Annotated in this window: 72 protein-coding genes and 2 pseudogenes; 36 read left to right on the top strand and 38 right to left on the bottom strand. The window is 60.6% G+C overall.

The window, feature by feature from the left end; all coding sequences use genetic code 11:
- Both FJ423_RS27360 and FJ423_RS27345 read right to left on the bottom strand, forming a co-directional pair.
- A partial coding sequence (locus tag FJ423_RS27360) for a DUF4142 domain-containing protein (RefSeq protein WP_140846062.1) occupies nucleotides 1-329 on the bottom strand: 329 nt, incomplete at its 3' end.
- A 1117-nt stretch (nucleotides 330-1446) separates the two neighbouring features.
- On the bottom strand, nucleotides 1447-2166 hold the full coding sequence (locus FJ423_RS27345) for a hypothetical protein (protein ID WP_140846054.1): 720 nt from the start codon (nucleotides 2164-2166) through the stop codon (nucleotides 1447-1449).
- On the opposite strand from FJ423_RS27345, the gene FJ423_RS27340 reads away from it, so the two are divergent.
- From FJ423_RS27340 to FJ423_RS27315, 6 genes are all read left to right on the top strand, one after another.
- Nucleotides 2165-4606, top strand: coding sequence for an ATP-binding protein (locus FJ423_RS27340; RefSeq protein WP_140846053.1), 2442 nt, complete (start codon nucleotides 2165-2167; stop codon nucleotides 4604-4606). The two genes, FJ423_RS27345 and FJ423_RS27340, sit on opposite strands and share 2 nt — an antisense overlap.
- Nucleotides 4607-4611: 5 nt before the next feature.
- Nucleotides 4612-5004 carry a response regulator gene (locus FJ423_RS27335; RefSeq protein WP_140846052.1) on the top strand — a complete coding sequence of 131 codons (393 nt, stop codon included), beginning with the start codon at nucleotides 4612-4614 and terminating at the stop codon, nucleotides 5002-5004.
- 224 nt (nucleotides 5005-5228) lie between these two features.
- Nucleotides 5229-5621 carry a response regulator gene (locus tag FJ423_RS27330; protein WP_140846051.1) on the top strand — a complete coding sequence of 131 codons (393 nt, stop codon included), beginning with the start codon at nucleotides 5229-5231 and terminating at the stop codon, nucleotides 5619-5621.
- On the top strand, nucleotides 5621-7375 hold the full coding sequence (locus tag FJ423_RS27325; RefSeq protein WP_140846050.1) for a YaiO family outer membrane beta-barrel protein: 1755 nt from the start codon (nucleotides 5621-5623) through the stop codon (nucleotides 7373-7375). The genes FJ423_RS27330 and FJ423_RS27325 overlap by 1 nt, the downstream gene beginning before the upstream one ends.
- Before the next feature lie 2 nt (nucleotides 7376-7377).
- Entirely contained in the window at nucleotides 7378-8415 is a 1038-nt protein-coding gene (locus FJ423_RS27320; protein ID WP_140846049.1) for a HEAT repeat domain-containing protein, read from the top strand.
- A complete protein-coding gene (locus FJ423_RS27315) occupies nucleotides 8412-9839 on the top strand; it encodes a glycosyltransferase (RefSeq protein WP_181174919.1) in 1428 nt (475 codons plus the stop codon). The genes FJ423_RS27320 and FJ423_RS27315 overlap by 4 nt, the downstream gene beginning before the upstream one ends.
- Nucleotides 9840-9902: 63 nt before the next feature.
- On the opposite strand, the gene FJ423_RS34375 is transcribed toward FJ423_RS27315, so the two are convergent.
- Nucleotides 9903-10163, bottom strand: coding sequence for an Hpt domain-containing protein (locus tag FJ423_RS34375; protein ID WP_246680325.1), 261 nt, complete (start codon nucleotides 10161-10163; stop codon nucleotides 9903-9905).
- Nucleotides 10164-10610: 447 nt separating this feature from the next.
- Here FJ423_RS34375 and FJ423_RS27305 point away from each other — a divergent pair, with 447 nt between their 5' ends.
- The 3 genes from FJ423_RS27305 (at nucleotide 10611) to FJ423_RS27295 (ending at nucleotide 11852) form a co-directional block, all read left to right on the top strand.
- The gene (locus FJ423_RS27305; protein WP_140846047.1) at nucleotides 10611-10853 is read left to right on the top strand and encodes a hypothetical protein; all 243 of its coding nucleotides are present in this window, start codon (nucleotides 10611-10613) and stop codon (nucleotides 10851-10853) included.
- 89 nt (nucleotides 10854-10942) lie between these two features.
- Entirely contained in the window at nucleotides 10943-11683 is a 741-nt protein-coding gene (locus FJ423_RS27300; RefSeq protein ID WP_140846046.1) for a hypothetical protein, read from the top strand.
- Nucleotides 11670-11852 carry a hypothetical protein gene (locus tag FJ423_RS27295; RefSeq protein ID WP_140846045.1) on the top strand — a complete coding sequence of 61 codons (183 nt, stop codon included), beginning with the start codon at nucleotides 11670-11672 and terminating at the stop codon, nucleotides 11850-11852. Before FJ423_RS27300 ends, FJ423_RS27295 begins: the two co-directional genes overlap by 14 nt.
- 3 nt (nucleotides 11853-11855) lie before the next feature.
- On the opposite strand, the gene FJ423_RS27290 is transcribed toward FJ423_RS27295, so the two are convergent.
- Nucleotides 11856-11951 (bottom strand): putative RiPP precursor, encoded by a 96-nt coding sequence (locus FJ423_RS27290; RefSeq protein WP_140846044.1) that lies wholly within the window; start codon nucleotides 11949-11951, stop codon nucleotides 11856-11858.
- Between the two features lie 136 nt (nucleotides 11952-12087).
- Between FJ423_RS27290 and FJ423_RS27285 the strand changes: the two genes are divergently transcribed.
- Together FJ423_RS27285 and FJ423_RS33730 are read left to right on the top strand one after the other, a co-directional pair.
- Entirely contained in the window at nucleotides 12088-12426 is a 339-nt protein-coding gene (locus FJ423_RS27285; protein WP_140846043.1) for a hypothetical protein, read from the top strand.
- A gap of 14 nt (nucleotides 12427-12440) precedes the next feature.
- The gene (locus tag FJ423_RS33730; RefSeq protein ID WP_181174918.1) at nucleotides 12441-12623 is read left to right on the top strand and encodes a hypothetical protein; all 183 of its coding nucleotides are present in this window, start codon (nucleotides 12441-12443) and stop codon (nucleotides 12621-12623) included.
- Nucleotides 12624-12765: 142 nt separating this feature from the next.
- On the opposite strand, the gene FJ423_RS27275 is transcribed toward FJ423_RS33730, so the two are convergent.
- The gene (locus FJ423_RS27275) at nucleotides 12766-12960 is read right to left on the bottom strand and encodes a hypothetical protein (protein ID WP_140846042.1); all 195 of its coding nucleotides are present in this window, start codon (nucleotides 12958-12960) and stop codon (nucleotides 12766-12768) included.
- Between the two features lie 234 nt (nucleotides 12961-13194).
- Here FJ423_RS27275 and FJ423_RS34370 point away from each other — a divergent pair, with 234 nt between their 5' ends.
- The 9 genes from FJ423_RS34370 (at nucleotide 13195) to FJ423_RS27230 (ending at nucleotide 20257) form a co-directional block, all read left to right on the top strand.
- Nucleotides 13195-14097, top strand: a complete 903-nt coding sequence (locus FJ423_RS34370) for a LytS/YhcK type 5TM receptor domain-containing protein (RefSeq protein ID WP_246680324.1) — start codon at nucleotides 13195-13197, stop codon at nucleotides 14095-14097.
- Nucleotides 14078-15055: a diguanylate cyclase gene (locus tag FJ423_RS34365; protein WP_246680323.1), complete on the top strand. Its 978-nt coding sequence runs from the start codon at nucleotides 14078-14080 to the stop codon at nucleotides 15053-15055. The genes FJ423_RS34370 and FJ423_RS34365 overlap by 20 nt, the downstream gene beginning before the upstream one ends.
- A gap of 63 nt (nucleotides 15056-15118) precedes the next feature.
- Nucleotides 15119-15406 (top strand): PilZ domain-containing protein, encoded by a 288-nt coding sequence (locus tag FJ423_RS27265; protein WP_140846041.1) that lies wholly within the window; start codon nucleotides 15119-15121, stop codon nucleotides 15404-15406.
- A gap of 354 nt (nucleotides 15407-15760) precedes the next feature.
- Nucleotides 15761-16510 (top strand): hypothetical protein, encoded by a 750-nt coding sequence (locus FJ423_RS27260; RefSeq protein WP_140846040.1) that lies wholly within the window; start codon nucleotides 15761-15763, stop codon nucleotides 16508-16510.
- Between the two features lie 166 nt (nucleotides 16511-16676).
- Entirely contained in the window at nucleotides 16677-16916 is a 240-nt protein-coding gene (locus FJ423_RS27255) for a DUF982 domain-containing protein (protein ID WP_140846039.1), read from the top strand.
- A 488-nt stretch (nucleotides 16917-17404) separates the two neighbouring features.
- Entirely contained in the window at nucleotides 17405-17920 is a 516-nt protein-coding gene (locus tag FJ423_RS27245; protein ID WP_140846038.1) for a hypothetical protein, read from the top strand.
- A gap of 47 nt (nucleotides 17921-17967) precedes the next feature.
- Nucleotides 17968-18393 carry a phage holin family protein gene (locus FJ423_RS27240; protein WP_246680322.1) on the top strand — a complete coding sequence of 142 codons (426 nt, stop codon included), beginning with the start codon at nucleotides 17968-17970 and terminating at the stop codon, nucleotides 18391-18393.
- The gene (locus FJ423_RS27235; protein ID WP_140846037.1) at nucleotides 18390-19325 is read left to right on the top strand and encodes a DUF3618 domain-containing protein; all 936 of its coding nucleotides are present in this window, start codon (nucleotides 18390-18392) and stop codon (nucleotides 19323-19325) included. Before FJ423_RS27240 ends, FJ423_RS27235 begins: the two co-directional genes overlap by 4 nt.
- An 80-nt stretch (nucleotides 19326-19405) precedes the next feature.
- Nucleotides 19406-20257: a YihY/virulence factor BrkB family protein gene (locus tag FJ423_RS27230; RefSeq protein WP_210239578.1), complete on the top strand. Its 852-nt coding sequence runs from the start codon at nucleotides 19406-19408 to the stop codon at nucleotides 20255-20257.
- 237 nt (nucleotides 20258-20494) lie between these two features.
- Here the strand turns inward: FJ423_RS27230 and FJ423_RS33725 are convergent, their stop codons facing one another.
- The 10 genes from FJ423_RS33725 to rnz all read right to left on the bottom strand — a co-directional run bounded on the left by FJ423_RS33725 (nucleotide 20495) and on the right by rnz (nucleotide 31099).
- Nucleotides 20495-20665 (bottom strand): hypothetical protein, encoded by a 171-nt coding sequence (locus FJ423_RS33725; RefSeq protein WP_181174917.1) that lies wholly within the window; start codon nucleotides 20663-20665, stop codon nucleotides 20495-20497.
- 106 nt (nucleotides 20666-20771) lie between these two features.
- Complete coding sequence (locus tag FJ423_RS27225; RefSeq protein WP_095769911.1) at nucleotides 20772-21776, bottom strand: PleD family two-component system response regulator; 1005 nt, start codon at nucleotides 21774-21776, stop codon at nucleotides 20772-20774.
- A gap of 13 nt (nucleotides 21777-21789) precedes the next feature.
- Entirely contained in the window at nucleotides 21790-22809 is a 1020-nt protein-coding gene (locus FJ423_RS27220; protein ID WP_140846036.1) for a chemotaxis response regulator protein-glutamate methylesterase, read from the bottom strand.
- A gap of 22 nt (nucleotides 22810-22831) precedes the next feature.
- The gene (locus FJ423_RS27215; RefSeq protein WP_140846035.1) at nucleotides 22832-25096 is read right to left on the bottom strand and encodes a hybrid sensor histidine kinase/response regulator; all 2265 of its coding nucleotides are present in this window, start codon (nucleotides 25094-25096) and stop codon (nucleotides 22832-22834) included.
- Entirely contained in the window at nucleotides 25093-25797 is a 705-nt protein-coding gene (locus tag FJ423_RS27210) for a chemotaxis protein CheW (RefSeq protein ID WP_140846034.1), read from the bottom strand. The genes FJ423_RS27215 and FJ423_RS27210 overlap by 4 nt, the downstream gene beginning before the upstream one ends.
- Nucleotides 25797-27032, bottom strand: a complete 1236-nt coding sequence (locus FJ423_RS27205) for a protein-glutamate O-methyltransferase CheR (RefSeq protein WP_140846033.1) — start codon at nucleotides 27030-27032, stop codon at nucleotides 25797-25799. Before FJ423_RS27205 ends, FJ423_RS27210 begins: the two co-directional genes overlap by 1 nt.
- Complete coding sequence (locus FJ423_RS27200) at nucleotides 27032-27496, bottom strand: chemotaxis protein CheW (RefSeq protein ID WP_140846032.1); 465 nt, start codon at nucleotides 27494-27496, stop codon at nucleotides 27032-27034. Before FJ423_RS27200 ends, FJ423_RS27205 begins: the two co-directional genes overlap by 1 nt.
- Nucleotides 27497-27519: 23 nt before the next feature.
- Nucleotides 27520-29157 (bottom strand): methyl-accepting chemotaxis protein, encoded by a 1638-nt coding sequence (locus FJ423_RS27195; protein ID WP_140846031.1) that lies wholly within the window; start codon nucleotides 29155-29157, stop codon nucleotides 27520-27522.
- A gap of 559 nt (nucleotides 29158-29716) precedes the next feature.
- Nucleotides 29717-30184 carry a metallophosphoesterase family protein gene (locus FJ423_RS27190; protein ID WP_140846030.1) on the bottom strand — a complete coding sequence of 156 codons (468 nt, stop codon included), beginning with the start codon at nucleotides 30182-30184 and terminating at the stop codon, nucleotides 29717-29719.
- Nucleotides 30185-30193: 9 nt separating this feature from the next.
- Nucleotides 30194-31099 carry a ribonuclease Z gene (gene rnz, locus FJ423_RS27185; protein WP_140846058.1) on the bottom strand — a complete coding sequence of 302 codons (906 nt, stop codon included), beginning with the start codon at nucleotides 31097-31099 and terminating at the stop codon, nucleotides 30194-30196.
- A 1095-nt stretch (nucleotides 31100-32194) separates the two neighbouring features.
- Here rnz and FJ423_RS27180 point away from each other — a divergent pair.
- Nucleotides 32195-33352 carry a histidine kinase dimerization/phosphoacceptor domain -containing protein gene (locus FJ423_RS27180; RefSeq protein WP_246680321.1) on the top strand — a complete coding sequence of 386 codons (1158 nt, stop codon included), beginning with the start codon at nucleotides 32195-32197 and terminating at the stop codon, nucleotides 33350-33352.
- A 266-nt stretch (nucleotides 33353-33618) separates the two neighbouring features.
- Here the strand turns inward: FJ423_RS27180 and FJ423_RS27175 are convergent.
- The 10 genes and pseudogenes from FJ423_RS27175 to FJ423_RS27130 all read right to left on the bottom strand — a co-directional run.
- Nucleotides 33619-34010, bottom strand: a pseudogene (locus FJ423_RS27175) (endonuclease/exonuclease/phosphatase family protein); the annotation flags it as partial.
- Nucleotides 34007-34387 carry a hypothetical protein gene (locus tag FJ423_RS33910; protein WP_348642931.1) on the bottom strand — a complete coding sequence of 127 codons (381 nt, stop codon included), beginning with the start codon at nucleotides 34385-34387 and terminating at the stop codon, nucleotides 34007-34009. The pseudogene FJ423_RS27175 and the gene FJ423_RS33910, both read right to left, overlap by 4 nt.
- Before the next feature lie 442 nt (nucleotides 34388-34829).
- Nucleotides 34830-35522, bottom strand: a complete 693-nt coding sequence (locus FJ423_RS27165) for a response regulator transcription factor (protein ID WP_140846028.1) — start codon at nucleotides 35520-35522, stop codon at nucleotides 34830-34832.
- Nucleotides 35519-38242, bottom strand: a complete 2724-nt coding sequence (locus FJ423_RS27160) for a sensor histidine kinase KdpD (protein ID WP_140846027.1) — start codon at nucleotides 38240-38242, stop codon at nucleotides 35519-35521. The genes FJ423_RS27165 and FJ423_RS27160 overlap by 4 nt, the downstream gene beginning before the upstream one ends.
- A gap of 55 nt (nucleotides 38243-38297) precedes the next feature.
- Nucleotides 38298-38861, bottom strand: coding sequence for a potassium-transporting ATPase subunit KdpC (kdpC, locus tag FJ423_RS27155; protein WP_140846026.1), 564 nt, complete (start codon nucleotides 38859-38861; stop codon nucleotides 38298-38300).
- 12 nt (nucleotides 38862-38873) lie between these two features.
- A complete protein-coding gene (kdpB, locus tag FJ423_RS27150; RefSeq protein ID WP_140846025.1) occupies nucleotides 38874-40970 on the bottom strand; it encodes a potassium-transporting ATPase subunit KdpB in 2097 nt (698 codons plus the stop codon).
- Nucleotides 40967-41197, bottom strand: coding sequence for a hypothetical protein (locus tag FJ423_RS27145; RefSeq protein ID WP_140846024.1), 231 nt, complete (start codon nucleotides 41195-41197; stop codon nucleotides 40967-40969). The genes kdpB and FJ423_RS27145 overlap by 4 nt, the downstream gene beginning before the upstream one ends.
- Before the next feature lie 7 nt (nucleotides 41198-41204).
- On the bottom strand, nucleotides 41205-42908 hold the full coding sequence (gene kdpA / locus FJ423_RS27140) for a potassium-transporting ATPase subunit KdpA (RefSeq protein ID WP_140846023.1): 1704 nt from the start codon (nucleotides 42906-42908) through the stop codon (nucleotides 41205-41207).
- 20 nt (nucleotides 42909-42928) lie between these two features.
- Nucleotides 42929-43018: a K(+)-transporting ATPase subunit F gene (locus tag FJ423_RS27135; RefSeq protein ID WP_036257910.1), complete on the bottom strand. Its 90-nt coding sequence runs from the start codon at nucleotides 43016-43018 to the stop codon at nucleotides 42929-42931.
- A gap of 1250 nt (nucleotides 43019-44268) precedes the next feature.
- A complete protein-coding gene (locus FJ423_RS27130) occupies nucleotides 44269-47358 on the bottom strand; it encodes an adenylate/guanylate cyclase domain-containing protein (protein WP_181174916.1) in 3090 nt (1029 codons plus the stop codon).
- A 620-nt stretch (nucleotides 47359-47978) separates the two neighbouring features.
- Between FJ423_RS27130 and FJ423_RS27125 the strand changes: the two genes are divergently transcribed.
- Both FJ423_RS27125 and FJ423_RS27120 read left to right on the top strand, forming a co-directional pair.
- Nucleotides 47979-49010 carry a radical SAM protein gene (locus FJ423_RS27125; protein WP_246678455.1) on the top strand — a complete coding sequence of 344 codons (1032 nt, stop codon included), beginning with the start codon at nucleotides 47979-47981 and terminating at the stop codon, nucleotides 49008-49010.
- A 276-nt stretch (nucleotides 49011-49286) separates the two neighbouring features.
- Entirely contained in the window at nucleotides 49287-49865 is a 579-nt protein-coding gene (locus FJ423_RS27120; RefSeq protein WP_140500865.1) for a hypothetical protein, read from the top strand.
- 691 nt (nucleotides 49866-50556) lie between these two features.
- Here FJ423_RS27120 and FJ423_RS34845 read toward each other — a convergent pair.
- Nucleotides 50557-51137, bottom strand: a pseudogene (locus tag FJ423_RS34845) (tyrosine-type recombinase/integrase).
- A gap of 486 nt (nucleotides 51138-51623) precedes the next feature.
- Here FJ423_RS34845 and FJ423_RS27105 point away from each other — a divergent pair.
- Nucleotides 51624-52091 (top strand): hypothetical protein, encoded by a 468-nt coding sequence (locus FJ423_RS27105; RefSeq protein WP_140846020.1) that lies wholly within the window; start codon nucleotides 51624-51626, stop codon nucleotides 52089-52091.
- Between the two features lie 1271 nt (nucleotides 52092-53362).
- Here the strand turns inward: FJ423_RS27105 and FJ423_RS33720 are convergent.
- The 3 genes from FJ423_RS33720 to FJ423_RS27090 all read right to left on the bottom strand — a co-directional run bounded on the left by FJ423_RS33720 (nucleotide 53363) and on the right by FJ423_RS27090 (nucleotide 57228).
- Entirely contained in the window at nucleotides 53363-53797 is a 435-nt protein-coding gene (locus FJ423_RS33720) for a DUF1963 domain-containing protein (protein WP_181174915.1), read from the bottom strand.
- 247 nt (nucleotides 53798-54044) lie between these two features.
- Entirely contained in the window at nucleotides 54045-55154 is a 1110-nt protein-coding gene (locus FJ423_RS27095) for a DUF1963 domain-containing protein (RefSeq protein ID WP_140846018.1), read from the bottom strand.
- A gap of 409 nt (nucleotides 55155-55563) precedes the next feature.
- A complete protein-coding gene (locus tag FJ423_RS27090; RefSeq protein WP_140846017.1) occupies nucleotides 55564-57228 on the bottom strand; it encodes a winged helix-turn-helix domain-containing protein in 1665 nt (554 codons plus the stop codon).
- Between the two features lie 89 nt (nucleotides 57229-57317).
- Here FJ423_RS27090 and FJ423_RS27085 point away from each other — a divergent pair, with 89 nt between their 5' ends.
- On the top strand, nucleotides 57318-57593 hold the full coding sequence (locus FJ423_RS27085) for a hypothetical protein (protein WP_140846016.1): 276 nt from the start codon (nucleotides 57318-57320) through the stop codon (nucleotides 57591-57593).
- 404 nt (nucleotides 57594-57997) lie between these two features.
- On the opposite strand, the gene FJ423_RS27080 is transcribed toward FJ423_RS27085, so the two are convergent.
- A complete protein-coding gene (locus FJ423_RS27080) occupies nucleotides 57998-58813 on the bottom strand; it encodes a DUF1194 domain-containing protein (RefSeq protein WP_181174914.1) in 816 nt (271 codons plus the stop codon).
- A 229-nt stretch (nucleotides 58814-59042) separates the two neighbouring features.
- On the opposite strand from FJ423_RS27080, the gene FJ423_RS27075 reads away from it, so the two are divergent.
- Nucleotides 59043-63848 carry a winged helix-turn-helix domain-containing protein gene (locus tag FJ423_RS27075; RefSeq protein WP_181174913.1) on the top strand — a complete coding sequence of 1602 codons (4806 nt, stop codon included), beginning with the start codon at nucleotides 59043-59045 and terminating at the stop codon, nucleotides 63846-63848.
- Between the two features lie 313 nt (nucleotides 63849-64161).
- On the opposite strand, the gene FJ423_RS27070 is transcribed toward FJ423_RS27075, so the two are convergent.
- A complete protein-coding gene (locus tag FJ423_RS27070) occupies nucleotides 64162-65328 on the bottom strand; it encodes a sulfite oxidase (RefSeq protein ID WP_140846013.1) in 1167 nt (388 codons plus the stop codon).
- 889 nt (nucleotides 65329-66217) lie between these two features.
- Here FJ423_RS27070 and FJ423_RS27065 point away from each other — a divergent pair.
- Together FJ423_RS27065 and FJ423_RS27055 are read left to right on the top strand one after the other, a co-directional pair.
- On the top strand, nucleotides 66218-68104 hold the full coding sequence (locus tag FJ423_RS27065; protein ID WP_140846012.1) for an adenylate/guanylate cyclase domain-containing protein: 1887 nt from the start codon (nucleotides 66218-66220) through the stop codon (nucleotides 68102-68104).
- A gap of 653 nt (nucleotides 68105-68757) precedes the next feature.
- Nucleotides 68758-69369, top strand: coding sequence for a hypothetical protein (locus FJ423_RS27055; protein WP_140846010.1), 612 nt, complete (start codon nucleotides 68758-68760; stop codon nucleotides 69367-69369).
- Nucleotides 69370-69797: 428 nt separating this feature from the next.
- Here FJ423_RS27055 and FJ423_RS34335 read toward each other — a convergent pair whose 3' ends face one another.
- Nucleotides 69798-70028, bottom strand: coding sequence for a DUF6074 family protein (locus tag FJ423_RS34335; protein ID WP_140846009.1), 231 nt, complete (start codon nucleotides 70026-70028; stop codon nucleotides 69798-69800).
- 238 nt (nucleotides 70029-70266) lie between these two features.
- Between FJ423_RS34335 and FJ423_RS27045 the strand changes: the two genes are divergently transcribed.
- Entirely contained in the window at nucleotides 70267-70623 is a 357-nt protein-coding gene (locus FJ423_RS27045) for a hypothetical protein (protein ID WP_246680319.1), read from the top strand.
- 766 nt (nucleotides 70624-71389) lie between these two features.
- Here the strand turns inward: FJ423_RS27045 and FJ423_RS27040 are convergent.
- Complete coding sequence (locus tag FJ423_RS27040; RefSeq protein WP_140846007.1) at nucleotides 71390-71686, bottom strand: hypothetical protein; 297 nt, start codon at nucleotides 71684-71686, stop codon at nucleotides 71390-71392.
- Between the two features lie 505 nt (nucleotides 71687-72191).
- Between FJ423_RS27040 and FJ423_RS34840 the strand changes: the two genes are divergently transcribed.
- The 6 genes from FJ423_RS34840 to FJ423_RS27005 all read left to right on the top strand — a co-directional run bounded on the left by FJ423_RS34840 (nucleotide 72192) and on the right by FJ423_RS27005 (nucleotide 75125).
- A complete protein-coding gene (locus FJ423_RS34840; RefSeq protein WP_348642930.1) occupies nucleotides 72192-72440 on the top strand; it encodes a YidB family protein in 249 nt (82 codons plus the stop codon).
- Nucleotides 72441-72498: 58 nt separating this feature from the next.
- Complete coding sequence (locus tag FJ423_RS27030; protein ID WP_140846006.1) at nucleotides 72499-72882, top strand: hypothetical protein; 384 nt, start codon at nucleotides 72499-72501, stop codon at nucleotides 72880-72882.
- A gap of 40 nt (nucleotides 72883-72922) precedes the next feature.
- On the top strand, nucleotides 72923-73405 hold the full coding sequence (locus FJ423_RS34835) for a hypothetical protein (protein ID WP_348642929.1): 483 nt from the start codon (nucleotides 72923-72925) through the stop codon (nucleotides 73403-73405).
- Nucleotides 73406-73685: 280 nt separating this feature from the next.
- The gene (locus tag FJ423_RS27015; RefSeq protein ID WP_140846005.1) at nucleotides 73686-73964 is read left to right on the top strand and encodes a hypothetical protein; all 279 of its coding nucleotides are present in this window, start codon (nucleotides 73686-73688) and stop codon (nucleotides 73962-73964) included.
- A gap of 137 nt (nucleotides 73965-74101) precedes the next feature.
- Nucleotides 74102-74410 (top strand): hypothetical protein, encoded by a 309-nt coding sequence (locus tag FJ423_RS34830; protein WP_181174912.1) that lies wholly within the window; start codon nucleotides 74102-74104, stop codon nucleotides 74408-74410.
- Between the two features lie 454 nt (nucleotides 74411-74864).
- Entirely contained in the window at nucleotides 74865-75125 is a 261-nt protein-coding gene (locus tag FJ423_RS27005) for a low affinity iron permease family protein (RefSeq protein ID WP_246680318.1), read from the top strand.
- Here the strand turns inward: FJ423_RS27005 and FJ423_RS27000 are convergent.
- From FJ423_RS27000 to FJ423_RS26975, 5 genes are all read right to left on the bottom strand, one after another.
- Nucleotides 75122-75541, bottom strand: coding sequence for a low affinity iron permease family protein (locus FJ423_RS27000; RefSeq protein ID WP_246680316.1), 420 nt, complete (start codon nucleotides 75539-75541; stop codon nucleotides 75122-75124). The genes FJ423_RS27005 and FJ423_RS27000 overlap by 4 nt on opposite strands.
- Before the next feature lie 24 nt (nucleotides 75542-75565).
- Entirely contained in the window at nucleotides 75566-75766 is a 201-nt protein-coding gene (locus tag FJ423_RS26995; protein ID WP_140846002.1) for a hypothetical protein, read from the bottom strand.
- A gap of 897 nt (nucleotides 75767-76663) precedes the next feature.
- Nucleotides 76664-77242 (bottom strand): hypothetical protein, encoded by a 579-nt coding sequence (locus tag FJ423_RS26985; RefSeq protein WP_140846001.1) that lies wholly within the window; start codon nucleotides 77240-77242, stop codon nucleotides 76664-76666.
- A 409-nt stretch (nucleotides 77243-77651) separates the two neighbouring features.
- On the bottom strand, nucleotides 77652-79097 hold the full coding sequence (locus FJ423_RS26980; protein ID WP_140846000.1) for an adenylate/guanylate cyclase domain-containing protein: 1446 nt from the start codon (nucleotides 79095-79097) through the stop codon (nucleotides 77652-77654).
- 573 nt (nucleotides 79098-79670) lie between these two features.
- A complete protein-coding gene (locus FJ423_RS26975) occupies nucleotides 79671-80048 on the bottom strand; it encodes a MucR family transcriptional regulator (RefSeq protein WP_140845999.1) in 378 nt (125 codons plus the stop codon).
- A gap of 740 nt (nucleotides 80049-80788) precedes the next feature.
- On the opposite strand from FJ423_RS26975, the gene FJ423_RS26970 reads away from it, so the two are divergent.
- A partial coding sequence (locus tag FJ423_RS26970) for a VCBS domain-containing protein (protein ID WP_210239576.1) occupies nucleotides 80789-81532 on the top strand: 744 nt, incomplete at its 3' end.

Raw genomic sequence — 81532 nt, 5'->3', positions numbered from 1 at the left:
TCGAATGCGTCCTTGCCGGTGTTCAGGGTGTCGAGTTCGCTCTTGTGCGCGGCGTCCGTCTGGGCAGGCACCTTCAGTTTCTGCTCGCCGGCGATCGTCTCCAGCTTGGCGTTGGCCGCGCCGTGATCGTCGATCATCTTTTGGGCGAAGTCTTTGACTGCCTGATCCTGAGCCTTGCCTTGTGCGATCTTGCTCGACTCGACCTCGAACATGCCTCCGGCGGCGGCCTTGTCGACGAAGGCCTGGGCTTTATCGGCGGCGTAGGAAGGTGCGGCGAATGTCAGGATCGCGCAGGTGGACAGCGCTGCCATCATAAGGCGGTGTTTCATCGATAAGTTCCTTGTTGAATGGGTGTCACTCAACAAGCGCCAGACCCCTTTGTTCCGGTCCAACGACGATTTAGGCCACTACAGGAATGCCTCTTGCTCAGGAGGCGGCGCTAGGTCGTCTGTAAGGGCGGGGTGCGTCGAGATGCGCGCCGCCCCAATCGCGACGAGCCAAGCGCGGGCCGGCTCTCTGCATCTTACGCATGGGGCTTCCGACGCCAACGACCCTTTATAAATCTTCAGCATAAACTTTCGCAGGCGAGCTTTCCACCCCACGAGCAGTTTTGCAGGTACCAGTTCGCGTGGTCGCACGAACTGATTTGCGAGCAGGTCCGCCGCGTGAGAATTTTAGCGGATCTTTTTTATGATGCGGCAATTTCACAGGCAGGAGTTTTAATAGGTACGGTCTAGATTCCTTGGAGGTTATAGAGCAAAGACTGACTGTCAGGGGAACGACGGTGCGCCGGACTGCATCTTTTGTATTCGCAGCTTTCACGCTGCCATGTATCGTCGAGTCGAGCGCCGAGGCTAAGGTTTCGCTGATCCGCAGGGACACGCCCCATGCAATAGAGGCCACCACTCCCGAAGAGATAGGCAGCCATTTTTCTTTTCGGGATCGGAATATGTCGACAACGTTCAGCCGCGAGGTTGTCTTCGCAGTCCGGCGCCCGGCAACCTGCTTTGTACCGTCTGCCCACTACACTTTGACTCAGGTGGCAACTCATCCTCGCCTAATCGGTAAAATTTCTCCGGAACTGCGAAGACGCTGGAATGGGTTGGATGCCGCTGTCAAATCGAGCCGAGACAAAGCTTGGTCGTGGGCAGTTCAAGCTGCTTACGAGATGGAAGCAGCGACTGCGAACGTGTCGATGAACGGGGATCCAACGTGCCGTAGGCTGAAGAGCCTCGTCAAAAAGAGCCTGGATGCTATCCAAGAGAATTTCCACCGGCGATCCGAACTATACGGCAACCAGCTAAATGGACCCGGCGGTGCCATCAGCAAGGCCGCGGAGCGCTTCTATAAGCAGCCATGAACAGCTGCAAGGCAGCGGCAGTTCTCGTCAGCGCATAATTTGCTGGAACCGATTGGCTCAAGCCGGTTTGAATCCCGGGTCAGGAGTCACGAGTTCATGCGAGTGATCACGGTGCCAGCCGCACCGCCGCCGACGATCCCCGCCGCGCCGCCCACAGCAGCGCCGCCCGGACCTCCGACGATGGCGCCGGCGATCGCTCCGGTAGCGCCGCCGGCGACGGCTCCCGCATTAGCCTGCTCGCGAGGAGCTTTCACGACCGCGGTACCTGAATTGGCTGGCCGCTCGGTCACGACGACCCGATTGCCGCCGAATTCCGCCGTGACGTAATCGGAATAGACCCAGCCTTGACCACCGGCCTCGGCGATGGTGCACCATTTCGAGTTTTGCAGGCAGCCGTTCAGCGTGGCCGTCTGGCGAAGCAGACGGTCCAGAGCTCCTTCTCGATAGCCGTGCCATGTTCTCCCTTTCATCATCACGGCCTCACGCACAACATACCTGGCAGCCCCCGCCCGCTCGCAGCCGCGCGGCCCGAAGCCGGGCAAGCTATCCACGGCCAAAAACAGTTTGTCGCAGTTCGGCTCGACGCTCTGCGTCAGCTGTCGGATTCGGGAGGTTTGAGGACGCGGCCAGCTGTCGAGGAGGGGCTGCTTGCCCCCGCTATTCCAGCCGAGTTCATTAACGAGAGGCGAGGACGATGTCGTTGAGGACCAGGTGCCGTGAGCAGGCGACTGTCGCTGCACGAGCAGGCGTTTAGATCTCGGATAGGTTTTGTCGGTATTCATTTGAAAAATGGAGCCGGAAGTCATGTCGGAGATATGGCACTCACTCCTCGCCAACCTTGCCCTGGTCTCCATCCTGGTCGTCGCCTGGGATCTTGTGGCTGATTTTACCGGACGCCTTCCACGGCTGATACAGTCGCTGCTTCTCGGCGTGGTCATGTGCGCCGGCTCGGTCATCTCCATGGCGACGGCTTTGTCTGTCTCAGGTTTCGTCGTCGACCTGCGGGCCGCCTTCATCGGCGCTGCCGCCTTCTTCGGCGGATGGCCGGCGTTGCTAATCGCTACCGCCGGCTCCATCGCCTACCGCGTCTATCTTGGCGGGCAGGGCGCCAACGTAGGCATCATGAGCATCCTGATCACGGCCGTCGTCGGGCTTGCATGGCACCATGTCGTCGCAGCCCGGTCGCGCACCATGCTCGATATACTCGGCCTGGGCGTGACGGTGGCGCTTGCCGGGCTGATTACCCTTGCGGTCATCCCTCAGCAGGTCCTCGCGGGCTTCGTTCAGCAGAGCGCGCTTCCGTCCCTGGTGTTCCGGTTTCTCGGCACATTCATTATCGGCGTGCTGCTCGACCGGCAGCAGCGGCGGCGCGATCTCGCCATGTCGAACATGATCTACCGCGCCATGGTCAGCGAGCTGCCGGATTGCCTCAACGTGAAGGATGCCGCCGGCCGCTTCGTCGTTGCAAACCCGGCCACCGCGGAAATGATGCGTGCCGCCTCGGCCGAGGACCTGATCGGCAAGACGGATTTCGATTTCTATCCGAAGGACGTGGCCGAGCGCTTCAGGCAGGATGAAATGGGCACGCTGGAGACGGGGCAGACATCGCGCATCGATCAGCCCGCGCTCTTCCCGGACGGCAGCCAGGGCTGGCTCTATACGTTGAAGGCTCCCTTCCGCGACGAGACCGGCAAGATCGTCGGCGTCATCACCTACAGCCGCGACATCACCGAGCAGAAGAAAAACGCTCAGCTCAAGAACGACTTCATCTCAACGGTCAGCCACGAGCTGCGCACGCCGTTGACGTCGATCCGCGGCTCGCTCGGGCTGATCGCGGCGGGCGTTGCGGGCGAATTGCCTCCCAAGGCGGCCAATCTGGTCAACATCGCTCACAACAACAGCGAGAGGCTCGTTCTTCTCATCAACGACATCCTCGACATGGAGAAGATCGAATCGGGCGTCATCAGCTTCAAGATCAAGCAGATGCCCGTGCGCCCGGTTCTGGAGCAGGCCATCGCCGCAAGCTCCAATTACATGGCCGAGAGCAGGATCCGCATCGTCCTGGTTGACGACGCGCCGCGCGCCGAGGCCAATATCGACCCGGATCGCCTGCACCAGGTCATGGCGAACCTCCTGTCCAATGCGATCAAGTTCTCCGAGCACGGCGGCACCGTGATGGTGAAGCTGCAGCGTCGTGAGGGCGGCATGCTGCGCATCTCCGTGATCGATCAGGGCGCCGGCATTCCGGAAGAATTCCGCAGCCGCATATTCGGTAAGTTCGAGCAGGCCGACGCATCCAGCACCCGCAGGAAGGGAGGCACGGGTCTCGGCTTGAGCATCGTCAAAACCATCGTGGAAAAGTTGGGTGGCGCCGTTTCCTTCGACACGGAGGAAGGCAAGGGAACGTCGTTTCACGTCGACCTGGCCGAAGCGCACAGGCAGGAGGAAAAACCGGTCTTTGTCGAGCGCCGGTCGCGCAAACGCGATGGCCGCCTGCGTGTCCTGATCTGCGAGGACGAGCCCGATGTCGCCGCGGTAATCGCCGCGCTTCTCGACGCGGAGGGCTTCTCCAGCGACGTTGCCCCCGACATCGACGCCGCCAAGGCTCTCCTCGGTTCCCGCGATTACGTGGCGCTGACGCTCGACATCAAGCTGGCGGGGGAATCCGGCATCAAGCTCTTCCACGACATCAGGGCCTCGGAGGTCAATTCCGACATTTCCGTCATCGTCATCTCCGCTGTCGCCGACGAGGCCAGGCGTTCGCTGAACGGCAAAGCGGTCGGCATCATCGACTGGCTGGAGAAGCCGGTCGATTCGAAGCGCCTTCACGCCGCCATGGCCAAGATCGTCGGCCGCAGGATCGAGCCGAGGCCGAATATCCTGCATGTCGAGGACGACGAGGGCGTCCTTGCGGTGATGTCGGAAGGGCTGGGCTCGGATGTCTCGATCACCTCGGCGAAAACGCTGAAGGATGCGCAGCACGCGGTCGCGAACCATCGCTTCGATCTGGTCATCCTCGACATCGCGCTCCCCGACGGATCGGGACTGGATCTGCTTGGTAATCTGCCGCTGGAAACAGCTGTCGTCGTGTTTTCGGCGGCGGAGCTGGACGACAAGTTGGGCGATCGGGTCCAGGCGATCATGACCAAGACCAAGGCGTCGGAGATCGACGTTGCCAGACTGGTCAGGAACATGCTGGTTTCGACCCTCAATGGCTCGGGAGCCACTACGCAAGCCAAGGAGTGACCCTCATGCCGGCAAAGATCCTTTATGTGGATGATGAAGACGACATTCGCGAAATAGCCCAGATGTCGCTTGAGCTGGAGCCGGAGTTCGAGGTGCGGTCCTGCGCTTCGGGCGCTGAGGCGCTGGTCGAGGCGGCGGCATGGCGGCCCGACCTCATCCTTCTCGACGTGATGATGCCGGACATGGACGGGCCGGAGACGCTGAAGCGCCTGGCTGCATCGCAGCCGACGGCGCCGATACCCGTGGTGTTCATCACGGCGCGCACCCAATCGCATGAGGTCGAACGCTATCTCGCCATGGGAGCGGCGAGCGTTATCGCCAAGCCTTTCGACCCGCTGGCGCTTGCCGCTGAAGTGAAGAAGCTGCTTGCGTTGCGCGCCGGAGGCCCGGCGGTCTAGCCGCGCAGGCGCCACCCAGGCGACAAGCCTATCGGCAAGCCCCGGCCCGGTGTTTACGCCTCCTATACCATGTGCCGATATTCATCTACTGATTGCATCTAAATGCGGCCGTCGCGAATCGGTCTTATCTATGATTTGCGACGGTCTCGTCTGCATGGAACGCATTGGCGGATGCAGGTCCATGGGTGATCACTCCGGGGGGCGACGGAACCGGAGCAAGACTGGTGGATGGAGCGAAGGCGAGAGTTCTGATCTGCGACGATGATCCCTTGTTGCTCGAGCTGATGGAATTCAGGTTGAAGGCGAAGGGATACGAGGTCATCAAGGCCGCTGACGGCGCCGAAGCGCTGGCCAAGGCGCAGCAGGACGAATCCGACATCATCGTGCTCGACGCGATGATGCCGAAGGTCGACGGCCTAGAAGTGCTGGCGCGCATCAAGGGCGACCCGGCTCTGTCTGGAACGCCAGTTGTCATGCTGACTGCCCGCAAAGGCGAAAAGGACATCGTGTCGGCCTTGGAAAAGGGCGCCGACGACTATCTGGTGAAGCCGTTCATCCCCGAGGAACTTCTGGCCAGGCTCGCGCGGCTGATCGCTCGCAAGAGCGGGAAGCGCTGATGCGGCGCGGCCGGCGCTTGAGCCTCGCCGCCTGCCTGATCCTGGCTGTCGCCGCTGCTCCGCACGCAGCGCTGGCGCAGACGGCCGACGAGCTCTACGCGTCTGCCGTGAAGGCGAGGCAGGCCCAGCATTTCGACGAGGCTGCCGACCTGCTCAAGCGCGCGCTGGCGCTCAAGCCCGACAATGCCGACGCGCTGGTCCAGCTTGGCTTCGCCGAGCTTGGCCGCAACGATCTTCAGGCGGCGCGCGACGCCTTCTCCAAAGCCCTTTCCATTGCCCCGACTTACCGCGATGCCTCTTTCGGCATGGCCGAGGTCGAGTTCAGGTCCGGCAATCTGGACGCGGCACTACCGCTTGCCGAGCAGGTCGCGCAGGCCGACCCCAGCAATGCCGACGCAGCAAAGCTGGTCGAAAACATCCGCAAGGCGAAACAGGGGGTGATCAGCAAGCCGAAGCCGGTTCGCGCAGCTCCGGCGGCGGTGAAGAAACCACCGCATCACCGGCCCGATCCCGTCCCCGGCTTGATGGAAGAGGGCAGGCGCCTACGCCAGGCAGGCAAGCTGCCCGAGGCGGAGAAGGCCTATCGCCGCGCCCTGAAGCTGGCGCCGAAGAACACCGACATCCTGGTCGCGCTTGGCCTTGTCGTCGGCTCCAGCCAGCGCTTCGACGAAGCCGGTCAGTTTTTCGACCAGGCGCTGGCCATCAAGCCCGGTCTTCTCGATGCGCGTCTCGGCAAGGTGCGCCTGGCGATCTGGCGGGGCGACACGCCGCGCGCCCGTGCGCTGGTCGAGGAGGCGCTGGCCAGCGCGCCGGACAATGCCGAGGCGCTCGATCTCGATGGCAGGATCGCCCTGCTCGAAGGCGACCATCGGCGGGCCGAACAGTCGTTCCAGCGCGTACTGGCGCTTGAACCGCGCAATGCCGAGGCGCTGGTGGGGATCGGCGATGTGCGCCGCGCCGAGGGCGACGACGAGGCCGCGCGCCAGGCGTACACCCAGGCGCTCGCCATCCAGCCGGGCTCCGCCGACATCGAGCAGAGGCTCTCCGTGCCGCCGCCGCGCAAATGGCGGCTCGATATCGGCAGCGAGGCGAGCGATCTCACCAATGGTCTCGGCGACTGGACCGACAGTTCGGCCGGTCTTGCCTATCGGCTTTCGCCGCGCACGACCATTTCTGGCCACACCCGGCTGGCGACCCGTTTCGGCCGCAGCGACGTCCAGCTCGAGGGCCGCATCGACCAGGCCTTCACGCCGGCCTTCTCGGCCTATGCGCTCGCCGCGGTGACGCCTGACCCTGACTTTTTGGCGCGCTATTCGGTCGGCGCCGGCGCGTCCTGGCAGGTCGTGGCGCCGGCAAAGGCGTTCGGTCCACTCTCGCTCAACATCGACGCTCGCTACGACGATTTCGTCGATACCGGCGTCACCAGCATCCAGCCCTGGATCCAAGGCTATGTCTTCGACGGCCGGCTGGGGCTCTCGGCCCGCTGGGTGCACGCGCAGGACGATAGCGGCACGCGCGCCGACGGCTACGTGTTGCGCGCTGATCTTGCGGTGACGGAGCGTTTCAACGTCTTCGCCGGCTATGCCGACGCCCCGGAGATCGACGACGGCGCATTGATCCCGACGCGCACCGTGTTCGGCGGTCTTTCCTTCGACGTCAGCGATCCGCTGACGCTGCGCGCCAGTATCGCGCATGAAGAACGCCCGACATTCGACCGCAACATATTCGGCCTCGGCGTGACGGCGCGGTTCTGACCATGTGGTACATCTGGGACCTGTCGATACTGCTCAGCGCGCTGTCCCTGGTGATCATGCTGCTGCTGATCGCGCGCCGCGTGCTGCAGGAGCGCCGGGGCAGGGCGGCGGCCGAGCAGCGGCGCCAGATTCTGACCGCGCTGATCGCGTTCACTGAAAACCGCGATCGCGAGGCGTTGAAGGCGACGGTGCTTGGCGTGCCGGCCGGCGTGGCGATCGACGCCGGCTTCGAGTTCATTTCGCTGCTGCGCGGCGAGGAGAGGGACGATGTGCTTGTCGCCTTCAACGAATGCGGCCTGCCGGCCCGTGTCGCAAGGCAACTGCGGAAAGGCAACGTCGCCGAACGCATCCACGCCGCCGAGATGCTGGCGGCGCTGGGTTCGGACGATGCGTCGGCAAACCTGCTTTCAGCACTCGCCCAGGATCGCGCGCGCGAAGTCAGGATCGCGGCCGCCATCGCGCTTTGCGATCTCGGCAGCCTGCCTCTGCTCGGCACCGCGCTGGACTTCATCGGCGTGGCGGGGCAGCGCTCGCGGCGGCTGATCGAGCTGTTCCGGCGCTTTCCGCGCTCGCGCTTCAACGAGCTTGCGGTACACGCGTCGCGCGTCGACGCCTCGCCCTTCATCCGGGCGGCCGCGATCGACGCGCTGGCGCGGGCCGGCGGTTTCGGCTTCGCCGATTTCTTCGCCGGGCTGACCGGCGATGCCGCGCCCGAGGTTGCCGCCGCCGCACTGCGGGCGCTGGGCCTGACGGGGCACGCCGAGGCCTCGGCCATCCTCAAGCGCGGCATGGCCAACGACGACTGGGACGTGCGCGCCGCCGCCGCCGAATCCGCGGGCCGTCTCGGCCTGCCCGAGCTTGCCGCGCCGCTGTCCACGCTGTTGGACGACGAGGTCTGGACCGTGCGCTATGCCGCCGCCAACGCGCTGCGCTCCTTCGGGCAGTCGGGAGAGCGGCTGCTGCGCGAGATCGCTTCCGCCGAGGTGTCGCGCAGCCAGCGCACCGCCTCGCTCATTCTTGCCGAGGGGCCGGCCCTATGATCGCCGACTGGAGCCACGAGGTCGTTCTTGCCGCCACCATCCTGTCCTGGTTCATCATCGGGGCGGGGCTGGCGCAGACGACGATCTATCTTTTGCAGCTCGTCGTCGCCGGCTACGCACTGTCCCAGCGCCCGCCGGTGGCGCGCTCGGCGCTGCTGTGGCAGCGCTATGGCGACGTCGCGCGGCCGATCGCGCTCTTGGTGCCCGCCTATAACGAGGCGTTGAACGTGGTCGAGAGCGTCCATTCGATGCTCGCGCTCGAATATCCGAATTTCGAGGTGGTCGTCATCAATGACGGCTCGAAGGACGACACGCTGCAGCGACTGATCGAGGCTTTCAAGCTGGTGAAGTTCCACCGCCCTTATGAGGAGGCGCTGGCGCACCAGCCGATACGCGGCCTCTATTCCTCGCCGATGACCGAGCGGCTGTTCGTGGTCGACAAGGAAAATGGCGGCAAGGCCGATGCCCAGAACGCCGGCATCAATGTCTGCCGCGCGCCGCTCTTCTGCGTCATCGACGGCGATTCCATCCTCGAGCCCGACGCACTGATGCGCGCCGCCCAGCCCTTCATCGACGACCCCGAGCGCACCATCGCCGTGGGCGGCACGATCCGCATCGCCAACGGATCGAGGATCGAGGCGGGCAGGGTGCGCGAGATCCACCTTCCGCGCCGCCTGCTGCCTTTGTTCCAGGTGGTCGAATATCTGCGCGCCTTCCTCATGGCGCGGCTGGCCTGGAGCAGCATCAACACGCTAATGCTGGTGTCCGGCGCCTTCGGCATGTTCCGCCGCGCCGAAGTGGTGGCGGTGGGCGGCTTCACCAAGGGCTCGATGGGCGAGGACCTCGACCTCGTCATCAAGCTGCACCGCTATATGCGCGACAGGAAGCGCAAATACCGCATCCAGTTCATTCCCGAGCCGGTGTGCTGGACCGAGGCGCCGGAAACGCTGAGCGTGCTCGCCCGCCAGCGCTCGCGCTGGCAGCGCGGCGCGCTCGAATGCTTCTTCCGCTACCGCTCGATGCTGTTCAACCCGCGCTATGGCCGAGTCGGCTTTCTCGGCTTCGGCCACATATTGATCGTCGACGTGCTGGGACCGGTTGCCGAGGTGCTGGGCTATGTCCTGATCCCGGCCTTCTGGCTGCTCGGCATCCTATCGGCCGAATATCTTCTGGCCTTCACCGCCCTCATCTTCACCTATGGCGTCTGCGTCAGCGTCTGCTCGCTGATCCTCGAAGAGGCCGAGCTGCAGCGCTTCCCCCGCGCCAGGGACCTCGTCGTGCTGACGGCCGCCGCCGTGATCGAGAATTTCGGCTACCGCCAGCTCAACAATTTCTGGCGTGTGAAAGGCTGCTGGCAATTTTTACGCGGCAACCAGGGCTGGGGCGAGATGACCAGGACCGGCCTCGGCGGCGCCAAGAAATAGGCGTGGCGGGCGGCGACAGCGCTGCAAGGAAGTACCCGGCCGGCGGCTCAGGTCAGCGTCATATCACGCCAGCGTCCGCTCGATCTCCGCGATCAGCGCACCAAGCGCCGCGTGCACGCTCCCACCATCCGCCCGCTCGACGAGCAGCATCTCCAGAATGGACGCTCGCTCGCTGATTTCCGCGAAGCCGAACGTCCCTGCAGCGCCTGCCAGCGAATGGGCCACGCGGATTAGCGGCTCGTTGCCGGGGAGGGGAGGCGCCTGATGCGCGGCCTTCAGTTCCGCAAGCTGATCGGCGCATCGGGCGAGGAAACGTTCGCGCAACGGGGCGAATCGATCGTCAGGGATAGGCGGTGCTCCACGGCTGTTGGAATCTTCAAGCAGAAAGCGACCTGGGTTGGAGCGGGTTGCTATGACCGTCAGCCCTGCAACGGCAACCCGCTGACCACGCTGGGGGTTATGTCCGCCTTTATCGAACGTTTTGCGTCGCCTGTCCATCTCCTGGATACGATAGCAAGTGTCCGGTCTCGAAAGTCGCCTAGATTAGTAAGGAACCACGTTACGACCTAGGCAGCAGCATCGCGCTCCTTAGCGTCTCTCGTGGATGTGTTCCAAGAGTGTTGGAAATTCCGATGGAACCTCCAACGCGATCCACCGCACCTCCATCTGATAAGACCCTTCCTTCTATTCATCCCGCCAGATCACTCGCTTTTCCCATCGGATTTCCTTGAGGCGTCGGAAGCGGATTGTGACCAGCTCCTGCCCTTAGACATGGAACAGCTCGGCTTGCATGTAGTCCTTCTTCCCGCAAGCCTGGCAGCGATCTTTGGCGCGCACCTCCTCAATCGTGACATTTCCAACCACCTCGCGAAGCTCAGCCGGCCTGTAAAAGCGTTTGATGTTGCAATGCCCGCACAAGATGCGGGCGATCTGCCCGGCGTCATGGGCATGCATCAGCGTCCACGCCGCTCCTCGCGGCCACTTCTCGGGTTGCTCCGGCATAAGCTGAAATGAGGAACTTGGTCCTAACCGGTCAAGGGGGCGCTTGACAATTTTGTTCCTATTTTGTTCACTGTAGGCATGGCAGCCACAGGGAGGCCGAAATGAAAATTTTGATGGATGCGAGGGGCGCGACCGCGGAAGAAAAACAGCGCGGTCTCGACGCAGCTCGGGAAGTGATCGCGCGTTCCGGGTTGACGCCGGAGGAAGCGGCTGAAGGCTCATTCGCGGTCGAAGGCTGGGACGAGATGGGTTTCCCGCCGGACCAAGAGCCATCGGAAGAGGAGTATGCTGCCGCTGACGTTTGGTGGGCGGCCAGCGATGCCGCAATTAAGGCCTGCTGTGAAGGGTGGCCCGACGAGAAGCGCATGCAGGTCAGCGGCCTGCAGTTGCTGCATAACCCGGATATGCAGCTCGCCGACCGCACCACTGCACTCTGTCGGATGCGCGCCATCATCCAGGCCGAAGACGGCAAGCACGAGTATCACGACAATAGGGTCTTCTTACTTGCTCTCGCCGCCACTGCTGAGGTTCCGGATAGTTCGAAAGCGCAGCAACTCGTCAGCGCCGTAACGGTTGCCTATACGTCGCTGTCACTCGCAGGGTTCCACCCAGATGAGCCTATCGAGCCGAAGCGCCAGGCGGTGCTTGACGCGATCGACGCTCTTGAAGCGGGATCCCGCCGCTCAACTGAGAAAGGCCGTTCAATGTCCAACCACGTCCTTCCAGAGCAGAACAAGCCGAAGCTGATTGTTGTGGTCGCATTCGACCGCGGCGACGACGGCGAGCTGTTTCCATTTGTCGCCAGCCCTCTTTGCCCGGAGCTCATCCGTGGAACAGGATAGCAGACAGGACGGCCATGCCGACCGACGCCGCTACCACCAACCAGGCTTCCACGACAACGGTTTCTTTGTCACTGAACATAAAAAGGCAATGCTTTTCCAAGCCTTGAGTTCCGCGCGACAAAAAGGCACGCCGACCGAAGCCGACGGGCCTCGTATTTTTAGTTCCTAACCGTCACTCAATGGTGACAGGCGGTCCCGATGGCCCAGCAACGATGGCAGAAAGCTTGACCTTGCGAACAAGAACAGGCTTCTCATGGGTCTTCTTCATGGAAAATCCCCCGGTTGGTCCTCAAACGCTACGTAGCTGGCTCATGCTATCGCTGGTTGTCAAGGCAGAACGGTTTCCATAAGCAACAAAGCGGTTCGCTGGGGAGTTGGGGTTCTGTTCAACGGGCCTGAGCAGCATGACGATCTATTACTTCCATGTCGACAACGGCACATTCATCCCCGACGAAGAGGGTGTCGATCTCCCCGACCTAGACGCGGCGCGACGGGAAGCCGTGCGCGCTGCCGGCGAGATGATAAACGAGAGCAAAGAGTTCTTCTGGGAGCACATGACGCCATGGATCATGAACGTGACGGACGGGCAAATCGTCTCCTGTTCACGCTCCAATTCGGCGCGAAAATCCCGTCGGGGGATGGGCTGTACATTCCTCGGACTCAGCCTAATCCAGGCTAAGCTCGACAGTCAAAATGGCAAGAAACGTGCTCGCGGCCTCAGATCCCAGGCCCCATCATATTAGGAAGTCAGCGCGCCGTGGTTGATGGCCTGCGCGAGCAGCTCACCAATCGGAAAGCCGTGGCACTCTACGTCGAGACCTATACCGCCGAGTGCCGGCGGCTCGCCATTGAAGCCACGAACATCGAAGGCTCGGGGATGGTCCGACTGGTTGGGACGTCGCCCGCCACCTCAGAAGCGTCTCCCCAACCCTCCCGGTGATCTATATGAGCGGCGATGGAGGGGTCGACTGGCCGTCTCACGGCGTCCCAAATAGCATCATGATCGAGAAGCCGTTCGTCATGCACCAGATCATCACCGGCCTGGCGACCCTGCTTGGTCATTCAGAGTCCCTCGAAGCCCATCAAGCGTAATGGGTGCGAATTTCCAGCATTGAGAGCAGAGCCTCTCGATTGTCGACTCCAGAGCGGAGCAGCTCCAAGAGATGCTCTTCGAGTTCCTCCCGGGCCTCCTCAGTACAGCCGTGCTTGCAGTATTCGGAGATGACCTCCGTCAGTAGCTTCCGCTCCTCAGGCCCAATAGAGCCCTCGTTCATCATTTGGACTTCTCCGAGCCAAGTCCCACGCGCATCACCGCCCGAAGGAAATTGCACAGTGCAACGCCCGCCCAGGCGGGGGACCGCTGGCGGGTGCAACGGGAATCTGCCGGCAACGGATGTCGCAGAAGCACCGCCCGTTAACCAAAACGTAAAAATATCATCTGACGTAACCCTTCGGAAGTCCTTCTGCCCAACGATGTCGCTGATCGTTCAGCCGAGAGGTACTTTGGGGCCATGTGGCAGCCTCTGTTTGCAAACCTTGCCCTCGCTGCCGTCATGCTGGTCGCGTGGTCTGCGGTCGGTGATTTTGTCGCGCGGCTGGGCCGCCATCAGCAACAGCTCCTATTTGGCGTGGTCATGACGGCCGGGACGATCGGCTCGATGATGATGGCGTTTGAAGCATCACCGGGCGTTTACAATGACCTTCGTGGGCGTCTGATAGCCGTCACCGGCTTCTTTGGTGGGGTCCCTGCCGCCGTGATGGCGGCCGGTGCAGCGTTGATATACCGCCTCTATCTGGGCGGAGCTGTGGGATCGGGGGTTTTGGGCATCATGCTCGCAACTGCCACCGGACTGGTGGGCTATACTCTCCGCCGGCAGCGCCGCGTCCAATATCGTCACCTCATTCTGCTGGCGGCGGCCGTCGCGCTTACCGGTTCGCTGGTCTTCCTGACCTTGCCGGCAGCAAGACAGGCAATCCTACTGCCGCACTTCTGGGCGCCGACATTGTTGGGGTTCGTCGCAACCCTTTCCCTGAGTGTGTTGCTGCTCCACGAGGAAAGGCAGCCTGAGCTTTCTCATACCAACAAGCTGTTCCGGTCTATGGTCGACGCGCTGCCGGATTGTCTGAACATCAAGGATGTTGAAGGTCGGTTCCTTGCCGCAAATCCAGCAACGGCCCACCTGTTGCGAGCGTCGAGTGTTGAGGAGATCCTCGGCAAAACAGATTTCGATTTCTTTCCGGCCGAGCTGGCAAGGCAATTTCGAGAGGACGAACTGGGGGGTGCTCGACAAAGGGAACCACGTCAACATCGAGCAGCCCGCGCTTCGTCCGGATGGATCACCGGGTTGGCTGTCGACGCTAAAGGTGCCGGTCAGAAACGAGCAGGACGAGGTAGTGGGGCTCATCACGCATAACCGCGACGTGACGCTTCAAAAAATGCTCCAGATCAAGCTGGAGGAAACTCAGAATCACTTGGATCAAGCGCTTGAGAATATGAACGACGGGCTCGTGATGTATGATCCGAACGGGTTCGTTCTGTTCTGCAATCCCCGCTTTCGACAGCTATTCCCACGCACTGCGCACCTGCGGGTTCCCGGGGTCAATTTTGCCGATATCATTCGGGCCTCCGTCAAACTCGGGGAAGAGCCGGTCGACCACGGCAAGACGCTCGACGATCATCTTTCCGAGAAACTCGCCACTCTTCGCGAGGATGGTGAAAAACTGATCGAGCTTGGGGATGGAAGAATATTTTCTTCGCGCACAAAGCGCCTGCCTAATGGCTGCACTCTGGGGATGATGTCAGACATAACAGAGCGGCGCAGTTTTGAGAAAAACTTAGAATATCAGGCATTGCATGACCCGCTGACCGGCCTGCCGAACCGCGCTTTTTTCAATCGGGAACTGGAAAGGCTGGTGGCAAAAGCCCGATCCGAAGATGGGGAGCTTGTCGTCCTGCTTCTCGATCTCGACCGTTTCAAGGAAGTCAACGACAACTTCGGTCATGCCGCAGGGGACATCCTTCTGGTCGAGGTCGCACGACGCCTTGAGAAAGCAATCAGGCGAGGCGACTTGGCGGCACGGCTGGGTGGCGACGAGTTCGGAGTGTTGATGTACGGCAATACCGACGGCACCGGCGATGTCAGCTTGGTGACCAGGATCATGAAGAACCTCGTGCAACCGTTGAAGATGGAGGACGTCACCCTGCTTCCAGGTGGCACAATCGGCTACACAATTTTTCCGAAGGACGAGGCAGACCCCGAAGGCCTGCTCAAGAACGCCGACCGGGCACTCTATCAGGCCAAGGCAAAAGGCCGGGGCAGTTGGAAGGCGTTTGAACCCGACCCGAAATTAGTCGCTGCGAGGCACAGGTAAGCTACGTGGATCGAATGTATTGGACTGACGTTGTCGGGGGCGGGGTGACCTAAGGAGGTCACAATGGTTGGAGAAGCCGAGCATCGCCGGGAACGACGTCAGCGGGTGCTGAAAGGCGCGGCGATCATCAATGGGATCACCAACTCCGAGATCAGTTGCACAATTCGGAACCAGAACAGCGGCGGCGCTGAGCTCAAGGTGTCCGTCGAAGCGCGCGTGCCGGAACGGTTCGTCCTCTACATGCCGACCGACGGCGTCGCCTATCAAGCTGTCCTGCGGTGGCGCAGGAACGATCGGAGCGGCGTCCAATTCACAGGGACGGTGCCGAAACCGCGTCTCCACTATGGCTGAACCAAGCGCCCAGGGGTAGGATATGTCACCCTTACATCGGGCTGGTAAATCCTTGCATTTCCGTCAAGTGATCTGGTTCGTCAACCATCGGCTCGCGGGAAATCAAGCTGAGAGGTTCCCGAAATTGTGCAATGAAGCGATAGCGACCGAACGCCAACGGAGCTGTGTGAGTTGCTCCGGCAATTGCCGACAATAGAATTTATTTAAAATACAAACCGTATTTCATACCGGCCAGCAACTATGTCACGCGGAGCATCGTGCGATCGGGAAACTCTCGGCACCTTAGAGCGTACTAATGTGAGTAACGGGCAAAAGAGCTTGTTGCGATTAGTAAGGCAACCACAGGAGAGTGTCATGGCCAGTATCTTCGCGAGAACTGCCAAAGCTTTGGCCGGTGGTGCGATTATTGCGTTAACATGCATGCCGGCTAATGCTGCCGGGATTGGGGTCGGGGCCGGCGCGTCTGTTGACGGGAACGGCGGCGTCAATGCTGGCGTTGGCGCTTCGGTCGGCGGCTCTGGCGGCATCAACGCGGGGCTCGGGGCTTCCGTTGGCGGAGCGAGCGGTGTCAGCGCCGGTCTCGGAGCATCGGCCGGCGGCGCAAATGGGATCGACGCCGGCCTCGGTGCGACGGTGGGCGGGCCTAGTGTATTGAAGGCCAGAGTTGGCGCAAAGCTGGGCGGTCCCAACACCTTGAGGGCCGGAGCTGCTACAACGGTCGGTGGTTCGGATGGGATCGCGGCAGGACTGGGTGCAACAGTGGGCGGTCCCAATACCCTAAAGGCCGGCACTGGCGCGACTATGGGCGCGACCAACGGCGTCACCGCTGGTCTGGACGCCACAGTAGGAGACATCAGTGGGCTCGGCGCCGGAGACGGCGTTGGCATCGGCAATGGCACCGCGGCGGGGTTCGGGGTTAGAACCAGTCCAACCAGTCTGACGAGCCCTACCAGCCCGACGAGTCCCAAGTTGGCCAGTGCAGTCAATAATATGTCGGGTACTCAGTTGGCTCGGATGAAGAAGCGTTGCGCGGACGTGCTTGGCAGCCAGGAGACCTACGACCGCGATCTGCGCCAGCTTTGCCTGCTGATCGCTCGTCGGTAATTGCACCACCGGGAGGAAGTGCGAACCAGCCGCGAGGCGGTATGACACTCTCAAGTCTGCGGCCAGTCAGAAAGCCCGTTGCTCCCAGCGTAACGGGCTTTTTGTCGTCGCCCTAGGCCCAGCATTACGCCACGGAACCGTTAATTCAGACATCGCTTATATATGAATGTCGCTCCATTGGTTCTCGCCGCCGGTCTCAGTTAGAACCGGCCGGCTCGGGGTTGCATACCAGTGCAACAGCGTGGAAGGCGCCGCAGAGCAACTCCTGAAATGGACCAAGCGCGGCCCCAAGTGGCACAGCGCGGTGCAGCTCTGCATGGATGCGATGGTCGACCAGGTCAAACCTGATGTGGTCCGCCGGGCGTTCCTGGAGGCTGCCAAAGAAGAGGGAACGCTACTCCCTTAGCGCCTGCCCGGGACATCGCGACCTACGGACAACGTCGTGGGTTCACCGCACTCGCCTATGGATGGGTTAGCTTCACGAGACCGCGCGATGGCACTGGCGTGCTGGGCCGCCAACGCTTTGCGGTCCGTACGGCCCGCGCCTCTGATTGCTGCTCGGCCGGCCCAAGGACAAGCCGAAGATCACCGTCCTCGTTCCTGTCAAATACGGCAACTGCGAGCTTGGGGCGTTCTTCTACGGGAGAATGGTTTCGCCCATTGGTCGGCCTCACGTGCCGTCGTTCGCCACCCGGTTGCAGCTCACGCAACTGCGTTTTCATCGCCGCAAGAGATTCCACACCAAATCTCCTATCAGCAGGAACATAGAATTGCGCAGGCCGTTTGAACGGAAAGCAAGGAACCACTGCCATGAACAGTGTCATCTATCTGATAGGTCTTATCGTCGTCGTGCTCGCCGTGCTCTCCTTCCTCGGCTTTCATTAGGAGGATGTCATGCAGAGCGAGAAAGATCAGGATCGCAAGCCGACCGACTTCGCCAAGGCGAAGAACGAAGTATCCGATCGAGTGAAGAATGAGACGCAAAGCGCGGGCGAGGCGCTCAACGATGCCCGCGAAGAGGTCGCTCGCAGGGCAGCCGACTATACGTCCGAAGTACAAGAGGCTCTGTCCGAAAGGGCCCAGGAAACGCAGCGGGACTTAGGCTCCAGCTTGGCGGCATTCGGCGGTGCTCTGCGTGCGGCAAGCGACCATCTGGCCAACGGCGACCAGAAGTCCGCCTCGAATTTCATGCGGGATGCGGCAGACGGACTGGAAAGGCTGTCCTCCTCCTTGAAGGAGAAACCCTTTGGCGAGGTGCTTGAGGACGTCCAGAACTTCGGCCACCAAAATCCCGGCATTCTGATCGCAGGTTCGGTGCTGGCGGGATTGGCGCTCGGAAGGTTCATGAAGGCTTCGCCGCCTCAAACGCACCCTCGGGGCAGCGCGCCGGGGAGCCGGGGAACGAAATGAGCGGGACGACTGAGCGAGCCAGGGATGACGTGATCTGGGAGTAGGCGTTGACGCTCCAGGATCGCAGCGGAGTTAAAGAAATGAGCACTCAAGACAACCAAAGCCTCGGGACTCTGGTAGCCGATCTTGCGCAGCAGGTTACCACGCTGGTGCAGACGGAGGCGCGACTATTGCGCGCAGAGTTATCAGAGAATGCGGCAAAAGCCGGAGCTGGTGCCCTTGAAGTTTTGGGCGGCGCGATTTGTCTGCTCGCTGCATTAATAGTGCTTTTGCAGGCGCTCGTCATCGCCCTGACCCGCCTCGGGCTGGAGGCAGGCTGGTCGGCCTTGCTCGTGGGCGTGGTCGTTGCCGTCCTGGGTGTCATCCTGTTGCGGACCGGCATGGCAAGCATGTCGCCCTCCGCACTGGCGCCCGACCGTACGCAGGAGCAATTGAAGCGCGACGCCAACCTGATCAAGGATCAAGCGAAATGACCGAGAAATCCGCAGCCGAGCTCGAACGGGAGGCCGAGGCCACGCGCGCACGGGTGGCGGCGACCGCAGACTCTATTCGCGACAGGATGACGCCTGGCCAGCTCTTCGATGAGTTCACGGGGATTTTCAGGGCTGGTATTGGCTCCGACATGCTCCAGAACCTGAAGGCCCAGGTGCGGGACAATCCTCTGCCACTGACGGTGATAGGCGCCGGTTTAGCCTGGCTGATGCTCGGCAGCGGCGCTTCCCAAACAACTCCCAGCTACTCTCGCCGGGGAACTGGCCAACATCTCGGCACGTCCGGGTTGGAGGCTATGGCTTCCGGTGCCGCCAGCTATGCAGACGATACTGCCGGCGATGCAATTGGAACTGTGTCGGGAATGGTAAGCGGGGCAAGGGATAGTTTATCCGAGATGGCCAGCGGGGCAGCCGAAACTGTCTCGGGACTGGCAAACAGCGCGTCGGAGACCATCACCAACTCGGCAGAAGCCACAGCCGATATGGCTACGAGGGCCAGTCGCTCTGCGCAGGAGCTTTTGCAGGATCAGCCGTTGGCCGTTGCGGCCGTTGGTCTCGCCCTCGGGGCTGCAATTGGCGCCATGCTGCCTCACACACAAGTCGAGGACGACCAACTGGGCGAATATCGAGAGAAGCTTCGGAGGGAAGCCAAAACCACGCTCGACAAGGGTGTTGATGCCGCGACCCAGGTCGCAGCCGAAGCTTACCAGGCAGCCACCGAGGAGGCCGGGAGACAGGCCTCGAAGGAAGGCACGTTGGCAGACAGAGTAGGCGAAGTCGTCAAGTCCGCCGCCGAAAGGACGGAGGATGCAGTGCGCGAACAACTGGCGAACTCTACGCAGTCTGAAGAAGCAAACTCTGACTCTCCACAGAAGCCCAGCGGTGGGGGCGAGCCAAAGCCCAAGCGGTCCTGATTCTGGAGGAGCAAGCATGACCTTTGTCTTGTGGAAGGTTGACTTGCTCCGGGAACCGGGGGCCGATCGCGAGGCAGGCCGTGCCTGAGCTGTGGCGGATTGCGAAGGCGAGCGTGGCAGGGTTTATCGCCGACAGCGCCCTCAGTCACGGCGCAGCCATGGCTTTTTTTGCGGTCACGTCGCTTGGACCCGTATTGCTGCTGGTTGTCGCCGTGGCGGGCTTGGTGTTCGGACATGATGCGGCACGCGATGCAATAGCCGGTCAGCTTTCCGGGCTCATGGGTTCCCAAAGTGCGGAGGTGTTACAAAGCGCGCTGAAAAGCGCCTCAAATCAGAAGTCGGGAATAATAGCGACTGTGGGCGGCCTGTTGGCATTGCTTCTTACGGCATCCGGGGTTTTTGGCGAAATGCAATCGGCATTGAATGTCATTTGGAAGGCGAAACCCGAAGGAAGCTCGATCACCCGCCTGATCCGGGCAAGGACGGCCAGCTTGGGACTGGTCGTGGCACTCGGTTTCTTGCTGGTTGTCTCGCTCGCCGCGAGCGCGGCTATTAGCGCTCTCAGTGCCACAATCAACCAAGTGCTCCCGTTCGGATCAGCGATCGTTGAAGGGTTGAATATTCTGATATCCTTCCTGCTGATCGCCCTGCTATTCGCGGCGATCTATAAGGTGCTGCCAGACAGAGACTTGCAATGGCGCGACGTCTGGTTTGGGGCATTTGTTACCTCTGCCCTGTTCACGATCGGCAAGAGCTTGATCGGCCTTTACATCGGCAGCAGCGCCGTGGCGTCTTCCTTCGGTGCGGCCAGTGCCGTGATCGTTGTGCTGCTTTGGATCTATTACTCGTCATTGATATTTCTTCTCGGGGCCGAGTTCACCCGCGCGTATTCCTTGGAACGCGGCAGCCAGCGGGGAGGCGACCTGTCTTAGGGGTAGAGGCGCGAGCGTTGTTGTCCAATCAGGTTACCTAAGGGAACGGCCAACAAGAGCCGCGCGCTTCCGCTTTTTGTAAGTTCGCGCAGCTTCTGCTTGCGCCGTTCGTGGACTAACTACCTACACGATTGGTTGGTGCGCGCATGAGAAGATCGACACTCGCGGCGAGGCGACGCCGCACAACCTGCTTTGGAAGACACTCTCGGCAAGGAGCTGGTATCCGGCACCGGCCTATCAGTCTACTGCCTCACCTGCAAGCGAACCGCGGTCCTGAACATTGCCGAGTTGGTGGAGCGGCTCGGCCCGGATCGCTCCTGCATGCACTGCGGCTTCATCAAGGTGATCTACTGCCACGAACGCCGAACCGCCGGCCGCGATGATGAGAACCTCCAGTGCACCAATCACGCTCTAACGCCGGGGCAGCGAAAGGGTGGCACGCCTTCCCCGTATAGCGGGGGTTGCGTTGGGTTGAACCGCCTATCCGGCTCTTGCTACCGACGGCGCAAAACGCCTAGTTGCGGGGGACGTGAAGCGCCACACGATCTCGTCCTTCCGACTTAGAGCGGAAGAGTGCCAAATCGGCGGCATTGACGAAATCGCTTGGCGTCTCGTTCTCGTTGGGCACTGTTGACGCTACGCCAACGCTGATGGTCACGCGACCCGCGCCGTGCGGTATGTTCAAGTCCCGCACGCTCTGGACGAGCCGCTCGGCGATGCTGCTCGATTGCTCCAGCGGAGTGTCGACGAGTACGATGACGAACTCTTCGCCTCCGTAGCGTGCGGCGAGATCGGTGGAGCGGCCGGAACTGCTCTCGATCACCCTGGCGATTTTCTTGAGCACTTCATCGCCGGCCATATGGCCGTAGGAATCGTTATATCGCTTGAAGTTGTCGGCATCGATCATCAACAGCGACAATGGGGACTGCACGCGAAAAGCGCGTTTCCACTCAGCCGCCAGATATTCGTCGAAATAACGCCTGTTGCCGAGACCAGTCAGGCCATCGATCCGTGTCAGGCGCTCAAGCTCGAGGTTTGCGCTGATCAGTTGTCGCTGGCTTTCTCTCAGTGCGCGGTAGGCTGCGTCTCTCTGCACGTGATCCAGATAGGCGCGCGTGTGATACCGAATTCGCGCAATCAGCTCAATGCGATCCGGCAGCTTGACGAGATAGTCGTTGGCTCCAGCAGCGAAGGCTTCGCCCTTGGTGGCGGGATCTTCCTTGCTAGACAGCACAATGACTGGAACCGCGTGTGTCGAGGAATGCTTTCTATATTCTTTCACCAGATGCAGCCCATCGACGCCGGGCATGACCAGGTCCTGCAAGATGACGGTTGGCTTAACCTCATCTGCGACGGCCATCGCTTTCAGCGGGTCGGTGCAGAAGTGCAGGGCGATATCGGGCTCGTTGGCCAAGGCGCGTCTGACCGCCTCGCAAACCATGACCTGATCATCGATAAGCAGAACCATCGATGAATAATTATCTGCCAGCGGCGCCACCAGCTCTGGTTCTTGAGTCATAAGACGAGCCCTTTCACGTTGAGCGCTCGCACGCTTTGACTATGCGTGGGCCGATCGCACTCAAGGGGAGAATATCGACGGCCGCACCGATCGCAGCGGCAGCCTTCGGCATGCCATAGACGGCACTCGTCGCTTCATCCTGCGCGATCGTCAGATGCCCCTTGAGGCGGAGCTGTTTCAGCCCGCGCGCACCATCTCGACCCATGCCGGTAAGCAGGACGCCAATCGCCGAGCCCGGCCACCATTGCGCCGCGCTTTCGAAAAACACATCCACAGACGGCCGATAGACGTTGTCCTTGGGGCTGGTCGTGTAGCCAAGTTGCTCCGCTGACTTGAACACCAGATGATCCTCCGAACTGGCGACGAGAACGGTTCCCGCCTGAGGCCTGTCCTTTTCCTGCGCTGCACGGATCGGAAGCGGGGTATGTTGCCCCAGCCAATCCGCAAGTCCTGGAATGAACTGAGCATCCAGATGCTGGACCAGCACGATTGCGCCGCCGAAATCAATGGGAAATGAGCTGAGCACCGCGGCAACGGCAGCCGGCCCGCCCGCGGAGGCACCGATCGCAACCAAGCGTCTGGGAGAAGGGTCGCCCGCAACCGACATCCGCCCGTTTGCTTTGGACGGCGCGTCACGGACCAGCCTGGCGATCGTTGCTATCTTGTTGGTCAGAAGCCGCGCCGATTGCGACGACGCGTTACCTTCGATGCCCACTGACGGAAGATCGACCGCGTCGAGCGCGCCATGGCCCATTGCTTCGTAGACCCCGGCGACGTTGGCTTCGATACTGGCCGTCACCAGCAGGATCGAGCACGGGGTTTCTGCCATGATTCTGCGGGTTGCTTCCACGCCATCCATCTCTGGCATTGCTAAGTCCATGAGTATCAAATCCGGCAGGTCACGCCTGCAAGCCTCGACCGCCTCGCGCCCATTGGTCGCCGTCCACGCGACCTGATGTTCGCGGGAAGACCCAACCAGCCGACGCAGCAGCTCGACCGCCATCGGCATATCGTTGACGATGCCGATTCTCATCGGTTGGTTTGCGGTTTCGATCTCATCGCGTCGCCTCGCCAATCATATCCACGACGGCATGGATCAGCGCCTCGTCCTGAAAGCTGCCCTTGGTCAGATAATAGTCCGCACCGGCGTCAAGGCCGCGGGACCGATCTTCCTCCCGATCCTTGTACGAAACGATCATGATCGGCGTGTTCTGGAGATGAGCATCCTTTCGGATCAACCTCACCAGCTCGATGCCGTCCATGCGAGGCATGTCGATGTCGGTGACGACAAGATCGAAATGGCCGGAGCGAACGGCATTCCACCCGTCCATGCCGTCGACCGCCACTTCGACCTCATAGCCGTGATTGCCTAACATCTTGCGCTGGAGTTCGCGCACGGTAAGTGAATCGTCAATCACCAGCACGCGCTTGCGCCTGCCGGTTTCGGGACCGCCTGCGGCGCGGTGAATGGTTCGCAACCCGCCGGATGAGGCCAGCTTCACGACCGAACGGATCAGATCGTCGACGTCGAAGATCAGGACAGGCGATCCGTCCTCCATGAGGGCCGCCGCGCTGATGTCCTTGATCTTGGCAAAACGTGGGTCGAGAGGCCGGATCACCAACTCGCGTTCACCGAGGAAACGATCGACAATCAGTCCATATGCTTCGCCCTGACCGGCATCAATGACGACGACCGACAGATCGTCCGGCTCCGATGCGGGCTCGTCACGGTTCAGCACCTCGCGTGCCGTGACTAACCCGATCTGTCGGTCGTTTAAATGAAAATGCGGCCTACCCTGCAGGAGGTTTATCTGTGTTCGCTGCAATTTCAGCGTTTTGGAAATGCCGGCGAGCGGAAATGCATAGGGCTCCCCATCGACGTCGACGAGTAGCGTGCGCAGGACCGACAACGTCAGCGGCAATTGCAGTTGAAAACGTGTTCCGTGCCCAAATTCGGAGGAGACGCTGATGATACCGCGAACTTCCTTGGTCATTGCCTGCACGGCGTCGAGCCCCACACCCCGGCCGGAGACGTCGGTAAGGTTCGCTTTCATTGAAAAACCTGGCAGAAACAAGAAGGCGAGCAATTCCGCTTCGCTGAGTGTTTCTGCGCTTTCCTTGGTTGCAAGCTGCCGTGCGACGATCGTGTTGCGCAGCTCTGCCAAGTCGATCCCCTTGCCATCGTCCACCACGGCTATCTGCAGCAGGCCGGCATTGTGCCTCGCTTCGAGCCTGATGAGACCCTCTTCCGATTTCCCCGCCGCGAGGCGGTCCTCGGGCGGTTCAAGCCCATGGTCGACGGCGTTGCGCAGGAGGTGCCCCAAAGGCGCATCGAGTTGCTCCAGGATGTCGCGGTCTATGCCGGTTGAACCGCCTACGATCTCCAGCCGCACCCGCTTGCCGAGGGTACGACCGAGGTCCCGGACCATTCTCGCATAGTGCCGCACGCCATCGTCGAACGGCCGCATTCGACTCGCCAACGTCTCGTCGTACAATCTGTTGGCAAGATCGGTGGCTTTTCGGTCGACTGAATCCAGCTCGTCGAGACGTTCCGTCAGGAACGCCTGGCTCAGCCGAAGTTTTCGCTGCGCTTCAGCCAGCGCCTCCACTACTACGTCGTCCTTCGAGCCGGGCGGCAGCACGGCACGAAGGTCGTCGAACGAACCTGCGAGGTCCGATTGAAGCCGCTTCAGCCGCAGCAGCCCATCGGCGAATGGCCTAAGCCGTCGCGCTTCCATCAACGACTCGCCGGCCAGTCCGAGCAATCGGTTCAGACTGGTTGCCGTCACCCGAACCATTCTGTCGGAGCCGTCGCTTCCTTGGGTTTGCGAGTCCACACCTGTAAGCAGGTTCGCCGAGCTCGTCACCCGATCCGCTAGGGCGGGATCTTCGAAATCAGCTTCTGAACCGTGGGGCAAGTGGGCGGCGAGTGGGACGGATAGTTTCTCGAACGTCGCGAGCAAGGCTTCAACTTGATGGATGGCGCTTTCGCTCGATGGCTCCGATGCGATCAATTTCAGAAGGTCGGTGCTTTGCAAGAGCGCATCGATATGCTCTCGGCGCACCCTGAGTTGACCACGTTGCGCGGCGACCAGGCAATCTTCCATCGCATTTGCAACTTTGACGCCGGGCATCAGGTCGATGATGCGGGCAGCTCCTTTCAGAGAATGCGCTGCCCGCATGCATGCTTCCAATGCGTCGGCGGCGACAGGATCGCGTTCCAACGCCAGAAGGCCGGAGGTCAGAGCCTGCGACTGCGTCGACAGCTCGGCCTGGAAGAGGCTCAGCATCGAAACCTGGCTGAAGTCCTCGTCTGTCATGCGATGCTCCGATCCAGCATCGTCAGCAATTGTCCCGGGTCGAGGCAGCCGACGGCTCGTCCCCGCCAAGGCAGCACGGCAACCGTGGCGGCTGACAGCGCCTTGCCGATCGTGGCCGGCACCGCCAGCGTGTCGTGTTCCCGGTAGCGATGCAGGCCGTGGATTTCGTCGACCGTGAAAGCAACCCGCTTGTCTAACTCGCCTACCACGACCAGGCGGCGAAAAGCCTTGGCTCGTTTGCCTTGTTCTGCCTCCTTGCGCTCGTCAATGCCGAGCAATTCAGAGAGCGACACGCAGATCAGCAATTCACCGCGTACATTGGCAATGCCGAGCACCGCGCCGTTCCTGCGGTGTGGAAGCGAATGAACGCGGCGTGATTCAGCCACCTCATGAAAAATGGCAACTGGCAGCGCCAGCCATTCCTCCCCAAGGCGGAAAAGGACGGCCGTCTGAAGCGCCTCCTCGTCAGCGGAATCGAGCTCGGCGCGACTAGGTTTGTCAGGCCATCCGGTAGGATAGGCTGAGGGCGTCGCACGGTCGAGGAGGCTCCGTGCGATCTTCTTATAGGCCGGGCAATTGCGGCAGTGGAGATGCTGATCCAGTAGCGCGCATGACCGGTCACCCCGCACCCCGATCTGCCGCCAGCAGTCGTCGATTTTGATTTCCGCCACGGGCTGGGCGATCCCCGTCGAAGTCGACATCAGGTGCCGCTCCTTTTCTGAGCCCGATCCAGTCGGCCGACCAATGCCTCGGCGCCGCTACGGTCGCCTTGTTTGCGAAGCAGCAAAGCCAGATGAACGAGAGCTTCCCTATGATTTGGCGCGAGATAGAGCGCTCTGCGATAGCTTCGCGCTGCTTCTGATGCAGCACCGTCGGCATCCTGAACCAAGCCCAGCAAGTAGAAAATATCCGCCGAAGGACCGAACGCCTTGAGATGTGCCAGGGCAACTTCCTGCGCCTCCTTTACCCGTCCCGCATTGGCGATCCGTTCGACCTCGATGAGGCTTTCCGAGATCCGATCCACCGGCTTGGCCGGAGGCTGCGGGCGGCCTTCCTTGCCGATCTTCGGTCGGGTCAGGGCTGAGCTGCTCCTGTTGACCTTCGGGACCGGTGTCCGCAGCGGAATGGCGGCCGGTTTCGGCGCCATGGTGTTCACGTGCTCCGACCTTAGGAAGGCGAAGGCCAATGGCCATTCAGCGGAAATGAAGCCATGCAGCCTCGGTAGAGCGCCCTCCGCCGGGCCGACCAGAAGAAGTCCGTCCTTGGCCAACAGGTCCTTCAGGCAGGTCAATGCGCGATCCTGCAGCGCGCGATTGAAATAGATCAGCAAATTGCGGCAAAGCAGGATGTCATAGGCCTCTTGCCCGAAAGACGCGCGGGGATCGAACAGGTTTCCGACCCTGAACCGAACCTGTTTCAGCACCGCAGCATTAGGCCGCAACCCGCCCTCGGTCGTTTCAAAATAGCGATCCTTGAATTCGAGATTGCTGCCGCGAAACGAATTGCGCCCATAGACGGCACGTTCAGCGATCGCGACATTGCGGGTGCTGACGTCCACAGCATCGATCTTGAACTCGTGCGCCGCAAAGCCGCCATCGAACATGGCCATGGCTACCGAATACGCCTCTTCGCCGGTTGAACATGGCAGGCTCAGGACCTTTATCGGCAGCGTACGCTTGTTCTCGCGCGCATGCCGCGCCAGCATCGTGAACGCTTCCCGGTCGCGGAAGAACCACGTCTCAGGGATCACCACCGCATTGACCAGCTCCTGCAGTTCCTGCGCGGAACTGGTCAGATGTTCCCAATAAGCCTGTGCGTCGATTATCCTACATGCTGCCATCCGGTCCTTGACCGCTTGGCGGATCACTGTCTGGCCAACGCTGGCAGCGTCCAGTCCGATGGTTTCGGTCAGGAGCTTTTCGACTGCGCCGATCATCAACCACCCATCTCGGCCTGGCGGAGCAAAGCGCTACCAATCTCTTCTGAAAGCAGTGTTTCCACTTTGACCCACTGGATGATCTCCGGGCCATCCGAAGCCACCGGACCAAGATAGGGCGGCGATCCCGGCTCCAGTCCGAACGGCGTGAAATCGGCTGGGTCTCGCTCAAGCGTATCCGTCACCCGCTCCGCTATCAGCCCAAGCAAGCGTTGCTCACCATTTTCTGACGGATAGCGCGTTATCATGATGCGGGTACTCAACCGCGCCTCCGAGGGGCGGCCAAGTGCTAGAAGAGTAACATCGATCAACGGGACGGGTATTCCGTCATAGCTGACCAGTCCGACCACACCGGCTGGCGCACCCGGCAGCACCTTGACCCGGATACGGGGCAACACCTCCTCAATCTGATGGACATCGATCAAGTAGCGATCCGTACCCATGCTGAAGGAGAGGAATAGCATTGTCACCTCCGGCCGCCAGGTCGCTATGCCCTCAGCTTGAACCTTGCAATGCTGCTCCGCAGCCCGCTCGACACTTGATTGAGCTCGTCGATCGCGAGCGTTGACTGCTGGAGAGATTCGACAGTTTGCTGAGCTGCCTCGCTGAGCTGGGTCAGCGTGTCGCTGATTTGCCCCGCGCCGGTCGCCTGAGCCTGCATGCCTTCGTTGGCGACTTCGAATCGGGGCACCAGGCCTTGAACCTGCTGGATGATTTCGAAGAGCTGCCCGCCGACCTGCTGAATTTCCTGCATGCCCCGGCGGACCTGCTCGGAGAACTTGTCCATGCCCATCACCCCAGCCGCCACAGCCGACTGGATGTCCTTGACCATTTGCTCAATATCGTAGGTGGAGACGGCCGTCTGGTCGGCGAGCCTTCGGATTTCGGTTGCCACCACAGCAAAGCCCCGGCCATACTGACCTGCCTTCTCCGCCTCGATGGAAGCATTGAGCGACAATAGGTTCGTCTGATCGGCGACTTTGGTGATGGTCGTCACCACCTGGTTGATACTGCCGGCCTTCTCGCTCAGAATTGCGAGTTTGGAATTGATTGCGCCGGCCGCTTCCATGACCTGGTGCATGGTTTCTTCCATGCGAGTCAACCCAGCTTGCCCTCCGCCCGCGACGGCGGCCGTCTGATCGGCAACTGTCGAGACATCGTTCATTGTGCGCGCCAGCTCGTTCGACGTAGCGGAGATTTCCTTGGCAGTCGCGCGGATTTCTGTGGTAGTCGCTGCGATTTCAGTCGCGGTTGCCTGCTGTTGCTTGGAGGTGGCGGCGATCTCCGTGATCGACGTGCCGACTTGTATGCTGGACCTTTGGACCTGACCAATGAGGGTGGTGAGATCGTCCGCCATTGCGTTGAAGCCGTCGGCCAGCACGCTGAATTCGTCACGGCGCCTCAGTTCGAGGCGTTCGCTGAAGTCGCCTTGCCGCATCAACTGAACCGCGTCGACCAGCCGGGTGAGCGGACCTGTGATGGCGCGAAACAGCTGGTAACCCAAAAGAAGTGCTAGCCCGAGGGCTATCAACAGGCCAACGCTCAAACCGACTTCCGCCGTTTTAACGATCGAGCTGATCCGTTGCGTCGCGCTGGTTGCCTCGCCTCTGTGATCCTCGACCATGGCCTGCAGAGCAGACTGCAATTTCAGAAAGATGGGCTCTACGGTGTTCTTGATGGCCGGGCCTTCATTGGGAGTTTCGCCTTTCGACAAGGCAGTCCGGCTTGTGTCCAGCACAGCCGTTTCAGCCAGACGAAATTGGTTAGCGAGTTCCTTGACGACCGCATAATTCTGCTTGTCGATATCGGATACGATTGTTGCTTCATAGTCGTCCATCTGCCGCTGCACTTGGGCGCGATTGGTCGCGATCATGCTTTCAAGCGCGCGTCTATCCGACGGGCTGTCCTGAAGCGCATATTCCTGAAGCAGGCTATGGGCCGTCATCTGGCCCATCATGATTTCGGTGCTGTGATAGACGTCTGGGAGGATGCCCTTCTCGACCTCAGTCGCCTCCTGCTGCGTCTGAAGAAACCAAGCGTACGCGATGACGGCTATCACCGACATGACCACCAGAACGACAGCGAAACTGACCAGGATGCGGTGGCGTATTGTCAGACTCTTCATGGAACCGGTTCACCAGTGGGACATCGTTGTCGGCGCGACAAACGCTCGTTCCGACGTTCCGAAAAGGTGCGTCGAAAAGCAGTAGTTTGATGCTGAATGGTTTCTTTTCCGTTCAACCGCTGATGACGGCTAATCGAGGTGCGGCGGGCCCCCGTGTAGAGTTCAACTGAATCAACAAGCCGCCATTCCGCTTTCGTGAAGAGTATCGAGCGCCGGCAGGCGTACGAAGGTCCCCGATAAACGGGTCGACAGGCAGTTCTACAATTGGCCGCCGACTGAGGTTCTTGGAAGCTTTTCGAACTTTCCGGGTCGCGCCTCAGCCTGAGTTACAGGCGTTTTTAACGCCGGAAAGGGGGTTCGGTTTTCGGGCAGTTTGGGAGGCATCGCGTGAGGAGGCCACGGACGTTTGGGCTGACTGCACTCCCTCCTGAGCTGCCGTTGCTGCCGTTGGCCCAAGGGACGGGAAGTCGCGAAACGGACAGCCCTTCGGTTACTCGGGAGGGCGTTGAGACCCGGTTTCGAGTACCCAATTGGCATGCGAATGCGTTGAGCCGGCTTTTTAGCCGCTACTTAGATCGTGAATGGCCGGCTGTAGACCGTCAGGCGTGATATCAACCGTCGCAAGCGTGATCGGCAACTTGAAACGACGGTGACCGGCACTGCCCGGATTAAGGTAGAGCACACCGCCAACGATTTTGAGTTTCGGCACATGGGAGTGGCCCGACACGACCATGTCGATACCGAGTGCTGCTGGTGAGAGCTGCAGTGTTTTCAAATCATGGCGGACGTAGAATGTTCGGCCTGCCAGCCGCACCAACGCCGTATCGGCGTAGGTCGCAGCCCACTCAGCTGTGTCGACGTTTCCTCTGATGGCGGTAACCGGCGCGATCTGCTGAAGGGCGGTGATGATTTCAGGACTGCCGATGTCGCCGCCATGGATGATGTGGTTTACCCCGGCCAGGCGTCGTTCCGCCTCAGGCCTCAGCAGGCCGTGCGTGTCAGAGATGATGCCTATCCTGAATGTCATTGACGGCCGCTATATGGTGAGCACATCGAGATCGGCCGCAATACGGCTGTTCGGAAATGCTCGCGCGGCTTCCGCGAGAATTTCTTCGGCGGCATAGCGGCCGGAGATATGCGTAAGAATGAGTTGCTTCACGTTGCTCGTCGCTGCCAGAGATGCTGCCTGCGCAGCCGTGAGATGACCATAGTCGCGCGCCATGGCCGCATCTCGTTCCAAGAAGGTGGCCTCGATCACCAGAAGATCGGCGCCGCGGACATGTTCCGCGAGATCATCGGTCGACTCCGTATCGCCGATGATGACCAGCTTCTTGCCTGGGTCCAGCGGGCCCATCACGTCTTCGGAAGCAACTGTTCGGCCATCGACGAGGGTGATGGACCGGCCCTCCACCAGTTCCTTCCTGATTGGACCCTCTGGCACACCTAGAGACGTGAGGTAGTCGGCGCGAAGGTGGCGGCGCGGTGGTGTCTCGAGCACGAAGCCATAGCTATCTGTGTCGCGGTGACGAACCTGAAAGCAGTCGATCACGAATTCGTCCGCGTCGAAAAACCGGCCGGGCGTCAGCGGCTCAAGCGTTAGTGGGATCGGCGCTCGTCCTTCACCCCACAGACCAGCGAGCATGCGGACAACGACATCGAGGGTGTCCGAGCCTCCATGGACGGTCAGGAGATCGTCGCTTTGCCGCAACCGGAGTGTCGAGAACAGGCCGGGGATCCCAAGGATATGGTCGAAATGGGCATGGGTGAGCAGTAGGCGATGAAGCCGCCTGAAGCCGGCGCCGCTGCGCAGCAGCTGGCGTTGAGTGCCTTCCCCGCAGTCGACTAGAATCCGGTGGCCTCCGGCCTCGACAAGCAGGGCAGGGTGATTTCGCTCGGCAGAGGGTACGCTGGCCGACGTGCCAAGAAACGTCAGTCTCAAAATCATGGAGGTAGTCTAGCCCGCGAGCTATGAGGCCTCAAAGCGGGCAAACAACGCCTTCCCACGCTGCCAGTGTGCTGTGGCCGTCTTTGGCTATTTTGAGTCCGTGCCCTGCTCGGGCCATATCCCGGCGCTTTCACCATCACCGTGGATTAGTCGCGGTCCCAGTCATTGGTGTTGTCGGGTGTCTTGGCCTCCGCTTCCCAGGTATCCCGCTCTTTGTCGTTCCCGGGTTTGGTACCTGGCATGTCTCGCGATGATTTTGATCTCATATTTGTCCTCTTCGGTCGCTCAACCCGAAACAGGGCGGGGTGAATTAGGTTCTGCTGGGTCCGTCTGACAGTGGGACAGCAGCAGAAAGGTATCTGTTATTCAGGCGACCCTGTCGATGGGAGTGGATCTGGATCTCGCTATAGCCTGGCATTGGGTTCGGGTCACCGCTTCACCCTAGGCAACGGCATCCGCCATGTCCTTGGCGTTCAAACCAATGGCCGGCGACGAGGGAACTCGTTTCATCGAAAGGTCCGTGAATCACGGTGCGGTCAGCGCCAAGCCACTAACAAAGGTTGCTGATTGCCTCGACGGTCGCACGGAACGGCACCGGTTCTGCAGGCGCGAACCTTCTTGCAATTCAGCGGGGATCACTTCGGGGTCGTACCTGGTCGAACTGGCGATAAAGTGGCAGATGTCAACGATTACAGATCATGGCTGGAAGGCCGGTTTTCTGGCGCTTGCCCGGGTCCAGGTTCTCCTAACCCGCGAAGCCAACGCTGGCGACACGTTGCGCGACTTCATCTAGGGCGAAGGCCCTTGCGACGGGCAGGCATCGCGACCTCCTGGCCCGCTGCGCGGCGGCAGGACCCTGCCTAACCCTAGACGCCTAGCTCCCAACGGACCGGCAAGCGGTTTAGTTCAGCGGATTTGCTGTTCAAGACGCCTTGTAGATGCGCCGTTTGGTTGAGCGGCTAAGGTTATCGGCAAATGCTGAGGGGACGGATTGTGCCTGTCTGCTTCCCTGGCTTCGCTCCCCCGGCTGCGAGATGGGAGCAATTCGCAGGCTTACACGTTGGTATTCAACCCTGCGAGAGGACCTCATCATTGGACTCCAGCACCGACCTAGCCAAGTTACGCCGACATGTCCGCATTCTCGTGGACCTTGGCCGCTTAGCGGGCGAGGAAACTCCGCTCAGCCGCTTCCTCGATCAGGCCTGTGTGCAGGTAGCCCGGGCCGTTGAGATAGACCATACAAAGGTCCTTCGCTACCGCCCGCGCACCGCGGACCTGTTCATGGAGGCCGGCTTCGGGTGGAAGGAAGGTACTTTGCGGAACGCTGTTTTTCCGGCGGATCTGCGATCGCCGCCTGGCCGAACTTATCAAACAGCCGAGCCTTTGGTAATTGTCGATGGCGCGGCGGCCGAGCAGGATGGCGAATACGTCTTTTCCGATGTGCTGAAAGAGCACGGCATCAAGTCGCTGGCAAACGTGCCGATCCTCATCAAGGGCGCGGCTTGGGGCGTGCTGGAGGTGGATTCCTCGGTCACCCGCGACTTCAGCGAAGATACCGTCGACTTCATGACGGCTGCCGCCGCCGTCATTGCTTCAGCGATGCGGCGGCCCAATTTGGAGCGAAGCAACGTGGAAGCCACCGCTCCTCTAGTACAGGCGCAACAACAGGAGGTGCTGCTGCGGGAGATGCAGCACCGCGTAAAGAACAACTTTCAGCTCATCCTGGCCTCAATAGCCATCCAGAAGCGGCGCCTTGACAGGTCGGAAGTGCACCGGGCCTTGGAACACGTGGCTAACCGAGTTAATGCCATTTCGCTTGCTCATGACCAACTGGCACCGGGTCAGGACCTCCGAACGGTGGACGTCGCCGGCTATCTGAGGGCGCTGTGCGCTTCGCTTCAGGCGCAGGTGGAAATTGCAACGATCGAGATCGCGGCGGACGAGGTCGAGCTCTCGATTGAACGCGCGGTGCCGCTCGGTCTTATCTTGAATGAAGCCGCAATGAACTCAGTCAAGCATGCGTTCGGGGCGGAGGGCGGGCGAATCGTTGTCAAGCTTGAGTCCGGAATAGGCTACGGCGAGGCACGCCTGACTGTTGCCGACAACGGTCGAGGCATCCAGAATCCCCGACCTGGCGGGTCGGGACAGAAATTGATCCAGGCGCTCGCCCGGCAGATAGGTGGCAAGGTCGAGCAAGAGAGCTCCGCTACGGGCACGACAATCACCGTGTTTTTCCCAGTCATTGCATAGAGCTCCCTCCTCTCGCGGTTTGCGTTGGCTCCCCAGCGCAGATCGATGAGGCGGCATCATCCAAATCGCAACGCGGGCTCAGGGCTCACGTACGTCGCCAACATCAACCAGAGACGCGCCTTTGCCGTTGGGCGTGCGCGACGGCGAACTGGATCAGTTGAGTTCCGTATCTCGGTCACTTGGAACAACCGCCTTCCAGGGAAGCCGCAGCAGCATGTTGCGCACTTTTCTAAACCGAGCGCACAAGCTTGAGCTCTGCAACGATCAAGCTGCGCAAGAAAGGAGGCGGGCCGCCGATAGACCCGTAACGCGGCGCTGGGCTTCGGATTTCCATTCGGAAGATAAAGGCATCCGATCAGGATGCCTTTGACGGCTGCTTCGATGTAGCGGCTATGGCTGTCGTCGGGTCGCCGGGGAGGCCGCGCCGCGTTTCGTGGATGTTGCCGACCCGGCTCAGGATCGCGACGCCGTTCCAGCTTTTCTGCCCATGCCAGACCACGTCATAGCCGAGGTCGCGGATCGGCCCTTCCGGGAACTTCTCCTGCGGCGCCTTGAGTTCCTGGAGACAGGCAATGTCCGGCGCTGCCTCTTTAAGCCAGCGCAGCAGCACCGGCAGGCGGCCATTGACGCCGTTGACGTTGTAGGTGGCGATCCTCATGGCTTCATGAGGTCCGGCAGGAACTGATCGGCCCGGCCCCAGCCCGCGAGGGCCTTCGATGCGGCGCGCTTCTTCAACTCAGGCGCATCGCCGACATGGAAATGCGAGGGCGCATCGATCGTCTTCATCTCCGCCCAGGTGACAGGTGCTGCGACCGGGGCGCCCGGCCCCGACCTGGCGCTATAAGGCATGATCGCCGTGGCGCCGCGCTGGTTGCGCAGATAGTCGACGAAGATCCGCCCCTTGCGTTTTGCCTTCGACATCACCGCCGTAAAGTGGGCCGGGTCGCTCTGCGCGACCGCCTGAGCAAGCCCGGAGGCGAAGGCCTTCACCTCAGGCCATTCGGCTCGCGGCGTTAGCGGCGCGATTACATGCAACGCCCTTGCCGCCTGTCAGCATCGGGAAGGTGGTCAATCCAAGGGATTTCAGTATATCCCGGAACTGGAATGCGGCAGCCCGGACCGCCTCGAAGGCCGACCGCCTTGTGTTCGACCTCGACCCTTCTCGACGTCTTCGATGCGTGCTCCCCATCCATGGAACTCGATTGTTCCCATCTGGACACAGGTTAAAAGCCCCTCGGCATCGTCCACGTGACCGATCAGGAAACGTCTCGCGGCACGCTAGAACCGGTCACGCGAATCGGCCGCTTTGCGCCTCATGTCAGTCATTCTGATGGGCCATCCGTCTTCCACAAGCGGACAAGCTAGCATCAACCTTCTAGGCACAGGCACCAGTGCGAAAGATTCGTTTTGAAGAGACCTGTCGGCGGACTGACCGTCACGGCACAGCGCCTTGAGATCGGCGGTCGTCGATCGCTCGTCAGTCCACCTCACGCAGCCGATAACCAACGCCGGTCTCGGTGATGATGTAGCGCGGCTGGTCCGGCGTCTTCTCGATCTTCTGCCGCAGCTGGCGCACATAGACCCTGAGATACTGGACGTCGGTCGAGTCGTTCCAGATCTGCTTCATCAGGAATTGGTGCGTCAGCACCTTGCCGGCATACTGCACGAGCATGCGCAGGATCTCGTATTCCTTGGGTGACAGCTTCACTTCCTTGTCCTCGACCTTGACGATGCGCTTTACAAGATCGACGGAAAGGTCGCCGGTTTGGAACACCGGCTTCTCGCCCTGTTGCTGGAATTTGTGGCGCAGCGCCACGCGGATGCGCGCGACCAGCTCGTTCATGCCGAAGGGCTTGGTCACGTAGTCGTCGGCGCCGAGCTCAAGTGCTGCGACGATACCGGCCTCGTCGGTGCGGCTGGACAGGATCACGACCGGGACACCGAGCCCGTCGCCGCGCCATTTGCCGAGCAATTCGAGGCCGGTCATGCCGGGCAGGCCGAGATCGAGCAGGATCAGGTCCGGCCGTTCGGTCTGCAAGAGTTCGATCGCCGCCTTGGCGTTCGGCGCTTCGGAGACCGCATAGCCCTGGCTGCCCAGGCCGACGCGGAGCAATTTGCGGATTGGCGGCTCGTCGTCGACGACCAGAATGGAGACGGTCTGATTTGTCATGCCGCATCATCCGTAAGGGGTGCGCCGAGCGCCGGCAACTCAGCCGGCACCGGCATGTGGATGGTGAAGATCGCGCCTGGGCGGTCGGTGCGGTTGGCCGCCGTGACCGTGCCGCCCATCGCCTCGATGAAGCCGCGGCTGATCGACAGGCCGAGGCCCGTGCCGGCACGCACCTGGTCGCGCTTGCGCACGCGGTAGAAGGTGTCGAATATCCGCTCCAGATCGCCAGGCGGGATGCCCGGCCCCTCATCGATCAACTGCAGGATGACGGCGCCGTTGTCGACCCAGGCCTGCAGCCGGATGGCCGAGCCGGGCAAGGCGTATTTGGCGGCATTGTCGAGCAGGTTGAATAATGCCTGCTCGAACAGCACGGGATCGAGCCGCAGCATCGGCAGGTCGGCCGGGATGTCGGTCTCGATTTTGTGCTGGGCGGTGATCTTCTGCGCCCGGTTCAACGCCGAGCCGACGACATCGCCGACATAGTGGAGCCCATAATTCGGTTCCATCGCGCCCGACTCGATCCTGGTCATGTCGAGCAGATTGGCGATGAAGCGGTTCAGCCGCTCGGACTCGCTGACGACCGTCGCCAGAAGCTCCGCGCGATCCTTTTCCGGCAGCGCCGGCGCGAATTCCTTCAGGGTGCCGGCCGCGCCCATGATCGCTGCAAGCGGCGTCTTGAGGTCATGCGAGATCGAGGTGAGCAGCGCCGAGCGCAGCCGGTCGGCTTCAGCCGCAAGCCTGGCGCGGTCGACATCCGCGACGAGCTGGACGCGCTCGATGGCGACCGCAGCCTGATCGGCCAAGGCGTCGAGCAGCCGCTGCTGCTCGGGCGTCAGCAGCGGACCCTGCTTATCATTGTCGAGGCCGACGACGCCGATCGCGGTTCGTCCGGTGCGCAAGGGAAGATACAGACGTTTTGCCCCGGGCAAGGTGTCGGCGCCGCGGCCGGCGGCGCGGTTGTGCTCCCAGGCCCAGCGGGCGGCCGCGATATCGGCCTCGGCCAAGGTGTCGTCCGGCGGATAGCCGGCCTTGACGGTGATGGTGCCGTTTTCCGGCAAAAGCAGCACGACGCGGACCCTCAGCATCGAAGCGATCTGGAAGGCGGTGGCCCATAAGACGTCGTCCAGCGTGCCTGCGCCGGCGAGCTTCCTGGAAAAGGAATAGATGTCCGCGGTAGCGCGCGCCCGCGAGCGGGCGGCGACGGCCTGGCGCTGCACGCGCGCCGTCAGATTGCTGGCGATCACTGCAACGACGAGGAAGACCGAGAAGGCCACGATGCTCTCCGGGTCCCTGATCGTCAGCGTGTAGCGCGGCTCGAGGAAGAAGAAATTGAAGGCAAGGGCGCTCAGGAAGCAGGCATAGAGCGCTGGCCAGAGCCCGAAGGTCACGGCCGAGGTCAGCACGGCCAGCAGCAGGACGCTCGCGAGATTGCGGACGTCGAGGAAGCGGTCGAGGATCGAGCCGACGGCGAGCGCGCCGGCGACATAGGCCGTCGAGAACAAATAGGGCCAGATCTGGAAGGGCTTCTGCTCGGGCGCGGCCTTCACCCGCGCCGACGGCGTGTCACCGCCTCGCTCGGCGCCCGAAATGACATGGACGCTGATGTCGCCGGCATTGCGGATCAGATCATAGGTGAGCGAGCCCTCGATCAGTTCGCGCCAGCGCGAGCGGGTCGGCCTGCCGACGACGATATGGGTGAAGTTGTTCGCCGTTGCGTGACGCACGATGTCCTGGGCGACGTTCTGGCCGGGAATGGTGGCGATCTCGGCGCCGAGCTGTTCGGCAAGACGCAGGTTCCTGGCCAAGCGGTCCTTGTCTTCCTCGGACAGGCCGGCGAGGCGCGGCGTGTCGACATGCAGCGCCGTCCAGGGCGCGCGCAGCCGGTCGGCGAGCCTGCGCGCGTAACGGATGCGGGCCGCTCCGCCAGGTTGCGAGTCGACGCAGATGAGAACCCGCTCGCCGGCCGCCCACGGCCCCGGAATGGCGTGCGATTGCATGTGGTTGAGCAGTTGCTCGTCGACGCGCTGGGCAGTGCGGCGCAGCGCCAGCTCGCGAAGCGCCGTCAAATTGCCCGGCGAAAAATAATTCTCGATCGCGCGCTGCGCGGTGTTGGGGACATAGACCTTGCCGTCCTGCAGCCTCTTGATCAGGTCGTCGGGTGTGAGATCGATGATCTCGATGTCGTCGGCCTCGTCGATAATCGAATCGGGAACCGTCTCGCGCACCCTGACTCGCGTGATCTGGGCGACGACGTCGTTCAGGCTTTCGACATGCTGGATGTTGAGCGTGGTGTAGACGTCGATGCCTTGCGCCAGGATCTCCTGCACATCGAGATAGCGTTTGGGATGCCGGCTGCCCGGCGCGTTGGTGTGGGCAAGCTCGTCGACCAGGACGAGGGCGGGGCGCCGCTTCAGGATGGCATCGATGTCCATCTCGTCTAGGGTCTGGCCGCGATAATCGACGAGGCGGCGCGGGATCACCTCGTAGCCATCGACCAGGGCCTGGGTTTCCTTGCGGCCATGCGTCTCGACGATGCCGATCACGACGTCTACGCCGTCGGCGCGGAGGGCGCGGCCCGCCATCAACATCTCGTAGGTCTTGCCGACGCCGGGCGCGGCGCCGAGGAAAATGCGCAGCCGGCCACGGCCCTCGCGCTCGGCATGCTCCAGCAGCGCGTCGGGGGAGGGTCGGTTCTCGAGGTCGGTCCCGTCGTCCGGCATCAGGTCCAATCATGAATTGCGCCGGCGATGGTGTCGATCCCCGGCGCGCAGCGGATTACTTCAGCTCGTCCAGCGCCAGGTTCAGCGCCAGCACGTTGACCACCGGCTCGCCGAGAATACCCAGCTCGCGGTCCTTGACATGGCTGTCGACCAGCACCTTCACCTTGGCCTCGTCCACGCCGCGAGCCTGGGCGACGCGCGACACCTGGAAATAGGCAGCGTCCGGGCTGATGTCGGGATCGAGACCGCTGCCCGAGGTAGTGACGAGGTTCATCGGCACCGGCGCATTCGGGTTTTCCGCCTTGAGCTTCTCGGCGTCGTCCTTGATGCGCTCGATGAGCTTGGGATTGGTCGGGCCGAGATTCGAGCCCCCGGAGGCGGCGGCGTCGTAGCCTTCACCGGCCGCCGACGGCCGGCCGTGGAAATAGCGGTCGCCGGCGAAAGCCTGGCCGATCAGGCTGGAGCCGATGACCTTGCCGTCTTTTTCGACAAGGCTGCCATTGGCCCGGTTCGGAAACAGCGCCTGGGCGATGCCGGTCATGCCGATCGGATAGATGAGACCGGTCAGCACCGCGAAGAAGACGATCATGACCAAAGCGGGTCTGAGTTGCTTGAACATCGAGGCAAATCCTTATGCGAGGCCGAGGGCTGTGACGATCAGGTCGATCGCCTTGATGCCGACGAACGGCACGATGATGCCGCCGAGGCCATAGACCAGCAGGTTGCGGGTGAGCAGCGCGCCGGCGCCGATGGCACGATACTTCACGCCTTTCAGCGACAGCGGGATCAGCGCGATGATGATCAGCGCGTTGAAGATGATGGCCGACAGTATGGCGCTCTGCGGCGTCGCCAGATGCATGATGTTGAGCGCCTGCAGCGGACCGGTGGACTGGCGGGGCGCAACGTAGAAGACCGCGAACATCGCCGGGATGATGGCGAAGTACTTGGCCACGTCGTTGGCGATGGAGAAGGTGGTCAGCGAGCCGCGCGTCATCAGGAGCGCCTTGCCGATCTCGACAATCTCGATCAGCTTGGTGGGATCGCTGTCGAGGTCGACCATGTTGCCGGCCTCGCGCGCGGCGACGGTGCCGGTGTTCATGGCGACGCCGACATCGGCCTGGGCCAGCGCCGGCGCGTCGTTGGTGCCGTCGCCGCACATCGCGACCAGCTTGCCCTTGGCCTGCTCCTCGCGGATCAGCGACAGCTTGTTCTCCGGCGTCGCCTGGGCGAGGAAGTCGTCGACGCCGGCTTCGGCGGCAATTGCCGCGGCGGTGAGCGGATTGTCGCCGGTGATCATCACCGTGCGGATGCCCATCTTGCGCAGTTCGGCGAAACGCTCGCGGATGCCACCCTTGACGATGTCCTTGAGGTGGACGACGCCAAGCAGGCGGCCGTCGCGCTCGACCGCCAGCGGCGTTCCGCCGGCCTTGGCGATCTCGTCGGCGATCGCCTGCAGGTCGCGGATCGTTTCGGTCGTCGGACGCGTGCCATGGGCGGCGACGGTCGCCCGGTTGACATGGGCCAGCACCGCATCAACCGCGCCCTTGCGCACCGACGCGCCATCGATGTCGACGCCGCTCATGCGGGTCTGCGCGGTGAATGGCACGAAGGTGGCGTGCAAGGTTGCCATGTCGCGGGCGCGGATGGCGTATTTCTCCTTGGCCAGCACGACGATCGAGCGGCCTTCCGGCGTCTCGTCGGCCAGCGATGCAAGCTGAGCCGCATCGGCCAGCTCCTGCTCGGTGACGCCCTTGACCGGGCGGAACTCGGTGGCCTGGCGGTTGCCGAGCGTGATGGTGCCGGTCTTGTCGAGCAGCAGCGTGTCGACGTCGCCGGCGGCCTCGACGGCGCGGCCGGACATGGCAAGAACGTTGAAGCGCACAAGGCGGTCCATGCCGGCGATGCCGATGGCCGACAGCAGCGCGCCGATCGTGGTCGGGATCAGCGTCACGAACAGCGCGACGAGGATCGTCACCGGGATATAGCCGCCCGAATAGGCGGCGAAGCTCGGGATGGTCGCGGTCGCCAGGACGAAGATCAGCGTCATGCCTACAAGCAGGATGTTGAGGGCGATCTCGTTCGGCGTCTTCTGGCGCTCCGCACCCTCGACCAGCGAGATCATACGGTCGAGGAAGGTCTGGCCGGACGCGGCGGAGATGCGCACGCGGATCCAGTCGGAAAGCACCTGCGTGCCGCCGGTGACCGCGGAGCGGTCGCCGCCGGATTCGCGGATGACGGGCGCGGATTCGCCGGTGATCGCCGCCTCGTTGACCGAGGCAACGCCTTCGATCACCTCACCGTCGGAAGGGATGATGTCGCCGGCTTCGACCAGCACGACATCGCCGACCTTCAGGCTGGTGCCGGGAACCAGCTTGAACTTCGAGCGGTCCTCGCCGTTGGTGAGCAACTTGGCCTGGGTCTCGGTGCGCGCCTTGCGCAGCGAGTCCGCCTGCGCCTTGCCGCGGCCTTCGGCGACGGCCTCGGCGAAATTGGCGAACAGCACGGTAAACCAGAGCCAGATGATGATCTGCAGCGTGAAACCGAAATCGCCGCCGCCGGCGATCAGGTCGCGGATGAAAAGCACCGTGGTGAGAGCTGAGACGACCGCGACGACGAACATCACCGGGTTCCTGGCCAGCGTGCGCGGATCGAGCTTGCGCAAGGCGCCGCCGAGGGCGGGCACCAGAATACGCGCGTCCATGATAACAGCGGATTTGGACTGGCTCATTTTTGGGTTCCGGTATCGGTTATGTTGGAAGGCGCCGGGTGTTCGGTCTTCGGGAACAGGTGCGGCAGGCCGGTGGCCAGCAGCCACAACACGAACAGCGCGGCCGCCATGCCGAGAAAGGTTGAAAGCGTCGGGAAAGGTCGAGGCTTCTCGTCCCTTCCGTCGTCGGGCGCTCCGTCACCGGTCGGGTGACGGTCGTTGCGTCGTATGTCGTTGAAGCGGGGCATGGTCACCTCAGAAGGTCTCTCCATGAATCATCGCTAGGTGCTCGACGATCGGACCGACGGCGAGCGACGGGAAGAAGGTGAGGCCGCCGACGATGACGATAACGCCCACCAGGAGGCCGACGAACAGCGTGCCGTCGGTCGGGAAGGTGCCGGCGGAGGCGGGCACGGTCTTCTTGGCGGCCAGCGAGCCGGCGATGGCCAGAGCCGGGATGATGACCAGGAAGCGGCCCATCAGCATGCCGATGCCGATGGTGATGTTGTACCAGGGCGTGTTGCTGGTGAGGCCGCCGAAGGCCGAGCCGTTGTTCGCGGCGGCCGAGGTATAGGCATAAAGCACCTCGGTGAAGCCATGCGGGCCGCCATTGGCCATCGAGGCCACAGCGCCCGGCAGGACCACGGCGATGGCCGTGAAGATCAGCATCGCCAGCGGCAGGCACAGGATTGCCAGCATCGCCATCTTGACCTCCTTGGCCTCTATCTTCTTGCCGAGATATTCGGGCGTGCGGCCGACCATCAGGCCGGCGACGAAGACGGCGAGGACGACGAACATCAGGATGCCGTAAAAGCCGGCGCCGACACCGCCGACAATGACTTCGCCGAGCTGCATGTTGATCAGCGGGATCATGCCGCCAAGCGCGGTGAAGCTGTCATGCATGGCGTTGACCGCGCCGCAGGAGGCGGCCGTGGTGATCACGGCGAAGAGAGCCGACAAGGCGATGCCGAAGCGCGTCTCCTTGCCTTCCATGTTGCCGCCGCCGACGCCGAGCGCATGGACGAGCGGGTTGCCGGCGGCTTCCGCCCAGTAGCAGACAGCGGCGCCAACGAGGAACAGCACGCCCATCGAGGCAAGGATCGCCCAGCCCTGCCGCTCACTGCCGACCATGCGGCCGAAGACGTTGGTGAGACCGGCGCCGAGCGCGAAGATCGACAGCATCTGGATCAGGTTGGAGATCGCGCCCGGGTTCTCGAACGGATGCGCCGAGTTGGCATTGAAGAAGCCGCCGCCATTGGTGCCGAGCATCTTGATGGCGAGCTGCGAGGCCACCGGTCCGAGCGCGATGGTCTGCCTGGCGCCTTCCAGCGTGGTGGCGTCGACATAGGCGCCAAGCGTCTGCGGCACGCCCAGCCAGACATAGGCAAGCGTCAGCACGATACAGATCGGCAGCAGCACGTAGAGCGTGCAGCGGGTGAGATCGACCCAGAAATTGCCGATCGACTTGCCGGACGCGCGGGCGAAGCCGCGGATGAGCGCAATGGCTATGGCAATGCCGGTGGCGGCCGAGGCGAAATTCTGAACGGTGAGGCCGGCCATCTGCACGAGGTAGGACATCGTGCTTTCACCGCCATAGTTCTGCCAATTGGTATTGGTGATGAAGCTGGCGGCGGTGTTGAAAGCAAGCTCTGGTTCTACCGCGGTCATTCCGGCCGGATTGTAGGGCAGAGCGCCCTGCAGCCGCTGCAGCGCATAAAGAACGAGAAAGCCGGCGAGGTTGAAGAGCAGCATGCCGGTCGCATAGACGGCCCAATGCTGTTCTTCCTTCTCGCTCGTTCCGGCGAGGCGATAGAGCCCGCGCTCGATCGGCACGAGCAGCGGCGACAGCAACGTGCGGTCGCCGCTGAAGACCCGGTGCATATAGAAACCGAGCGGCTTCACGAGCAAAGCCAAAATCCCGCAATAGACGACGATCTGTATCCAGCCATTTATAGTCATGATGGGCTCTCCGCGTGCGGTCAGAAGCGCTCTGGGCGGATGAGCGCATAGGTAAGGTAGGCAAGCAGGAATAAGGTCACCGCGCCGCCGAGGATGTAGTCGAAAAGCATGGCACGGTCCCTTGCTCAGATTCTGTCACAGGCTTTGACGTAGGCTAAGGACAGAGCGAAGAATAAAATCCCGATTCCGAGAACTATGAGGTCCATGGCAGGCGTTCCTTGTTTTCCACTTGTGCCCGGCCCGCGCAGGCCGGCTGAAAACTACACGCGGAGGCCCATCACCTTGGGGGTGACGGCGATTCACAGCGTTTCTTCGAATGGAAATATGGACCCGATCGCCATAAAGGTTCGAGACGGAGCGGGTGGGAAAGAAATAGGATTCTTATAAAGCTTTCGATGCCGCTCCCGCAGCAACGCGCCTAGACAGAGCTGTTTTCGGCGACGGACTAGGAGGCGCAGCATAGGGGCGCCGCGGCTTTAAAACGGACATGCGGATCCGAAAAGTTGCTGGTCTCCTTCCGGCCCCAAATCGGTCGCGCTCATGCCGTTGTCAAGATGTGTTCATGGCCCTTTTTGGAGGACAGGAAGAGCCATCGACTGGATTGAAAACTACTCCTCTTCCTGATCTCTAGGTTCGCCAGACCATATGAGATCATACGAAGGATATGGGTTGGCTAACCATCCGCTAAGCCATTGATTTTCTTTGACGGCCTCACACCCTCCGGGCCCACCATAATAATACTCAATTAAACTGTTTGAAATTATTAAGTTTTTCCGAGCAGGCCCAAAACGCGGACTCGAACCCCTCGGATTTTATGAATCCGGTCGCAAAAATCTCTGATAGGCTTCGCGATCAATTTGATCCTCCAGACCTCGCGCACCGCAATGCGGAAGCGCCACAGAATCGGAAGGGTAGGGAGGAAGTCCACCGAAGCGTAGGGCATATGTTGGTATACTAAATTCAGCCTCGCTCCTGGCCTCTCGAACGGCAACTTTGCGCCTCATGCACGAACCCGCTTCGCGGGAGAGTCGCGTGGTTCTGAGATGACGCGTATTCATAGGGCTTGAGCAGTTAAAGCCTGCGATCTGACCATGGAGTTCCCTTCAACGAGAGGAACTTGTCATGGCTACCTTGTCGACCGATGCTCCGATCACGCCGCTTCGCCAGCGAATGCAGCAAGACATGCTGATGCGGGGCCTGGGACCGCATACGCAGCACTACTAGTTCGGCATGTTCGTCGCTTTGCCGCGTTCCTTGGCCAGACTCCCGACACCGCGACGACCGAGGACATACAGCGCTTCCGGCTGCGTTGCTGACACCAGGGCGGTCTGGCAGCAATGTCGCGATCGCGGTCCGATCGTCAGGCGGACGGACCGGCTCGGCCGCGCAATTGTTCCAGATCGTTCAGGGCGCGAAGCTCGAGCATCTTCGCACCCTGGTTTCGAGCAGTCTCTACCGAGAGTTCAAGCGCCTCAGTGGCTGCCCTGCGAGTGCTTCCCGACTGTAGAAGAAGAGCCGCTTTGATCCGATGGAGTTCCGCGTCGAAGAAGTGCACGTTCACGGCCGTGCTGCTGACGACCGCTTCGTTGACATGGCGGAGCCCCTCACGCGGCTTCCCTGCTTTACCGCAGGCGTCGGCGAGAAGGCCAAGCGCATAGCCGCGAAACAGCTTCGCACCTGTCGCGGCGTACGCCTCGATTCCCTCGTTCAACATATTGATCCCCGCATCAGTTGAGCCTTGTTCGGCAACCGCCCAGCCCCGAATAATGGTGCCCCAGGACATCCAGTACAAAAGGCTATTCTCGGTAGCTATCGCAACGGTGCTCGCAGCAAGCTCCTCAGCTATTCCTGGCTGACGGAGGCCTTGATGGACGGCCGCCGACATGCAGAGTGCGTAGGTGAGGCTGAGCGGATGCGCGAGCGTTTCTGCCAGACGGATTGCTTCGCGACTTCGCTCAACTGCGTACTCGGAGCTACCCGCGCACCATTCGAGCCAAGCAAGATTGGCAAGGCCAGCAACACCTGCATCGGATCCGTATGTCAGGATATTTCGGCGCGACGATGCTCGATCGTATCCGCCGAGCGCGGCCTCGAGCTGCCTTCTGCTTGCGGGGAATTCCCCGAGGCAGAAGAGACACCAGCCGAGAGCACGTCGCGCTTCGACTCGGATTGACCGATCATCACCCCGGTCCGCCACTTCGAGGAGTTGCTCACCGATTTCTCGAGCCACCTGAACAGGTCCTCGCACCTGATAGTACGACTGCAAACCTCGGAGGGCAGCCGCGAGCTGTGGGGTGTCTCCGATCGTCTGGCACAGAAAGCGCGCCCTGGCGTAGATGTGCTCAGCCTCCGAAGCGGCCCAACCCCTGATCGAGGTCAGCGCTGTGCCAAGCCCGATCAAGAGCGAAGCCTCCTGTTGCTGGCGCTGATGCGATGAAGGAAGGCTCATGATCGCAGCCAATGCTTTTCGGAAGTGAGCTTCGGCCTCGGGGTTTGTATAGCGGCTCAGCGCTCGTTCGCCGGCTGTTTGCCAGTAGTTGATAGCTCGCTCTGTATCCCCCGCAAGGTTGAGATGCTCAGCTATCAGCTCTGGTTGCCGCTCGGCCAAATCCGGGAACCGGACAACCAGCGCCTCGGCGGCCCGCAGATGGTAGTGGCGCCGAGAGCTTCGAAGCAGGGATTGATAGGCTGCCTCCTGAATGAGTGCATGTTTGAAAGAATATGAAGCGTGCGGAGCAATACCACGCTGTAACAGAATCTGACGGTCGACCAGCTGGGATAGAGCGCTCAGCAGCTCTGTCTCAGACGCCAACGTGACTGCCTTCAACAACTCGAACGGAAACTCGCGGCCAAGAGTTGCTGCGATCTGCGCGGTCGCTTTGATGGAATTCAGCCGATCCAGTCGGGCCATCAGGGAGTCGCGCAATGTTACAGGGATAGCAGCCTCGTCGAGGAGGGCCGGAGCCTTCGCGCTACCGCCGACCTGCGCAGATTCGATAACGGTCTTCGTTAATTCCTCCACGAATAGCGGCACACCGTCGGCCCGTTCAATCAGCTGGCTGCGCAACGCCGGTGATAACTCGGTGCCCTTGGTCAGGTTGGCAATAATCTCGTTGGTGTCACCAGAGGAGAGGCGCGAAAGCGTAAATCGCATCGCGTGCGAAGGATCAATCCAAGGCTGCACGAACTCCTGGCGAAACGTCAGGAGGAGAAATAACTTCGCGGTTGGAACAAGCTGAAGAAGTTGCTTGATGACGTCGAGCGTTGAAGGATCGGCCCAATGGAGATCCTCTACGACAAAAATAAGCGGGCGACGCTCCGTCTCTCGAAGCAACCAGGTCAGCAGAATTTCAATCGTCCTCTCCCGCCGCCTTTGAGGCGGCAGATTGGTCGTGTCCAATCCTGCAGGAGCCGGGAGCGATAGCAGAGAAGCAATCAGGGGCAGCGCCTCTTCCCGAAATGGCGACTGCTTTAGCGACGTTTCAAGTTTCGCCAGTCTTTCGGCCGCGCCATCCGACGAGGTAATTGCAAGATGCCGATGCAGCAAATCAATAATCGGGAGGAACGCGCTGTCGGACGAATGCGGCACGCAGTTACACGCAAGCATGGAATGGTCGTCGGCTATGCTGGCGTGAAAAGCGTGTACGAGGCGTGATTTGCCAATTCCCGGGTCGCCGCAAATCAACGCCACTTGACCCTTGCCCTGCAGTACGCGCTCCCAACCCTCTTTGAGGTGTGCCAGCTCGCGTGTGCGTCCAACGAGCGGAGTAAGGTTCCGAAGTGCAAATGCGTCCTGCCACGTGAAGGCTGATTCAGCCAACGGTACATAGACCCGTATCGGACGCGAAATACCTTTGAGATGGCGCTCTCCTAAGGCGCGACATTCAAATCGATGCTTGACCAGGGCGTATGTGGCATCGCTGATGAGTACCGTCTGGGGCGCAGCGAGCGCTTGCAGACGAGCTGCCACATTGGGAGTCTCGCCGACGATAGAGTAGATCTCCCGGTCAGAACCGCTGGGAAGGTCGCCAGCAACCACCAATCCGGTATGGATGCCGATGCGAACCTGCAAGCTGGCACCAGCGCAATCGACCATTTCAGCGCTACGTTGCTGGAAACGCGAGATGATTTCAATCGCAGCGCGCACAGCCATTACCGGATCGTCGTCGCCTGCACCAGGATAGCCGAAGTAAATGAGAAGACCGTCCCCGAAGTATGAAGCTATCCACCCTCCGCAATGGCGGACCACCTCATCGCAAGTGGATCGATAGGTAGCAAAAAGGTCGCGGAGATCCTCGGGGTCGAGTTGCTCCGATAAGGCAGTCGACCCGACGATGTCGCAAAACACGACAGTGATCTGCCTGCGCTCTGCGGAGGCGAGTGCGGCGTCGTCGGACAGAGGCGAAGGTGCGTTCGTCAGCGGTGCTCCGCAGTTGCCGCAGAACCGCATACCAACTCCGTTCTCGAACCGACACCGAGGACATCGCATATGGAGCGTCTCCAGCTTGTAAACCTGTGAGTGCCCGTCCCGAGAAATGGGTTTGTGGCCGGGGTTCGTGCGACTCCAAAGGTTGTCAAAGCTTTCTTGGAACCACGATGTGGATCCGGCGACATCATAGCCGCGGTGGCTTACGTTAGAAACTCCGAATGGACTCTGACCGAGCCGTTTATGCCGAACCGTGCGAACGCGCGCGACCACGCGCCTGGTCGCCGCGTGAAATCATCAACGCGATCTTCTACGTCGTGGAATTGCGTGGCGACTTCTCCCGCGCGACCTGCCGTCAGCACCGTCTATCCTGGTTCAGCCCTATGGCACGACGCAGGTCTGCTGGCCTTGGAACGACCCCGAGGCCACCCTGGGTTTTCCGCTGCGTTGCCTCCGTCATGCTCCTTACGAAGGCTGGCTCGACCCCAAGAATTTCGGACCATACTCCGAGCCGAAACCAGGCTCGGTGCACCGATTGACGCAAAACGAGGCGCTGTCTCCAGGGTTGCCCGTCAGAGCGCTTGCCGGCAGCGCATTGGATTTCCCCAATGAGAGGTGCTACTCTTGCTGAGGAGGACTTGAGCTTGCAACCTTTCCTGAAATCACCGCTAAGCATAACACTGTCGATAACTCAGACGTGCAATCTCGAGTGTAAGCACTGTTATGCGGATTGCCAGGCCTGCGAAGCGTCTGCTGAAGTCGCTACTGATCAATGGTTGGGATTTCTCGATTACTTGGTCAACAATAATTTTATTTCCGTTTATTTCGAAGGTGGGGAACCTCTTTTCCGGGAAGATTTTCTTCAAATTTTGGCACACTGCGCTCGCCGCATGATGACCATGTTGCGGAGCAACGGAACCCTCATCAATCGCGAGATGGCGCATCGCCTAAAGCAGATTGGCATAGGACGTGTGCTCATTGACCTGATGGGAGCGAGAGCCGAGACGCACGATTATTTCACCGGAGTTAGCGGGAGCTTCCAGAAAGCCTGCGAAGCGGTTCGCTACCTGCTCGAGGCTGGCATCGATACTGATGTGCTCACGATCCTGAACCGGAGAAATATGCACGAACTGCAAGAGTATTTGGAGCTTGCACACGAGCTCGGCGTTCCCCGCGCAGGAATTCTGCGCCTCTATCCTCTGGGACGAGCTAAGTCCCGCTGGGATGAGTTGGCGATGTCCCTGCAAGAGCAGATGGCTGTGCTCAACTCGCTTACACCACCACCTGAGCTTACCGTGATGAAGTCGTGGCATCCCAATGACCGGAATTGCTGCTGGCAGGCTGCTGCGGTAGATCCATTCGGCCGATCAATTGGTTGCGCTTATCTGCGCGAGTACGTCGATTACGGCAACATTCGCGAAGTGCCGTTCCTCGACACTTGGCAGCATTCCCTATACCGAGAGCTGCGCTCCGGTGTGGTCGAAAAGTCGTGCCCGGACTGCGACACCACTGAAGGAACGCGCGGAGGTTGCCGCTCGGCCGCCTATGCCTTTCATGGTCGTTGGGCGGCACCTGATCCGTTCTGCTCGACAATGAATGACGGAGTCGACTTACGTGTCTTACCGTCGCGTCTCCTTTCGAAAGGTCGCAAACCTGCGGATTCGCCCCGTCGATGAGATGGGCGTATGCATCGTGTTCACGCCAGATAACCCGAGGCTATACACCCTCAATGCGTCTGCGTGGCTTATAATGGAATTGTGCGACGGGCGAAATTGGAGGTCGCTGGAACGTCGCTATTTTGCTACAATTGAACCTTCGCGCTCGCGCGAAGTGGCACGGCTTGAACTGCGGCGGGGCATTGAGGATCTCATTCAGCAGGGCGTCATAGAGCTTGTCGAACCGGCTTGAATGTGCCGCAGAAGAAACCATTCAGCGATCAGGAGGACTGGCTAGTGGCACGCAATCCGACTATCGAACAGGTCAAGCGTTTGGTACGTCGGCAAGGCATTGCACCGCCACCGGCGGTTCAGCCACTCGTCGCCGAAGTTCGCACGCATGGGGTTCTGCCCTTGACACCGTGCGAGCCGGAAATCTCGTACGCCCTGGGTTGTATTCTAATTGAGTGGACATTTGGCATCCCCTACCAGGATGTACCGACATTCCATCAATTCCTTGAAGACAACGAGGCTTTTATTCGGCAAAACGTGGAGAAGGTTGAGGGTGCGAGGTACTTGGGAACGTATTGGTCAATTGGACACCGATATCATTACAGGACCTTTTGGGCATATGATTCAGAATCGGCGATAGCTGGTCTGAATGACGCCATACGAAAGTCGCCTAACCTTTCCGAAGCGATCACAAAGCTTCGAACTTACTGGTCGAAAGATTCATCCCGGAGCGAGTTCAAATACCAGCCTGCGTCCTTGAGTACTGCCAAGAAGCTTGAAGATTACGCTAAAGAGAATCCGGTGGTCGGTATGGGACTGGTCGCACCGGCACAGGCGCGAAAACGACCGAGAAGTAAAAAATAGATCACGGAATGGTACTTGCTTCCGCGCTTGCGAATTGACGCCACGAGCGTCGCTCCGTTACGCCAGAAACATGCCTGCAACGAAAATAGATCAATCTGATCGGATTGTCGTTGTTAATTTATGATCTGTTGAATTATTGGCGCACCCGACAAGATTCGGACTTGTGACCTCTGCCTCCGAAGGGCCGAGGTTCGAGCCCGTCGAATTTCCGTTGTCCTTGTCCGTCGGATTTCTGCCGTCAAACATAAACCAGCGTTTACGTTTGACGCGGGCCATGGAAACACCTCGGTTGTGTTCGCCGTGCCGTCAGCGAGCGATGATCGATGGGCGCGCTTACATGCTAGTTTGAAACCTCGTGTCTGCATCGAATTCCCAGCATCGATATAAGCGCGCAGGCGAGGCGCCTCAGACTTAACGTCCAAGATGGGTCAGGTCACGACGATGTTCGCGACGGCCCGAATGTCCGCCCTCGTGTGTCCCAGCCCAAAGCGGCCTGTCGGCAATCGGCCCAGTGGAGACCCACCCAGTGCCGATGTGCGGCATCTAGCGTGAAGGTGGCATAGATAGCGATTTCGTCCAACGACGGCCGCGGAACCATACGGAACGATACGGGAAGTATGTCTGCCTTGTGCCCACGAAAACGCAAACCAAATCAACAGTTTGAGGACACCCTCCGGGCCCACCATTATCGTTATTTTTTCAGTGATTTACGGGCAGGTTCGCCAACAGGTCCGCCAGGCATGGGCTTGCGCGTCACAAGACGCACGACTCGATCCATCCCCTGGACCGCCAGCCGAACCTGCGATGCCTCGCCCGAATAGAGTTCGGCATGATCGATGTCGTCGTGAGCGAGCACATCCATGAGCTGTCTGGTTGAGGCCTCTGCCTCGGCGAGATAAACGCCAAGCGACTTTCTCAGTCCGTGCAGCGTCAGCCTTTCGGAAGCCCGGCGAGCTTGCACCAATGAGCCATGGTGCCGGTCAGGCATTTGGCGGAGAAGGGCTGGCCATAAGCCGTGACCAAGACCGTTTCGCCGCGCTTGTCAGTGGCATCGAGGATTTCGGCAAGCATCGGTGTAATCGGAACGAAAAGCCGCTTGCCTCCGGTCCTGGTCTTGTTCTTGGCCTTGGTGATGTCGAAGCCGTCGAACTGACGTTCCTCGCCATCGATCACCTTTCATGCGGGGCGAGGAGAAGCTTCGCTATGCGTCTCTGAAGGACTTTCGCGAAGAGCCCTGAGTGCACGGCCGTTGCGATGCGACTCAGGCGCCAGAGAAACCGGATGCACTAGGTGTCGATCAGCGGCGTTTTTCTCTTCGGCGCTACATGGCTCGTGACGAGCCGCACGGTATTGGGAGTTTGACGGTGATGCCTACGTCCTTGCCGCCGACCGTCACAGTGTCATCATCGACGCGCAGGAGTTCGCCGGTTAGCTCAATTTTCTGCCTTCGGCGACGTGTCTACGATCGAATACGGCTGATGGGAGGAAGGGATCAATGCGCTGACCCGATCCTCTGTAACGCGTTTGCGGATCGTTGCGGTGATCGCAACCATATCGCCAACTTTGATAGTGCCTTCGCCATGGGAGGAGTCTGGCGCGACAAGTGGCTTCGTCAAGCAACCGCTAACGGAACGTTCGGTCTGCCACCAAGTTGGGTGACTGCGAGGCCGGCGTGGATTCGTCTGCGCTTTGGACGGCTATCGCCATCTCCGGCCAGGGCCTCCCCGGCCGAGAGAGGGGCCTTGGAGAAGCAACGCTATGCGCCGTATAGTTTTGGCTTTCGCTTGCATTCTGTGCTCCACCGCGTTGGTTCAGCCGAAGCCGTGGCAGCATTTCGGGGTCAAGGAATTCGGCTTCATATTCGATGTTCCACCCGGGTTTGCGCTGTCGCAGCGTTCCGATCAGGGCGCGGCTTTCGAAGGCGAAAGACGGGCGTTCTTAGCCGTATGGGGCGCTCGGCTGGGCAAGGCCAGTTTTGAAGCCGAGATCGAGCATCGCATGATGCAGGACGAAAAAGACGGTTGGAGATTGACGTATAGGCGCCTTACGCCGAAGTGGGCCAGCTATTCGGGTATTAAAGAGGGCCAGATCAGGTATGTCCGGGCCATCAAAGTATGCGCCGACCGTGCCGCGCTGTTTACGATCAACTACAGCCGTGATGAAAAGGTGCCTTACGATCCGGTCATAGTTGGCATGGTGCGGTCGCTAAGGGCGGAAGGGTGCTAGCGGCTCGTTGCGGTTGCCACACCCTATGGGGGAAAGAGAATGCCCACCAACCTATCACGGGAACGGCGGGCATTCGGTTGCCGGCGAGAAGGGACGGTCGTCGCCAGTCGGCACAACAATGCCCGGCACTTAACATTTGTTGCAGGACTCGGACCAATGCGCACTGCAGGTCAGACCTAGGTCGCAATTGTAAGCCGCGTAGCAAATCGGACATTCTCCCCATGCGCAGGCCTTAGAGCCCGCCACCGCTCTAACCAGCGCATTGCCCGGCTTGTTCAAAGCTCCATAGCCGAACCTACTCCGCCAAGAGAGAACAAGCCGGGCATCTTTCAAGTTGCGTAACCGCACGCTATCTGACTCCGTGGAACTTGCCCCGTCTTCTCCCGTTGTGGAGCGCGGCGCATTTCGTAGGACCTGGAACACTGCTAAAGTGCCGCCGTTGGGGACGACCTGACGGCCCGCCCGAGATAATCCGGGCGGGCTTCCTTACGGCAACCCAGCTCCAAACCACTCGTTAAAGCCGCGCGGTGATAGCCGCATAGAAACGACACAGAAACTTAGTCGGTCGGCGGCTTCATGGACCCGAACAAAACATCGCTTGAGCGCGCATTCGAACTCGCCAAGTCTGGCATTTACGCCAATTTCGGTGAGGTTCGCCACAAAGATGAAAAACGAGGGCTACGACATTCGCCAGATGGATGGTCTCACCCTTCGCAGACAGATCAATCCAATCATTCGAAGTGCGAGAGAGTGTCCACCGGACGTAAGGCAGAAGCGCCGCCCAATAGAGGGAGCCCTGGGTGTGACCGGCGCCCGTGCCTGTTGAGGTGAATTCCGGCGCCGGCCAAGCGAATCGGAAAGCTTCGCCGCACCATCGAAGTTAACCGAGGGCGCGAACTCTGCGGCTTCGAAAAAGATGATACTGCACAGGCTAATTTAGCAATGGCGCATATTTTTAAATGACAGCCCGGAACTCGTCCTTTGCGATGATTTGCTGCCGCGAAGGATCGAACAGCACCAGCGTTCGCTGCTCGCCTCCATTGGTTCGCGAACCGGTTAGCGCCCACGCGCGATTGGCCTCAGCCGGATCGCCGATAAGGGCGGCTGCGCAGATGAATCCCCCGGTCGTACGACGATCCAACCGGGCTCTTCCTTCGGTGAACTGAAGCACAGGCCCTCGCGACCCATTCTACGCTGAATGCCATCTAACCCCACCCGTTGTCACCGGCCGTCCAGCGGGCCGACCAGCGCCCGCGGGAGACACCCTCGCTTCAGTGGCTCTCGAAGGTGAGCACGGTGTTCTCGAAGCGCCGTGCCGCCAGGTCGGCCGGGCGGATCCAGTATTGCGCTGCGCCGGCGTCGCCCATGTGCCAGTCGAGCGCATTGTCCCAGCGAAGCTGGAGCAGAAGGATGTGTTCGGGCGCCATCAACTCGGCCGCGTCCTGGATGGCGACGCCGCGGCCCAGCATCTGGTGCTGTGCGTATGAGCCGTTCTTGCTGAAGTCTGGATCGCGCAGAACGCTGTGCCGGTAGCGGAGTGCCTCGACGACAGCGTCGGGCATCTGCGCGATCCCGTCTGGATCGGCGAGCGCGCTTTCGGCGCCTTCGACCGCCGCCCTCGCGATCCAGTCGTTCAGCACCGTGGGCAGGCGCTTGTGCATATTGTGGCGCTCGAGCACACCTTCCGGCAGTCCGCCGGCGCGCAATTCCTCAAGTAGTGCAAGGAGGTCGGTCCGCTGGTTCTCGTCGAGCGCCTTGCCCCGCTGGGCCTCTCCGGTCGTTGCCAGCTGAAAAATCCGCCAGCGGTCCTTTTCGAATTGCGCGTAGCGTTCGAGCAGGGCGGAGAGCCGCGACCGCTCCGGGTCCTCGAACCTCGCGGGCAGCGTGCCGAGCCGACCCTTGATCCCGATGGTCTCCTCCTTGATGTATGACTTCAGGTAACCCAGCAGGACCTCAGCCGTCCGACGGTTGGTCGGAAAACCCTCGAACGGGGATCCAGAGACGGTCCGTGGGTTTGTCGTGCGCGGAGAGCGCGTTGTTCCAGGAGACCGGCGTGCCGTGAAACGCGACGAGCTGCTGCCGCCGGTGCTGCTTGGCGACCTCCCAAGGGAAGCCGTCGCCAGCATCCGGATCGCCTTCCTCCACCTCGGCGACGTCCTCCAACCAGCCGAGCTCGATCTCCATGCGCGGATAGAAGCGTGGATGGACCTTCTCCGGCTGGTCGTGCCAGGTCAGCCAGGGATATCGGTAGCGGGCGTTCTCGGCGCCGTCGATCGGCTCCAGAAATGCGGGATTGTGCTGAGGACCCCAGTCCTTGCGGGCCTTGCCCTCAACGTAGCGGACGACGAAGTGGCTCGCATCGCCGTCGAAATTACCCGACATCGGCGCGAAGAAATAAAGATAGCCGTGCGCCGGGAGCAGCGAGCGTGCCGGCCCGTCGGGCAGCGCGCCGAGGTCGACTTGGCCCATGAAGGTGAGCGGCTCGAGAAGCCCCTTGCGGTTGTGGATCATCGGCCAGTCCAGATCGTCCAGCGCCAGCGGCACGCCGCCGAAAAAGCTCATCGAGCGCTGCGGGTGGCGCGGCGCGAAGACGTGCCGGATGGCAAGGCAGGCGCGCGAGGCGAGCGCGATCGCCGCGCGGTCGGCATCGCTGGTGGGCGGTGCCTTGCGATCGACATGCGCGCGGATCTTCGCCTTCTGGGCATGGTTCGAGCGTTTGGCCTGCGCCTGGGACTCCGCCACCATCTTTGCGGCGACGTCGCCGCCGGCAGCCTTGGCGCGCCGGCGAGCGAGGTCCGCGGGAGGGGGAGCCTGCCCGGCCGCGCGGGCATTCTCGCGGGAATCTGCTGCCTCGCGTTTCGCTCGAGTTCTATGCAGGCTGCGGCGAGCCCGAAGCAATGCCAGGCCGATCCCTAGGATCGGGATGAGAAGCAGGAGCGTTCGACGCAGGAGAAGCGGCTCGATTATCGCGCCGTTCCATGTCTCGACGCCGGCCAGCAGCATTATCATCGCGAATACCGCGACTAACAACGTGGCGACGAAGGTAAGGATGGCATCGAGCATTTGTGTCCCCGCCACGAGCTGTCGCGTCCCGCACCGAAGATCGTATGGCTTCGACGGCAAGTCCAGCCCGTCGCACTCGGCGGGATTTGTGCCGCCCAAACCGGGGGGGCATCCTCCTCCGCCCACGTGATGTCTGGGCTTGAAGATTGGAGACCGGAACTGTCGGATTGTTGTCGGCCCCAAATCAGGCGGTCTACAATGCGCCTAATCTCGGCCATTAAGGCAAATCTTGTGTCCGCCCAGAATCGGACATCGCAGATGACCATGCTGCAACTCATATTCACAATCCCCCCTGCATCCAATATTCTTGTGAAAGGTGATTTGCTTGAGGGGAACCCGCGCTCATAAAGCAAAAGACTTCAAGGTGTTTTGCGGCTCAGTCGGTCTTCTGCGGGTCGCCGACAGCCGTTCACTCGGGCAAGCCCGCGAACCGCATGTGCTCGATCCAGCGTTCGAGGCTTCCCGGTGCAGTCCAAATCTTGTCCCACTCCCTGCGTTCTTTACTGATGGATTCGCTGGGAGCGTTCTGGAGGAAAACCGCAAGCGCTTCCTTTGCCTCTCGCTTGTTTCCGAGACAAGCGTGGATCCCGGCAAGCATTCGGTGCGCGCCGCTCGGGATTCTGGACATTTTCCGCATCGCCGCCAGCGCGGCCCTGCAATCGTTCTTTTCCCAGAGCGCCCAGCCCATCTGCCAGTTGAAGTCGTCGGGGTAGAAAGGATCGATGCCCATGGCCCGCTTGATCCGATCGATAGCTTCGTCTGTACGGCCAACATAGAGTAGCAGGTCCGTGCTGCGGACCAGGATATCCGAGTTGCTGGGGTTCAGGGCGATTGCCTGATCGTACCGGGCAAGGGCCTGCTCGACCTCGCCGGCTTCGGTGTGGATGCTGGCGCGGATATTATGCGCTTCAGCGTCATCAGGAGCGAGCAGGATGGCCTTGTCGGCGTATTCGGCGGCGCGCTTCAACGCCTCGTCACGGTTAGCTTCTTGCTCGTGCCACCCGAACATCGCATCGTTGCGATAAGACCAGGCCAGCCCGATATAACCGAACTGCGAGTTCGGATCCTCTTCGATCGCCTTGAGGTTCAGTTGCCGAAAGAGCTCGTTCCTCGCGGCCGAGAAATCCTCTCGGATCTCGGCAATTCCCATCAGGTGATAGTGGAGGGCGCTGACCCTGGCCGCACCGCTCTGTGGCAACGGGTGCTCGATCCTGCGCCCGACCCGTTCCGCAAGCGTGCGGATGATTTCCTCCTGGACGACGAAAAGATCGCCGATCTCGCGATTGTAGGTGTTGGCCCAAACATGCGATCCGTCACGCGCATTCAGAAGTTGGGCAGTCACCTTCAGCCGGTCTCCCACCTTCTGCTGGCTGCCCGCAAGCAGGTAGTCGACCCCGAGTTCATCTCCGATCTGCCTGGTGTCGGTCGGCTTGTCGCGGTACCTGAAACTCGAGTTCCGGGCGATGACGGCATAAGTCTTGCTTCGTGCAAGGTCGGTGATGATCCCCTCGGCAACGGCATCGCTGAGATATCCCTTATCCGCTCCGGTACTGAAGTCATCGAAGGGAAGGATTGCAATCCTAGGCATGTCGCTCGAAGCAACCCGAGCCGATCGCCATACTTCAGCGCCGATCACTGCCGCAACGAGAAAGAGTGCAGCAAGGATGAAACTCCGTCGCGAAAATCGTGACTTGGGCTGTTCGGTGCCGGTTGCGGCGCTTGGTTCTGCCGCGTCCGACGGATCGGCATTCAGCCGGTAGCCTCTCTTTGGGACGGTTTCCACGATCACGTGCGCCTCGTCTCCCACCGCGCGGCGAATATCGGCAATGCATTGAGTGAGGCTGTCGTCGGTCACGAAGGTATCGGCCCAAACCGCCTGCATCATTGCATCCTTGGACACGATCTCGCCCGATCGCGCCGCGAGGACGGAGAGCACCTCGGCGGACTGGTTGCGAAGACCGACCGCTTTACCTTCGACCGTTCGGAGTTGTTTGCTTTTCGTCAGGAAGACAAAACCGCGAAACGTGATCGTTTCAGCAGATTTCAGGTCAATTTCAGGAGCCTTTCGGGACATTTCACCCTCATGGCGCGCTCTCTAGCTTAGCCCACTCGGCCGTCGCATCCAAGGGATCCTGGCGGCACTGGATTCGACAAGAGGATGAGATGAAACGGACGAGATTTATCATCGCTCTCGCTCTCCTTTTGACAGCGCAAACGACTGCCGAAGCGGACTCCCATATTGTGAATGCAACCGCGCATGTTATTTCTCTTACATTTGTAAATGGCGGTATTGAAGAATGGCGGGAACAGAAACCGTTCGATACATACGCCCTCTGTCTCGCATGGAAACATCAGAAGGAATTCCTTCCGCCGGATCCGCCTGCTTTTATTTCTTTCGTATATTGTGCGCAAACAGAGACGACGCCCGCATCGTCCTGAGCACGAATGACCGAGGTGGCGCGAATGTTTGGTACGAGCTAAGGCGGCGTCGATACTCTCGCCGACTTGAAGGTCCGCTTTGAAGATCGGAGGCCCGAAACTGCCGGTCCGCTTCCGACCCAAGCTGTGTGTATGGCATGCGCCGCATCTCGGTCATATCGACAGATGTTGCTCGTCCCGGGAAGCATACATCGCGAGGATTATTGCGGAGGTCGTGCTCTCGCCCTTGCCAGACCTGCGGCGGGCCAAGCGCTAACGTCTCGTCTCGACCCTTCGAGGGCGTTCACGGCTATTGATGCTAATGACTGCTTTGGCTTGCGCAAGCAGACCCAATTGATTGTAGGAAGCATGCCCGAAAGACATTCCGCTGCGGCCCAACGCCACAACGCCGTCACGCCATTGCGCTATCGGCCCGGCAACTGACCGATCATGTCGCAATCGACCGTGGGGTAGGAACGCTCGGTGTAAGCGGCGAAGATCACCTGATCCATGTTCATGGAGATTTCACGAACCAGCTTTCGACGGACCGCGGTGGCAAACATAGCGGCCTCGGTGACGCCGATTGCAAATGCGTCCGGTCCGCCGATGACGCAGCGCTCGAAATAGGATTGCAGGCTGGAAGGGTCGTACCGCGCAAACCCGTCGGCCCCGCCAATGTGGGGCAGTGCGATAGGCAGCCCGTTGATCGTCACACCTTCCGCGAGAAGAAACTGCCGGATGGGGTCAATGAGTGCTCCGGCATTGTTGGGTCCGTCGCCGGAAACGTCAATAACCCGGCGCGGGCTTCGCAAGCCGCTCTTCGCAAACAGTTCATTCGCGGCTTGCAACGCGCCGGAAATCGACGTTCCGCGACCTTCAGTCAACGACAGAGCAGCGAGCCTATCCGCCAAAGTCAGAGCGTCCTCGCGGCTTTCGACAATTGTCCACGGCACGATGACGGTTTGCTGATTTGGCCCCGCCCACTCCAGATAAAGCACTGCGATTCTTCCCAGTTCTCCGGCCTTGATTGCCATCGCGATGTCCGCGTGACGGAAAGCATCAACATAGCCGTCGCGCTGCACTTTTTGCTCAACTCTGCTCATCGACGGCGAGACGTCCACGGCAAGGATCAATTGCAAATCGACTTCGGCCAAGCCGCCCGTGGGACGGCCCGTCGAGTAAGCCTGTGGCGCTGTCGCGAAAATCAGGGTGAGCAGGAAGGCGCCCGTGAGCCGCAGCACTGGTCTTGCACCCATGCTTGCAGCAATCCGCCCTGAGCAGTCCATAGCGAACCCCTCTCACCGATGATGGAATGTGAAATTGTCGGTCCGGGGCATTTGCCAAGTCACGAACGGCTTACGATCATTCGCCGAAATCTGCGCTCCCCGCACGGTCTGGATGATGAGCAGTCTTCGCAGCGCGAAACCGTGCTAGTATGGGACTGCGGCTTCGTGCTTGAGGGGAACCGGCTTGAACAGCTCGCCGCCCACGACGTTCGTACTCAACGGCGTGACCGCCGACGTGAGCAGGGAGACCTTGCGCGACCAGTTCAACAGGACAGTCGCAGTTCGCCACCAGACCTTCGCGGTACTTCGCCATCTTCTGGAGAACGCTGATCGCGTCGTCACCAAGGACGAGCTGATGAAGGCGGTCTGGAATGGGCTAGCCGTCACCGATGACAGCCTGGTCCAATGCATTCACGAGATCCGTGCGGCGCTCAACGACAGTCATCAGGCCGTCGTGCAGACAGTGCCGAGGCGCGGTTACAGGTTGGTCCTTCCCTCAAATGCCGGACCAAGATTGATTACAATTCTGGCGGCAGAATTGGCCGCCGAAGTCCGGCCGGCAGGCAAGGATGAGCGGAGCATTGCTGCACCTACCCCGGTGTACAGGCAGTTCCTTGATCGGCTGCTGATAAAACATGCCGGTCGTGTCTTCGCGAGCGTCGAGGAGACAGTCCTTGCGGAGTTTGCTGGCCCTGTCGAGGCGTTGCGGTGTGCGAACGAGATCCAGCATGAGGTCGATAGGCGGAACTGCGAGATTCCCGAGACAAAGCGGATGCGCTTCCGCATCGGCATTGACCTCGGTTACGTCGTCGCCGAGCGCGACCACCTCAGGGGCGAGGCCGTCGAGGTCGCAGCTCATCTTCAAACCTTGTCACGCCCCGGCGGGATTTGCATCACGGAAGCGGTCCGCGCCCAGGCTCAGGACCACCTCTCGCTGGAGTTCATCGATCTCGGCGAGCGCAAACTGAAGGATGTCGCCCGTGCCTTGCGCATCTACCGCGTATGTCTTGCGTCCGAGGAGCCGGTCAGGTCGCCATTTCGCGGTCTCGATGCCTTCGAATTCGAAGATGCCGATCTATTCTTCGGCCGAGCGCGGGCGATTGCGGCCTGCACGGCCAGACTGGAGCAGCAGGCAGCAAGCGGCACGGCATTCCTGCTCATCTACGGAATGAGCGGTTGTGGCAAGTCTTCCCTCCTGCGCGCTGGCCTGCTGCCGTCATTGACGCGACCTGGAGCCGTGGCAGGCATATCCTTGTGGCGCCGCTGCCTGATCCGCCTCTCCGAAGGACCGGATGCATTCGCAGTGTTGGCTGCGGCGCTGCTTCACGACGCTGCTGTGCCGGAGCTGTCCTCAGAAGCAACAGCCGCGGAATTTGCTCGACTCTGCAGGAACACGCCGGATCGAGCCCTGGCGATGGTCCGACAGGCACTTCGCAAGGCCGCCGGGCGGGCCCGCTCGCAGATCAGACTGCTTTTGGTCATCGATCAACTGGAGGAGCTGTTCACGACGGAGAAGCAGCCGGCGACGCGCGAGGCCCTTGTGCGGTTCATGGCGGTGCTGGCCGCGAGCGGACTGGTCTGGGTGATAGCGGCGATCCGTTCGGATTTCTTTCACCGCTGCGGTGAGGTCCAGGGTTTCTCGGCGCTCAAGGACGGCCTCGCCAGCTACGAACTTCTGCCACCAACCGGCCCAGAGATCGCGCAGATGATCCGCGAACCTGCGGCCGTGGCCGGGCTCCGCTTCGAGGAGAGTGCCGAGTTGGGGCGGCTCGATGACGTGCTGCAGGCGGCAGCAACTGCCGATCCCGGATCATTGCCGCTTCTCGAGTTCGTCCTCGACGCGTTGTACCAAGCCAGTGGCGACCGACGCGTTCTCACCTTTGCGCACTATCGTGCGCTCGGCGGGCTCGAAGGCGCAATCGCGCGCCGCGCCGACGAAGTCCTCGACTTGCTGGCGCCCGGTATCCAGGAGGCCTTGCCCGCGGTGCTGCGCGCCCTCACCACGGCGAACCTGGGCGATGAAACGGTCACGGCACGTGCGGCCCTGTATAGCGAAGTTGCGGGCACTCCCGCGCGATCGGCCCTCGTCAGAGCACTAATCGACGCCCGGCTCCTCGTCAGCGACGAGGACGCCGCAGGGCATGTCTTCGTTCGTCTTGCACATGAGGCACTGTTGAGCCGTTGGCCGCGCGCCGCTGACATTGTAAATGCAAACCGCAACTTTCTCGCGACGCGCGAACGCCTGCGGGCCGACGCCCAACGATGGCACCTGGAAAGCAGGAATCGAGAGCTTCTCCTTCCGTCCGGCAAACGCCTGGCGGAGGGCGAAGAGTTGATGCTTTCAAGGCGGGAGGAGGTCGACGCTGCCGTCCTTGAATACATCGAGGAGTCCTTGCGTGCCCATCGGCAGAGGGAGGAAAAGGATCGTCAGGGAGAGCTAGCGCTGGTCGCGGCTGCCGAAGAGGCAAAACGCGAGCGCCTGGAGCGCGAGGCCGAGCGCCGGAGCCTCGCGGCCGCCGCAGCAAACCGGCTTGCCCGACGGACACGGAACGCCGCCGTCGTGGCAATAATGCTCGCTCTTATGGCGGGTGCAGGCGCACTGGTCGCCTTCAAAGCGCGGGAGGAAGCAAGGGGCCAACGCGATGAGGCGCTGCGCAATCAGTTCCTTTCGCTCTCGTTCCTTTCGGAGCGGTCCGCCGCGGCAGGCAACACCGAGGCTGCGATCCGGTTGGCGCTTGAGGCGCTGCCCTCGAAAGAGCAACCCGACCGGCCATATCTCTTCGAGGCTGAAGCAGCCCTCTACAAGGCTCTGCTGGCGCACCGGCAGATCAAAATCCTTCGCCCTGGCGCCAGTGTGGCGCATGCAGCTTTCAATCCTACAGGTGATCGTGTTGTCACCGCATCCGACGACAAAACCGCAGCCGTCTGGGACATCGCCACCGGTACCGAAACTGCAATTCTAAAAGGTCATGATGGGGCCGTGGAGAGGGCCGAATTCAGCCCAGACGGGAGCCGTATCCTGACGGCTGCGAGGGACGGCACTGCACGTATCTGGGACGCCGTCTCGGGAGAGCAGCTCTACATCCTGCGGCCGCTAGGCAATTACCCGACGGCAATCTTCAGCCCGGATGGCACCCGGGTGCTGACGGCGGGGGAGAACAGCGATGCAACGCTCTGGGATGCCCGAACCGGAAAGAAAGTCTTGGGTGTAAGCAGCGACGCATATACGCGTGCTGCTTTCAGTTCAGACGGCCGCAGCTTCGCGACGGCGGGCAAGCATTTTGTTTCGATCCGGAATACCGCAGACGGCGCGCTGACGCAGTCGATCCGAGTGACCTCCTGGCCCTACACCCTGGCGTTCAGCCCGGACGGAAGCCGGATGGTGGCCGGCCCGTGGGGTTGGCATTCACACCGCGACACGTCCAGCCTTTTCGATTTGTCGAAAGGAACGGAGATCGCAAAGTTGGCCGGCAGCAAGAGCGACACGCAATTGAACGGCGTGATTTTCAGCCACGGGGGTCAGCGGATCGCCACGGTATCCCTCGATGGCACTGCCCGGATTTGGGATGGAACGTTGGGAACGCTGGATGAAGTGCTCGGCCAAGAGGTTTCGGGGCTGAAGCCTGAGATCGATACAGATGAACGCGATGTGGAGATGAACGGTGCTTTCACCCAGGACGACCGCTTCCTTGCGACGACCTCGATCAATGGGCCGATCCGCATCTGGGACGCTGAACGCGCCTCGTTGGTGACGACGATCGCCGGTCACGAATCCTTGGTCGAGCATCTGGAATTCAGCCCGGTCGACAGCAACATTCTACTCACTGCTTCACACGATGGCACCGCTCGGCTTTGGGATGTCGACGGCGCCCTGACGACCTCGCTCTCACATGAATATCGGCCGACTTTCGCGGTTTTCAGTCCCGACAACGTCCACCTGCTGACCGGCGGCGGCGACAGCGCGGCGCACCTGTGGGATGTAGTGAGCGGGCGCGAGATAATCCGCCTCGACACGCATGAGATCATTCAAAGCGCCTCGTTCAGCCCAGGTGGGAGGCGCGTCGCCACGGCATCTCTTGAGGGCGTGGTCCGAATTTTTGACGTGGCCACGGGACACGAGACCGCCCAGTTCCGATCAGATGCCGGACTGATCAAGATCCAGTTTGGTCGCGATGGCAAATCGCTTGTTTGCGCATGGATCAACGGGACCGCGCAACTGTGGGACGCCAACACCGGCACCGAGCTGGCCGCCATCAATACGAGCAGCAATCTGCCGCAAGCCATTCTTAGCCCTGACGGACGTCTGATCCTCTCGGCCAGGGAAGACAATGTGGGACACCTCCTGACGACGAGCGGAGTCGAACTACGTGCTCTTGTCGGGCATCAGGATCGCATCACGGCAGGGGCCTTCAACCCTCACGGTCAACTCGTCGCCACGGGCTCACTCGACCACACGGCCCGAATTTGGTCGACCACCGAGGGGACAAGCGTCAGAACGCTCGAGGGACATACCGGCGCGGTGACGGTGGTCGCCTTCAGTCCCGACGGCCAGTCGCTGCTGACTGCTTCACGCGATGGAACCGCCCGGATCTGGAGCGTCGCAGGCGGTCCGGAAAGGGTTCTCAGGGGCCACAGCGGCGCGCTGGACAGCGCCGAGTTCAGCCCCAATGGCGTGTATGTCGTGACCGCGTCGACCGAAGATCGAACGGTCCGGTTATGGGCGGCGCAATCGGGCCGCCAGATTGCCGTCCTTGGGAGCCAGCACGAAGCAACTTTTCGACCGGGCTTTACACGTGCAGCTTTCAGCGCCGACGGCACCCATGTCGCGATTATTTCCGGCGAACAAACAGTCAGCATCGTGCGCGTCTTCCAGACACCCAAGGAGCTTGCTGAATTCGCCCGGCGTACCGTCCCTCGCGAACTCACCCCTTGCGAGCGGCGAAGCTTCTTCCTTCCGGAAGTCCCTGCAAACGGCACCTGTCCAGGCTGAGGTCGATAACAAGTTCAGATTTCCCCATTGAGCCCGGCGCTGCAACGGGGCAACTTTGCGCCTAATCCATCGTCTGAAAGCCGACGTCACCGGCGACCGAGCCGGACGTCGTGGTTTCGCCAATTTCCGGCGTTTGGCACGCAGCTACGCGAGTGTCGCGATCCGACTCAACAGCACTTTGCTTAGTCGAAAAGCACCAGCAAACACGGCCCGCGACACACGGCGATCAAGCCGCGTGTCGATAGCGATGAAATGACCCCGGTCTTTAATGAGGACACCTCGATAGTGTTTTCTGGCACATCCAGCCAGCTCCTCAAGCAATGCTGACGCGGCGGGTTACTTGACCGTTACTCTCCCAATAGGTGTGCTTCTTGGTAATCCAGGGATCATCCATGGCAGGCTGGATTTGCCCCGCCATGTCAGTGGCGCGCGAGGTGACCGTGTGCTCCCCCTTTGACGGGTCTTTCCAGTCGAGATACCACATCTTCCAGGCGAATTCGGCCTCTTCGGTAGAGTCGATCGTCGCCTCGAGCCATGGGCCGTCATCAACCTTGACTTCGACCTTGGCAATGGGGGCACCCCAGGCCGCACCGCTGATCCGATATCCGGCATCGCTGCGTGTGACTCTAGCTGGTGCTGACTTCAGCAACGCACGGCCGACAGAGGTCTCGGCCCACACCGTCTCGCCGTTGTGTTCTTCCTCGCGAATGGTGACATAGTCCCGCGCCATCAGCAGACTCATGAAGCGCTTGTTTCGTATCTCAATGCGCTTGAGCCACTTGACGTTGGCGATGCCATACCAGCCGGGTGCGATAAGCCGCACCGGGAAGCCGTTGGGTTCCGGGAGGGCAGCCCCATTCATCTCGTAGCAGAGGATGTTGTTGGGGCTCATCGCATCGGCGAGCGACATGCTGCGGGCGAAGTTCTGGTGCATCTTGACATCGCGATTGTTATCCTTGAGAGCGATATCGCCGACATCAGTGCCCCAGAAAACAACTTCGATGCCGTTTTCCTTGACGCCTGCCTCTTCAAGAATGGCGGCTAGCGGTGTGCCGGCCCAGTGGGCGTTGCCGATGCCACCGGTAAAGAACGGAAAGCCGTGATTGCCCGAACATTCCACTGTGAAAACTACCTCTTGGCGGGGCCGAGCCTTGAGATCGGCGAGCGATAGGCTTAGAGGCTTTTTCACCAGCCCATCAATTTCCAGCTTCCATGCATTTGCGTCGATGCTTGGCCGGTCAAAATGCGCGATGCTGAAGAACTTGTCATTGGGTGTCACCCATGAATCCAGATCCTCCCAGACAAGCTGGGTCTGGATGACCGCCGGAACGGGATTGGGCGCCGGCTGATCAAGCCACGGAATGACGGTCTCACCCACCCGGCTTGGAAAGGCGTGGGCAAACCGTGAACGGAACAATGTCAACGCGGCGACGGTCGCGCTGCCTTGAACAATAAATTCGCGGCGTGGAAGGTGATGCATGGGATTTCTCCTCCTGCAAAAAATTCATTGTGGCTGGAATCGCACAAAGGAGATCCCGGCAGAGACAGGCAAACTCGTGAGCGCGCCAAGCAGCTATGTGTGGGAGCGCGCCCGGTCTTAAGGCGGAGTTCTTGCGCTCTCAGTCGCCAGCCCTTGTATTAGTAACCAGCGATATACCACCATACGCCCAATCTGCGTTCGTGGCGAGGGCAAAGCGCCGATGGTCGGGCGTGTACCCTCGTGATCTCAAAAGTTCGGGCAAAGTGGCTATCTGCTTGTTTGCCAATGGCGGCTTCGAGCCATCCAAGTGGCGACACGAAGGTCAGCCTCGGGTCAAATTTTGCCGCTCTCAGCCGATCTTTGCAGGCCCAGAGAGGTTGAATCAGGCGCAGCACCGCAGGAAGTATCGCAGGTCCCCCGAAGTGTGGAGAAAGGCGGTAGCGCTCCTCCGCTACCGGCGCCGCCTTTTCGAACCGTTCTCCGCTTCAGTCATGAGGGCCTCCAAAGCCCAGCGTTTCCGCGGTTCTCAGCGGAAACCTGTGTGCTGGCTGCCGCGTCAAAATTGGCAGAACGATCTCGAGAGAGCCGCTGTTCTCCGAACCTATGTTCTACGCGATTTAGCACACAAGGCTCCGGATTGAACGATTTTCAACTACTTAGCGCGAACTCGTTCTGGCCGAGTTTGCGGTTGCCGTGCATACCATTAGCCTCTGGCATCAAACTCATCGCTCAAGTTCGACAGGCGCCTCCACAAATTCTGAAGAGTAGTCGGTCTACAACCCGCTGATGGTTTCCGTCGCTTTCCTACAGGTATAGATTAGTTGCTAAACCCACAGCGGGTGGTGGTCCGGTGGTGATAACCCGCTCGCAACGACGGCTGGCGGCCATCATGGTGGCCGACATCGTTGGATATTCGCGTCTTATCGATAAAGACGAAGCTGGCGCTCTCACCGCGATAAGAGAGCTACGCGTCGGAGTGATCGAGCCGATCATTCGCGAGCACGACGGCCGCTTGATCAAGCTCATGGGTGACGGGCTGCTGACGGAGTTCCACTCGGCCGTCGATGCTGTTGTTTGCGCCATTGCAATGCAGAAAGCGATTGCCGCCAATCAGGCCAGCGTTCCCGGCGACGAACGGATCGCCTACAGGATTGGGATCAATCTCGGTGACGTGGTTGTGGAAGGCGACGACATCCTTGGCGATGGCGTCAACGTGGCGGCGCGATTGGAGCAACTCTGCCCGGTCGGCGGCGTCCTGATCTCCGGTACGGTCTACGACCACATGCGAGGCAAGCTTGCGCTGCCAATCGATTTTGTCGGCAAGCAGCCGGTGAAGAACATTTCCCAACCGGTACGTGCCTACAGCGTCCGCCTCGAAGGTGCGAAGCCGGGCTTGGGTCTGAAGTTTCGGGCGCGTCGCTCCCGCTCATTGCTCAACGCCGCCGCGGCAGCGCTTATCGCGCTCCCAGTCATCGGAGCGGGCCTATGGTGGACGATCCCGACTGAACCGGCCTTAGCGAAGTCCGCCGTTGCCGTGCTTCCATTCGACAACCTCGGCCGTGAGGATGCCACCTCCAGACTGGCAGACGGGATCATGGAGGATATCATAACAGACCTCGCGCGATTTCCTGACTTCACCGTCATAGCTCGGAACTCAACCGCTACGTATGCTGGCAAGCCAGTCGATGTTCGCAAAGTCGGCCAAGACCTGAAGGTTCGCTATGTGCTCGAGGGATCGGTTCAGCGAGACGGTGACGAGGTGCGCGTCACTGCCCAGCTGATAGATGCTGCAAGTGGAGAGCATGTCTGGTCGCAGCGATGGACCCGTCCTGCCGGAGAAGTGTTCAAGGTCCAGAGTGAGATCGTTCGCGAGGCGGTTAACCAACTCGGCGGCTCCGGAGTGATCATGGCAGCCGAAAGCAGGGCTGCGCAGCGAAAGCGACCGCAAAGTCTTAGTGCATACGAGAAGTACCTGCTCGGTCGAGATCGGATCCTGACGCCAACCAAAGAGCGGCTGGACGAAGCCATTGTCCTGTTCAGAGAGGCGCTCGCGAAGGACCCCACGCTTGCCCGCGCCTGGGTGGACCTTGCATGGGCTTATGATCAATCAATTGGATATGGCGCCGACTTCGCCGAGGTTCACCCGCTTTCTCTCATGGCGGCGCGCAGAGCAGTTGAGGTGGATCCGATGGACGCAGGCGCCCATGCCGTCCTTGGCAATATGGTCGCCACTGACGGGGATTTCGTGCAGGGGAAGGCCGAGTACGAAACTGCGCTGCGCCTCAACCCCGGCTCGGCCGACATTCTTGCGCTCTACTCCGGTTGGGCGAGCACATTTGGAGACCCGCAAAAGGGTGCGGAACTCGCGGACGAAGCAGTCCGCCTGAATCCGAACTATCCCCCGGCGCAGAGCGGAGCCTTATCATATGCCTACTTCATGGCCGATCGGTACCAGGATGCGTTGCGCATTATAGAACGGCAACCGGCCGAGAACCGCACCAGATACGGCTGGGTCTTAAGAGCTGCGACTTACGCTGCGCTGGATCAAGCAGACAATGCGAAGGCGGCTACCTCTGACGCTCTGAAGCGCTACCCAGACCTCACCGCCGAGGGCTTCGCAAACGATCCCGGGTTCAACGACAGAGAGCGCAGGAAGCTTGCCGAAACGATACGCGATGCCGGGTTCCCTCCATGCGCAAAGCCCGAGCAGCTCGCGAGGATTGAGAAACCAATGCATCTTCCGGAGTGCGTGGAAGCCGCCGACGACGCTCGCTGATGCCCGCGACAATGCCGCCGCGCAGATCGCTGCCACAGCTACGCCTTAGGGCGCCGATGGCCGATCGACGTGACCCTCGCGGGCAGGTCCTGGGAGGTCGGCTTGGAAAGAACCTCCAGGGTCAACGTCGTTGTCCCGGAAGACCGGTGCGTACTCACGCAAGCCGAGCTCCCCGAGCCATGCCTCAATATCCACAGTGCGTTCTCCCAGGCGGTAGAGGCTTTGCCGGAACTATATCGCAAATGAGAAGCAGTGTCGTCCAGTACGAGCTTGGGGTCGAGCCGAGCGGCCCGAACGTCGCGTTGGGGTCAAATCAGGCTGCTACTCGAACCAGAATTGCACGTCGGCTTTTATAGACGTCGCTGCTGTTAGCTGGCGGGCCGCTTCCGGCCCATTCCGGTAACGGATGCATGAATCAGCTTTGCCGCTGCTTAAACGCGTACATCATTGGGACGCCGATCTCAGGCGGAATTTCCACTTCTCATCAATGTCCAGACTTCCGGGCCGAGCTCTTTTGCAACCAAAACATGACGGACACGTTGTGTTTCGGTCCGCAAATCCGGAGGAGGATGCCGTGAACGGAATAATCTATCTTGTTGGCCTCGTCGTGATCGTTTTGTTCATTCTATCGTTTTTTGGACTTCGTTAAGATCATGGCCAAAATAGCCGCAACGGAAAGCGCTACAGTGACCCCAAAAGTGGCTACATCGTCCTATCTTGAGTGGGGAGGCATATTTGGCGGGGGTGTCATCGCTTGCGCCATTTCGGTGGTTCTTCTGCAATTCGGGTCGAGCGCTGGTTTGGCGCTGGGTTCTCCGACTCTTCCCAACGGTGGCGCCTCCTGGAATGTGCTGGTGGCCGGGCTGTGGGTAGTTATCGTTGCTACAGCAAGTTCCGCAGCCGGCGGTTACGTAGCTGGACGAATGCGCACGCGCTGGGAAGATAGCAACCAAAGTGAAAGCGAATTCCGCGATGGCATACACGGCATCGCAGTCTGGGCCCTAGCTACTCTTGGAGCAGCGTTTTTCTTGGCGATGATTGGTGGGCACGGCGCGGCCGCCGTTGTCAATCGCCCTGACGCGCAACTCAACGATAGCATGGTGCGCCTTTCAGCCCACATAACTGCCATTTTTAGCTTCGCGACTGCTGCAGGCTCCGCGCTTGGCGCTGCGGCAGCATGGTTTGCAGCGATTACCGGGGGCGAACACCGCGATGAGGGAATCGCTTTTCACCACGTCGTACCGGTTTTCTTGCGCAAGCGTTAGCGCGCAACAATGCACTCGCCCGGCCGGCCCGAAGGTGTCCAGTTTGCTGCGGCGAAGGAAGTATGTCCTCGACCGCGGCGCGCCGAGCCGAAGCCGCATAGCGTGACACTCGCGTTCGGCGCATGTGCGAGGCGGCCAGTCGCCGCCCCTCAGGCCGCAAGGCCTCCTTGAAACGCTCCGCCACCGTGCCGAAATGCTCCCGCACGAGCAACTCCTCCCCCCGCCCGTGTCTGTTTCGCCGCCACCCGAATCCGCAGCCTGCCGACAGTCTGGTGTTGCAGTTGAGGAGCATCAGCATGCCCGCTCGTAAGAATTCTGCTAATATTATGAATGAATGGTGAATGGCGCGCGGCTGTGGTACGGCCCTTGGTGCGATCGCGGAAGGCAGGCTTGTTGTCCGGTCGCGGGCCGGGCCGGAGAGGCAGCGGCTAGGCGGGTACGCTGCAGAGCAAGGCCGCCTGAACGGCGTCGAAGAAGCGACGGACCTCAGCGCGCGCATCGTTGGCGTCTTGGCCCCGTTCGGTCGCGACGGAAAGCAGATGCGTAGCAGTTTCCCGCCAGAGCGTAGCCGCCTCGTCACTCGGAAGGCGAGCAATTGCGTTCGCCATGATTCGAATGGCGGGAAGCTCTCGACTAATTGGGAAGGCATGCACCGACATGGACCGGATGACCCGCAAATGTTCCGCGCCCAACCTATCGATCGAAAGGAAATGGAAGCTTAAGGGGCGCGGCCCAAGCCATTCGCCAAGACCGCGTCGCCAATGTTGCCGCTGCTTTTCCGCCACGGTTTTGAGTCTGAAGCGCGACTCGCTGCCGCATGAAGATAAGCGAACCTAATATGCGCCGGCTGCTTATGCCAAAATGAGTACACGCGGCGCAAATTTCCTGGAAATATGGATGGCAGAGCATCTGCCGGATGCGGTGACCAACGACCCGGCTGCGATAAACGATCTAGCCGACCAAGCGATGGAAGCTGCGGACCGAGAGGGCATCGCGGTAAGCGAGATCTATGAGGAAGTCGGCAGTGTCTTTGAAGTGATTGCGGCAGCGATGCAGCACCGCGATGGCTTGCTCGAGGCAGATCTCGCCACCTTTGATCTCTTGGCCGGCCGGTTGTCCCGAGAAGCAAACATCTCCGAGGAGCAAGCCCACGATCTGGTCGGACGTTTCGGGACCGGTTGGGAAGTCCTGCTCAACGAAGCCCATTTTATGAAAGAACTTGAAGGCCGCCTTGGGGAGGTGAAACAACAGTAGGCGCTGCCCCGGCGGGATTGACCGCTGGGGCATTTAGAAACGGACGATTTTCCCCGAAAATTCCTCCACGCGATATCGCGATCATCGTATTCCGCTCGCGTAGTCGCCCGGGGTCCGAGCCCGAACACCGTTTGGTTCAGATGCGATCAAAGGTGAAGGATGTTAGAAGGCTGGTGACGAAATTGCTTGCCTTCTCTTTGACGAGAACCTCGGTCCATTCGTCGTTTCCTCGGAGCCTAGCGCTCTGACGCGGTCTAAGATCGTAGTGACGTAAGGCTCAATCTCAGTCGGCGAGCGGTCGAAAGAAGTATCTCGCGGGTCTCGACCGGCTCCAATCATGCTCGGTGCATTGTGACATGCGTCAGCAAGCATCCGGGCTTTATCCAGATTGTCAGTCGCACGAATTTTGATGAGAACAATATTCAGAACGCGCAGGATAAGGTCGTTGGTGATCGGCCGGGTATCAATCAACTAAGGCAACTTTCTTTTTGTAGGGCCCGCGCTTGCCGGGCTTCGGCGCAGCGGCATCCATCTTCTCGCAAAGGTCGTCGCGCAGAGCAGTCCAGAGTGCAGTCACCGCATGACTCCCTTAAACAACTCAGACGTGCGAAAAGGGAGATAGCAGAATTGATGCTCACCGATCTCGGCAAAATAGCTGGAGAAGGTTGAGAGGCTCGATTATGTGCACTGTACTGCACATAGATGCTGGTTAGGAACGACAGCAAGAATCCCAAGCTGTCGGCCCTGCGATGATCGGGCGTCCGAATTAGGTAGCCTTTGACCGCTTCGGTGCCACATGGCTCGTAACCAGCCGCACAGCACTGCGCTTGACCGTAATCCCGAGATCGTTGCCGCCGACCGTTACAGTGTCATCATCGACCCGCAGGACTTCGCCGGTCAGCTCGATCTTCTGACCGCTGCTGATGCCCGGTGTGGTGTCCACGATCGAATGCGGCTGGTGATAGGAAGGGATCAGTACGCTAACCCGGTCCTCTGTGACGCGCTTGCGGATCGTTGCTGTGATCGCAACCGTGTCGCCGACTTTGATGCTGTCCTTCGCCATAGGGATGAGTCTGGCGCTGCAACCGGCCTCGTCAAGCGGTTGCTAATGTTGCCGATAGCCCGCCGCTGGTGTGCCCCCACACCTGGCGACGGGCTAAGGGTGGCCGGCGCCTCTCGTTGGGGAGATTGCCTAAGTGTGCGCCGGCCTGGCGAACTGTGGTCCGCCATATATGCAAAGTAGCTAAAACATCGTGGTTCAGACATGGTGTGATCGCTGAAGCAGGTGATGGGCATTCCACAGAACTTTGCAGCGGAACCTTTCCGACCGCGGCTGCTTCCCCTGTGATTGATGGGAGGAAACCAATGGCAAATCTGGGCAGACTGGCGGTCGCCATATTGGGCGTGCTCGCCTACCAAAATCGCGACAAGATCGGGGAATTGCTCCGCGGCAATCGTGATCCGAACAATCCGGAGGGCGGGATACTGGACCAACTGTCTAAAGGCGTTCCGGGACGGCGCTTGGCGCTATCGTCGACCGCTTCCGAAATTCGGGAGCCGGCTCGAAGGTGGATTCATGGGTTAGCCCCGGACCCAACAAGCCGATTGGGCCAAACGAGGTCGAAGCGGCAATAGATGATGAAACCCTTGCTTCCCTCTCGATGCAGACCGGGCTGTCCCGCGATGAATTGATCTCCAGGATAACTCGGGACTTGCCCGAGGCGATCAACAAGCTCACCCCAAACGGCGAACTGCCGCCTGCAGGCTCCGAAGACGTTACCCTGCTTGATCAGGTGCCACCGCGTGCCGCGCCCTAGACCGCGTAAAGCGCGAGTAGGCCTGGAAGCCATTGTCGTCTGAGGGACAGTCAGGGAAATGGCGCGGACGACAAGGCGGCTAATCGGCCGTCTTAACCGGGATTTGAAATCGATAGATTATACCACGCTCGCTATCCGTCACTCTGATCCATTGCTCGTCGGCGCTGGCTTCCCAATCTTCAGTTACCACAGCGTCGCTGATCACGCGGGCGACCGCCTCTTCAGGCGTCTCCGCGGTAATCTCGCGGCCGGCCATCGGCAAATCGCCGCCCATCTCTTCGACGAAAAACCTTTTGGACAGGTGGCCCTCCTCGCTGGTTACCTCGGAAGTAACGACCGCAAATTGAAGATGCTTCCCAATGCACCAAATGAGCGTAAGGAACGCGGCCCGCAGGAGAAGGTTTCGAAAAAGATGAGCGGAATTTACTGCTCATGCTTGTGAAAAAATGAGCACACGCGGCGCCAATTTTCTCGAGCGTTGGATGGCAGAGCATCTGCCCAATGCCATGACCGATGATCCGGTGGCGGTGAGTGACTTGGCCGGCGAGTTGATGAAAGCGGCGGAACGCGAAGGCATTCCAGCTGGCGAAATCAACGAGGAAGTCGACAGTGTTGTCGAAGTGATCTTCGAAGCCTTGGAAAACCGCGAAGGAAGCTTGCCGCGTAGAGCTTTAGCGCGTGACCAGCCTGAGAGTGTCGGCATTCACTGTGACGGGCACACCAAGATTGACGGTGACCTTGCCATCATCGATCCCGGCGAGATCGCCGATCAGCTCAATTTCCTGGCCCTCCTTCACCTTCGACGTGCGATCCACAATGGAATGTGGCTGGCCATAGGAGGGGATGGAAACGCTTACCCAGTCCTTCGTGACACGCCTGCGCACTTTGGCCCTAATGACGACCTCATCGCCAATGTTGAAAGAGCCTTCGCCATGCGAACGAGTCTGGAGCGAGAAGTGGCTTAGTCAAGCATCTCCTAATGGAACATCGGACCAAGCGCGAAGTTGATGAAGCAGACGGCGCGCTAGGGGCTGCCTCCCTTTCCGGCGCGTCGCGTCGGGTGGGGTGTTATCGCAACAGGCCCACACTGGAATGCGATTTCCCTGGGAGGCCCGGCAAAGAGCCCGTCCTCAATAACCCACGGCGGACGGGGCTCTTTCACCGCCGGTAGCACCAGATTGCGATGGCGAGCATCACGGCGCGATGGCGGCGATGTAGGTTGAGACGGGATCGATAGGTTTCAACATGCGTCCGATGGTGAACGGGGCGGGTGGCTGGTGCGAGCGTGGCCCACAGACCGTCGGCGCCTTTCTCGACGGCAGGGGAAGCACCTACGACGACCGCGAGCTGGACAATGCCGATGACGAGGACCACGGCACCTTAAAGCCTACGCTTGCCGCGCCGAACCGCCACCACAATCGAGAGCACTGGGCGGCCGGTGCGCGCGGCGATCATGAACGCGAGGAATGCACCGATCGGGAGCTGGTGCTGGATATTAAGCCGCGTTCACGAGGGATCCGCTAATAGGGCCCGGAGGCTTCGGCTTCCGGGCCTTTTCTCCGTCGCAGATCGACTTATTCAGCGCTGCCTTTGACGACGACTCGGTGATGATCCCTGTGGTGACGTGAGGTTTTGACCACCACCGTTGCGGAGTGGTGGCGATGGCGCTTGCCATGATCATAGAAAGCGACGGTACCGTGGCGGCGGTGATGGAGTCGGTGTCCGTCCTTAATGACGACGGCGGTCCCATGGTGATGATGCCTGTGATGATGCGTCCTGACGATCACATCAGCCTCGGCAGCGGATGCGACAGCCGGAGCAGCGATGCAGAACGCCAGAGCGGCGAAAAGCACTGTTTTCATTGGAAAATTCCTGTTGTTGAATGCCCCTTCGCTCCGATAAATCGCCTGCTGGCTGACTTGTTCCCATGCTCACACACGGGTGATGCCGACATGGTGTATTTTCACTGAGCGTTAGCGCCGCCGGCTACCGTAGGAACGGGTTAACGAAATGCGGCAGCGGGCCGAAGATGCTCGCTCTTCTTGCTTTATTTTATACCGGCTTGAGTTCCAGGTAGAATATGTCGCCGACAGCGAATTTGCCGAGCAATGCTATCGTGTCTGATTGAGTCAAGAGTTCCGCGTTCCAAGCACGGCCGGTTCGGTAAGCAGGCAGAATTCAAAGCGCGTCGCAGTCCGCAAGAGCTCGCGTGCTGGACGACTGCGAGGTCTCTTGAGTCGATGAATTGCGGCTGAGGCAGCTGCATGGAGGCATACCCCAACCGGAACTTAATCGCTCCGGGAATGTTGCCTTGCGCGAGAGCGTGAGGCAAAAATGCACAGGCCCCTATATTTTCTAGCGGCGTTTCTATCCCAACCACCTGGGTTTTACCTGATTATCATCGCGTCACTCGGTTGCGCTCTGTTGGCCAGTTCAGCGGTCGGGACCTACATCGTCTCTTTCACCGCGTTAGCGATGACGGGCGTGGTTTTAATCCAGAACGCTCGCGATACCGCCGCGATGCAGGCAAAACTGAACGAGTTGATCGTCGCTGTCAGCTCCGCCCGCAACGAGGTAGTTGGCCTGGAACACGGGTCGGCCGAAGAGATTCGCAAGCGAGCCGACGACATAGAGGAGCGGGCACGCGCGACGAAGCGGAAATCCAGCGACCGAGCCCTGACTTAGGTCTTTTTGCCGTTACGCTGGCGTCTGCCTGGCGCGCGCCCGGCGGGCTTCTTTCGCTTTTTACGCTTGGCCAATATTGCATCAACCTCTGCCTCGGTCAGGTGCTCGATGCCCACAAATGTGTTTCGGGCGCGGCTGGAGCGAATGAGTTCGTCCAACTTGACCTGCAGGGCTACGCCGTCACGGTTCTGAGTGCTTTGAATCAAAAACACCATGAGGAAGGTTACGATGGTGGTGCTGGTGTTGATGATCAACTGCCAGGTTTCGGAGAAATGCAGGACGGGCCCGGTCAGAGCCCAAACAACAACCGAAGCAACGCACAATGCGAACGCCCAGGGTCTTCCGGTCGCCTTCGCCACACCCCCGGCAAAGCGGGTGAACCCGCGCTCGATATTGCTGCCAACCTGCTGTGTCACTGAAGGCTACCCAGCCGCCCCTTCCTAGATCTTATGGCTGGTTCGCCGACGCTTTCGCATTTCCAAGGCTTGCCGGAAGGCAATGGCGCTCACATCGCATTTATGCCGTGAAGGACCGTTCGACCTGATGACCACTTTCGCCTGCTCATTGGTGAGTCCATGCTTTTCGGCAAACTCGGCAGGATTATAAGCGCCTTCCCATCCGTGTGCGTTGACACCTTGCATGAAACTCTCCAGCTGACGACCGAAGTGGAACGCCGGCAATGCGGGAAAGTTGCACTGCGTTATCCCTTGATGCTCTTGCCGGGGCTTTACCGCCGGCTCGAAAGAGCGTCTCATCGATGAGTGCCAATGGTCCGAAGGCCTGGCAAGACGCGATCGGGTTCGAACGAAGGGTAGGGCAACTGACAGCGGCGGCTGGTGGCGCGAGCAGCCTGGAGACCCGGCGAGCCGTCCGCCAAGTAAGATGGGCACGCACGCCTGTAAAGGAACGGCTGATTTACGAAGAGCCGTCGTGTCCTTTCTCGGCTCTCAGCAACGGTAGCCCTCAGCCCCCAATCATCACCTTTGCGATTTCGACTAGCTTCGGCATGGATGCCGGCTTCAACAGAAAATGGCCCCTGCGGAACACGTCAGTCCCGTCATCCAGAGGTTCCGGAATGGACTATGAACGGTACGTTTCTTTCCGCAAGTGTGTCGGCGATAGCGTGACATGAGCCGTCCGACATCCACTGTAACGAGATTTGGAGTAACATCGCTGAGCAGCCGATTGGCCTCCGCGCATGACCTCGCCACTACCACCGCAAAGCCGGCCTCTGCCAAATGCGATTCCACGTCGAGTACGATGAGCATTTCGTGTTCGAGGACGAGAGCTATCGGCGCTTCCAATGCAGATCCCTCAACCCGCAATAATGAGTTGACGAATTTTAGCAATCGCGCAGATTTTTGCGAGTCGATTTTCGATCATTGGCCGCGCTTCTTCCCGCCTTGAGGATCCACTGCTAGGCCTCACTGACAATGGAAGCCTCCACTGTCGCCAGGGGCGCTTCCAGCGTCCAGACGATGCCATGCTCGTCGTAGTCTAGATTGCCCTTGCCCAAGACTGCCTCGGGAGAACCCGCTTCAGTACCACCGATCCAAATCCACCCCGTCCAATGGTCTGAACTTTTGGGCCATCTGTTTCATTCCACGTAAGCTGGAATAGACCGCAAACGAGTCCTCTGCAGCTTCCACGGCCTTTATTCCGGCGCGATCGAGCACTTCCGTTGCCGCTGCAATACCGCGCGCCCAGCGCCGCCCGATCACATCATAATTGATTGCGGAATTCACACGCTTGTCGCACGCTTCGCGCTTCGTAGCTTTCGAGGAGGAAAGGCTATGTTGTATCCCGGCCAAGTCGTCACGAGTGACGAACTCGACATGCTCACCCGCGTCTACAAGACCATCAGCCAGGAGCGGCATATTCCGGCTAGCAGCCCGCGATGCGAGAAAGTGGCGACTCACATTTTCAAGCTCTTCATGAACGGGCTCACGGACGAGGATGAACTTCTGTTTGCTGTGCGTAACCGCGGCCCTCTTGTACCGGCCCGCCAGATCGAGCAGCACACGTGAGCTAGTCGGTATACGCTCCGCCGGCTTCCGCCCTTCACGCAGAAGCTTAACCAGCAATTCGTCCCACTCCCGCTCATAAGCGGCGGGCAACGCGCTTCATACTTCGTCATTTGCCCACCCCAAGCAGCTCGTTACTGCGGGCTCTGGCGAGCGCAGCCATTTGCTGGCCATGGGCAGCCTGGGTTATTCTTCGGTGCGTTTCTGTCCTGCTGCCATCTCTGCCGCCGTCATCGTGGCAGTATCGCCGGCAAGCTTGTCGCCCCAGCCGTTTCGGTTCAGCCAGGTGGGAGGATATGGGATGTAGCGGCCATTGCTCAGAAGCCTTCTACTTCGCCACCGCAGCCAGAGCCTCGTCGAGATGATGCTGGCTTTGCACCGCTGGCTGGCAATCATTCCTACGGTGACGTCGGTTCACCAAAAGCGGACATCGCTAATGCACAGGCCGGCAATCGACGCTGCCTGTTCGTTGCCACCGGCGGGAGTTGGCACGCAATCGTGTCTATCCCCGCGTGATGCGATAGACAGTTGCATTCCCCTCCACACCCCGAAGAGGCGCGTCAAAAGCCACGACACGATGGCCGGCAAGCCTTTCGCGGACCCCGGGCGCGGAATAAAGCGCCTCGGAAATGCAGACCTGTCCGGCTTCCGCCAAGGATTGCACGCGCGCGGCGACATTCACGGTCTGGCCGAAATAGTCGAGGTTGTCGTTGAGCGTCACGGCGATCGACGGTCCACAGTGGGCACCGATCTTGAGAATGATCCCCGGCCCGTCATGGTCGCCGTTGAAGCGATCGATTTCTTCAAAGATGTGGAGTGCGGCCGAAATCGCATCCGACGGCTGCGAAAATGCAGCCATCACCGCATCTCCAATCGTCTTGACCACCGCTCCGGAATGTTGCTGAACCGCCGCGTTGACCAGAGCGAAATGCTCGCGGACCAGAGCGTAGGCGTTGAGATCGCCCAGGCGCTCATACATGGCGGTCGAACCCTTGAGGTCCGTGAACAGGAAGGTGATCTGCCGGATGCCGAGTCCTTCCTTCTCGTCAACACGTTCGGACCGGAAGAGCTGACGGAAGGTTTGCCGCGCAAGGAGCGCTCCACCGGAAACATAAGGGTCGAAATCGAGCGCCGGCTTGGTAGTCAGCGCGACGAGCTCGGGCGGCCAGTTGATGACAAGCAATGACCCTCGTAGCGGCCCCCTATTCGCTACCTCGATGACAATCGGACCAGGTGGCACAGCGGGCAACCCCGGCCAGAAGCGTTTGCCGTCATAATCGATCTTCAGAAGTGTCGGCGCCAACACCGGATCGCCTGATATCGGCACGGCGAATGCGGCCTGTGTCTGCACGTTTACGCCCGAAAGGGCGCCCGGTCCCAGGTCGGCGCGGAGCACTGTGGTGGCGCCAGGCGGCAGAAACGTCATGCCCCGTACGAAGCCGCGCAGAACGTCGAGAAAGCGAACGTCCTGGCCCGGCAGCCGCGCGTCATGTCCGAAGTGGAGCTTCCAGTGGAAATCCTCGACGGAGAGCGTCTCGGGATCATGGTACGGCAGGCGCCGTAACTTTGGCGATATCGAAAAGGTGACCTCGATGAAGTCGTCCAGGTCGGTGTCGCCCGATACGTCGCACAGGCCACAGACATAGTGCGTCTTCAGCGTGCGCAGGGCACCGAAACTGTCGAGCACCATCCCGGACTGGGGACAGAGCACATCCCAGCTCATGTCGAACAAGCCACAGCGGGCGGCATGAAGGAACAGGTCGATGGCTTCAGGCTCGGCGATTGCGCGGTCGCGAGCAAAGGCCAGCGGATTAACGCGATAGAGTGAGTGGTCGTCGGCGCTCTTGATCAGCGTCTCGAATTTCGAGATGACGCGCGGGCTCCAGGCTCGCGCCTGCTCCACCTTGGTCATCTTGTTTTCGAGCAGACGATCGTCGACTACCGTCACGCCGGATCCTCAACCTTGTCTCGCGACAGCCTACTAAAAAAGCAGTGCGATGCGAATGGATTCAGTTCCTTTGTTGTACGATAGAGTGTCTAGGAAGCGGGGGTCGAGGCCGACAACAGATTCCTCGTCAGGAAAAAAATGATGACCGCCCCGGTCTGGCAGCCTGTCTGAAGGCGCTGCGTCGCGGCGACACGAGTTTGGGTCGAAGTCGCGCCATTCAGGCGGCAAATCTCGTCCTCCCGCATAGCGATACGAGCGAGATTGACCGGTTCTGTTGAAATTGAGAGGCCATGGATCCTGTGCACGCAGGTTCTACTTCTTCCGCTTGGTTCTGCACGAGAGGCCCTCTAGGCTCACCGGAAGGGGCACACGTTGCGCTATCCGACTGCCCGCGACCGGTCGCCGGAACACTCAGGGAGGTCCCTTAGTTCGTTAACCTCATTAAGATCGCTGTCGTCGCTGGCATCGATACGGCTTCCGTAGAGAAGGTTACGCAGGGGCTCCCGCAACCAATCGGTTTCTGGGTTAAGGCTCCTGGCATCGCTCCTTGCGCAGAACGGGCAGGCTCGGAAATCAACGGGTCGAGCGCTTTTTGCTGGCGATCGTCACGGGCTTGATCCCAGGCTGGCGGCTAAGCCCATTGGACTTCGCCAAGGCCGACCGTTGAGCCGCCGAGTTAGGGGCCATCATCGGATAGTCGAGCGCCAAACCCCACTTCTCACGATACTGCTCCGGCGTCAGGCCGTAGTGCACACGCAGATGGCGCTTCATCGATTTATACCGCTTACCGTCCTCGAGACAGATGATGTATTCAGGGAACACCGATTGCATGGGATTGACGGCGGGGACCTGGGCGGGCTTCTCGGATTCGGCCAGCTGCCCGACCTTAGACAGCGACGAGTTCGCGTCCCCGATCAGTTCGGGCGGGTCTTCGTTATTCCCGTCGGACATGCAAATATCCCCGTTCACAAATTGGCTGAATCTCTTAGTTGATTTTCGGCAAAATGCCAGTGCTGGGAACCGACCAGGGCTATGTGGTAGGGCGGCGCGATCTAGGCACCTGCTCCGTCCCGGCGATCGTCGTCCTGAACCTGGTGTTGGGGCGGTCCGACACCATGGGCAAGTTTCCGGTGCATGGTTAAGCTGGCGTCGTTGGCTGATTGTCAACAATCGCGAAGGGCCCAGAATTCTACTTGTACCCGCGCCTGGCTAGAAACGGTTTTGCTCCGACTTGATGCTGCCACGACGGCTAGCAGAGCAGGAATGTCCCAACCTATTTATGGGCGGCCATTTGAACTTCGGAAACATTTAAGCCAGTCTACCCTACGTATCGTACAGGTACGTCTACCGTCATTAACTGTTTATCGAATTGCCCGTTGACGCACGCCTTGGCAGAGTTAATAATATCCTAATATAAAGGTAGCGCAAATTATCTCCCGACCGGCAACAACGAGTTAGGGCGCTACTGGGGTAGGGGAAAGCCGCGGCGACTAAGCCGTCGTAGCCACGACCGTGTGGTAACTGCAGATCCGCGATGGCAGTTCGCGGACACTGTTGAGTTGCGCTCAGTTGAAGGCAAATCGTTTCTCCTTCCCCAAATTGGACGCCGATGTTTTCGGCATGGGGTGGTCTGCCGTCTTGCGGACGGCAAATGGGCAGGCGCCAGGCGCGCCGGTCTGGGGAGATAAAAAATGGCAACTCAGCAGATCGCCGATGCGGGTGGTACGACTGTTTCCTTTTCCAACACACCGCAGGCTAAGGACGACGCTTTCTACTTCTCTGAAGATTCGACTGGCGTCTTGATCCTTAATGTCCTGGCGAACGATCTGGGTGGATCTGCGAAGCTACTCTACTCGATCGATAATTCGATCAGCGCGTCGACAGCCACCAAAACGCCGGCACCGTCGGATCTGCTTATCCGCGACACCACATATTCAAGCACCAACGACAGCGCCGGACTTGCTGGAACCACCGACACAAGCTTGCTCGGAGCGCGTATCTGGATCGCCAGCGATGGGACGATTCACTACAATACCGCCGATATCAACGCACTGCTGCAGTCGCTTGCGCAGGGCCAGGTTCTCACCGATAAACTGACCTACGCCATTCAACTCGGCAACGGCACGCTGAGCTGGGCAACGACCACCATTCAGTTCACCGGCACCAATGACAAGCCGTTGATCGGCGCGACCACGCTTGTCGGCGCCGTCACCGAGGACGCTCATACCCCCACCGAGACCGCCACCGGCACCATTGCCTTCGGCGACGTCGATCTGACGGATGTGCATGTGGTCTCGGCGGTGTTCAAGGGCACCGACTATAGCGGCCAGCTCGGCTCGCTCGCCGCGGTCAAGACCGCTGACACCACCGGCACCGGCACGGGCGGCCAGATCACCTGGACGTTCACCGCCGCCGATTCGGCTCTCGACAAGTTG

The organism is Mesorhizobium sp. B2-8-9 (assembly GCF_006439475.1).
GTDB lineage: Bacteria > Pseudomonadota > Alphaproteobacteria > Rhizobiales > Rhizobiaceae > Mesorhizobium.
The sequence above is the reverse complement of the archived record's forward strand: the minus strand, read 5'-3'. Positions and strand labels throughout refer to the sequence as shown.

Coding starts and splice junctions, on each gene's coding strand:
- FJ423_RS27225 (WP_095769911.1), bottom strand. CDS start 21,776: ATGACTCAAGAACCAGAGCTGGTGGCGCCGCTGGCAGATAATTATTCA.
- FJ423_RS27190 (WP_140846030.1), bottom strand. CDS start 30,184: ATGACATTCAGGATAGGCATCATCTCTGACACGCACGGCCTGCTGAGG.
- FJ423_RS27300 (WP_140846046.1), top strand. CDS start 10,943: ATGAAAATTTTGATGGATGCGAGGGGCGCGACCGCGGAAGAAAAACAG.
- FJ423_RS27090 (WP_140846017.1), bottom strand. CDS start 57,228: ATGTCCCGAAAGGCTCCTGAAATTGACCTGAAATCTGCTGAAACGATC.
- FJ423_RS27255 (WP_140846039.1), top strand. CDS start 16,677: ATGTCGCTCCATTGGTTCTCGCCGCCGGTCTCAGTTAGAACCGGCCGG.
- FJ423_RS27215 (WP_140846035.1), bottom strand. CDS start 25,096: ATGACAGACGAGGACTTCAGCCAGGTTTCGATGCTGAGCCTCTTCCAG.
- kdpA (WP_140846023.1), bottom strand. CDS start 42,908: ATGACTATAAATGGCTGGATACAGATCGTCGTCTATTGCGGGATTTTG.
- FJ423_RS27235 (WP_140846037.1), top strand. CDS start 18,390: ATGACCGAGAAATCCGCAGCCGAGCTCGAACGGGAGGCCGAGGCCACG.
- FJ423_RS27340 (WP_140846053.1), top strand. CDS start 2,165: ATGTCGGAGATATGGCACTCACTCCTCGCCAACCTTGCCCTGGTCTCC.
- FJ423_RS26995 (WP_140846002.1), bottom strand. CDS start 75,766: ATGCAAGGTGTCAACGCACACGGATGGGAAGGCGCTTATAATCCTGCC.
- FJ423_RS27345 (WP_140846054.1), bottom strand. CDS start 2,166: ATGACTTCCGGCTCCATTTTTCAAATGAATACCGACAAAACCTATCCG.
- FJ423_RS27015 (WP_140846005.1), top strand. CDS start 73,686: ATGCGTCCGATGGTGAACGGGGCGGGTGGCTGGTGCGAGCGTGGCCCA.
- FJ423_RS34370 (WP_246680324.1), top strand. CDS start 13,195: ATGTGGCAGCCTCTGTTTGCAAACCTTGCCCTCGCTGCCGTCATGCTG.
- FJ423_RS27205 (WP_140846033.1), bottom strand. CDS start 27,032: ATGATCGGCGCAGTCGAAAAGCTCCTGACCGAAACCATCGGACTGGAC.
- FJ423_RS27045 (WP_246680319.1), top strand. CDS start 70,267: ATGGCAGAGCATCTGCCGGATGCGGTGACCAACGACCCGGCTGCGATA.
- FJ423_RS27275 (WP_140846042.1), bottom strand. CDS start 12,960: ATGATGAACGAGGGCTCTATTGGGCCTGAGGAGCGGAAGCTACTGACG.
- FJ423_RS27055 (WP_140846010.1), top strand. CDS start 68,758: ATGGCCAAAATAGCCGCAACGGAAAGCGCTACAGTGACCCCAAAAGTG.
- FJ423_RS27065 (WP_140846012.1), top strand. CDS start 66,218: ATGGTGGCCGACATCGTTGGATATTCGCGTCTTATCGATAAAGACGAA.
- FJ423_RS27195 (WP_140846031.1), bottom strand. CDS start 29,157: ATGAAGAGTCTGACAATACGCCACCGCATCCTGGTCAGTTTCGCTGTC.
- FJ423_RS27030 (WP_140846006.1), top strand. CDS start 72,499: ATGGCGCGGACGACAAGGCGGCTAATCGGCCGTCTTAACCGGGATTTG.
- FJ423_RS27325 (WP_140846050.1), top strand. CDS start 5,621: ATGCGGCGCGGCCGGCGCTTGAGCCTCGCCGCCTGCCTGATCCTGGCT.
- FJ423_RS27305 (WP_140846047.1), top strand. CDS start 10,611: ATGGAACAGCTCGGCTTGCATGTAGTCCTTCTTCCCGCAAGCCTGGCA.
- FJ423_RS27145 (WP_140846024.1), bottom strand. CDS start 41,197: ATGCCCCGCTTCAACGACATACGACGCAACGACCGTCACCCGACCGGT.
- FJ423_RS27245 (WP_140846038.1), top strand. CDS start 17,405: ATGCAGAGCGAGAAAGATCAGGATCGCAAGCCGACCGACTTCGCCAAG.
- FJ423_RS34830 (WP_181174912.1), top strand. CDS start 74,102: ATGGCGCTTGCCATGATCATAGAAAGCGACGGTACCGTGGCGGCGGTG.
- FJ423_RS27130 (WP_181174916.1), bottom strand. CDS start 47,358: ATGCGGTTCTGCGGCAACTGCGGAGCACCGCTGACGAACGCACCTTCG.
- kdpB (WP_140846025.1), bottom strand. CDS start 40,970: ATGAGCCAGTCCAAATCCGCTGTTATCATGGACGCGCGTATTCTGGTG.
- FJ423_RS27165 (WP_140846028.1), bottom strand. CDS start 35,522: ATGACAAATCAGACCGTCTCCATTCTGGTCGTCGACGACGAGCCGCCA.
- FJ423_RS34835 (WP_348642929.1), top strand. CDS start 72,923: ATGGCAGAGCATCTGCCCAATGCCATGACCGATGATCCGGTGGCGGTG.
- FJ423_RS27160 (WP_140846027.1), bottom strand. CDS start 38,242: ATGCCGGACGACGGGACCGACCTCGAGAACCGACCCTCCCCCGACGCG.
- FJ423_RS26975 (WP_140845999.1), bottom strand. CDS start 80,048: ATGTCCGACGGGAATAACGAAGACCCGCCCGAACTGATCGGGGACGCG.
- FJ423_RS27070 (WP_140846013.1), bottom strand. CDS start 65,328: ATGCATCACCTTCCACGCCGCGAATTTATTGTTCAAGGCAGCGCGACC.
- FJ423_RS27040 (WP_140846007.1), bottom strand. CDS start 71,686: ATGGCGAAGGACAGCATCAAAGTCGGCGACACGGTTGCGATCACAGCA.
- kdpC (WP_140846026.1), bottom strand. CDS start 38,861: ATGTTCAAGCAACTCAGACCCGCTTTGGTCATGATCGTCTTCTTCGCG.
- FJ423_RS27285 (WP_140846043.1), top strand. CDS start 12,088: ATGACGATCTATTACTTCCATGTCGACAACGGCACATTCATCCCCGAC.
- FJ423_RS27095 (WP_140846018.1), bottom strand. CDS start 55,154: ATGCTCGATGCCATCCTTACCTTCGTCGCCACGTTGTTAGTCGCGGTA.
- FJ423_RS27290 (WP_140846044.1), bottom strand. CDS start 11,951: ATGAAGAAGACCCATGAGAAGCCTGTTCTTGTTCGCAAGGTCAAGCTT.
- FJ423_RS27085 (WP_140846016.1), top strand. CDS start 57,318: ATGAAACGGACGAGATTTATCATCGCTCTCGCTCTCCTTTTGACAGCG.
- FJ423_RS27315 (WP_181174919.1), top strand. CDS start 8,412: ATGATCGCCGACTGGAGCCACGAGGTCGTTCTTGCCGCCACCATCCTG.
- FJ423_RS27320 (WP_140846049.1), top strand. CDS start 7,378: ATGTGGTACATCTGGGACCTGTCGATACTGCTCAGCGCGCTGTCCCTG.
- FJ423_RS27200 (WP_140846032.1), bottom strand. CDS start 27,496: ATGCTATTCCTCTCCTTCAGCATGGGTACGGATCGCTACTTGATCGAT.
- FJ423_RS27135 (WP_036257910.1), bottom strand. CDS start 43,018: ATGCTTTTCGACTACATCCTCGGCGGCGCGGTGACCTTATTCCTGCTT.
- FJ423_RS34335 (WP_140846009.1), bottom strand. CDS start 70,028: ATGTCGGTGCATGCCTTCCCAATTAGTCGAGAGCTTCCCGCCATTCGA.
- FJ423_RS27260 (WP_140846040.1), top strand. CDS start 15,761: ATGGCCAGTATCTTCGCGAGAACTGCCAAAGCTTTGGCCGGTGGTGCG.
- FJ423_RS27210 (WP_140846034.1), bottom strand. CDS start 25,797: ATGTCGACTTCGACGGGGATCGCCCAGCCCGTGGCGGAAATCAAAATC.
- FJ423_RS27220 (WP_140846036.1), bottom strand. CDS start 22,809: ATGAGAATCGGCATCGTCAACGATATGCCGATGGCGGTCGAGCTGCTG.
- FJ423_RS27265 (WP_140846041.1), top strand. CDS start 15,119: ATGGTTGGAGAAGCCGAGCATCGCCGGGAACGACGTCAGCGGGTGCTG.
- FJ423_RS27105 (WP_140846020.1), top strand. CDS start 51,624: ATGCGCCGTATAGTTTTGGCTTTCGCTTGCATTCTGTGCTCCACCGCG.
- FJ423_RS27335 (WP_140846052.1), top strand. CDS start 4,612: ATGCCGGCAAAGATCCTTTATGTGGATGATGAAGACGACATTCGCGAA.